Source organism: Streptomyces sp. NPDC050658 (assembly GCF_044457025.1).
Lineage (GTDB): Bacteria > Actinomycetota > Actinomycetes > Streptomycetales > Streptomycetaceae > Streptomyces.
This window is the reverse complement of sequence record NZ_JBITGM010000004.1, coordinates 109,355-222,769: the sequence shown is the minus strand read 5'-3', so window position 1 is coordinate 222,769 and position 113,415 is coordinate 109,355. Positions and strand designations below refer to the sequence as shown.

General features: G+C 72.0%; 96 protein-coding genes and 3 pseudogenes (2 of these 99 only partly in view). 42 read left to right on the top strand and 57 right to left on the bottom strand.

All coding sequences use genetic code 11. The features are described from left to right. From ACIBKX_RS16595 to ACIBKX_RS16565, 7 genes are all read right to left on the bottom strand, one after another. Positions 1–776: the 5' portion of a GNAT family N-acetyltransferase gene (locus ACIBKX_RS16595; protein WP_363272608.1), read on the bottom strand. It extends 13 nt beyond the left edge of the window; 776 of the gene's 789 nt are visible here — the first part of the coding sequence; the start codon lies at positions 774–776; its stop codon lies off the left edge, out of view. A 40-nt stretch (positions 777–816) separates the two neighbouring features. Further along, a complete protein-coding gene (locus ACIBKX_RS16590; protein WP_363272607.1) occupies positions 817–2,997 on the bottom strand; it encodes an MMPL family transporter in 2,181 nt (726 codons plus the stop codon). Between the two features lie 124 nt (positions 2,998–3,121). Next, on the bottom strand, positions 3,122–3,796 hold the full coding sequence (locus ACIBKX_RS16585) for a response regulator transcription factor (protein WP_363272606.1): 675 nt from the start codon (positions 3,794–3,796) through the stop codon (positions 3,122–3,124). Further along, positions 3,793–4,920: a sensor histidine kinase gene (locus ACIBKX_RS16580; protein WP_363272605.1), complete on the bottom strand. Its 1,128-nt coding sequence runs from the start codon at positions 4,918–4,920 to the stop codon at positions 3,793–3,795. Before ACIBKX_RS16580 ends, ACIBKX_RS16585 begins: the two co-directional genes overlap by 4 nt. A gap of 30 nt (positions 4,921–4,950) precedes the next feature. After that, a complete protein-coding gene (locus ACIBKX_RS16575; RefSeq protein WP_363272604.1) occupies positions 4,951–5,991 on the bottom strand; it encodes a 3-oxoacyl-[acyl-carrier-protein] synthase III C-terminal domain-containing protein in 1,041 nt (346 codons plus the stop codon). A 131-nt stretch (positions 5,992–6,122) separates the two neighbouring features. Next, on the bottom strand, positions 6,123–6,944 hold the full coding sequence (locus ACIBKX_RS16570; RefSeq protein WP_363272603.1) for a helix-turn-helix domain-containing protein: 822 nt from the start codon (positions 6,942–6,944) through the stop codon (positions 6,123–6,125). Positions 6,945–7,401: 457 nt separating this feature from the next. After that, entirely contained in the window at positions 7,402–8,289 is an 888-nt protein-coding gene (locus ACIBKX_RS16565) for a Gfo/Idh/MocA family oxidoreductase (RefSeq protein ID WP_363272602.1), read from the bottom strand. A gap of 223 nt (positions 8,290–8,512) precedes the next feature. Between ACIBKX_RS16565 and ACIBKX_RS16560 the strand changes: the two genes are divergently transcribed. Together ACIBKX_RS16560 and ACIBKX_RS16555 are read left to right on the top strand one after the other, a co-directional pair. Then, complete coding sequence (locus tag ACIBKX_RS16560) at positions 8,513–9,991, top strand: MFS transporter (RefSeq protein ID WP_363272601.1); 1,479 nt, start codon at positions 8,513–8,515, stop codon at positions 9,989–9,991. 4 nt (positions 9,992–9,995) lie between these two features. Then, complete coding sequence (locus ACIBKX_RS16555; RefSeq protein WP_363272600.1) at positions 9,996–10,580, top strand: TetR family transcriptional regulator; 585 nt, start codon at positions 9,996–9,998, stop codon at positions 10,578–10,580. Here ACIBKX_RS16555 and ACIBKX_RS16550 read toward each other — a convergent pair. The 4 genes from ACIBKX_RS16550 to ACIBKX_RS16535 all read right to left on the bottom strand — a co-directional run bounded on the left by ACIBKX_RS16550 (position 10,567) and on the right by ACIBKX_RS16535 (position 16,358). After that, positions 10,567–11,763, bottom strand: coding sequence for a M20 family metallopeptidase (locus ACIBKX_RS16550; RefSeq protein WP_363272599.1), 1,197 nt, complete (start codon positions 11,761–11,763; stop codon positions 10,567–10,569). The genes ACIBKX_RS16555 and ACIBKX_RS16550 overlap by 14 nt on opposite strands. 59 nt (positions 11,764–11,822) lie before the next feature. Beyond that, positions 11,823–13,070: an amidohydrolase family protein gene (locus ACIBKX_RS16545; protein ID WP_363272597.1), complete on the bottom strand. Its 1,248-nt coding sequence runs from the start codon at positions 13,068–13,070 to the stop codon at positions 11,823–11,825. Positions 13,071–13,188: 118 nt separating this feature from the next. After that, a complete protein-coding gene (locus tag ACIBKX_RS16540) occupies positions 13,189–14,655 on the bottom strand; it encodes an MFS transporter (RefSeq protein ID WP_363272595.1) in 1,467 nt (488 codons plus the stop codon). A gap of 77 nt (positions 14,656–14,732) precedes the next feature. Beyond that, a complete protein-coding gene (locus ACIBKX_RS16535; protein WP_363272593.1) occupies positions 14,733–16,358 on the bottom strand; it encodes an amidase family protein in 1,626 nt (541 codons plus the stop codon). A gap of 219 nt (positions 16,359–16,577) precedes the next feature. On the opposite strand from ACIBKX_RS16535, the gene ACIBKX_RS16530 reads away from it, so the two are divergent. Further along, the gene (locus ACIBKX_RS16530) at positions 16,578–17,603 is read left to right on the top strand and encodes an Lrp/AsnC family transcriptional regulator (RefSeq protein WP_363272592.1); all 1,026 of its coding nucleotides are present in this window, start codon (positions 16,578–16,580) and stop codon (positions 17,601–17,603) included. Here ACIBKX_RS16530 and ACIBKX_RS16525 read toward each other — a convergent pair. Beyond that, positions 17,518–18,468, bottom strand: coding sequence for a DMT family transporter (locus ACIBKX_RS16525; RefSeq protein ID WP_363272591.1), 951 nt, complete (start codon positions 18,466–18,468; stop codon positions 17,518–17,520). The genes ACIBKX_RS16530 and ACIBKX_RS16525 overlap by 86 nt on opposite strands. A gap of 206 nt (positions 18,469–18,674) precedes the next feature. Here ACIBKX_RS16525 and ACIBKX_RS16520 point away from each other — a divergent pair, with 206 nt between their 5' ends. Both ACIBKX_RS16520 and asnB read left to right on the top strand, forming a co-directional pair. Next, complete coding sequence (locus ACIBKX_RS16520; protein WP_363272839.1) at positions 18,675–19,238, top strand: helix-turn-helix domain-containing protein; 564 nt, start codon at positions 18,675–18,677, stop codon at positions 19,236–19,238. A 179-nt stretch (positions 19,239–19,417) separates the two neighbouring features. Continuing rightward, positions 19,418–21,259 (top strand): asparagine synthase (glutamine-hydrolyzing), encoded by a 1,842-nt coding sequence (gene asnB / locus ACIBKX_RS16515; RefSeq protein ID WP_363272590.1) that lies wholly within the window; start codon positions 19,418–19,420, stop codon positions 21,257–21,259. Positions 21,260–21,289: 30 nt separating this feature from the next. On the opposite strand, the gene ACIBKX_RS16510 is transcribed toward asnB, so the two are convergent. After that, positions 21,290–21,616, bottom strand: a complete 327-nt coding sequence (locus ACIBKX_RS16510) for a hypothetical protein (RefSeq protein ID WP_363272589.1) — start codon at positions 21,614–21,616, stop codon at positions 21,290–21,292. A 344-nt stretch (positions 21,617–21,960) separates the two neighbouring features. Here ACIBKX_RS16510 and ACIBKX_RS16505 point away from each other — a divergent pair, with 344 nt between their 5' ends. Then, a complete protein-coding gene (locus ACIBKX_RS16505; RefSeq protein WP_399375807.1) occupies positions 21,961–22,770 on the top strand; it encodes an ABC transporter ATP-binding protein in 810 nt (269 codons plus the stop codon). Positions 22,771–22,773: 3 nt separating this feature from the next. After that, entirely contained in the window at positions 22,774–24,111 is a 1,338-nt protein-coding gene (locus tag ACIBKX_RS16500) for an FtsX-like permease family protein (protein ID WP_363272587.1), read from the top strand. Between the two features lie 8 nt (positions 24,112–24,119). Here ACIBKX_RS16500 and ACIBKX_RS16495 read toward each other — a convergent pair whose 3' ends face one another. The 3 genes from ACIBKX_RS16495 to ACIBKX_RS16485 form a co-directional block, all read right to left on the bottom strand. Beyond that, complete coding sequence (locus ACIBKX_RS16495; RefSeq protein ID WP_363272586.1) at positions 24,120–24,875, bottom strand: sulfite exporter TauE/SafE family protein; 756 nt, start codon at positions 24,873–24,875, stop codon at positions 24,120–24,122. A 99-nt stretch (positions 24,876–24,974) separates the two neighbouring features. Then, positions 24,975–26,207, bottom strand: coding sequence for an RNA polymerase sigma factor (locus ACIBKX_RS16490; RefSeq protein ID WP_399375831.1), 1,233 nt, complete (start codon positions 26,205–26,207; stop codon positions 24,975–24,977). After that, a complete protein-coding gene (locus tag ACIBKX_RS16485) occupies positions 26,204–26,620 on the bottom strand; it encodes a YciI family protein (RefSeq protein ID WP_363272584.1) in 417 nt (138 codons plus the stop codon). Before ACIBKX_RS16485 ends, ACIBKX_RS16490 begins: the two co-directional genes overlap by 4 nt. Before the next feature lie 146 nt (positions 26,621–26,766). Here ACIBKX_RS16485 and ACIBKX_RS16480 point away from each other — a divergent pair, with 146 nt between their 5' ends. Continuing rightward, positions 26,767–27,585 (top strand): isocitrate lyase/phosphoenolpyruvate mutase family protein, encoded by an 819-nt coding sequence (locus tag ACIBKX_RS16480; RefSeq protein ID WP_363272583.1) that lies wholly within the window; start codon positions 26,767–26,769, stop codon positions 27,583–27,585. Here the strand turns inward: ACIBKX_RS16480 and ACIBKX_RS16475 are convergent. Both ACIBKX_RS16475 and lpdA read right to left on the bottom strand, forming a co-directional pair. After that, on the bottom strand, positions 27,582–29,759 hold the full coding sequence (locus tag ACIBKX_RS16475) for an MMPL family transporter (RefSeq protein ID WP_363272582.1): 2,178 nt from the start codon (positions 29,757–29,759) through the stop codon (positions 27,582–27,584). The genes ACIBKX_RS16480 and ACIBKX_RS16475 overlap by 4 nt on opposite strands. A 128-nt stretch (positions 29,760–29,887) precedes the next feature. Continuing rightward, a complete protein-coding gene (gene lpdA / locus ACIBKX_RS16470) occupies positions 29,888–31,291 on the bottom strand; it encodes a dihydrolipoyl dehydrogenase (RefSeq protein ID WP_363272581.1) in 1,404 nt (467 codons plus the stop codon). Positions 31,292–31,552: 261 nt separating this feature from the next. Here lpdA and ACIBKX_RS16465 point away from each other — a divergent pair, with 261 nt between their 5' ends. Both ACIBKX_RS16465 and ACIBKX_RS16460 read left to right on the top strand, forming a co-directional pair. Then, positions 31,553–32,401, top strand: coding sequence for an SAM-dependent methyltransferase (locus ACIBKX_RS16465; RefSeq protein WP_363272580.1), 849 nt, complete (start codon positions 31,553–31,555; stop codon positions 32,399–32,401). A gap of 176 nt (positions 32,402–32,577) precedes the next feature. Beyond that, positions 32,578–33,513 (top strand): TauD/TfdA family dioxygenase, encoded by a 936-nt coding sequence (locus ACIBKX_RS16460; RefSeq protein ID WP_363272579.1) that lies wholly within the window; start codon positions 32,578–32,580, stop codon positions 33,511–33,513. A 20-nt stretch (positions 33,514–33,533) separates the two neighbouring features. Here the strand turns inward: ACIBKX_RS16460 and ACIBKX_RS16455 are convergent, their stop codons facing one another. From ACIBKX_RS16455 to ACIBKX_RS16445, 3 genes are all read right to left on the bottom strand, one after another. Then, the gene (locus tag ACIBKX_RS16455; protein WP_399375805.1) at positions 33,534–34,070 is read right to left on the bottom strand and encodes a GNAT family N-acetyltransferase; all 537 of its coding nucleotides are present in this window, start codon (positions 34,068–34,070) and stop codon (positions 33,534–33,536) included. A gap of 35 nt (positions 34,071–34,105) precedes the next feature. Then, positions 34,106–34,678 (bottom strand): EF-hand domain-containing protein, encoded by a 573-nt coding sequence (locus ACIBKX_RS16450; RefSeq protein WP_363272578.1) that lies wholly within the window; start codon positions 34,676–34,678, stop codon positions 34,106–34,108. Between the two features lie 89 nt (positions 34,679–34,767). Next, positions 34,768–36,543: a bifunctional metallophosphatase/5'-nucleotidase gene (locus ACIBKX_RS16445; RefSeq protein WP_363272576.1), complete on the bottom strand. Its 1,776-nt coding sequence runs from the start codon at positions 36,541–36,543 to the stop codon at positions 34,768–34,770. Between the two features lie 253 nt (positions 36,544–36,796). On the opposite strand from ACIBKX_RS16445, the gene ACIBKX_RS16440 reads away from it, so the two are divergent. Continuing rightward, positions 36,797–37,594 carry an acyl-CoA thioesterase domain-containing protein gene (locus tag ACIBKX_RS16440; RefSeq protein WP_363272574.1) on the top strand — a complete coding sequence of 266 codons (798 nt, stop codon included), beginning with the start codon at positions 36,797–36,799 and terminating at the stop codon, positions 37,592–37,594. Positions 37,595–37,610: 16 nt separating this feature from the next. Here ACIBKX_RS16440 and ACIBKX_RS16435 read toward each other — a convergent pair whose 3' ends face one another. From ACIBKX_RS16435 to ACIBKX_RS16425, 3 genes are all read right to left on the bottom strand, one after another. Continuing rightward, positions 37,611–38,966 carry an enolase C-terminal domain-like protein gene (locus tag ACIBKX_RS16435; protein WP_363272573.1) on the bottom strand — a complete coding sequence of 452 codons (1,356 nt, stop codon included), beginning with the start codon at positions 38,964–38,966 and terminating at the stop codon, positions 37,611–37,613. A gap of 50 nt (positions 38,967–39,016) precedes the next feature. Continuing rightward, entirely contained in the window at positions 39,017–40,354 is a 1,338-nt protein-coding gene (locus ACIBKX_RS16430; RefSeq protein WP_363272572.1) for a gluconate:H+ symporter, read from the bottom strand. A 66-nt stretch (positions 40,355–40,420) separates the two neighbouring features. Further along, positions 40,421–41,383, bottom strand: a complete 963-nt coding sequence (locus ACIBKX_RS16425) for a 5-dehydro-4-deoxyglucarate dehydratase (RefSeq protein WP_363272571.1) — start codon at positions 41,381–41,383, stop codon at positions 40,421–40,423. Between the two features lie 104 nt (positions 41,384–41,487). Between ACIBKX_RS16425 and ACIBKX_RS16420 the strand changes: the two genes are divergently transcribed. Continuing rightward, entirely contained in the window at positions 41,488–42,297 is an 810-nt protein-coding gene (locus tag ACIBKX_RS16420; protein WP_363272570.1) for an IclR family transcriptional regulator, read from the top strand. Here the strand turns inward: ACIBKX_RS16420 and ACIBKX_RS16415 are convergent. The 4 genes and pseudogenes from ACIBKX_RS16415 to ACIBKX_RS16400 all read right to left on the bottom strand — a co-directional run. After that, positions 42,227–42,735, bottom strand: a pseudogene (locus tag ACIBKX_RS16415) (DUF6596 domain-containing protein); the annotation flags it as partial. The gene ACIBKX_RS16420 and the pseudogene ACIBKX_RS16415 overlap by 71 nt on opposite strands. Positions 42,736–43,057: 322 nt before the next feature. Continuing rightward, a complete protein-coding gene (locus tag ACIBKX_RS16410) occupies positions 43,058–43,498 on the bottom strand; it encodes a subtilase-type protease inhibitor (RefSeq protein WP_363272567.1) in 441 nt (146 codons plus the stop codon). 308 nt (positions 43,499–43,806) lie between these two features. Beyond that, on the bottom strand, positions 43,807–45,042 hold the full coding sequence (locus ACIBKX_RS16405; protein ID WP_363272565.1) for an epoxide hydrolase: 1,236 nt from the start codon (positions 45,040–45,042) through the stop codon (positions 43,807–43,809). 142 nt (positions 45,043–45,184) lie between these two features. Next, entirely contained in the window at positions 45,185–47,614 is a 2,430-nt protein-coding gene (locus tag ACIBKX_RS16400; protein ID WP_363272564.1) for a polysaccharide lyase 8 family protein, read from the bottom strand. Positions 47,615–47,791: 177 nt separating this feature from the next. Between ACIBKX_RS16400 and ACIBKX_RS16395 the strand changes: the two genes are divergently transcribed. Next, positions 47,792–48,475 (top strand): alpha/beta hydrolase, encoded by a 684-nt coding sequence (locus ACIBKX_RS16395; RefSeq protein ID WP_363272563.1) that lies wholly within the window; start codon positions 47,792–47,794, stop codon positions 48,473–48,475. Between the two features lie 39 nt (positions 48,476–48,514). Here the strand turns inward: ACIBKX_RS16395 and ACIBKX_RS16390 are convergent, their stop codons facing one another. Together ACIBKX_RS16390 and ACIBKX_RS16385 are read right to left on the bottom strand one after the other, a co-directional pair. Beyond that, positions 48,515–49,342, bottom strand: a complete 828-nt coding sequence (locus ACIBKX_RS16390) for a hypothetical protein (RefSeq protein WP_363272562.1) — start codon at positions 49,340–49,342, stop codon at positions 48,515–48,517. A gap of 226 nt (positions 49,343–49,568) precedes the next feature. Beyond that, on the bottom strand, positions 49,569–50,471 hold the full coding sequence (locus ACIBKX_RS16385; RefSeq protein ID WP_399375801.1) for a slipin family protein: 903 nt from the start codon (positions 50,469–50,471) through the stop codon (positions 49,569–49,571). Between the two features lie 123 nt (positions 50,472–50,594). On the opposite strand from ACIBKX_RS16385, the gene ACIBKX_RS16380 reads away from it, so the two are divergent. The 6 genes from ACIBKX_RS16380 to ACIBKX_RS16355 all read left to right on the top strand — a co-directional run bounded on the left by ACIBKX_RS16380 (position 50,595) and on the right by ACIBKX_RS16355 (position 57,119). Continuing rightward, positions 50,595–51,377 (top strand): class I SAM-dependent methyltransferase, encoded by a 783-nt coding sequence (locus tag ACIBKX_RS16380; protein ID WP_363277926.1) that lies wholly within the window; start codon positions 50,595–50,597, stop codon positions 51,375–51,377. A gap of 194 nt (positions 51,378–51,571) precedes the next feature. Beyond that, complete coding sequence (locus tag ACIBKX_RS16375) at positions 51,572–52,057, top strand: DUF2269 family protein (RefSeq protein WP_363277927.1); 486 nt, start codon at positions 51,572–51,574, stop codon at positions 52,055–52,057. 104 nt (positions 52,058–52,161) lie between these two features. Continuing rightward, a complete protein-coding gene (locus tag ACIBKX_RS16370; protein WP_363277928.1) occupies positions 52,162–53,226 on the top strand; it encodes a PP2C family protein-serine/threonine phosphatase in 1,065 nt (354 codons plus the stop codon). Between the two features lie 112 nt (positions 53,227–53,338). After that, on the top strand, positions 53,339–54,361 hold the full coding sequence (locus tag ACIBKX_RS16365; protein WP_363277929.1) for a D-2-hydroxyacid dehydrogenase: 1,023 nt from the start codon (positions 53,339–53,341) through the stop codon (positions 54,359–54,361). A gap of 69 nt (positions 54,362–54,430) precedes the next feature. Next, entirely contained in the window at positions 54,431–55,291 is an 861-nt protein-coding gene (locus ACIBKX_RS16360) for a maleylpyruvate isomerase N-terminal domain-containing protein (protein WP_363277930.1), read from the top strand. A gap of 70 nt (positions 55,292–55,361) precedes the next feature. Next, entirely contained in the window at positions 55,362–57,119 is a 1,758-nt protein-coding gene (locus ACIBKX_RS16355; RefSeq protein WP_363277931.1) for a DUF2207 domain-containing protein, read from the top strand. Positions 57,120–57,175: 56 nt separating this feature from the next. Here the strand turns inward: ACIBKX_RS16355 and ACIBKX_RS16350 are convergent, their stop codons facing one another. The 9 genes from ACIBKX_RS16350 to ACIBKX_RS16310 all read right to left on the bottom strand — a co-directional run bounded on the left by ACIBKX_RS16350 (position 57,176) and on the right by ACIBKX_RS16310 (position 68,606). After that, complete coding sequence (locus tag ACIBKX_RS16350; protein ID WP_363277932.1) at positions 57,176–58,378, bottom strand: type III PLP-dependent enzyme; 1,203 nt, start codon at positions 58,376–58,378, stop codon at positions 57,176–57,178. Beyond that, complete coding sequence (locus tag ACIBKX_RS16345) at positions 58,375–60,174, bottom strand: IucA/IucC family protein (protein WP_363277933.1); 1,800 nt, start codon at positions 60,172–60,174, stop codon at positions 58,375–58,377. Before ACIBKX_RS16345 ends, ACIBKX_RS16350 begins: the two co-directional genes overlap by 4 nt. Positions 60,175–60,217: 43 nt before the next feature. After that, entirely contained in the window at positions 60,218–61,420 is a 1,203-nt protein-coding gene (locus ACIBKX_RS16340; RefSeq protein WP_363277934.1) for an MFS transporter, read from the bottom strand. Beyond that, positions 61,420–63,195: an IucA/IucC family protein gene (locus ACIBKX_RS16335; protein ID WP_363277935.1), complete on the bottom strand. Its 1,776-nt coding sequence runs from the start codon at positions 63,193–63,195 to the stop codon at positions 61,420–61,422. Before ACIBKX_RS16335 ends, ACIBKX_RS16340 begins: the two co-directional genes overlap by 1 nt. After that, complete coding sequence (locus ACIBKX_RS16330; RefSeq protein ID WP_363277936.1) at positions 63,192–64,382, bottom strand: ATP-grasp domain-containing protein; 1,191 nt, start codon at positions 64,380–64,382, stop codon at positions 63,192–63,194. The genes ACIBKX_RS16335 and ACIBKX_RS16330 overlap by 4 nt, the downstream gene beginning before the upstream one ends. A gap of 195 nt (positions 64,383–64,577) precedes the next feature. Continuing rightward, on the bottom strand, positions 64,578–65,597 hold the full coding sequence (locus tag ACIBKX_RS16325; RefSeq protein ID WP_363274573.1) for an iron-siderophore ABC transporter substrate-binding protein: 1,020 nt from the start codon (positions 65,595–65,597) through the stop codon (positions 64,578–64,580). A gap of 86 nt (positions 65,598–65,683) precedes the next feature. Then, positions 65,684–66,538, bottom strand: a complete 855-nt coding sequence (locus tag ACIBKX_RS16320) for an ABC transporter ATP-binding protein (protein WP_363274574.1) — start codon at positions 66,536–66,538, stop codon at positions 65,684–65,686. After that, entirely contained in the window at positions 66,535–67,590 is a 1,056-nt protein-coding gene (locus tag ACIBKX_RS16315) for an iron ABC transporter permease (RefSeq protein WP_363274576.1), read from the bottom strand. The genes ACIBKX_RS16320 and ACIBKX_RS16315 overlap by 4 nt, the downstream gene beginning before the upstream one ends. Further along, positions 67,587–68,606 (bottom strand): iron chelate uptake ABC transporter family permease subunit, encoded by a 1,020-nt coding sequence (locus ACIBKX_RS16310; RefSeq protein ID WP_363274577.1) that lies wholly within the window; start codon positions 68,604–68,606, stop codon positions 67,587–67,589. The genes ACIBKX_RS16315 and ACIBKX_RS16310 overlap by 4 nt, the downstream gene beginning before the upstream one ends. A gap of 216 nt (positions 68,607–68,822) precedes the next feature. Between ACIBKX_RS16310 and ACIBKX_RS16305 the strand changes: the two genes are divergently transcribed. Further along, positions 68,823–69,680 carry a (2Fe-2S)-binding protein gene (locus ACIBKX_RS16305; protein ID WP_363274733.1) on the top strand — a complete coding sequence of 286 codons (858 nt, stop codon included), beginning with the start codon at positions 68,823–68,825 and terminating at the stop codon, positions 69,678–69,680. A gap of 51 nt (positions 69,681–69,731) precedes the next feature. Further along, positions 69,732–70,808, top strand: a complete 1,077-nt coding sequence (locus tag ACIBKX_RS16300) for a 2-oxoglutarate and iron-dependent oxygenase domain-containing protein (RefSeq protein WP_363274579.1) — start codon at positions 69,732–69,734, stop codon at positions 70,806–70,808. 12 nt (positions 70,809–70,820) lie between these two features. Here the strand turns inward: ACIBKX_RS16300 and ACIBKX_RS16295 are convergent, their stop codons facing one another. The 6 genes and pseudogenes from ACIBKX_RS16295 to ACIBKX_RS16270 form a co-directional block, all read right to left on the bottom strand. Continuing rightward, positions 70,821–71,561 carry a Clp protease N-terminal domain-containing protein gene (locus ACIBKX_RS16295; protein WP_363274580.1) on the bottom strand — a complete coding sequence of 247 codons (741 nt, stop codon included), beginning with the start codon at positions 71,559–71,561 and terminating at the stop codon, positions 70,821–70,823. A gap of 93 nt (positions 71,562–71,654) precedes the next feature. Then, a complete protein-coding gene (locus tag ACIBKX_RS16290; protein ID WP_363274581.1) occupies positions 71,655–72,296 on the bottom strand; it encodes an HD domain-containing protein in 642 nt (213 codons plus the stop codon). 153 nt (positions 72,297–72,449) lie between these two features. Beyond that, complete coding sequence (locus ACIBKX_RS16285; RefSeq protein ID WP_363274582.1) at positions 72,450–73,751, bottom strand: MFS transporter; 1,302 nt, start codon at positions 73,749–73,751, stop codon at positions 72,450–72,452. A gap of 133 nt (positions 73,752–73,884) precedes the next feature. Then, positions 73,885–74,313 carry a GNAT family N-acetyltransferase gene (locus tag ACIBKX_RS16280; protein WP_363274734.1) on the bottom strand — a complete coding sequence of 143 codons (429 nt, stop codon included), beginning with the start codon at positions 74,311–74,313 and terminating at the stop codon, positions 73,885–73,887. Between the two features lie 138 nt (positions 74,314–74,451). Then, positions 74,452–74,853: pseudogene (locus tag ACIBKX_RS16275) on the bottom strand (Fur family transcriptional regulator); the annotation flags it as partial. Positions 74,854–74,970: 117 nt separating this feature from the next. Further along, positions 74,971–76,239 carry an aminotransferase class I/II-fold pyridoxal phosphate-dependent enzyme gene (locus ACIBKX_RS16270; RefSeq protein ID WP_363274583.1) on the bottom strand — a complete coding sequence of 423 codons (1,269 nt, stop codon included), beginning with the start codon at positions 76,237–76,239 and terminating at the stop codon, positions 74,971–74,973. A 132-nt stretch (positions 76,240–76,371) separates the two neighbouring features. Here ACIBKX_RS16270 and ACIBKX_RS16265 point away from each other — a divergent pair, with 132 nt between their 5' ends. Then, a complete protein-coding gene (locus tag ACIBKX_RS16265) occupies positions 76,372–76,728 on the top strand; it encodes a DUF1801 domain-containing protein (protein ID WP_363274584.1) in 357 nt (118 codons plus the stop codon). On the opposite strand, the gene ACIBKX_RS16260 is transcribed toward ACIBKX_RS16265, so the two are convergent. Next, positions 76,700–77,128 carry a DUF4345 domain-containing protein gene (locus ACIBKX_RS16260; RefSeq protein WP_363274585.1) on the bottom strand — a complete coding sequence of 143 codons (429 nt, stop codon included), beginning with the start codon at positions 77,126–77,128 and terminating at the stop codon, positions 76,700–76,702. The two genes, ACIBKX_RS16265 and ACIBKX_RS16260, sit on opposite strands and share 29 nt — an antisense overlap. A 95-nt stretch (positions 77,129–77,223) precedes the next feature. Here ACIBKX_RS16260 and ACIBKX_RS16255 point away from each other — a divergent pair, with 95 nt between their 5' ends. Genes ACIBKX_RS16255 through ACIBKX_RS16245 form a run of 3 tightly spaced genes read left to right on the top strand, consistent with a single transcriptional unit; the run spans position 77,224 to position 78,705 of the window. After that, positions 77,224–77,832: a TetR/AcrR family transcriptional regulator gene (locus tag ACIBKX_RS16255; protein WP_363274586.1), complete on the top strand. Its 609-nt coding sequence runs from the start codon at positions 77,224–77,226 to the stop codon at positions 77,830–77,832. Between the two features lie 28 nt (positions 77,833–77,860). Continuing rightward, positions 77,861–78,244, top strand: a complete 384-nt coding sequence (locus ACIBKX_RS16250; protein WP_363274587.1) for a hypothetical protein — start codon at positions 77,861–77,863, stop codon at positions 78,242–78,244. Positions 78,245–78,303: 59 nt separating this feature from the next. Continuing rightward, a complete protein-coding gene (locus ACIBKX_RS16245; protein WP_363274588.1) occupies positions 78,304–78,705 on the top strand; it encodes a PPOX class F420-dependent oxidoreductase in 402 nt (133 codons plus the stop codon). A 556-nt stretch (positions 78,706–79,261) separates the two neighbouring features. On the opposite strand, the gene ACIBKX_RS16240 is transcribed toward ACIBKX_RS16245, so the two are convergent. After that, complete coding sequence (locus tag ACIBKX_RS16240) at positions 79,262–80,299, bottom strand: tetratricopeptide repeat protein (RefSeq protein WP_363274589.1); 1,038 nt, start codon at positions 80,297–80,299, stop codon at positions 79,262–79,264. Between the two features lie 177 nt (positions 80,300–80,476). Continuing rightward, the gene (locus tag ACIBKX_RS16235; protein ID WP_399375799.1) at positions 80,477–81,730 is read right to left on the bottom strand and encodes a hypothetical protein; all 1,254 of its coding nucleotides are present in this window, start codon (positions 81,728–81,730) and stop codon (positions 80,477–80,479) included. Positions 81,731–82,099: 369 nt separating this feature from the next. On the opposite strand from ACIBKX_RS16235, the gene ACIBKX_RS16230 reads away from it, so the two are divergent. Together ACIBKX_RS16230 and ACIBKX_RS16225 are read left to right on the top strand one after the other, a co-directional pair. Further along, positions 82,100–84,328 carry an MMPL family transporter gene (locus tag ACIBKX_RS16230; protein WP_363274591.1) on the top strand — a complete coding sequence of 743 codons (2,229 nt, stop codon included), beginning with the start codon at positions 82,100–82,102 and terminating at the stop codon, positions 84,326–84,328. Between the two features lie 599 nt (positions 84,329–84,927). Continuing rightward, positions 84,928–85,563, top strand: coding sequence for a LysE family transporter (locus ACIBKX_RS16225; protein WP_363274592.1), 636 nt, complete (start codon positions 84,928–84,930; stop codon positions 85,561–85,563). Here the strand turns inward: ACIBKX_RS16225 and ACIBKX_RS16220 are convergent. Both ACIBKX_RS16220 and ACIBKX_RS16215 read right to left on the bottom strand, forming a co-directional pair. Then, positions 85,560–86,543: a DUF3048 domain-containing protein gene (locus ACIBKX_RS16220; RefSeq protein ID WP_363274593.1), complete on the bottom strand. Its 984-nt coding sequence runs from the start codon at positions 86,541–86,543 to the stop codon at positions 85,560–85,562. The genes ACIBKX_RS16225 and ACIBKX_RS16220 overlap by 4 nt on opposite strands. Before the next feature lie 179 nt (positions 86,544–86,722). After that, on the bottom strand, positions 86,723–87,865 hold the full coding sequence (locus ACIBKX_RS16215) for a S1 family peptidase (RefSeq protein ID WP_363274594.1): 1,143 nt from the start codon (positions 87,863–87,865) through the stop codon (positions 86,723–86,725). Positions 87,866–88,043: 178 nt separating this feature from the next. On the opposite strand from ACIBKX_RS16215, the gene ACIBKX_RS16210 reads away from it, so the two are divergent. Beyond that, complete coding sequence (locus ACIBKX_RS16210) at positions 88,044–90,005, top strand: M13-type metalloendopeptidase (protein ID WP_363274595.1); 1,962 nt, start codon at positions 88,044–88,046, stop codon at positions 90,003–90,005. A 48-nt stretch (positions 90,006–90,053) separates the two neighbouring features. On the opposite strand, the gene ACIBKX_RS16205 is transcribed toward ACIBKX_RS16210, so the two are convergent. Then, positions 90,054–92,078, bottom strand: a complete 2,025-nt coding sequence (locus tag ACIBKX_RS16205) for an NACHT domain-containing protein (RefSeq protein ID WP_363274596.1) — start codon at positions 92,076–92,078, stop codon at positions 90,054–90,056. Positions 92,079–92,314: 236 nt separating this feature from the next. On the opposite strand from ACIBKX_RS16205, the gene ACIBKX_RS16200 reads away from it, so the two are divergent. Then, positions 92,315–92,773: a nuclear transport factor 2 family protein gene (locus tag ACIBKX_RS16200; protein ID WP_363274597.1), complete on the top strand. Its 459-nt coding sequence runs from the start codon at positions 92,315–92,317 to the stop codon at positions 92,771–92,773. Positions 92,774–92,804: 31 nt separating this feature from the next. Here the strand turns inward: ACIBKX_RS16200 and ACIBKX_RS16195 are convergent, their stop codons facing one another. Beyond that, positions 92,805–94,001, bottom strand: coding sequence for a helix-turn-helix domain-containing protein (locus ACIBKX_RS16195; RefSeq protein ID WP_363274598.1), 1,197 nt, complete (start codon positions 93,999–94,001; stop codon positions 92,805–92,807). Between the two features lie 115 nt (positions 94,002–94,116). Between ACIBKX_RS16195 and ACIBKX_RS16190 the strand changes: the two genes are divergently transcribed. Together ACIBKX_RS16190 and ACIBKX_RS16185 are read left to right on the top strand one after the other, a co-directional pair. Next, positions 94,117–95,295 (top strand): lactate 2-monooxygenase, encoded by a 1,179-nt coding sequence (locus ACIBKX_RS16190; protein ID WP_363274600.1) that lies wholly within the window; start codon positions 94,117–94,119, stop codon positions 95,293–95,295. Next, a complete protein-coding gene (locus ACIBKX_RS16185; protein WP_363274602.1) occupies positions 95,292–96,269 on the top strand; it encodes an NAD(P)-dependent oxidoreductase in 978 nt (325 codons plus the stop codon). The genes ACIBKX_RS16190 and ACIBKX_RS16185 overlap by 4 nt, the downstream gene beginning before the upstream one ends. Positions 96,270–96,351: 82 nt before the next feature. On the opposite strand, the gene ACIBKX_RS16180 is transcribed toward ACIBKX_RS16185, so the two are convergent. Further along, positions 96,352–97,173 carry an endonuclease gene (locus tag ACIBKX_RS16180; protein WP_363274603.1) on the bottom strand — a complete coding sequence of 274 codons (822 nt, stop codon included), beginning with the start codon at positions 97,171–97,173 and terminating at the stop codon, positions 96,352–96,354. A 207-nt stretch (positions 97,174–97,380) separates the two neighbouring features. Further along, positions 97,381–97,680 carry a TetR-like C-terminal domain-containing protein gene (locus ACIBKX_RS16175; RefSeq protein ID WP_399375830.1) on the bottom strand — a complete coding sequence of 100 codons (300 nt, stop codon included), beginning with the start codon at positions 97,678–97,680 and terminating at the stop codon, positions 97,381–97,383. Between the two features lie 36 nt (positions 97,681–97,716). Here ACIBKX_RS16175 and ACIBKX_RS16170 point away from each other — a divergent pair. Beyond that, a pseudogene (locus ACIBKX_RS16170) lies at positions 97,717–98,109 on the top strand (aldehyde dehydrogenase family protein); the annotation flags it as partial. On the opposite strand, the gene ACIBKX_RS16165 reads toward ACIBKX_RS16170, so the two are convergent. Then, the gene (locus ACIBKX_RS16165; protein ID WP_363274604.1) at positions 98,102–99,292 is read right to left on the bottom strand and encodes an acyl-CoA dehydrogenase family protein; all 1,191 of its coding nucleotides are present in this window, start codon (positions 99,290–99,292) and stop codon (positions 98,102–98,104) included. The pseudogene ACIBKX_RS16170 and the gene ACIBKX_RS16165 overlap by 8 nt on opposite strands. Before the next feature lie 305 nt (positions 99,293–99,597). On the opposite strand from ACIBKX_RS16165, the gene ACIBKX_RS16160 reads away from it, so the two are divergent. Next, the gene (locus ACIBKX_RS16160; protein ID WP_363274606.1) at positions 99,598–99,819 is read left to right on the top strand and encodes a hypothetical protein; all 222 of its coding nucleotides are present in this window, start codon (positions 99,598–99,600) and stop codon (positions 99,817–99,819) included. On the opposite strand, the gene ACIBKX_RS16155 is transcribed toward ACIBKX_RS16160, so the two are convergent. Beyond that, a complete protein-coding gene (locus ACIBKX_RS16155) occupies positions 99,816–100,247 on the bottom strand; it encodes an SsgA family sporulation/cell division regulator (protein ID WP_363274607.1) in 432 nt (143 codons plus the stop codon). The genes ACIBKX_RS16160 and ACIBKX_RS16155 overlap by 4 nt on opposite strands. A 171-nt stretch (positions 100,248–100,418) precedes the next feature. After that, positions 100,419–100,877, bottom strand: a complete 459-nt coding sequence (locus ACIBKX_RS16150; protein ID WP_363274608.1) for an Rrf2 family transcriptional regulator — start codon at positions 100,875–100,877, stop codon at positions 100,419–100,421. A 198-nt stretch (positions 100,878–101,075) separates the two neighbouring features. Between ACIBKX_RS16150 and ACIBKX_RS16145 the strand changes: the two genes are divergently transcribed. The 9 genes from ACIBKX_RS16145 to ACIBKX_RS16105 form a co-directional block, all read left to right on the top strand. Further along, on the top strand, positions 101,076–101,579 hold the full coding sequence (locus ACIBKX_RS16145; protein WP_363274738.1) for a hypothetical protein: 504 nt from the start codon (positions 101,076–101,078) through the stop codon (positions 101,577–101,579). After that, a complete protein-coding gene (locus ACIBKX_RS16140; protein WP_363274609.1) occupies positions 101,549–102,967 on the top strand; it encodes a hypothetical protein in 1,419 nt (472 codons plus the stop codon). Before ACIBKX_RS16145 ends, ACIBKX_RS16140 begins: the two co-directional genes overlap by 31 nt. Then, on the top strand, positions 102,964–104,409 hold the full coding sequence (locus tag ACIBKX_RS16135; protein ID WP_363274610.1) for a VWA domain-containing protein: 1,446 nt from the start codon (positions 102,964–102,966) through the stop codon (positions 104,407–104,409). Before ACIBKX_RS16140 ends, ACIBKX_RS16135 begins: the two co-directional genes overlap by 4 nt. Positions 104,410–104,503: 94 nt before the next feature. Beyond that, complete coding sequence (locus ACIBKX_RS16130) at positions 104,504–105,628, top strand: AAA family ATPase (protein WP_363274611.1); 1,125 nt, start codon at positions 104,504–104,506, stop codon at positions 105,626–105,628. Between the two features lie 11 nt (positions 105,629–105,639). Further along, the gene (locus ACIBKX_RS16125) at positions 105,640–108,483 is read left to right on the top strand and encodes a hypothetical protein (protein ID WP_363274612.1); all 2,844 of its coding nucleotides are present in this window, start codon (positions 105,640–105,642) and stop codon (positions 108,481–108,483) included. Positions 108,484–108,870: 387 nt separating this feature from the next. Continuing rightward, entirely contained in the window at positions 108,871–109,095 is a 225-nt protein-coding gene (locus ACIBKX_RS16120; protein WP_363274613.1) for a type A2 lantipeptide, read from the top strand. 145 nt (positions 109,096–109,240) lie between these two features. Continuing rightward, the gene (locus ACIBKX_RS16115; protein ID WP_363274614.1) at positions 109,241–110,047 is read left to right on the top strand and encodes an HlyD family efflux transporter periplasmic adaptor subunit; all 807 of its coding nucleotides are present in this window, start codon (positions 109,241–109,243) and stop codon (positions 110,045–110,047) included. Positions 110,048–110,069: 22 nt separating this feature from the next. After that, positions 110,070–112,358 (top strand): NHLP family bacteriocin export ABC transporter peptidase/permease/ATPase subunit, encoded by a 2,289-nt coding sequence (locus tag ACIBKX_RS16110; protein WP_363274616.1) that lies wholly within the window; start codon positions 110,070–110,072, stop codon positions 112,356–112,358. 1 nt (position 112,359) lies between these two features. Next, positions 112,360–113,415: the 5' portion of an NHLP bacteriocin export ABC transporter permease/ATPase subunit gene (locus ACIBKX_RS16105; RefSeq protein ID WP_363274617.1), read on the top strand. It continues 1,809 nt past the right edge of the window; the window shows 1,056 of its 2,865 coding nt (coding positions 1–1,056); it begins with the start codon at positions 112,360–112,362; the stop codon falls past the right edge of the window.

Sequence of the window (113,415 nt, the reverse complement as noted above, 5' to 3'; positions counted from 1 at the left end):
ACGTACGGCGTCGTCACACTCAGCGGCACGAAGCCGAGGCGCTGCAGGATCGGGCGGCTGTCCTCGGTGGCGTCCACCTGGAGATAGCGGTAGCCGCGGTCGACGGCGATGCGGGCGCGGTGGGCGACAAGGGCGCGGTAGATGCCCTTGCCGCGCCACCGCGGCGCGGTGCCGCCGCCCCAGAGCCCGGCGAAGTCGGTGCCGGGGCAGAGCTCCATCCGGGCCGAGCTGACCGCTTCGTCGCCCGCCATGGCGACGACCGCGACGACGATGTCCGGGGTCTCGGTCAGCTGGGTCAGCACCCGCTTGGCAAGCCGCTCGCCGAGCGCCGCGCTGCCCTCGCCGAACGCCGCGTTGTGGGCGTCCACCATCAGCCGTACGCCGGACTCGTCCGTGACCGGCACCAGGCGTACGCCGTCGGGCAGTTCGGGCTCGGTGGGCAGCTCGGCGGCCTCGGCCACCAGCACGGTCTCCGGCGGCTCGGGCACGAAACCGGCCGCCCGCAGCCGCGCGGCGAGATCGTCGGGGCGGTCGTGGGAGTGCAGCTTCCACTCGAACGCGCGCCCCAGCTCCGTGAAGTACCGCACCTGATCGGCGATCACGGCATCCGCCGTGCCCGCGTCGACATCCGCCCAGTGGACGCCGTTCCAGTCGTGCGCGGCACCGGTCTGCCGGACGACGGCCCCGGCCCGCTCGACCCGCGCGCCGGGGCTGTCCGTCCGTACCTCGCGCCGCAGCTGCCGGTCGTACGCCGCGAGTACCTCTGCTTGATCCATGCGGGCACTTCAGCAGCGGGAGCGGGCCGAGGCAACCGGATTACGGCCGGTGGTGCTCCAGTTGTGACTGGTGGCGCTCCAGCTCCACCTTCGGCAGCAGCCGCACCAGCCACCCCGGCAGCCACCACGCCCGGCGGCCGAGCAGCTGCATCGCCGCCGGGACGATCAGACAGCGGATCACCAGCGCGTCCAGCAGGATCGCCACCGCGAGGCCGAGCCCGAACTGCTGCAGCATCCGGTCGGGGCTGAGGATGAACGCCGCGAACACCACGATCATGATGGCCGCGGCCGCCGTGATGACCTTGCCGGTGGCGGCGAGCCCCTCACGGACGGCGGCCTGCGGGTCCTTCGTCCGCTCCCACTCCTCGTGGATGCGGGAGAGCAGGAACACCTCGTAGTCCATCGAGAGCCCGAACACGATCGCGAAGATCATGACCGGGATGAACGCCTCGATCGGCCCCTGCTCGACACCGAACCAGCCGTGCTGGAAGACCAGGGTGACGACACCGAGCGCCGCCCCGATGCTGACGAGGTTGAGCAGCGCGGCCTTGAGCGGGATCAGGACGGAACGGAACACGAGCAGCAGCAGGACCGCGGAGAGACCGACCACGATCGCGACGAACAGCGGCATGCGGTCGGCGACCGTCTGCGCGAAGTCCTCCGTCGCCGCCGTCGAGCCGCCGACCAGGAACTCGGCGCCCGTCTCCCGCTCCAGGGCCGGCAGCACGTCGGCGCGCAGCCCGGCCACCAGATCCGAGGTCTCCTCGGCCTGCGGAGCACTGTCCGGGAAGGCGACGACCGTCGAAACGGAACCGTCGTCGGCGGGGCGGGGCGGGCTCGCCGCGGCGATGCCCGGAGTATCGGCCAGGGTGCTCCGCAGCCGCTCGCCGGCGGACCGGTCGCCCCCGTCGGCGACGATCACCAGCGGCCCGTTGAAACCGGGCCCGAAGCCCTCCGCGAGGAGGTCGTACGCCTGACGGCTCGTCGCCGACTCGGCGTCGTTGCCGGCGTCCGCGAAGCCGAGGCGCAGATCGGCCGCCGGCGCCGCGAGCGCGCCGAGCGCGACGACGGAGAGCAGCAGCGCGGCCCACGGGCGGCGCTGCACCAGCTCGGCCCAGCGCCGCCAACGGGCGCCCTCCGGCTGCCTGTTGCGCGCCGCACGCTTGGCCGCGCGCTCCGTGACATGCCGCTGGACGCGCTTGCCGAAGACGCCGAGGAGCGCGGGCAGCAGCGTGAGCGAGGCGAGCATCGTGACGAGCACGGTCAGCGCGACCGCGAGCGCCACGCCCTGCAGCGAACCGATCCCCAGGGCGACCAGACCCATCAGCGCGATGATGACCGTGCAGCCCGCGAAGAACACGGTGCGGCCCGCCGCGTCCAGGGCGGTCCGCGTGGCCTGCTCCGGCGAGGCACCCTCGATCAGCTCGCCCCGGTAGCGGGAGAAGATCAGCAGCGCGTAGTCGATGCCGACGCCGAGCCCGACCAGCATCATGACCGGCGGCGTGAAGTCGGCGACGTCCGCGAGATGCGAGGCGAGCGCGATCAGACCGATTGAACTCCCCACCGCGAACAGCGCCGTCACCACCGGCAGGCTCGCCGCGACGAGCGAGCCGAAGAGGAAGACGAGGATGACCAGGGCGCCCAGGATGCCCGCGCCCTCGGCGGGACCGCCGCCGCTCTCCTCGGCCTCCCGCACGGCGTCACCGCCGACCGCCGCCTCGAGTCCGTCCCCCGCCACGGACTCGGCGGTGTCGATGATCCGCCGTACCTCCTCCTTGTCCGCCTCGCGCGACGTGCCGTCGAGGGTGACCGTCGCGTAGGCGATCGTGCCGTCCTCGGAGATGGCCGATCGGTCCTCGTACGGGCTGCGCACATCGGCGACACCCGGCAGGCCCGCGAGCTTCTCCAGCATCGGCTCGACACGGTCGCGCGCGCCCTGGATCCCCGCGCCGTCCTCCAGGACGACCTGCACACTGTCGCCGGCCTGTGCCGCGCCGTGCTTCTCCAGGAGCGTCTGCGCGGACTGCGAATCGGTGCCGGGCAGCGCGAAGTCGTTGTGGTAGTCGCTGCCGACGAGACCCGCGAGGGCGGTCACGCCGATGAGTACGGCCGCCCACAGCGACAGGGCACGCCACCGATGGCGGTACGAGAAGGCGGCGAGGCGCTCGAATACGCCGGACCGGCGCTGGGGAGGGCTTTTGGGGGCGCTGAGGGTGTCCACAACCAGCAGGCTAGAAAGCGGAAAGCCGCAGGTCGTCGGCCTGGCGGAGGCAGTCGTACGGGGCCGTGTACCCCAGGAGTTGCGGCTCGGGCCCCGTCGCGTACCCCGTTGGTTGCCGGTGCGGTCAGCGCCCGTCGAGCCACGCGGGCAGCGTCATGCCCGACTCGTACGCCATGATCACCAGTTGTGCCCGGTCGCGGGCGTCCAGCTTGGTCATGATGCGGCTGACATGGGTCTTGGCCGTCGCGGGGGAGAGGGTCAGCTCGGTGGCGATGCCGTCGTTCGACAGACCGGCCGCGACCAGCGCGAGGACCTCGCGCTCCCGGCCGGTCAGCGGGGCGAGGAGCCGGCCGGGGTCCGGCGGTGCCGGAGCGCGCGTCGCGAGATCGGCGATGAGGCGGCGGGTGACGGCCGGGGCGAGCAGCGCGTCGCCGCGCGCCGCGACCCGTACGGCGTGCAGGAGTTCGGCCGGTTCGGTGTCCTTGAGCAGGAAACCGCTGGCCCCCGCGCGCAGCGCGTCGTACACGTACTCGTCGAGGTCGAACGTGGTCAGGATGACCACCCGCGTCGCGGCGAGCGCCGGGTCCGCGACGATCCGGCGGGTGGCGTCGATGCCGTCGGCGAGCGGCATCCGGACATCCATCAGGACGACGTCCGGCACATGCTCATGGGCGAGCCGCACCGCCTCGTCGCCGTCACCCGCCTCCGCGACGACCTCCAGGTCCGGCTCGTCGTCGAGGATCGACCTGAACCCGGCGCGCACCAAGCGCTGGTCGTCCGCGAGCACGATGCTGATCACGCCGTCCGCCTCTCACCGTCGTACGGAAGGGCCGCCTCGACCCGGAAACCGCCCTCGGGCGCACGGTCCGCGCTGAGCGTGCCGCCCATCTCCTCGGCCCGCGCCCGCATCCCGCGGATCCCGCTGCCCTCGCCCTGCCCCGCAGGCGGCCGGGCCGCCGTCCCGTCGTCGCGCACGCACAGCCGCAGTCCCCGCTCGGCGTACTCCACGCGCACGTGCAGGGACTTGGCGCGGGCGTGCCGGATGGTGTTGGTGACGGACTCCTGGACGATGCGGAACGCCGCCGCGTCGACCGCCGCGGGCAGTGCCCGCGTCTGGCCCACCGTCTCGGTCCGCAGTCTCAGCCCGGACTGCCCGGCGCGCTCGGCCAGTTCGGGCAGCCGCGCCAGGGACGGTTCGGCCACCGGCCGGGTCGGCGCGGCCTCGCCCCGCTCCCGGAGCACACCGAGCGCGGCACGCACCTCGGTGAGGGCCTCCCGGCTGGTGTCCTTGATCGTACGAAGCGCCTCTGCACCCTGCGCCGGATCACGCTCATGCCGGTGCAGCGCGGCGGCGGCCTGCACATTGATGACGGACAGCGTGTGTCCGAGGACGTCGTGCAGTTCGCGGGCGATCCGCAGCCGCTCCTCGCCCGCCACCCGTTCCTCGGCCTCGCGCAGATAGGCGGCCCGCTGCCGGGACACCGCGCCGATCGCGACGGCGGCGACGAACCAGCCCGTCATCAGGACCAGCGAGATGCCGTCGATCGGCGGATCCGGCTTGTGCAGGGCGCTGAACCCCACGCCGGCCAGCGCCAGCGCGGCGAGCCCGGCCGCGACGAGCAGGTGCCCGGTGGCGGACACCGCGTACAGGGCGACGGCGAAGACCAGCAGCAGTGGTCCGTCCGTCACGGAGATCAGGTAGTACGCGGCGGTCGCCACCAGCGTGAACACGCCGACGGCCACCGGGTACCTGCCGCGGAAGTGCAGGGCGCCGCAGGTCAGGGCGAGGACGAGGAAGGGCAGCGGGTCGTAGCGGCCCGGTTCGTCGCTGCGCAGCAGGGTGACGAGAGTGCCGGTGGCCACGAACAGGGTGACGGCTGCGGTCACCAGCGCGTCGGTGTGCTGCCGGGGTCGGAGGTTCACGTCCCTGAGCCTATGGCCAACGGGCGGGGGCTACGCGTGCCAGTGGCAGCGCAGTGCGGCGGTGGCGAAGCCGGGCCCGAAGGCGACGGTGACGCCGCGGGCACCGGCGGGCGGCGGGGCGGAGTGGGTGCGCTCCAGGACGCGGAGAATGCTGACGCCGCCGAGGTTGCCCTCGTCGGCGAGGGTGTCGGTGGAGTGGCGGGCGTCGTGGGGGGTGAGGCCGAGTGCGGCGGCGGTGTCGGTGATGATGCGCAGGCTTCCGGGGTGGATGACGGCGAAGTCCATGCTCCGCGGGCCGACCCACTCCATGAGTTGGGGCAGCACGTCGTCGGCCGCGGTCAGCGCCTTCTTGGTGGAGTCGAAGTGGAAGCCGAGCGGGGAGATCCGGCCGCGCTGCCGGTCGAGGCTGTCGGGCAGGACGTACTCGAAGGAGTCGTCGATGACGATGCCGGGACCGAGGGGTTCGTCGGTCACCACGGTCGCGGCGGCGGAGTCGCCGAACAGCGCCTTGTAGATCATCGCCTCGATGCCGGTGTCCCCGTGGTGATAGACGGTGGAGATGACCTCGGCGGCCACCACAAGGACCTTGCTGCCGGGGCGTGCGGCGACGAGATCGGCGGCCCGCATCATCGACTGGGTGCCGCCGGGGCAGGCCAGGGTCGTCAGGGCGATCCGCCGCACGGTGGGGCGCAGGCCCAGACGTGCGATGAGGTGCATGTCGAGATTGGGGACAGACCAGCCGGTGGTGTGCGTGGTGACGATCGCGTCGATGTCGCCCGCGGCGAGACCGGCGGTGTCCAGAGCGGCGACGGCGGCCCGCTCGGCCATGGCCAGTGCGTCGCCGAACGCCGCGCGGGCGCGTTCGCCGACATCGGCGGTTCCGTTGATGGTGGGGGAGTCGAGGGGACGGGTGAAGTAGCGGGTGTGGACACCGCAGTTGCCGATCACACGCAGGAACGCGCCGAGCCGGGGATGGGCCGCGTGATGGGCGCGAATGTCGTCGGCTATCTCGGCGGTCGTGACCTTGTGATCACCGACGACTGTCTGTGGTCTGAAGACATAAGCGGGCACTAGGTGTCTCCCACGGGGGTCGGGGGCTGTGGGGGGTGCCGCTCAACGTACTTCAACGTACTTGAGCCGTCTGCCCGCAACCTCTTTTCCCAATGTTTTACGAGGCCCGGTGAGTGTTTTACCCGATGCGATCAGTGGACGCGGAGCATGGGTGCACGGGAGTGTGAGCGTCGCTGTCCGGGGCGGAAGACGAGGATCATCAGGCGGGCGCCGGGTGCGGTCAGCGGCTGCGCCGTACACATGGTGACCCAGCCGGGGCCGAGATCCGGGTGCAGCAGGGGGCGTTCGTCGCCGTCGGGGTGCGGATAGGAGACGCCGGCGTTGTAGAGGGCGGCGGTCTCGGGGTCCGCGAGCACCTCCTTCTCTATCTGGCGCAGCACTTCGTCGTCGGGGCGGGACGCGAGGGCGGCGCGCAGCTGCGGAAGCACCATGGGGGCCCAGGCCGTGTGCCAGTCCAGCAGTGCCTCGCGGCCGGCGGGGTCGAGCACCATCCAGCGCATGGTGTTGGCGGGGATGTCTCCCGCGGGGAACATGGCGGCGAGGGACGCGTTGTAGGCGAGCATCTCCCACGAGGCGTCGGTGACATAGGCCATGTGACTGATCCCGTCGACCGCGTCCTGCCAGATGCCCGGCACCTCCTTGCCGGAGGACTGGTGCAACGGCCCGGGCGGCTCCTGCAGCAACGCGAACCTGCAGAGCGACACCCACTCCTGCTCGTTCAGACCGAAGAGCCGGGCCACGTCCCGCAGCAGGGACGTGGGCGGATTGGGATAACTGCCCGACTCCAGGCGGTGATACGTCCCGATCGTCCGGTGCAGCAGCTGGTCGACCTGGTGCTGCGAGAGGCCGCGGGCGCGCCGCCCCTGGCCCGTGGGGCGGCTGAAGCCGTGCGATTCGGGGGCGATGAGGGCGCGTCGTTCGCGGAGCAGAGCGCGCAGCGCCGTCTTGTTCATGGTGGGTAATCCCTCTTGGTACACGCCGAGTTGAGCATCAGCAGTCTAAATATTCCTACGAGCTTTGGTAGTAAAGATTGCCCGAAGAAAAACGATCAGACGGTGCGGCATCATGGTCAGCGCGGGACCGCCGACCTGCGAGATCGATCGTCGGCGGGCACGCGGACACAACTGTGGGGCCTCCGGACCGGGCAGCGGGAAATTGGCTGAAATTCCTCGGGGTCGGGTACTCCTCAGGCCCATTGGGCCGTAGCGGGAAGAGTATGGATCGGTTGTTCGTATTCCGATGCGTGTGGTCGGAAACGTCGCAGTCCGGACCTGCGAAGCGGTACTTCTCCGAACGGTTCGCTGGGTCAACTGGCTGCGGCCGGTGCCGTCACTCGCCATTACGTAGCGGCCACGGTACCGGCCGCCCGCGGCTTTCCGCGGGCGGTTCCCGGACAGCTCGCCGACCTCGTCATCCGGCCTGAAGCCGCTCCTCCGCCTCGGCGAGCACCTCCGTCACGCGCAGCCCGAACCGTACGTCGCAGGCGTGCGCCCGTCCGGAGCGCGCGGACTCCAGCAGCGCGTCGACCGCGGACCCGAACGCGTCGAGCTGCCCGCCCCCCGACGGCATCAGGGTCGTCCCCGCCTCGCCGCGCAGTTCGACGGTCACCCCTGCCGCCTTCGCCGGGGCCGTCAGGCTCAGCGTCGCCGTGCTCGACGCCCCGCCGTCGTGCCGCAGGACCAAGTGCACCGTGTCGGCGGGGCCTGCCGCAGCCGTAACACCGGTGACATCGCCGAGCGATGGCATCAGCATCGACAGGGCGTGCGGGCCGACGTCCCACAGCCCGCCCCGCCGCGCGCGCCACGGCGAGAGGAACGGGCTGCTGCCGTCCGGGGCGTAGAACGAACTGAGCCACTCCGCGCGGCCGGTGAACCAGCCGCCCGTCGCCGACTGCCGGGCCAGCCAGTCCGACGCCGGCCCGGCGAACCGCAGCGTGAAGAAGACGACGGACGCCACCCCCGCCGCGTCGGCCGCCGCCACGAGGTCGCGCGCCCCGGCCACCGACGTCGCCACCGGCTTGTCCAGGAGCAGATGACAGCCCGCCGCGGCAGCCCGCGCGGCCAGCGGCGCCTGCACGTCCGGCGGCACCGCGAAGGCCACGGCATCGCAGGCGGCGAAGAGTTCCGCCACGTCCGCGTACGCCGTGACGCCGTGCTCCGCGGCGAGGCCGGCCGCCGCCGCGTGGCGGCGCCCCCACACCCCGCAGAGCTCCACATCGGGGTGTGCGACGAGCGCGGGAGCGTGCGTGGACGAGGCCCAGGGGCCCGTGCCGACAAGGCCCATTCGCAGTCTCTTCATGGGCGGCATTATGGCCGACTCCCTACCGTCCGCGAAGAGCAATGCCCAGTGACGGCAAGGGTGTTGGCTGTTCTTCGCTGTTCTCGCGTACACGGCGATGGCTGGATCGCGATTCCGAACTCGCCGGTAGTGAAAGCCCATTCACCCACTATGGTGAATTCCCATTCACTTCACCACTTCTTCCGTCACTTCTCCCTACTTCGCGGTGCCCGCTGGAGCGATCATGAAGCTCGTCCCGAAATCAGAGGCGGAACGTCCGGGCATATGCGCACGACTCACCGTTCCCGTACTGGCGTTCGGTGGCATCCTCATGGCGGTCATGCAGACGGTCGTCGTACCTCTGCTGCCCGATCTGCCGCGGCTGACCGGCAGCTCACCGGCCGCCGTGTCCTGGCTGGTCACGGCCACGCTGCTGGCCGGCGCGGTGCTCACCCCCGTCCTCGGCCGGGCCGGCGACATGTACGGCAAGCGACGGGTGCTCCTCGCCGCGCTCGGCCTGATGACCGCGGGCTCGGTGCTCTGCGCGCTCACCTCGGACATCCGGGTGCTGATCGCGGCCCGAGCGCTCCAGGGCGCGGCGGCGGCCGTCGTCCCCCTCTCGATCAGCATCCTGCGCGACGAACTCCCGCCGGAGCGCACCGGATCCGCCGTCGCGCTGATGAGCTCGACGGTCGGCATCGGGGCGGCGCTCGGCCTTCCGCTGGCCGCGCTGATCGTGCAGTACGCGGACTGGCACGCCATGTTCTGGGCCACGAGCGCGCTGGGCGCCGTCGGCTTCGCCCTCGCCTGGTGGACCGTACGGGAGTCGCCGGTCCGCTCGCCCGGCCGCTTCGACGTCTGGGGCGCGTTCGGGCTCGCGGCCGGGCTCGTCTGTCTGCTGCTCGCCGTGTCGCAGGGCGGGCAGTGGGGGTGGGGGAGCGTACCCGTGACCGGACTCTTCGCCGGGGCGCTCGGCATCCTCTCCGTGTGGTGCCGGCAGCAACTGCGCACCGAGCAGCCGCTGGTGGACCTGCGGCTCGCCGCCGGACGCCGCCTCGCGCTGCCGCACGTCGCCGCGCTCCTCGCCGGATTCGCCTTCTACGCCAACTCGCTCGTCACCGCCCAGCTGGTGCAGGCGCCCGTCGCCAGCGGCTACGGCCTGGGCCTGTCGATCGTGGCGACCGGCCTGTGCCTGCTGCCCAACGGCGTGATCATGCTGGTGCTTTCGCCCGTCTCGGCGCGGGTCTCCGCCCGCCACGGCGCCCGCGTGACGCTGGCCGTCGGCGCGGGAGTCATCGCGCTCGGCTATGCCGTACGGATCGCGGACAGCCGCCACCTCTGGGCGATCCTCCTCGGCGCGGCCGTGGTGTCGACGGGGACCACCTTCGCCTACTCCGCCCTGCCCACGCTGATCCTGCGGGCGGTGCCCCCGAGCCAGACGGCGTCCGCGAGCGGCGTCAACGTGCTGATGCGGACCATCGGCCAGAGCGTGTGCAGCGCGGCGGTCGCCGCCGTGCTCGTCCACCGCACCAGCGCCGTGGACGGGGCGCGGGTGCCGACCCTGGCCGGCTATCAACTGGCCTTCGCGCTGGCGGGAACCATCGCGCTCGTCGCCTGCGCGGCGGCGCTGGCCATACCCTCGGACTCGGCACCGGACGACCCGGAACCGGCCGCGGGGCCGCCCGGCCCCGCCCGGCCGACGGCCCTGGAAGAGAGAAGCTGACGCCATGGTGATGCCGACTCCGGAGGGACCCGACGCGCCCGGCCGCCGTGACGCCGAGGCGACCAAGGCCGCCATCGTCCGGGCCGCCCGCTACCTCCTCGCCCGCCAAGCGCACGCCGACATCACGCTCAAGGCGGTGGCCGAACGGGCCGGGGTCAGCGCGCCGTTGATCCTCAAGTACTTCGGGAACAAGGACGCGCTGTTCGCCCGCGTGATGTCCTTCGAGGCCGATGTGGCGACCCTCCTGGACGCCCCGCTCGCCGTGCTCGGCCGCCACATGGTCCACCAGCTGCTCACCGGCCAGTCCGAGCACGGCGCCGACCCCATCCTGCGCATCGTCTTCGCACCGCTCCACCGCGAGCAGGGCGACATACTGCGCGACAACTTCCGTACGCAGGTGGTGGACCGGCTCACCGAGCGGCTCGACGGGCCGGACGCGGGGCTGCGCGCCGAGCTCGCGGTGGGCACGCTGCTCGGTCTGGGCGTGATGTACGGCATCGCCCGCGGACCGGAGGTGCGCGCGACGCCGATCGACGGGATCACCGAGCGGTACGCGCCCACCGTGCAGGCCCTGCTCACCCCTGGGTGAGGGCCCGCGTGGCGAGTTCGGCCAGGAGCGCCGTGCCGACCGGCAGCGCCGCGTCGTCGAACACGGCGTACGCGGAGTGGTTGAACGGCGCTTCGTCCCCGGCGTCCTGCGGCCTGGCGCTGACCATCAGCTGGGCGCCGGGCACCGCCGCCGTCACGCGGGCGAAGTCCTCCGACGCCATCAGCGGCGCGGGCAGCCGCACGAAGGCGCCGGGGCCGTAGAGCGCGGTCGCCGCCTCCTCGGCGAGGTCCACCGCGGAGGCGGCGCACTCCATCGCCGGATACTGCTCCTCGGCCACCACGTCCGCCGCAAGTCCGTGCGCCGCGGCGAGCGACTCGCACAGCGTCACGGCACGCGGCAGGAAGTCGCGCATCGCGGTGGCGGACGTGGCCCGGACCGTGGCGGCGAAGGTCGCTTCGGCGGGGATGACATTGGGCTTCGTGCCCGCGTGGAAGCTGCCGACGGTGAGCAGCACCGGGTCGAAGACGTTCGTCGTCCGTGTGACGAGGGACTGCAGCGCGGTCACCATCTCCGCGGCGGCCGGGACCGGATCGGCGGCGGAGTGCGGGGCAGAGCCGTGGCCGCCGCGTCCGTGCACGGTGACGTGCAGTTCGGCGCTGCCCGCGGTGAGCGTGCCGGCCCGCCCGGCGATGATCCCGGCGGGCGCCCCGTTGGAGCTGACGTGCACGGAGTAGGCGCCGACCAGCGGCTTGCCCGCCGCCTCCAGGACGCCCTCCGCGATCATCAGCCCCGCACCGTCGTGCCCCTCCTCGCCCGGCTGGAACATGAACACCACGCTCCCGGCGAGCTCTTCGCGCCGCTCGCAGAGCAGCCGTGCGGCGCCCACGAGCATCGCCACATGGTGGTCGTGTCCGCAGGCGTGCATGACGCCGTCGGTGCGCGAGGCGTAGTCCACGCCCGTCAGCTCCTGCACGGGCAGCGCGTCCATGTCGCCGCGCAGCAGCACGGCGGGGCCGGGGCGCCCGCCGTGCAGGACGGCGGTGACGGAGGAGAGCCGAGTGCCGGTGGTGATCTCCAGCGGGAGGCCTTCGAGGGCTTCGAGGATCTTGGCCTGGGTGAGCGGGAGATGCAGCCCGAGTTCCGGTTCGCGGTGCAACGCGTGGCGCAGCACGGTGAGTTCGGGGGCGAGCGCTTCGGCGTGCTCGCGGTGGGTGCGGGTCATGGAGGGACCTCCTGTGGAGTACGAGGACGATGCGGGTCGGCGGGTCGGCGGGTCAGCGGTCAGCGGGTCAGGTCGTCGAGGTCCTTGAAGACGACGCCGTCCTTCATGACGAGGAGGACGTTCTCCGGCTTGCCCAGCGCGGCGATGTCGGCGAGCGGATTGCCGCGGGCCACGACGACGTCCGCGCGCCTGCCCGGCTCCAGGGTGCCGATCTCGGCGGCGAGGCCCAGGAGTTCGGCCGCCTCGGAGGTGCCCGCGAGGATTGCCCCCATCGGGGTCATCCCGCAGTCGACCAGATGCGCCAACTCCCGGAGATTCGTGCCATGTTCGGCGATCCCGCAGTCCGTGCCCAGCGCCACCCGCACCCCGCGCCCGATCGCGTGCGGGATGTGCTTCCTGGCCACCGCCTGCCAGTGCTTCTTCTTCGCGTACGCCCAACTCGCCGCCTTCTGCGGGTCCGGGTCCGTGTTGGCGGTGGTCAGCGTCGGCACCAGGAACGTGCCGCGCTCCAGCATCAGGTCGATGGCCTCGTCGTCGATCTCGTAGCCGTGCTCGACACTGGCGACACCGCCGCGTACGGCGTTCAGGATGCCGCCCCGGCCCTGCGCGTGCGCGGCGACCTTCTTGCCCCGGTGGCCCGCGGCGATCTCCGTGATCGTACGGATCTCGTCCTCCAGGAAGCCGTCGTCGTCCGGCTGGTCGGTGGGGCTCCACACCCCGCCGGTCGCCGTGATCTTCACGCAGTCGGCGCCCTTGCGCAGCACGTCGCGGACCACCCGGCGGCAGTTCTCGACGCCGTCCGCGAGGCGGCTCATCTCGGGGTTCGCGGGCCCGTCGTCGGCGCCGGAGCGGAAGTCGCCGTGGCCGCCGGTCGGGCTGAGCATGGCGACGGCCACCTGGAGCCGGGGGCCGACGACCAGGCCCGCCTCCACGGCCGCGCGGTGCCCGGCGTCGGCTCCGCCCAGGTCGCGGGCCGTGGTGACGCCGGCGAACAGGGTCTTCTCCATACGGGGCGCCGACAGGAACGTACGCAACGAGGCGGGCATGGCGGCGAGTTCGGCGTGGTTGACCGCGCCGCCGGGCACGGCCATGTGGACGTGGCAGTCGATGAATCCGGGCAGGATCGCGTCGCCCCGCACGTCGACGCGCCGGGTGCCGTCCGGCAGTTCGGGGTGCGCGGCGGACGGCCCGGCCCAGCGGACGAGCCCGTCCACGACGAGCACCGCCCCGTCCCGGACCGGCTCACCTCCTCTGCCGTCGATGAGCAGGCCGTTGTGGAGGAGGACGGGGGAGGCGGGCGTGGTCATGGGACGGGGTCCTTTCCGAGGTGGTGCGGTCACGCGTCGTACGGCGTGTGTCATGCGTCGTACGCCAAAGGGGAGTACGGGCGTACGGTCGTGCGGGAGTACGGGATTGAGGTGCGGGTCAGGCGGCGCGGGCGGGCGCCGGCCGGGCGTCGGCGTCCGGTGCGGTACTCCTGGCCCCGCCGAGGACGGTCGCGGCCACGGCGATCAGCACGGACACCCCGGCGCAGCACCACCACACGGTGGTGTAGGCGCTCTCGGTGGGAACTTCCGTGCCCTCGAAGGTGATCGCGGTGAGGATCGCGGCGAACACGGCGCCGGAGACGCTGCCGCCGAGGGTCTTGCTGGTGTTGTAGACGCCGGTGGCGATGCCCGTGCGGTCGGCGGGGCTGGCGTCCAGGACGAGGGCGGGCATGGCGGACAGACCGAGCCCGATGCCGAAGCCGAGGACGAGGTTGGCGGCGACGAACTCCCAGATCTCGGTGTGCGCGAAGACCAGCGCCGCGTACCCGACGGCCATGAACAGACCGCTGAGCATGAGCACTTGGCGGGCGCCGACCGCACGGGCCAGGCGCGGCACGAGCGCCGATCCGGCGAAGGCGAGCAGACCGGAGGGCAGCATCATCCAGCCGATGCCGAGCGTCTCGTAGCCGAAGCCGTAGCCGACCTCGTCGGGCGGGCTGGCGAGGAAGAGGGCGGCGGCGCTCTGCGAGCCGAAGAGCGCGGCGCCGAGCAGGAAGCTCGCCGCGTACACCGGGAGCAGGGTGCGCTTGACGGTGAGCCGGATGTCCACCACCGGGTGCGGGACCCGGAGTTCGACCAGGACCCAGACGACCAGGATCGCCGCGGCGAGGGCGAACAGGCCGAGCGTCGTGCCCGCGGCCCAGCCCCAGCGCGGTCCCTGCGAGATGGCGAGGAGCAGCGAGGCGAGTCCGGCGCTCAGGAGTCCGGCACCGGCCCAGTCGACCGTGCCCCTGGCGCGCGTCGTGGACTCGGGGACGAGGAAGAAGACGACGCCGACACAGGCGACGGTGGCGATCGCCGGGATCCACAGCACTCCGTGCACGGAGGTGATGACCTCGCTGAGCAGCCCGGCGAGGACCAGGCCCGCACTGGCGCCGAAGGTGAGCGCGCCGACCAGCATCCCGATGGCGCTGCGCGCGCCCTCCGGACTGAGCCGGTCCCTGACCAGGCCCATCTCCAGCGGGAGCAAGGCGGCGAGCGGGCCCTGCAGGATGCGGCCGAGCAGCAGCAGCTCGAAGGACGGCGCCCAGGCCACCAGGATCGAGCCGAGGGCCAGACAGACGGCGGCGACGCGCAGCAGGCGCCGGTGGCCGTAGAGGTCGCCGAGGCGTCCGAAGATCGGTACGGAGACGGCTGCGGCGAGGAGTTGGGCGCTGCTGACCCAGTTGAGATCGCCCGCGCTGACGTGCAGCGCGGCGCCGAGCCCCGGAAGCAGGGTCGGCATCATCCCCTGAATGATGCCGCTGACGAGTTCGACGAAGACCAGGAAACCGACGACCGTGGCGACGCGGGCGCCGCCGAGGCCGGGCGCTCCGGGGCCCGAGGGGGCCGTGAGACGCGACATGGGTTCTCCAGGGGGACGGGCCGCGCGGGAGCGACGGCTCGGACAGGGTGGGATGACTCAGGGGGGTGGCGGCGGTCTCAGGCGGCCGCGTCTCCGGGGGCGAGGCCGGGTGCCGGTCCGGGGGAGAGCCCGGGGGAGAGCAGTACGCGGGACAGGGCGGCGATCGCGGCGAGGTCGGCCGGATCGGGCCTGATGCCGACGGAGGCGAGGGTGGCCTCGATGGCCTCGATGGCGGCGGTGTCGGCCGGTGTCCCGTCTGGCGTGGCGGCCGGTGCCCCGGATTCCGGAGGTGTGGCCGCGGCACGGTCCGGGTCCGGCAGCGGACGCGGTACCAGGCGCGGGTCGGGGGTGGCCCGGCGCAACTGCCAGTCGGTGACGGCCTGGTAGGCCTCGCCCGCGGCCAGCAGGGTGTGCTCCGCGTGGGGGTGGCCCACGAGTTGGAGGGAGAGCGGGAGTCCGTCGGCGTCGGCGCCCATGGGCAGCGCCAGCGCGGGGAACCCGGTGGGGTTCCACACGGCGGTCAGATTGAGCTCGTCGCCGGGCGCCGCCTCCTGGTGGTAGGGGCGTGCGGCGGCGGGCCAGGTCGGCATGGCGAGCAGGTCGACGCCGTCGGGGCCGCCCATCCGCTCGCGCAGGGCGGCGGTGAGCACCCGGCCCCGGTCCCGCGCCCCGTGACGCAGCGGCGCGGGCAGCGTGGCGCCCACCGCAGCGAGCCGCCGGAACGCCCTGCCGTGCGTGGACCACCGGGCGGCGAGCCGGCCGGCGTGCGCGGTGAACGCCTCACCGAGCATGGTCACGGCGTTGACCGCGAGCAGCCCCTCGAACTCGGGGAGGCCGAACTCCCGGATGTGCGCGCCCAGTTGCTCAAGGGTTCGGAGCGCCTCCGCGAAGGCGGTACGGACGTCGGCGCTGAGACCGGGGTGTGCGAGCAGCCCGTACGGCACGCCGATCCGCAGCCCGCGCACACCCGCCGCGCCTCGCGGCGGCGCGGCGGGCCGCCCGGTCAGCGCGGCGAGCAGCAGCGCGCAGTCGCGGGCACCGACCGCCATGGGGCCGATGACGTCCTGAGAGGGGCTGAGCGGCACGCATCCGTCGATCGGCAGGAGACCGTACGTCGGCTTGAGCCCCGTCGTCCCGCACAGCGCGGCCGGGAGCCGGACACTGCCCGAGGTGTCGGACCCGAGCGCCCCGAGGAAGAGCCCGGACGCGATGCCCGCGCCGTTGCCCGTGCTCGAACCGCCGGTCCAGCGATCGGGGTCCCACGGATTGCGGGGCAGCGGGAACGTGTGGGCGGGGTCGGGGCGTCCCATCGCGTATTCGGCCATGGTCGTCTTGCCGAGCAGGACGGCGCCCGCCGCGCGGAGCCGGGCGACCACGGGCGCGTCCGTGCCGCGCCACCAGCCGGGGTCGTGCGCCGGGCTCTGGGCGGTGACCGGACCCTCGTACGCCGCGATGTTGTCCTTCACCGCCAGCGGCAGGCCGTGCAGCGGTCCGCGGTCCGCCGGGTGCAGCGTGTCGGCGGCGGTGGCGGCGGCCAGAGCCCCTTCGGGGAAGCGGCGCACGTACACACCGAGCAGCGGGTCGAGCAGCTCGGCGTCGGCGAACGCGGTCTCGACCAGCTCCCTGCTGGAGACGGCCCCGGTGCACAGCGCCGTGACGGCGTCGGCGAGGCAGCCGAAAGGCTGCCGGACCGTTGCGGGCATGGGGGCACCTCCAGGGATGGCGCGGGCGGGAGACGAGCGAGAGCGGAGCGACTGACGAGCGACTGATGAGCGGGGGATGGGCCGAGGGATGGGCCGAGGGACGGGCCGAAAGATGTGGCCTGAATCGATCGGTGCAGGCGATGCTATGGTCCTGGCATTCGCGGCCCGAAGATTGCTGGAACTTCCCACTTGGCAAGATCAAATGCAGGAAAGTGTCAGATGACTGCTACATCTACCGGACTCGACGAACTCGACCTGACCCTCGTCAACGCACTGCAGATCAGCCCCCGCGCCTCCTGGGCCGAGCTCGCCAAGACCCTCGACGTCGACTCGGCGACGGTGGCCCGCCGCTGGGAGCGGCTGCGGTCGGCGGGGCACGCGTGGGTGACCGCCTATCCCTTCCCGGACGCCTCCCTGGGCTGCGCGGCACTCGTCGAGATCGACTGCGCGCCCGGTCAGGACACGGCGGTCGCCGAGGTGCTCTCCGCCGATGCCAGGGCCGCCACCGTGGAGCACGCGGCCGGCGGCCGGGATCTCCTGATCACCGTGATGGCCCCGGACTTCGCGGCCCTCTCCGGCTATGTCGTCGACCGCCTCGGCAAGGTCCCCGGCATCACGTCGACGCGGGCCCACCTCATCACCGGCAGCTACACCGAGGGCAGCTTCTGGCGGCTGCGCAGCCTCACCCGCGCCCAGCAGGAGTCCCTGGCCGCGGCACGCAGGGGTACGGGCGGTCTGCCGGCGCCCGGCCTCGCCGAGCACCGCGAGCTGATCCTGGCCCTCGGCGAGAACGGGCGGCTCTCCCTCAGCGAGGTCGCGGCGCGGCTGGGTGTCAGCGTCAACACCGCGGGGCGCAGGCTGGCGCGGCTCCTGGACTCGGGGCGCCTCGTGCTCCGCTGCGACCTGGCCAGATCGCTGTCGGGCTCGCCGGTCTCGGTGACCTTCTTCGGTTCCGTGCCCGCGGAGCACCTGGAGGCCACGGCGCGCGAGCTGGCGAAGCTGCCGGAGACACGGCTGTGCGTGGGTGTCTCGGGGCCGCAGAACCTGGTCGCCACGGTGTGGGTGCGCTCCCTCGTCGACGTACAGGCCCTGGAGGTACGGCTGGCGCACGCGCTGCCGCATCTGCGCATCGTCGACCGGGCGATCGCGCTGCGAGCGGTCAAGCTGATGGGCCGCCTCCTGGACGCGGGCGGGCGAGCGGTCGGGTTCGTTCCGCTGGACATCTGGGGGGCGGAGCAGGCGTGAGCGACGCCCCGCGCCGCACGACCGCGACCGCCGCGAGCCCCACGAGCAGCCCCAACACCGTCTGTACGCCGAAGGGTTCGCCGAACATCAGGGCGCCCCACAGCGCGGTGACCGGCGCCATGAGGAACATCAGCGCGTTGACCTGGGTGACCCCGGAGCGCCGCAGAATCAGCCAGTAGAGCCCGTACCCGCCGAAGGTGGAGAGCGTCACGAGCCAGCTGATCGCCACCCAGAACGAGGCCTCCGCCGGTGGAGTCGCGGCGCCCGCGCCCACCGCGAGCGCCGTGAAGACCACGGCGCTGGTGACGCAGTGGACCGTCATCGAGACCGCCGGGGCGACCGGGCGCGGCGCACGGCGGTCCAGGAACGTCGCCGCCACCAGCGAGAACATTCCGAGGAACGGTACGAGATAGGCCCACCAGGGGGCGTCGGTCCCGGCCGTCGCGTCCGCCGCCGTCACGATCGCGACCCCGGTGACGCCGAGTCCCAGGCCCACCCACTGCGTGCGCGAGACGTACTGTCCGAGCAGCGGTCCCGCGAGCGCGCCCGCCACCAGCGGCTGGGTGCCGTCGATCAGGGCGGTGGTGCCGCTGGAGACACCCAGCTGGATCGCGTAGTACACGGTGAGCAGATAGCCGCTCTGCGACAGCGCCCCGACGACCGCCTGGCGTACGGCGTCCCGCACGGTGAGCCCGCGCCAGGAGGACCGCGTCAGCGTGAGGGCGACGACGGCGAGCGCGAGGGCCAGCGGCAGGAACCGCCACATCAGCACCGTCACGGCGGGCGCGCTGCCCGCGCCCAGCTTGGCCCCGATGAATCCGGAGCTCCAGGTGAGCACGAACGCTATCGAGAGCAGGAAGTTCACGGCGCCCCTCCGGTGAAGTAAACAGATCTGTCTACCGGCTGCTTTCACTATACAGATCGGTCTATGGGTCAGTAGACGGATCGGTTTACTATGGCGGCATGGGCAAGGCAGAGACGGAGACGGAGACGGCCGGTGGCATCGCGAAAGCCATCGCCACCGACGACAGCGGCATCGACGGCATCGACGGCACACCGCACCGCATCGTCATGACGCCGGCCGCGCGGCGCGCTCTCGACGCCGCGGGCCGGCTGTTCTACGAGCGCGGGATCCACGCCGTCGGCGTGGACCTCATCGCCGCGGAGGCGGGCGTGACCAAGAAGACGCTCTACGACCGCTTCGGCTCCAAGGAGCAGCTGGTCGTCGAGTATCTGGCGGACCGCGACGAGCGCTGGCGGGCGTTCCTCGCGCCATTTGTCGAGGCCGCGACCACACCCCGGACCCGGATCCTGGCCGTCTTCGACGCCTCACGCGACTGGGCCGACGAGAACAGCGGCAAGGGGTGCAGCATGGTCAACGCGCACGCCGAGATCAGCGACCCCGCGCACCCCGCATATCAGGTCATCACCGGCCAGAAGGCCTGGATGCTCGCCCTGTTCACCCGTCTCGCCCGCGACATCGCCCCCCGCAGGGCCGCGAAGCTGGGCCGCAGCCTCATGCTGCTGCACGAAGGAGGCCTGGTCGCGCACGGTCTCGGCATCTTCCCGGATGCCGTCGGGCACGCCAAGGGTGAGGCTGCCGCGCTGCTGCGGGATGCACTGCCCCGCCGCTGATTCCCGCAGGTCAAGCCAGATTTGGAGAGCCCTTTACGCATGGCTGGAATGCGCCATTCCGTGTTTCCGGCGCATTGACCGCACGCGGTCGGAGGGCGGAGTCTGGCGGCGATATAGCTGCTGGCTACACCTAGTTTCTCGGGTGGCAGCCCAAGGCAGCGCGAAGCAGGAGGTAGCGCATGTGTGGCATCACTGGCTGGGTCTCTTTCGACCGTGATCTGCGGACCGCGGCGGACACCTTGGACGCCATGACGGAGACGATGTCCTGCCGCGGACCCGACGACCGCGGCACCTGGATCGAGGGCCCCGCCGGACTCGGGCACCGCAGGCTCGCCGTCATCGATCTGCCCGGCGGACGCCAGCCCATGACGGCGCGCACCCCGCGCGGCACCGTCGCCCTCGTCTACTCCGGCGAGACGTACAACTTCACCGAACTGCGCCGCGAACTGACCGGCCGCGGTCACCGGTTCACGACCGAGTCCGACACCGAGGTCGTCCTGCGCGGCTACCTGGAGTGGGGCGAGGCGATCGCCGAACGGCTGGGCGGGATGTACGCGTTCGCGGTGTGGGACGGCCGGCACGACAAGCTCGTGATGGTCCGGGACCGGATGGGCATCAAGCCCTTCTACTACTACGAGACCCCGGACGGCGTCCTGTTCGGCTCCGAGCCCAAGGCGATCCTCGCCCATCCGCTGGCGCCCGCCCGCGTCACCGCCGACGGTCTGCGCGAGCTGTTCACCGTGGTCAAGACGCCCGGGCACGCCGTGTGGGACGGCATGCGCGAGGTCGAACCGGGGACGGTGGTGACCGTCGACCGCGGCGGCATCCGCCGACACGTCTACTGGCGCCTGGAGACCAGGCCGCACACCGACGGCCGGGACGAGTCCGTCGCGAAGGTGCGCGAACTCCTCGAAGACATCGTGCGCCGCCAGCTCGTCTCGGACGTGCCCCGCTGCACCCTGCTCTCCGGCGGGCTCGACTCCTCCGCGATGACCGCGCTCGCGGCGCGGCAACTGGCCGAGTCGGGCGAGACCGTACGCAGCTTCGCCGTCGACTTCGTCGGCCAGAGCGAGCACTTCGTCGCCGACGCGCTGCGCACCACCCCGGACACGCCCTATGTGCACGACGTCGCCAAGGCCGCGGGCACCGACCACCGCGACATCGTCCTCGACTCGCACACCCTCGCCGACCCCGAGGTCCGGGCCGCGATGATCCGCGCCCGCGATCTGCCCATGGGCTTCGGCGACATGGACGCCTCGCTCTATCTGCTCTTCCGCGCCATCCGCGAGCACTCGACGGTCGCGCTGTCGGGGGAGTCGGCCGACGAGGTCTTCGGCGGCTATCTGCAGTTCTTCGACGAGACCGCCCGCACCGCCGACACCTTCCCCTGGCTGGTGCGGTTCGCCGAGCACTTCGGTGACGACGGCGACGTACTGCACCCGGACCTGACCGCCGCCCTCGACCTGCCGGCGTACGTCAAGGACAGTTACGGCACGGCGGTCGCAGGCATTCGGCGCCTCGACGGCGAGAGCGACTTCGAGTACCGGATGCGGAAGATCTGCCATCTGCATCTGACCCGGTTCGTCCGCGTCCTGCTCGACCGCAAGGACCGCGCGAGCATGGCCGTCGGCCTCGAGGTGCGGGTGCCGTTCTGCGACCACCGGCTCGTCGAGTACGTCTACAACACGCCCTGGTCCCTGAAGTCCTTCGACGGCAGGGAGAAGAGCCTGCTGCGCGAGGCGACGGCGGACGTCCTGCCGAGGTCCGTGTACGACAGGGTGAAGAGCCCCTATCCGTCCACGCAGGACCCCAAGTACGCCGTCGCCCTCCAGGAGCACGTCAAGGATCTCCTCGCCGAGCCCGCGCACCCGGTCTTCGGCCTGGTGGACCGGGAGCGTGTGACGCGGGCCGCCGCACGCGACGTACCGCAGATCACCCAGGCGTCCCGGCGCGGACTCGAACGCACCCTGGACCTCGCGCTCTGGCTCGACCTCTACCGCCCGGAGATCGCCCTGCCCTGAGGCCCGGGGACACCGACCGGGCGGCCGGGGTCACTGCCCCGAGCAGGTGCGCACCGTCGGCTGCGGCGGAACCTTCTCCGAAGGGGCGGGTTCCGCCGAGACCGCGAGGGTGTCGAGGAACCGCTGGAGCGCCGGTGTGCCGTCGGGACCCAGGCCTCGCCGGATGGGCGGAACCACGGCCGGGCCGCCCGGTCCGCGCCGGGTGCCGGCGGTCGGGCAGGGCGGCTCGGCCGCGTCGACGGTCACGGCCCGCCGTATGAACTCGTCGACCGGCAGTCCGAGTTGGTCCGCGTGACGCAGGAGCGCCGCGTACTCGTCGGGCGTGAACAAGACCTGCACAGGCTTGGCACCGTCCATGAACGCATGATGACGCCCACGGCCGTGCCGCGCGGTGCGGATGGCATATTCGCGCTCGAAGGCGTGAAACGGAGCGTGGTCACCGGACGCCGGAAACGAGGCAGACCCCGACCGGACGGGGGAATCGCGATCGGGGCCTGCATACGGTTCAACGGTGAACCATCGCCCGGTGTTCCCAGGTGAGCGGCTTCTCCGTTGTGACCTGCGTTACGCCCCAGCCGGTGTGCGGGGGGTGTACCTGACGACACCGCGACCTCGGGTCGTACGCCCAATGTGCCGGGCCGCGACTGTCCGTAACTTCATGGAGGTGACGCAGGGAGCGTCCGCCGAAGGGATGGATGGTCATGGCCGGTCGATTTCGTCGTACGAGCAAGGCCGCACCCGCCAGGAGCCCCGAGGCTCTGCGGCTGGTCAAGGTCAGCAAGACCTATGGAGCCGACGAGAGCGCGGTCACCGCGCTCGACGGAGTGACCCTGAGTCTGCCGACGGGAAGCTTCACCGCCGTCATGGGCCCGTCGGGCTCCGGAAAGTCCACCCTGCTGCAGTGCGCGGCCGGCCTCGACCGGTCCGACTCCGGCATCGTCATGGTGGACGGCGAGGAGATGACGGGCGGCAGTGAGGCCGCGCTGACCAAGTTCCGCAGGAAGCGCATCGGGTTCATCTTCCAGCAGTACAACCTGCTGCCCACCCTCAACGTCGCGCAGAACACGACCCTGCCGCTGAAGCTCGCGCGGCGCCGGGTCGACCGCGACAAGGCACGCGCCGTCCTCGCCCAGGTCGGCCTCGCCGACCGGCTCAGGCACCTGCCCGACGAGCTCTCCGGCGGCCAGCGCCAGCGCGTGGCCATCGCCCGCGCCCTGGTCACCGAGCCGAGCGTGATCTTCGCCGACGAGCCGACCGGCGCCCTCGACACCCGCAGCGCCCGTGATGTGCTGCAACTGCTCCAGGAGACGGTCCGGGCGCACGGCAGGACGGTGGTGATGGTGACGCACGACCCGGTCGCCGCCTCCTACGCCGACTCCGTGCTGTTCCTCGCCGACGGCCGGCTCGCCGGACAGCTGACCTCCCCGACCGTCGACGCCGTCGCCGAACGACTCGCGCACCTCGGCGACGTCGTGGCCGGCTTCGACCGCACCGTGCCGCTGGGGGTGTGAGCGATGTTCTCGCTGGCCCTGCGCTCCGTCCGCAAGCGTCCCGGACGCTTCGTCGCCACGCTGCTCTCCGCCTTCCTCGGCGCGGCGATCATCATGACCTTCAACTCCATGCACGACACCGCGGGCGCCGATGGCGTCGACGACGTCAGCGCGGAGAGCCTGACCACGGCGGCGAGCGTCGTCGGCGGCTACGGAACGCTCCTGGTGTTCTTCGCCGTCGCCTCCACCCTCACCGTGAACGTGCGCCAGCGCGGCGACGAGATCGGTCTGCTGCGCAGCAGCGGGGCGACACCCGCGCAGATCAAGCGGATGATCGTCGGCGAGGCCGCGGTCGTCGCCCTGGTCGGATCGCTGCTCGCGATCGGCCCCGCGATGCTCGGCGGGCAGCTCCTGCTCGACCTGTTCAAGGACAGCGGGCAGGTCGCCGACGACGTCGACTTCGCCTTCGGGCCGATCGCCCTGATGTCGGGCACCGGCATCACGCTCCTCGCCTCGGTGGGCGCCGCGTTCCTCGCGGTGCGCCGGGCGACCCGCGCCGCCGCGGGGGCCGGCAAGCCGCGCGGCAGGGTCCGCGGCATCGCAGGCGTGGCCGCCGTGCTCGCCGGTGCCGGGGGCGTGCTCTCCACCTTCGCCCTCGACAAGACCGACGCCGCGCTGATGGCGGCCCCCGCGTACGGCGCCATCCTGCTCTCCGTGGGCTTCGCGCTGCTCTCGCCGAAGCTGCTGCGCGCACTGCTGGGCACCCTCTCCGGGCCGATCGAACTGCTCGCCGGGGCGAGCGGCTATCTGACCGTGCACCACATGCGACGGCGCGCCGACCAGCTCGCGGGCGTCCTGATGCCGCTCATCGTCTTCACCGGCATGGCGACCGCGACGCTCTACATGCAGGCCGTCGAGAGCGACGCGATCAAGGCGTCGGGGCTGACCAAGTCCGTCGAGGACAAGAACCTGGAGACGCTGAACTTCGTCGTCGTCGGCATCATCGTGGTCTTCAGCTGCATCATGCTGATCAACAGTCTGTACGCCGCGACCTCCTACCGCAGCCGCGAGTTCGGCCAGCAGCGCCTCGCCGGGGCCACTCCGGGACAGGTGCTCGGCATGGTCGGCGTCGAAGGCCTCGTCCTCACGGCGACCGGTGTGTTCTTCGGCACCGCGGCCGGCCTCGCCGGAATCCTGCCCTTCAGCTCGGCCCGCAGCGACACGCTCGTCCCCGACCAGGGCCTCGGCATCTGGCTGACCATCGTCGGCGTCGCCACCGCGGCCACGATGATCACCAGCGTCGGCACCGCCCGCCGCGCGCTGCGCACCCCCGCGGTGCAGGCCGTGACGCTCGCCGCGTGAGACCGCCGCTACCGCACCAGCAGGGTGACCGCCGCCGTCACGCCCACCACGATGATGAAGCCGCGCAGCGCGTTGGGCGGCAGACGGCGGCCCACCTTCGCGCCGACGAGGCCGCCGACCGTCGAACCGGCGGCGATCACCGCGACCACCGTCCAGTCGACCTCCGTGACCGCGATGAACACGACGGACGCGACGCCGTTGACGACGGCGGCGAGGACGTTCTTCACCGCGTTGAGGCGCTGCAGGTCGTCGAGGAGGAAGCTGCCCAACAGGCCCATGAGCAGCACTCCTTGGGCCGCCCCGAAATAGCCCCCGTAGACGCCCGTGCCGAGCACGCCGAGCCACAGCGGCACCCCGCCGTCCGCGCGGCCGGCCCGCTCGCGTTCCTTCAGCCGCCGGCCCAGCCAGGGCTGGAGCACGATCAGGGCGCAGGCCGCGAGGATCAGCACCGGGACCACCGCCTGGAAGGCGTCGGCGGGCAGCTTCAGCAGGAGCAGCGCCCCGATCAGACCGCCGACCAGCGACGCCGCGCCGAATCGGAGCAGCCGCCTGGCCTGCCCCTTCATCTCCCGCCGGTATCCGTACGCGGCACTGAGCACGCCGGGCACGAGACCGATGCTGTTGGAGACGTTGGCCAGGACCGGGGGATACCCGAAGGCGAGAAGGGTGGGGAAAGTGATGAGGGTGCCCGACCCGACCACCGCGTTGATGCCGCCGGCCGCGACGCCCGCGGTTCCGAGGGCCACCATTTCGAGCGCTTCCACAAGACGCCTTCCCCTTGCCGTGGCGAACCGTTGGATCTTGGTTCACCACGGGAGGTACGTCAATGCGGTGCCCACATCGTGGCCGCGCCCGGCGGGCGGTCAGGGCAGCAGCCGGGCCGCCCGCATCTGCAGATAGTGCCGCTCCGGGACGCTGAGCGTGCCCTTGGCCGCCGACCGGTAGGCGGCCCGTGCGGCCTCGGGGTCGCCCGCCCGCTCCAGGAGATGAGCGCGCACGGCATCGAGCCGGTAGTGGCCCGCCAACCGGTCCTCCAACGCCGCGACTTCGGCGAGCCCGGCCCGCGGCCCGTGCACCATGGCGACAGCCACCGCCCGGCCCAGCTCGGCCATCGGCTCCGGGGCGCGGCGCACCAGCAGGTCGTACAGGGCGAGGATCTGCGGCCAGTCCGTGTCGTCGGCGCGCACCGCCTCGTCGTGCAGCGCGGCGATCGCCGCCTGCAACTGATAGGGGCCCGCCGGTCCTTGGGCCAGTGCCTCCTCGACCAGCGCGGCACCCTCCCCGATGGCACGCCGGTCCCAGAGCGAGCGGTCCTGCTCGTCGAGCGGGATCAGCTCGCCGTGCGGCCCCGTACGCGCGGCGCTGCGCGCCTCGGTGAGCAGCATCAGTGCGAGCAGTCCGGCCACCGCGCCCTCCGTGGGCAGCAGGGTGCGCACCGCTCGCGTCAGCCGGATCGCCTCACGGGCCAGGTCTGCTCGGTGCAGGGCGCTGCCGGACGTCGCGGTGTAGCCCTCGTTGAAGATCAGGTAGAGCACCTGGAGGACCACCGTGAGCCGCTGGTCCCGGTCGTCGGGCCCCGGCTGCCGGAACGGCACCCCCTTGATCTTCCCCTTGGCCCTGCTGATCCGCTGGGCCATCGTCGACTCGGGCACCAGATGCGCGCGGGCGATCTCGGCCGTGGTCAGACCGCCGACGGCACGCAGCGTCAGCGCGACCTGCGCGGCCGGGCTCAGCCCGGGATGGCAGCACAGGAACAGCAGGGTGAGGGTGTCGTCGTCGGAGGGTGCGCGGCTCTCGCCGGGCGCGGGCGCGCTGAACGCGTCGCGTGGCGTGAGCTGCGCGTCGGCCTCCTCGCGCCTGCGCCGCGCCTCGTCGGCGCGCAGCTGGTCCATGAGGCGCCGCGAGGCGACCCGGATCAGCCAGCCGCGCGGATTGTCCGGCACACCCTCATCGGGCCACTGCCGCACGGCGGCGAGCAGCGCCTCCTGCACGGCGTCCTCGGCCTCGCCGAAGTGCCCGTACCGGCGCACGAGCGCGCCGAGGACCTGCGGCGCGTGCAGGCGCAGCAGGTCCTCGATCCCGGATGGGCCGTTCAGCACGCTTCGTCGGGGCCGCCCATGATGGGACGGATCACCACGGGGTAGATCGGCGCGCCCTCGGGAATGGGACACGTCTGGATGCGATTGGCGATCTCCGTGACCCGGTCCATGCTCTCGCAGTCGAGGACCCAGTACCCGGCGAGCACTTCCTTCGTCTCGCCGTAGGGACCGTCCGTGATGACCGGGCGGCCGTCCTTGTCCACGTCGACCAGACGCGTCTGGGAGGGCTCCGCCAGGCCCTGTCCGTCGACCATCTCGCCGGACTCGGCCAGATCGTCGTTGAGCTTGCCCATGAAGGCGAACATCGCCTGGATGTCCTTCTCGCTCCAGGCCGGGCTGGTCGCGTTGGCCTTGCCGCTCTGCGCCTCGTAGTCCGCCTGCGTGCCCTGAACCATCACCAGGTACTTCATGATGTCGCTCCTCGGCTGTGTGATGCCGCCCCTTTGTGGGCGACTTTCACAGGGGACGTCGGAGCCGACAACCCGTTCTCGACATTACGCCGAAAGAATCTTGGGGCCACCTGAAGAGGCCCCTCGCACGGAGTTACGGTCCCTCCATGACGTACGCACAGCGAGCCGCCGCGTTCCGCGCCCTGCACCGCCCCGGACACCCCCTGCTGCTGCCCAACGCCTGGGACCACGCCTCCGCCGCCGCGCTGGCCCACGCGGGCTTCGCCGCCGTCGCCACCACCAGCCTCGGGGTGGCGGCCGCCGCGGGGAAGGCGGACGCGGCGGGCGGCACGCGCGAGGAGACGCTCGCCCTGGCCCGCGGTCTGGCCGCGCTCCCCGTGCCGGTCAGCGTCGACATCGAGGGCGGCTTCAGCGAGCGCCCGGACGACGTGGCGCGGCTCGCGGCGGACCTGGCCGGGGCGGGCGTCGTCGGCGTGAACATCGAGGACGGGCGCCCCGACGGGACCCTGCGGGACACCGCAGCGCAGTGCGCGCTGATCAGCGCCGTCAAGGAAGCGGCACCGGACCTGTTCGTCAACGCCCGCACGGACACGTACTGGCTGGGCGCCGGGGGAGCACAGGAGACGGAACTGCGGGCCGCCGCCTACCAACAGGCGGGCGCGGACGGCCTGTTCGTCCCCGCGCTCCAGGACGAGAAGACCGTCGCGGGCCTGGTCGCCGCCCTCGACGTGCCGCTCAACGTCCTCTTCGCCCCGACCGGACTGACGCTGCGGCACCTCGCGGACCTCGGCGTAAGCCGGGTGAGCACCGGTTCGCTGCTGTTCCGCGCCGCCCTGCACGCCGCCGTCGACACTGCTCAGGCCGTCGCGCGGGGCGCGGCCCTGCCCGACGGCCTGCCCACGTACGCCGAGGCGGCGGCCCTGAGCGCCGCGTACGACCGGGAGGCCGACGGCGCCTCCTCCTAGGACCGCACCCCGTCCAGGTCTTCCTCCTCCTCGTCCGGCCGCCGCACCCCGCCGCCCGGCTTCCCGGCGTCCCCGTTCCGCTTCTCGTCGCCGTGGCCCGGCCACCACGCCGCGTGGCCGATCAGGGCCGTCAGCGCCGGAGTGAAGATCATCGCCATGACGAAGGCGGCGATCAGGATGCCGAACGAGAGGGAGAAGCCCATCTGCGACAGGGTCGAGTTGCCGGCGAGCATCAGCGTCGCGAACGTGCCCGCGAGGATCACGCCCGCCGAGCCGATCGTCGGTCCCGAGTGGCGCACAGCCGTGCCCGCCGCGTCGTGCGGGGTGCGCCCCTCGCGGGCCTCCTCGCGCAGCCGCGACACCATCAGGATGTTGTAGTCCGTGCCCAGCGCGACCACGAACAGATACATGATCACCGGCAGCATGAACATCAACCCGGGCTGGCTGCCGATCTGCTGGAAGAGCAGCGAGGTCGCGCCGAGCGTCGCGCCGAAGCCGAGCGCGACGGACAGCATCAGGTACCAGGGCGCCACCAGGCTCCGCAGCAGCAGGCCGAGGATGACCATGATGGCGAGCGCGGCCACCGGGAAGACCACCGAGTAGTCGCGGTCCACGGCCTTGTTGATGTCGACGTACACCGCCGTCGTCCCGCCGACCAGGGCCTGAGTCCCGGACGGCGCGTCCTCGTGGGCGATCGGGCGCAGCCGGTCCTTGACCGTTTCCAGGGCCTCGTCGGAGGCGGGCGGATCCGAGAGCACCACCGAGTACGAGGCCGTCGTACCGTCCGTGCTCAGCCGGGGGGCGGAGACCTCGCCCACCCCTTCGACGTCGGCCAGCTGCCCCCGGAACGCTGCCGTCCGGGCGGCGGGCAGCGACGCGTCGTCCGTCGAGGTGAGGTAGACGAAGGTGGGGTCGGTGGTGCCCGCGGGGAAGCCCTTCTGGAGGTCCTTCAGGGCGACCATCGACTCCTTGTCCTTGGGCAGCGAGGAACCCGCCAGGTCGAAGTTGGCCTTGTAGCCGAGCGCGCCCAGCGCGAGCGCGCCCATGAACACCGCGGAGACGAGCGCCCAGACGGCGGGCTTGCGGGCGATGGACGTGCCGAGCCGTGCGAAGCCCGTGCCCTGCGGCTCGCGCTGCCAGGACTTGGACGGCCAGAAGACCTTCGTCCCGAGCAGCGACACCACAGCGGGGACCAGGGTGAGACCGGCGAGCAGCGTCACGAACACGGCGATCGCGAGCGCCGGGCCCATCGAGCGCAGCATCCCGAGCGAGGACAGCGTCAGGGCGGCGAACGCGACGATCACGGCGCCCGCCGCAGAGGTGATCGCCTCACCCACCCGCTCGACGGCATGCACCATGCCGCCCTTGGGATCCTCGCCGGCCCGCAGCGCCTCCCGGTAGCGGAAGAGCAGGAACAGGATGTAGTCCGTGCCGACGCCGAACAGGACGACGGTGAGGAGTTCCTGGATGGAGGAGTCGGCCTTCATGTCGAAGGCCTTGTTGGCGGAGGCGATCAGACCGGTCGCCATCGGGGAGATGAGCCCGATGAGGACCACGGGAAGCAGCGCGATGATGGGGCTGCGGAAGATCACCAGGAGCAGCACGATGATGATCACGATCGTGCCGACACCGACGAGCAGCCCGGCCTTCTCCGACGCGTCGCGCTCGTCCAGCGCCTGCGCCGCCGAGCCGGTGATCCCGGCCGACAGATCCGTGCCCTTCAGCTCCGTCTTCAGATCCGCCCGCAGGTCGTCCACCGCGTCCTGCTGTGCGGTGTCCTCCGGGTTGGTGAGCTTCGGCATCGCGACGACGGAGGTCTGCACGAGCTTGTTCGGCGAGACCGGGCCCGGCACGACCGCCTGCACCTCGGGGATCTTCTGTGCCTGGAGTCCGGCGGAGACACGGCGGACGTCCGCCGAGTCGCCGGCCGTCAGCTCCCCGCCGTCGGAGCGCTGGAAGACGATGACCGCGCCGACGTTCTCCTGCTTGGGGAACTCCTGTTCCTGCACGTCGGCGGCGCGGATGGACTCGTAATGGTCGGGAAGGAAACTCGCCTCGTCGCTGCTGGAGGTGAGCTTCGGCGCCAGCGAGATCACCGCCCCGGCCGCCACCACCCACGCCAGGATGATCCACCAGGGGCGACGGACCACGAATCGGCCCAGGCCAGAGAACATCGGCTACTGCCTCTCCCTCGCCCCCGAGGCGTAACAGCGCGTTCTGACCCAGGATCTTCCGGACCGGGCGGCCCCGCCACCTGAGCCGTCCGGCTCGCGGCGGGGCGCGCGGTGTGCTCCGTGCTTGCTCAGAAGTTGATCATGTGTCCCGCGAGGCCGTGCACGGCCTCCTTGACCGCCTCGCCGAGTGTCGGGTGGGCGTGCACATTGCGCGCCACCTCGTGCACGGTCAGGTCCCACTGCTGGGCCAGGGTGAGCTCGGGAAGCAGTTCCGTGACGTCCGGGCCGATCAGATGGGCGCCGATGATCTCGCCGTACTGCGCGTCGCTGATGACCTTCACGAAGCCGACCGTGTCGCCCAGGCCGTGCGCCTTGCCGTTCGCCATGAACGGGAACTTGGCGACCTTGACGTCGAAGCCCTTCTCCTTGGCCTGCGCCTCCGTCCAGCCGAAGCTGGCGATCTGCGGCTGCGAGTAGGTGGCGCGCGGGATCATCGGGTAGTCGAGCTCCATCGTCTCGGCGCCCGCGATGGTCTCGGCGGCGACGACACCCATGGACTCGGCGGTGTGCGCGAGCATCAGCTTCGCGGTGACGTCACCGATGGCGAAGATGCTGGGTACGTTCGTCCGGCCGCGCCCGTCGATGTCGATGGCGCCGCGCTCGGTCAGCGCCACACCCGTCGCCTCCAGGCCGTAGCCCGTGACGTTCGGCGCGAAGCCGATGGCCTGGAGGACCTTGTCCGCCTCCAGGACCTCCTGCTTGCCGTCCTTGCCCGTCACCGTGACCCTGACCTGCGGGCCCGACTCGTCGATCGACTCGACGCGGGTCGAGGTCTTCACGTCGATGCCCAGCTTGCGGTACTGCTTGGCCAGCTCCGCCGAGACGTCCGCGTCCTCCAGCGGCGCGATCCGGTCCAGGAACTCGACGATCGTGACCTTCACGCCGTAGTTGTGCAGGACGTAGGCGAACTCGATGCCGATGGCACCGGCGCCCGCGATCACGATGGACTGCGGCACGCTGTCGGCGAGGATCTGCTCCTCGTACGTCACCACGCGCTCGCTGCGGCTCGTGCCGGGCAGCAGCTTCGGCGTGGCGCCCGTCGCGATGATGCAGTTGTCGAAGCCGATCGTGGTGGTCGTGCCGTCGGACTTGGCGACCTGCATCGTGTTGGCGTCCAGGAAGGTGCCCCGGCCGTCGAACTCCGTGATCTTGTTCTTCTTCATCAGGAAGTGGACGCCCTTGACCCGGCCGTCCGCGACCGTACGGCTGCGGTTGAACGCCTCGCCGTAGTCGAAGGACACCGAACCGTCGACCTTGATGCCGTACGTCTTCTGCTCGTGCGTGAACAGATGGGCCAGCTCCGCGTTGCGCAGCAGCGCCTTGGTCGGGATGCAGCCGACGTTGAGGCAGACACCTCCCCAGTACTTCTCCTCGACGACCGCTACCCGCTTGCCCAGCTGGGCGGCGCGGATGGCGGCCACATAACCGCCGGGTCCTGCTCCGAGCACGACGACATCGAAGCGGTCTTCCATGGGGAGGTCCTCTCTGGTGGAACGTGTCTCGCGTATCCGGTGGAACGTAACGCGCGTACGTCCGATCATGCGCCATCCGGCGGCGTCATGGGCGGGCGGGTGCCCGGTGGCGCGCCGCTCGAGTGTCACTTGAGCCCCAACCGCCAATGTGGCCAAGCCCGTTGAAGATCGGGACCGGGTTCACCGGGCGGCCCGGCACGGGATAGTGTCGCCGCGACGGAGCAGGACCCCTATCCCTGTGACAGAGGTGGAGAACGCGCTGTGGCCGCTGACGACCAGTCCGAGATGACGTCCATCCCCTTCGACGTGCCGACCTCGGCCCGCGCCTACGGATGGATGCTCGGCGGCAAGGACAACTACGCGGTCGACCGCGAGTTCCTGCTGAGGACGCTGCCCGACTTCCCCGAGTGCGTCGACATCGCCCGGCAGAACCGGGAATTCCTCTTCCGCGTGGTGCGCCATCTGACGCAGGCGGGCATCCGCCAGTTCATCGACATGGGCTGCGGCCTGCCCACCGACGACAACGTCCACCAGGTCGCCCAGCGCTTCGCGCCCGACACCCGCGTGGTCTACGTCGATGTCGACCCCATCGTCCTCGCTCACGGCCGTGCCCTGCTCGCCGACGACGCGAGCACCACCGTCATCCAGGGCGACATGCGCGACCAGGGCGCGGTCCTCGACGACCCCGACGTGCGGCGCCTGATCGACTTCGACCAGCCGGTCGCGGTGCTGTTCCTCTCGGTGGGGCACCACCTGACCGACGCCGACAACCCCCACCGCGTGCTGCACACGATCATCGACCGTGCGGCCCCGGGGAGTTACCTGGGCTTCTCCCAGGTCGTCGCCGACGACCCGGCGCGCGGCGCCGCCATGACCGCGCACATCTCCGCCAGCGGCGTCCCCTGGCAGACCCGCACGCCCGCCGAGGTCGACGTGCTCCTCGACGGACTCGACCCGGTGGAGCCCGGACTGCTGAACCTGGTGGACTGGCGGCCCGACGCCGACCAGCCGCCGCTCGCCCCGGTCCACGACGACCTGGCCCCCTACCTGGGCGCCACCGAGCAGAGCAAGGGCATCTACGAATACGGGGGATTGCTCCGCAAGGCGTAGCCGTACACAATGGCGTGCATGATCCAGCACCTGACCGCCGCCGTACGGACCTTCGGGGTCCCGTGGCGGCGCGGGTGCGAGCGATCGGGTCGCTAGCTGCCGGGAGTGCCGCTCCCCGGCCGCCCGGAGCACCGCTCCGGGTCACCGACCCGTCGACTCGTCACCGAAGGATCATCATGACCATCACCTCTCCCGCTGCCGCCGCCCTGCGCGAGGCCCGCGTCCCCGCCGACGGCATGTACGAAGGCCGCCGCACCCTGCGCCGGGTACCCGAAGGCTGGGAAGAGCGGCCCTACGAGCTGTTCGACCTCGTCCCGCAGGGCCGCCTCATCGGCGCCGAGATCCACGGCGTCGACCTCGCGCAGCCCCTCACCCCCGCGCTGCGCGACGAGCTCAACCGGGCGCTCCTGGAGTGGAAGGTGCTCTTCTTCAGGGGCGCCGGAATCACCTCTGAACAGCAGCGCGCCTTCGCCCTCAACTGGGGCGAGCTGGAGACCAATCCGCTGCTCGCGACGGGCTCGGCGAAGGACGTCGTCCGGTTCGCCAAGGGCGCCGGCGCGACCCCGACGTACGAGAACGTCTGGCACGCCGACGTCACCTTCCGTGAACGCCCGGCCCTCGGCGCCGTCCTGCAGCTGCGCGAGGTGCCGCCGGTCGGCGGCGACACGATGTGGGCGGACATGGCCGCCGCGTACGACAACCTCCCCGACGAGGTGAAGGCCCGGATCGAAGGGGCGCGGGCCGTGCACGACTTCATCCCCGGCTTCGCCCGCTTCTACGGACCCGAGAAGCTGATCCCGCTCCAGGAGCAGTTCCCGCCGGTCACGCACCCGGTGGTGCGCAGGCACCCGGAGACCGGGCGGCGGATGCTCTTCGTGAACACGTCGTTCACCACGCACATCGTGGGCATGGAACGCGAGGAGAGCGACCGGCTGCTCGGCTACCTGGTGCGCCAGGCACATGTGCCGGAGTACCAGGTGCGGTTCCGCTGGCAGGCGGGCGACATCGCCTTCTGGGACAACCGCGCCACCCAGCACTACGCCGTCGACGACTACGCCCCGCACCGCCGGGTCGCCGAGCGCGTCGCCATCGCGGGCGACCGCCCGTACTGATCCCGGCGGTCAGGCAGGGCTCAACGCCCCGTCGTCCGCCGCCACTTGACCTCGCCGTCCTGCCACTCGTCCGTGGGCGTGAGCCCCGCGGCGGTGGCGACGGCGGCCGACGCCTTGTGGTCCGGGTGCACATGGGCGACGACCTGCCGCACGTCCCGCTGCCCCGCAAGCCAGTCGACGAGCCCGCGGGCCGCCTCCACGGCGATGCCCCGCCCCTGCCACTCCACGCCGACCACCCAGGCGACCTCCGCGACGAGCCCGGCGCCGTCATTGGCCGGACCCACGGTCGCCTGCACCGTCCCGGCCAGGCGGTCCTCGTCGCGCAGCCGCAGCACCCAGTTGCACCAGGAGACCGCCGGGTCCGGTGACCCGGCGGTCATCCGCCGGTAGCGGGCGCGCAGCGCGTCGGGCGCGTCGGGAGCGCCGCCGATGAACGTGTGCAGCGCCGGATCGGACAGCACTGCTGCCATCTCGTCCGCGTGCCCCACCTTCAGGGGCACGAGGTCGAGGCGGGCGGTGCGGATCGCCTGAGCGGCGATCGTGGCGATCTTGGGCATGGCACGGCTCCTTCGGCGGGTGGCGGACCCGCCGCTCAGCCGTCCAGCGGCCCGAGGAGCCAACTGCCCGCCGAGTCCGGGGACTCGTCGAAATAGTAGGCGCGGATCGCGGCGAGCAGATCGGCCGATGTGACCAGGCCGTCGCCGTCGGTGTCGAGCCTGCGGTGGATCTCGCGGGCGTCGTGCTCGGGCACGTTCATCAGCGAGCCCGTCCAGCGGATGTGGTCCTCGACGGTCAGCAGGCCGTCGCCGTCGGTGTCCGCGATCGCCGTGATGGCATCGAGGAACGGCACGTACCCGGCGTCGAAGGTCTTCTCGGTCTCCAACAGGCCCTGTGCGAACGCCGACTTGTACTCGGCCTCGCTGATCCTGCCGTCCCCGTCGGCGTCCGCGACGGCGAGGAAGTGCTCCCACAGGCCCGTGCACAGCTCGACCAGGCGCAGCCGCGCCGGGTCGGTGGCGGCGAGACCGAACTCGTCGCTCATCCGCGTCGCCGCGCCGTGGAAGTCGGCACGCTCCAGATGGCCGCTGCCGTCGGTGTCGTACGTACGGAAGCGGCGCGACAGCTTCCGGTCCAGGAAGGGCGAGATGTCTCGTGAGGCGTCCATGGACCGATGCTGGCACCCCGGCCAGGCCGATCGCCCGGAAAGGCGACAACCGGTCGGGTGGCCGGAGTGCAGCAACTCATCGGTGGTGCCTAGCTGTTGACGAACGTGATGCGGCCGGGGGCCGGCGGGGCGAGCGGAGCGTCCTGGGACGAGTTGTTCTGCAGGTACTCGACCAGCGCGTCCAGATCGGTCGTCTCACCGCCGTCGCGGTCCGTGCCCTTGGTGAAGGTGCTGAAGCCGTTGCCTCCGTTGGCGAGGAATTCGTTCACGGTCACGCGGTACGTCTCGGTGGCCCGTACCCGCTCGCCGTTCACCTTCACGGTGTCCGCCAGGAGCCGGTCGCCGCCGCCGCGGCTCATGTCCACCGAGTAGCGCAGGGCCGAGGACAGCTGCAGGAAGCGCGGGTCCTGGGCGTTGGCGCCGGTGAACTGCTCCTTCAGGGCGGCGATCAGCTGCTCGCCGGTCAGGGTCATCGTCGTCATCGTGGTGCCGAAGGGCTGGGTGCGGTACGCGTCGGCGTAGGTGACCGCTCCGTCGCCCTTGTGCACGAGGTCGGCGCGCATGCCGCCGGGGTTGAGCAGCGCCAGGTCGGCGCCGTAGCCGCGGGTGGCCTCCGTCTGCGCGTCGGCGATCAGGCTGCCGAGCGGGGCCTCCTTCTCCTTGGAGCCGCGCCCCGGCATGTCGCCGGAGATGTAGCCGATGGTCCGGTTGGCGACCGCCGCGGAGCGCTCGCGCCAGGTCTCCACGAGGTCGTTCATCGCGGGCTGCTTCGCGGTGCCGACGGGCACGACGTGGTTCTTCGCGGTCACGGACCTGCGGATGACGTCGCCCCGGCCGTTCAGCCGGAAGCGCAGATCGGTGAAGGAACGCCCGAAGGAGTCGGCCTGCGTCACCACCCGCGGCCGGCCCGCCGGGTCGGTGACGGTGCACTCGTAGGAGTCGTGCGAGTGGCCGCTGACCACGACGTCCACCGCGGTCGGCGCCTTCGAGGCGACCTCCTTGATCCGGCCGCGCAGCCGGGACGCGCGCCCGTCGGCGTCGCAGTTCCCGTCGCCCGCCACGCCGTTCGCCGCCTCGCCCTCGTGGATCAGCAGCACCTGCGCCTGCACGCCGAGCCGCCGCAGCTCCCGCGAGTAGCGCTCCACGACCGGCACCTCGTCGTGGAACTCCACGTCACGGACCTGGGAGGCGTTGATCGCCGCGGGCGCGTTCTTGGTGACCAGGCCGATGAACCCGATGCGCTGCCCGCCGGGCAGCGTCTTGATGGTGTACGGGTCGAGCAGCGGGGTGCTGCTGCCCTTGCGGGTGACGTTGGCGGCGAGATACGGGAAGCCGGTGCCGTCGTAGGCGTCGCCGGGCGCGCAGCCGTCCTCGGGGTGACAGCCGCCGCGGGACATCCGCTCCAGCTCGGCCGGCCCCTCGTCGAACTCGTGGTTGCCGACCGAGCTGACGTCGAGGCCGAGCTGTTCGAGCGCGTGCACGGTCGGCTCGTCGTGGAAGAGCGCGGACAGCAGCGGGCTGCCGCCGATCATGTCCCCGGCCGCCACGGTCAGGGAGTTCGACCGACCGGCGCGTGCCTTGTCGACCAGCGTGGCCAGCTGCGGCAGCCCGCCCGCCTGTACGCCGTCACCGCCGCCGCGCAGCACCCGACCGGCCGGGCCTTCGACGGGGTCCAGATTGCCGTGCAGGTCGTTCAGACCGATGAGTTGCACGGGCACGTCGGCGCGCGGGGCCGGGTCCGGGACGTGCGGGGTGGCCGTGGCCGTGGCGGCGGGCACGCAGAGCGCGAGCCCCATCGCGGCGGCCGCGCAGCCGACCGCCGTACGCCGGAACAGTGGGGGAGTGCCATTCGGGATGTGAGTCACTCCGCTGACGCTATGCAGGCACGCGGTGGGGGCAGCGGCGGACACACCAGTTGATCATGGGATGTCACCCGGCCCGCTGAGTCCCGGACGGCCGGTGCCCGCCGGCCCTGACGCTCCCTCACCGCCCGCTGTGATGTGCGTCATGCGGACGGTGCCGGGCGCGCCCGGCGGGGCAGACTGGCATTCGGATCAAGGAGGAGCCGGTGGACCGAAACACGCGAGGCGTGCACGACGCGGGCCTGGCAGGTGCCCGTTGACCACTCAGGCACGCTGCACCCTGTCCGACCTGCTGGTGCTGGAGGAGACGGCACCGGACCACTACCGCGCCCCCGTCATCGTGAAGGAGGACTTCTCCCTGTACGGCGGTCAGCTCGCCGCCCAGGCCCTGCTCGCCGCGGGTCTCACCGTGGCGGAGCGTCAGCTCCCGCATGCGCTGCACGGTGCCTATCTGCTGCCCGGTGACACCGCGACCCCCGTCGACTTCGAGGTGGAGCGAGAGCGGGACGGCATCTCGTTCGCCGCCCGCCGCGTGGTCGCCCGGCAGCGTGGCAGGAAGATCTTCACCATGACGGCGTCCTTCACCGAGCCGTCGGCGGGGCAGGACACCCAGCTCGGCGAGTGGCAGGACCCGACGCCGCCGGACGCGTCGGACCCCTTCGCGCTGGGCCGCTTCCCGCTGCTCGAATGGCGCAGGCCCGCACAGACGCAGCCCTGGGGCCGGGGACTGCCCACCCGCCTGTGGGCGCGCACGAAGGACCCGCTCCCCGAAAGCCCGCTCCTGGACGCCTGCGCCCTGACGTATCTGTCCGACGCGTCGACCGGCATCTCCGGGGTCAGCGGCGGCGGCAGATACGCGGGCATCTCCCTCGACCACGCCCTCTGGTTCCACCGCCCGGTCCGCTTCGACTCCTGGATCCTCCTCGACCTGGTCCCGCGCACGGTCGCGAACGGCCGCGGCTGGTACACGGGCGGCATGTACACCACCGAGGGCACGCTGGCGGCGAGCTTCGCCCAGGAGACGCTGTTCCCGCCGGTCAACGGCCGGAGGTGAGCACGGACGCCGCCGGTCAGCGCACCAGGCTGGGCCGCTTCGCGTCGAACTCCCAGCCGGGGACCAGATACCGCATCGCCGCCGCGTCGTCCCGCGCCCCCAGCGCCTTCTCCCGGTAGAGGTCGTGGGCGGCGAGCAGGCGGTCCATGTCCAACCGGACGCCGAGGCCCGGTGATTCGGGCACGGCGATCTCGCCGTCGACGATGCGGGGCGGGGCGGTCGTGAGGCGTTCCAGGCCCTCCTGCCAGATCCAGTGGGTGTCCAGGGCGTTGTACGCGCCGGGCGCCGCGGCACCGCAGTGCGTCACCATGGCGAGCGAGATGTCGAAGTGGTTGTTGGAGTGGCAGCCCCAGGTCAGTCCCATCGCGTTGCACAGCTGCGCCACCCGCACCGATCCCTGCATGGTCCAGAAGTGCGGGTCGGCCAGGGGGATGGAGACCGACTGCAGGGCCAGCGCGTGGGTGAGCTGCCGCCAGTCCGTGGCGATCATGTTGGTCGCGGTGGGCAGTCCCGTGGCGCGCCGGAACTCCGCGAGGATCTCGCGCCCCGAGTAGCCGCCCTCCGCCCCGCAGGGGTCCTCGGCGTAGGCGAGCGTGCCGGTCAGGGGGCGGCACAGCTCGACCGCCTCGGCCAGGGACCAGGCGCCGTTCGGGTCCAGGGTGATCCGGGCCTCCGGGAAACGGTTCTTGAGGGCTTGTACGGCCTTGACCTCATCGGCGCCGGGCAGCACTCCGCCCTTCAGCTTGAAGTCGCGGAAGCCGTAGTGGGCGTGGGCGGCCTCGGCCTGCCGGACGATGGCCTCGGGCGACAGGGCCTCCTCGTGCCGGACGCGGTGCCAGTCGACCGCCGCGTCGGGCTCACGGACGTAGTCGAGATCGGTGCGGTCGGGGTCACCGACGTAGAAGAGATACCCCAACACCCGTACCGAAGACCGCTGTTGGCCGTCGCCGAGGAGTGCCGCGACGGGCACGTCCAGGTGCTGGCCCAGGAGGTCGAGGAGTGCCGACTCCACGGCGGTGACGGCGTGCACGGTGGTCCGCAGGTCGAAGGTCTGGCTCCCGCGCCCGCCGGAGTCGCGCCCCGCGAAACGGTCCCCGATCTCCTTCAGCACGCGCTTGTAGTCGCCCACTCTGGCACCCACCACCAGGGGTTCGGCGTCCCGCAGGGTCTGGGTGATCTTCGCACCGCCGGGGACCTCGCCGAGGCCCGTGCGTCCCTCCGAGTCGGTGAGGACGACGACGTTGCGGGTGAAGTAGGGGCCGTGCGCGCCGGAGAGGTTCAGTTCCATGCAGTCGCGGCCGGCCACGGGATAGACGGCGTACCGGGTGATGGTCGGCCGGTGGCCGCTGCCGGGGGTGTGCTGCTCGGTCATGGGCGTCAACATCCTTGCGTGGGAAGGGAGTCGGGCAGAGGCGAGAGGTGTCAGAGGCCCAGGATGTCCAGGGACCACTCGGCGGCCAGGACACCGCCGAGACCGAGGATCGCCAGGATCGTCGTATACGTCGTACGGACCTTGATGGCCTCGATCACCGAGAGGTTGAAGTACTCCTTGAACAGCCAGAATCCGGGGTCGTTCACATGGGAGAAGGCGATCGATCCGCAGGACACCGCGAGCACCATCATCTCGGGGTGCGCCCCGCTGCCCGCCAGGAGCGGGAGCACCACACCGGACGCCGTGACGACGGCGACGGTCGCCGAGCCGAGCGCGACCCGCAGGATGACGGCGATGAACCACGCCAGGATCAGCGGGGAGACGGACCAGCCCGATGTGGCGTCCTTGATGTAGTCGGAGATGCCGCCCTCGACGAGGACGTTCTTGAAGGCGCCACCGGCGCCGATCACCAGCAGGATCATCGCCATCGCCTGCGCCGCCGACGTGCAGGAGGCGCTGACGTCCGACAGGCTCCGGCCGATCCGGGGCCCGAACGCCCACATCGCGAGGACCAGCGTCAGGAGCAGCGCGATCGGGGCCGAGCCGATGAACGCGACGAGGTGCAGGAGCGCGCTGTCGCCGGATGCCGCCATGTCGGTCACCGCCGCGCCCGCGATCAGGACGACGGGGAAGAAGGCGACGCACAGCGACCAGCCGAGACCGGGCATGTCCTCGTCGGTGAACTCCCGTTCGCTGACCAGGCCCTTGGGGATGGCGGGGCTCATCCGCCTGATGAACGGCAGCCGCGGCCACGCGAGCGCGACCAGCGCACCGGCCGGCACGGCGATGAACAGGCCGTAGAACAGGGTCAGTCCGATCGAGGCGTGGAACGTCGTGGCCACCGCCGTGGGGCCGGGATGCGGCGGCAGGAAGCTGTGCATGGTCGACAGGGCGATCGACATGGGAAGGCCGACCCACAGCAGCTTCGCCCCGGTGACCCGGACCAGCGTGAACGCGATGGGCACGATGATGATGAAGGCGACCTCGTAGAACATGGTCACGCCGATGAGCATCGACGTCACGACCATGGCCACCTGGACCCACCGGGGTCCGAAGGCGTCGAGCAGCTTGCGGGCGATGCGCTGTGCGGCGCCGGAGTCTCCCATGACCCGGCCGACCATGGCGCCGAGCCCGATGGTGAGCATCGTGTCGCCGATCTGGCCGCCGATGCCCTCCGAGAGGACGTCCGGTATCTCTTCCAGGGGTATGCCCCGGACGACCGCGACACCGACCGCGACCAGCAACAGCGCGGCGAAGCCGTTGAGTCTGAGCCGGGTCATGAGGAGGAGCAGGACGGCAACGCTGATTCCGACTACGACGAGAGGCATGACTGGCGGTTCCCCTTCGAACTGTGGATCACAGGGCGCGGCGGCGTTCGGACTCGGGGGTTCGCGTCAGGCCGTCGTCTCTCGTACGGCGCCGACCAGGCCAAGTCCGGCGTCGAGCACCTCCGCCAGCTCGGCGAGGTCGTCGGGTCCCGGATCGGTGAGCGGGGCGCGCACCGGTCCCACGGGCAGACCGCGCAGCCGGGCCGCGGCCTTGACCAGCGAGACCGCGTAGCCCGGCACCCGGTCGCGCAGTTCGACCAAGGGGACGTAGAAGGTCCGGAGCAGCTCGTCCACCGCCATGTCGTCCCCGGCCCGCAGCGCGGCGAAGAAGGCGCCCGCGATCTCGGGCGCGAAGGCGTGCACGGCCGACGAGTACGCGGGGACGCCCACGGCGGCGTACGCGCGGGCCTGGATCTCCGCCGTGGCGGCGCCGTTGAAGAAGAGGAAGCCCTCGGGGGCGGCGAGCGTGAGGCGCTGCAGCCGGTCGAGGTCGCTGTGCCCGTCCTTGAGGCCGATGACGTTCGGAATCTCCGCGATGCGCCGCAGCCCGTCCGGGGTGAAGGCGACCGGGCCGCGCTGATAGGCGACGATCGGCAGCGCGGTGCCGTCGGCGATCCGGCGCAGCTGCTCCACCAGACCGTCCTGCGGGGCCCGGACCAGATAGTGCGGGAGCGCCAACAGGGCGTCCGCGCCCGCCTCTTCGGCGATCCGCGCGAACCGCCGTGCCTGCGCCCAGCCGTAGCCGATCCCCGCGACCACCGGCAGCCGTCCGCCGGCGGTCTCGACGGTGGCGGCGACGACCGCGCGGTACTCGTCCTCGTCCAGCGCGCTGAACTCGCCCGTCCCGCAGGCGGGGAAGACGGCGCCGGGCGCGGCCGCCAACTGGTCGGTCAGGTACGCCTGGTACGCGGTCAGGTCGAGAGCGCCGTCCTCCCGGAAGCTCGTGAGCGGGAAGGACAGCACTCCGCGTGTCATGCCGTCGCGCAGCCGCTGGGTGACGTGCGGGGACCGCATGGTGGGCCGTGTCATGAATCCCGTCCTTGTATGCAGATGGCGTTCGTATATGAGAATGGAGGCTAAGTTCGTGAACCTGATGGGTCAATGGGTGCGGCGAACGGATTTACGATGACCGCATGTCGGAGAGCAGAGACGTCCGTGGAGCGGACGGCGGCGTCCGCTCGGTGAAGTCGGCGGCCCGTACCGTCGCGTTGCTGGAGCTGCTCGCCGCGCGGGGCGACCGGCCGGCGCGCCTGGACGAACTCGCCGCGGAACTCGCCGTGCCGCGCAGCAGCATGTACCAACTCCTGCAGACCCTCGTCGACTGCGGCTGGGTGCGCTCCGACACCACGGGGTCCCTGTACGGCATCGGCGTCCGCGCGCTCCTGACGGGCACCGGCTATCTGGACGGCGACCGGCGGGTGCGCGCCGTCCGCCCCCACCTGGACGCGGCATCGGACGCTCTGGGCGAGACCATCCATCTGGCGCGGCTCGACGGCCCGTACGTCGTCTACCTCGCGACCCGCGAGTCGCACGAATACCCGCGCACCATCAACCGGGTCGGCCGCCGGGTCCCGGCCCACGCGGGCGCCCTCGGAAAGGCACTGCTGGCCGAACGCCCCGACGGTCAACTCCCGTTCCCCGACGGGTCATTGACGGCGCTCACGGAGAACACGATCACCGACCGCGCCGCGTTCCTCGCCGATCTCGCCGGGGTGCGCGAGCGCGGCTACTCCGTCGAGCGCGAGGAGACGGTGACCGGCATCGCGGGCTTCGGATTCGCCCTGCGCTACGACACGCCGGCCGTCGACGCCATCAGCTGCTCGGTCCCGGTGTCCCGGCTCACCGATGAGCACGAGGCGCGCGTCGTCGCGGTCATGCGGGAGATCCAGACGGAGATCGAGAGCCTGCCGTCCCCGGCCGCCGGAGACCCCGACTGGTGCTGAGCGGCGGCGCGCGGGAGGCGGCGGTCAGGACCCCGGCCGGCTCCTGACGGCGGCGGTCCGGCAGCGCCCGCTCGGAGTGGCAGACGTGGTGGCCGTCGAGGGTGAGATCGTCGACGAGGGCCAACGCCCGCTCGGGGCCCTCGACTTCGGTCGCCGCGACCGTCCGGTTGAGTGCCACGACGGGGCTCGGGGCCAGTGCCGTCAACTGGTCGTACAGCCGGAGGATCTGGCCGTCGGCGGGTCACTGTGCACGGCGTTGATCGCGGCCTGGATCTGGTGCGGCCCTGGCCGGCCCAGGCTCAGGCAGCAGCGGACGAGTGCCTGGCCCTCGTCGATCAGGGCGCTGTCGCACCGGGTGCGGTCCTGGTCGGCCAGGAGCACCGCCGCGCCGTCCGGGGCGGTGCGGGCCGCCCGGCGTGACTCGGAGAGCAGCATCAGGGGGGGGCGGCATCAGAGGGGCATCAGGGCGAGCACTCCGCGCAGCCGGTCCGGCTCCGTGGTGACGCGGCGGCACCCCGGCGGCGGGCCACCGCCGGACCTCCTCGGTGAACGCGTCCTGGCCCGTGTCTTCGGCGATGCCGATGTCGCCGAAGACACGGGCCAGGACGGCGATCGCGCGGCCGTACTCCTTGTGGAAGACGCACTCGAACACCCCGGCGGTGACCTCCGGGGGACCGGAGGCCGACAGCAGGATCGGCAGGGTGATGGCGCGGGCCGGCTCGGACCGACATGAGAAGTCGGCCGATCGCGCGCGGGAACGTCAGAAGGAGAAGGCGGCACCCTGCGACAGGCGCGCGGTCATCTCGCAGGAGTTGCTGAAGGTGGCGGACCACGCGACTCGTCTGCCCTGCCAGACGCCGTCGGCGGTGACCACGACGGGCTTCCACTCCCTGGTGCAGGCCATACCGGACGAGGCGCTGACCAGCTGGGCGAACTCGCCGTCCACGGTGTTCAGTTCGGCGCACGCGGCGGACGCGGCGGGGTGGGTCCCCGAGGCCTTGGGGCTACAGGTCAGGGTCACCGCGCGCTCGATGGTCGCGGTGCCGGAGTCGTTGCCCTGGCCGACGGCGAGCACCAGTGATGAGGGCGCGTACAGGCCGGTCGGGGCGGTCGGCTTGGCCTGGGCCGTGCCGGCGGTCCCGGACATCACGCAGGCGGCCACGAGGGTGGTGGCACCGACCGTCTTGAGGAAGAAGCGCATGTCAAGTCTCCTTTGATGCGGGTGTGTCGCTGGTTGCGGACGGGAGTCTTGCCGGTGCGGAGAGTGAGCGACAAGTTGATGGTCGATTTCCGGATGGAAGCGTTCGATTACCGGTCGCCGTATGCCTGTTCGGGCAGCTCAGGGCGGGTGGTGAGGGGTGCGCGAGGGATGTCCAGCATGTGGACCGGAGGTGGTGGTGCAAGTAGAAACAACCGCTTGACCTGCTGCTTCAGTTGATTTGAATTTCTACCGGAATCTGGGGTCGACCGGAAAGCATCGGTGCTAGGGGCGGGGCATATGCGAGTGGTCTACCGCCGCCGCCCGCGGAACGTCCGGCGCAGATCGTCGACCCACGCGTCGGGCAGCTCCCAGGGGATGAAATGGCCGCCGCTCTCGTGCGCGGTGACGTTCACGTGGTGGTACCAGTCGGCACGGTCACCGGAGAGCCAGTTCTGGACGCGCTGTTCGGGCGTGCTGACGCCGGGCGGGTTCTCGTGGCCGACAAACGTGATCCCGGTGGGGGCCTCCACCACCGGCCGCCGGTCGTGCGAGGGGGCCCAGGGGTAGCGGTTGGCGTTGGCGTAGTAGCGCATCGACGTGCCGATGGCGTTGTTCACCCAGAAGATTATGGCGTGGGTGAGCAGGTCGTCCTTGGAGAAGACGCGCTCCACGTCGCCGCCGTTGTCGCTCCACTTGTCCCAGCGCTCCAGCATCCAGGCGAGCAGGCCCACCGGCGAGTCGCTCAGCGCGTGGGCGAGGGTGCTCGGGCCGAGCATGTGCGCCGCGAGATGCGCGGCGAAGCGGCGTTCCAGGGAGATCAGTTGACGGTGGGCCGGCTCGGGCAAGCCCTCGGGGATCGGCCGGCCGCCGGTCAGGTCCCAGGCGCGGTCGCCGGTGAAGAAGTCGAGCCGGTGGGCCGAGCCGATGTGGATGCCGTACAGCGCGTCGGCGTACTTGTGGCCCAGTTGGCCCGTGACGAGAGCCCCGATGTCGCAGCCGCCCGCGGCGTACTTCTCGTGGCCGAGCGTCTCGGTCATCAGCGTGTGCCAGATGTCGGCGACCCGCACGAAGTTCATGTCCGGGTGGTCGGGCAGCGGGGTGGAGAACCCGAAGCCGGGCAGCGAGGGGACGATCACGTCGAACGCGTCGTCGGGGTCGCCGCCGAAGGCCGCCGGGTCCGCGAGCGGCTCGACGACCTTCGACCAGTGCCAGAACGTCCACGGCCAGCCGTGGGTGAGGATGAGCGGCGTCGGGGCCGGGCCGACACCGGCCTTGCGCATGAAGTGGACCGGTACGCCCCCGACGCTCACCCGGTACTGCTCGAAGGAGTTGATCGCGGCCTCGGCCTTGCGCCAGTCGTAGCCGTGCAGCCAGTGGTCGGCCAGCTCCTGGAGGTAGCCGCGGCGCACGCCGTAGTACCCGTCCTCGTTGCCCGCGTCGTCGGACCACCGCGTCATGCGCAGCCGCGCCCTGAGACCGTCGAGGACGCCGTCGGGTACGTGCAGGGGCGAGGGCTCCAGCGGTAAGCGGGCGGTGGCTGCCATGGGCTTCCTTCCGGGGGGTGCTCGGACTGCGGCGGCGCGGCCGAGTCTGCACGATCCGAGCTGCGGCGCCGGTCACCCGGACCGGACCGGCGCGCCGCCCCCCCCAGACCAGCGCGGCGCTCCCCCCCCGGAAGGTCCCGCCTCACCCCACCTTTACGGTGATCCGCTGGGTCGCACCCCTGGTGCCGCTGAGATCCCCGAACGTCAGCTTCAGGGCGGCGCCCGTGGTCGCGGAGGTGACCGTGGCCGGCTTGGACGTCACCGCGGACACGGCACGGTTCCAGGTGACCGTCAGCGATGTCTGCGCCCGCATCGGATCGCTGACGCAGACGACCGCGGTGCCGTCGCCCCGCTCGCTGATCTGTACGGAGCACGGCGCGCTCGCGGTGAGCACGCCCGCCGTACCGCCGAACCAGAAGTTCACCCCGGTGAACCCCTGCGAGGGCACAGAAACCCCTTGCTGCTGATCGGAGTTGGCGAGGATCCGCAGCCACCCCGCGTCCGTGGACCGGGCCGCCGTCTGCGCGGCCGACGCCCCCGGCATCAGCTGATACGCGTACGTTCCGTTCGTGGGCGCGCTGCCGTGGTCGACGTACATCGTCAGATACGTGCGGGAGAGCGCGGTGGTGGCACCGCCCTTGTTGATGTCGCTCCACTTGCCGGCGCGCTGCTCGCGCGCCGCCTTCACCGTCGAGCCGCCGGGGAAGACATAGCCGCCGTGACCGCCTATGTAGGCCCACTTGGCGCCGGGCAGGGTCGCCGACCAGGGGGCGGCCGTCGGCTTGCTGACGCCGTCGACCTGGAAGGGTGCCGTGCCCGTCGGGCCGAGGTTGCGGTTCTCGACCGTCGACTCGACCGCCGCGCCGTCCGTGCAGACGATGCCCGCGCCCAGACAGACGATCGTGTCGTCCAGACAGAACCAGGACTTCTTCGCCCGCAGCGTGCTCTGCAGTCCCTTCAAGTACTGCCCGACGGCGGCCCATTGGCCGTCGCTCGCGCCGCCCACCCATTTCACGTCCGGCAGCGAGGCTCCCCAGTCGCCGCCCGCCGCGTCGGGGAGCGGTTTGCGCGACGCGGTGATGCCGGGCAGCCGGTACGGGTCGACCGTGGGCCAGAAGGCGTCGCTGTACTGCCCGTTGGCGTACGTCTCGCCCCACCAGTAGAGCATTCCGGAGCCGGTGTGCCAGCCGCGCAGATTCTCGCCGTTGCCCGTCTCGTAGTGCGTGATGCGGGGATCCGCCATGCTGATCGACGCCGCCCAGCCGGGGCGCCGGTGCGTGGCGCGGGCCATGTCGGCGAAGAGGCGGTGGCCGGTGGGCTCGGCGACCGGGCTCACGGAGGTGTCGTCGTCGACTCCCTTGAGCCGGGCCAGACTTGTCAGGCCGAGTGTCGCGTCGCTCAGCGGCGGGCTGTAGTAGTCCCGCCGGATCCAGCCCTTGACCAGGCCGCGCCAGCGCGCGTTCTCCGCCGCGCTCGCGCCCTGGCCGAGGAGCACGATCGCGGCCATGATCGGGTGGCCGCGCCGGTGGTCGTCGGCCTGGATCTTCTTCGCGTCCGACGCGGCGAGACCGCGGCTTATGGCGCGGCCCGCCACGCCGTCCATGACGAGACCGTTGTAGAGGAACGGCGCCCACGCGTTCTCCACGGCGTCGAAGACGATTTGCCGCTTGGTGTCGGTCACCTCCCAACTGGAGCCGCGCAGCAGCGCGAAGAGCATCCCGAGACCGCCGAGCAGCACCGATCCGTACGACCCTGTGTAGGGCACGGTGGTGTGCTGGATGAACGAGCCGTCGGTGTAGAGCCCGTCGCCCTTCGTCACGTACGGGAACACCGGCGACAGCGCGTCCCTCGCCAGGGCGATCTTCGCGGAGCTGCCGCCGACGACACCGCGCAGCGCGAGCACCCGGCACAGGTCGACGCGGTTGGCGCCGGTGCTGGTGCCGGTGTAGCTGCCCACCGCGGAGTCGGGGACGAAGTGATCGACTGCCTTGCAGTAGTTGGCCACTTGAGTCGCCGGCAAGTGCTCGTACATGAGGACGCAGACGTCCAGGAGGGCCTGCGGGGCGCCTATCTGCCAGCTGTACCAGTTGCCGAACCGGGCCTGGTTCTCGTTGTAGACCTGCGTGTAGAGGTGGTCCAGGCCGGTCAGGATGTCGGCCTTGAGGCCCGCGTCGCCGGTCAGGCCCGTGCCCTCCTGGCAGTAGGCCTGCGCCATGGTGTTGAGCCTGCTGTAGCCGGTCACCATGTTCGCCGAATAGCCGTAGGACTCCTGGTCGGTGTCCGGCTCGGGGTCGGCGTAGGACGCGTCGGGCCACAGGGACCCTTCGGCGGGCGCCATCGTCGTACGCAACTGTCTTGCCGTGGCGCCGAGTTCGGCGAGGCGGGTCTTGAACGGCTCGGCGGTGGGCGTGAATCCCTCGCCGAGGACGAGCGTGCGCCACTTGGCGCGCAGCGCCTCGTACGCGTCGGCCGCTGCCGCCTCCTGGGAGGGCAGCAGGCCCGAGGCGGTCAGGGCGAGCGCGGAGGTGCTGGTGGAGATCAGGAAGGAGCGGCGGGACCAAGGAGATTGCATGGGGTCTCCGATGGTGGCGGGGGGAGGGAGGTGAGGGGGAGGGGAAAGGGGGGGTGCGAGGAAAGGGGGGTACGAGGAGATACCAGAGCGGCCGCTCGTGAGAGCAAGCGCTTTCTAGCATGGGAACGCGTGACGGCTCAATAGGTCTAGACGACTTGAACCGGTAGCGTCGGAGCCATGGAAGATCACGCGGTGGTGGATGTGGGCGACGTACGCCTGGCCTATCGGAGCTGGGGCGACCCCTACGGAGCCCCGGTCGTGCTGCTGCACGGGCTCGGCGGGTCGGCGGCGGCCTGGGACGAGGTCGGGCGGATCCTCGGCGAGGAGTGGCGGGTCTACGCGCTCGACCTGCGCGGGCACGGCGAGAGCGACTGGCCCGAGGAGTACGCGTTCGAGCTGATGCGGGACGACGTGCTCGGCTTCCTCGACGAACTGGGTCTCGACCGCGTCGGGATCGTCGGCCACTCCATGGGCGGCGTCGTGGGCTATCTGCTGGCCCAGGAGCACCCGGACCGCGTCGAACGCCTCGTCCTGGAGGAGGCGCCGCCGCCCTTCCCGCGCGAACCGGTCGAGGTCCAGCGCCCCGACGGCCCCGTCGACTACGACTGGCCCGTGGTCCCCGCCATCCGCGGCCAGGTCGACGACCCGGACCCCGAGTGGGCCGAGCGGCTCGGCGAGATCGTCGCGCCGACGCTGTTCGTGGCGGGAGGTCCGGACAGCAGCATGTCGCAGGTGCGGATTCCCGACCTGGTCGCGGCGATCCCCGACTGCCGGCTGATCACGATCCCGGTCGGGCACTCGGTGCACGAGGCGAGGCCGCGACAGTTCGCGCGGCAGGTCAGCGAGTTCTTCAGCAGCTGACGGTGCGGGGCGCGGACGGCCGCGCCCCGCAGGCAGGACCTACGCCGGCCGGGGGCGGGACTGGTGGAGCCGGGTGTAGTAGCGGCCCTCGGACTCCAGGCCCGCCGGGTCGTCACCGGCCTTGAGCACCAGCTCGACGGCGTTGCGCTGCTCTTCGCGGTCGGTGAACAGCCGCTGCGGATACGTCCGCGCGGGATCGCTCTCGGTGGCCAGACCGTGCGCGTCCAGGCTGGCCAGGATGGACTGGAAGGGCACCGTCCGCAGCACGAAGGCGCTCACCCAGACCGGTACGCCGGTGGCGTCGAGGAGGGCGTCGAAGGTCCGGTGCGTGATGTAGCCGATGCCTCCGGTCACGGTGATCAGACCGACCCCGGAGACGGCACGGCGCAGGGCCGCGCTGGGTGGATGCCGCTCGAGGTTCTCGGCATAGGCCTCGTCGAGCAGTCCCACCTCCAGTGCGTAGCGCGTCGCGTTCTCGGCCGTGTCCAGGCCGATGACGGGAACCGCGTCGTCGCGCCTGCGTGAGGCGTAGAACTCCTTGTCGCACTCGATGAGTTCACCGCGGGTGAGACCGTTGGTCGCGGGGCCCGTGTAGTGCGCGTACAGGTCCGCGAGCGAGAGGTCGTGGTTGAGCAGCGCGGCGTTGATCCCGTACGAGCAGCAGACGTCGAGGACCGTGACGGGGAGATGGGTGCCGCGGACCGCGGACCGCTGGGCGAGCGTGCGCCGGAAGACATCCTGGGCCTGGTGCGGTATCTCGTACTCGAGGGGGGAGAGCGTACGGAAGTAGGCGCGGGGGTCAGGCTGGTCGTAGATGTCGTCGAACCGGGTCTTGCCTGCCGCGGTGGTGGTCCGGGCACGGGTCATGAGGCGTCCTTCCTGGTTCTGGTCGCGGATCATCGGCCGCGATACGTCTACCCGACCCCTGGCTCGACCCGATAGACCTCCTGGCGGTTACCGGCCATGACGGCGGTGGCGCGTGCTCGCGGCGCCCGTGCCCACCGACCGGCGGACCCTGGTCAAGGGCGGATCACCCGTCGCTGTCCAAGAGCACCTCCGAAGCTGGTTCAGGCCCGAACGGCCGGGATCTTGCCTATGCGGCGGTGGGGTGGTGCGGCTCGGGCTCCGGTGTGGGGACCGGGGTAGGAGTCGGGGCTGGAGTCGGTGAGGCGGGCGGAAGTGACTGGGGTTGCTGCTCGGTCTGTTGCGGCTGCTGAGTCTGTTGCGTCTGCTGGGCTTGCTGTGCGCGTTCCAGGAAGCGGAGCAGTTCGACGGGGAAGGGCAGGACGAGGGTCGAGTTCTTCTCGGCGGCGACGGCCACGACCGTCTGCAGGAGGCGGAGCTGGAGGGCGGCGGGTTCCTCGGCCATCTCGTGCGCGGCCTCGGCGAGTTTCTTGGAGGCCTGCAGCTCGGCGTCGGCGTTGATGACGCGGGCGCGGCGCTCACGGTCGGCCTCGGCCTGCCGGGCCATGGACCGTTTCATCGTCTCGGGCAGGGATACGTCCTTGATCTCCACGCGGTCGATCTGCACGCCCCACCCCGTGGCGGGCGAGTCGATCATCAGCTCCAGGCCCTGGTTGAGCTTCTCGCGGTTGGAGAGCAGGTCGTCGAGATCGCTCTTGCCGATGATCGAGCGCAGGGAGGTCTGCGCCATCTGCGAGACGGCGAAGCGGTAGTCCTCGACCTGGACGACGGCCTCGGCGGCGTCGACCACCTTGAAGTAGATGACCGCGTCCACCCGCACCGTGACGTTGTCCCGCGTGATGCCGTCCTGCGCGGGCACCGGCATCGTCACGATCTGCATGTTGACCTTACGCAGCCGGTCCACGCCAGGGACGATCATGGTGAAGCCGGGCCCGCGGATGTGCTCCCGCAGCCGGCCCAGACGGAACACCACGCCCCGCTCGTACTGCTTGACGACCTTGGCCGCCGCCACCACGTACACCGCCCCGGCGGACGCGGCCGCGGCTGCCGCTGTGAGCAGCTCTTCGACCATGACGACCCCCTTGTCTTCCGAGTCGCCCGTCATTACCAAGATATGCCCAGGTTTGTCCAGGGTCGAGCGAGCCTCCGCGGAGTGCGGGCCCTTCCCCGCGGCCCGCTGACTAGGGTGGGCCCGGTGTTCACCTCCCAGGGACCCACACTCCGCGAACTGACCGTGCAGGCCCTCTCCTCCATCGAGCGCGGCTACGACCTGCTGGCCCCGAAGTTCGACCACACGCCCTTCCGTACGCCCGGCCGGATGCTGCACGCGGTCGCGGACACACTGCGTGACCTGGGCCCGTTCGACGCGGGCCTGGACGTCTGCTGCGGCACCGGCGCGGGCGTCGAGACGCTGCTGCCCCTGTGCCGGGAGCGGGTCACCGGCGTCGACTTCAGCGCGGGGATGCTGGCGGCGGCGAGGGCGGCCGTGCCGGGGCGGGACGCCGGACCCGCCGTGGAGAGCGGTCCCGTCGTGGTGAGCGGTCCTGCCGTGGAGAGCGGACCCGCCGTGGAGTGGGTGCGCGCCGACGCCCGCGCGCTGCCCTTCGCCGAGGCCTTCGACCTGGCGGTGAGCTTCGGCGCCTTCGGGCACTTCCTGCCCGCCGAGCGGCCGCGGCTGTTCGCCGAGGTCTTCGGGGCGTTGCGGCCCGGCGGCCGGTTCGCCTTCCCGATCGGCGCGCCGCCGCACCCCGCCTCACCGCTCTACTGGTCGCTGCTCGGCTTCGACGCCGCGATGCGGGTGCGGAACGCGGTGTGGCGGCCGCCGTTCGTCATGTACTACCGGACGTTCCCGCTGGGCGACGTCCGCGCTGACCTGGTCCGCGCCGGGTTCACCGTCCGCCTGCACCCCTTGGAGGAGTTCGGTCGCCGCCCCGACGGCAGCCCCGCCTGGCGCCTGGTCGTCGCGCGCAAGGGCTGACGGCAGCCGCTGACGGGCGTCCCGCCGCCGGTCCCGGCGGTGGGCCGCGCCGGACACCGATGGCCGTATGTCTGCGAAGCCCGTCATCAATGCCACTGTTCGGCGGGCGGCGGCGCTGGCTAGTCTCGCCGCGGGGCCCCGAGGGGGAGCCCGCACAAGACCTCCGCCGCGCTCCAGATCCCGAGGCCCTCCCTGTGTCGAAGTTCTTCCTGACCCTGCACGTCCTGGCCGCCATCCTCGCCATCGGGCCCGTCACCGTCGCCGCCAGCATGTTCCCGGCGGCCCTGCGCCGGGCCCAGGCCGATCCGGGGGACACGGCGGCGGTCGCCTCCTTGCGTACGCTCCACCGCATCTGCGGCGTCTACGCGCTCATCGGCGTCGCGGTGCCCGTCACGGGCCTCGTCACGGCCCAGAGCATGGACGTACTGGGCAGTGCCTGGCTGATCGCCTCGATCGCCCTCACGGCCGTCGCGGCGGTGGTGCTGATCATCCTGGTCCTGCCGCGGCAGGACGCGGCGATGGAGGAGGTGGACCGCGCGGCGGCCGGCGGGACCGGCACGCTGACGCTCACCGAGCGGACCAGCAAGCAACTCGCCATGTATACGGGTGTGTTCAACCTGCTCTGGGCGACGGTCACCGTACTCATGATCATCAGGCCCGGTTCGACGACCGGAGCGTGAGGCGCCGGGGCTCTGCCGGTGCGCGTGGGGCGCGGGGGGTGTAGAGAGGAAGTGTGTCGCAGCGCCTCCTAGGTCTTCGCCGGTCGGCGCGAGCGGGTCATGCGATGGTGGCCGTCCCGATCGCGCTGATCGTGGCGGTCTCCGTGATCGACGTACTGGCGCCCCCCGACATTCACCTCGGCCCCCTGCTGGTCGCCGCCCCGGCGATCACCGCCTCGTTCGCCGGCCCCTGGACGACGGGTGTCGTCGCCGCGCTCGCGGTGGTGGCGCAGGCGGTGATCGCGGTGCTGCGCGACCGGGACCAGCTGTTCTCGTCGAACCACCAGGCGCAGATAGCCGCCCTGATCGTGGTCGGGGCGAGCCTTGTGGTCTTCTGCGTCGTACGGGAGCGCCGCGCGAAAGAGATGACACAGGTGCGGTACGTCGCCGAGACCGCCCAGCGCGTCGTCCTGCGGCCCCTGCCGAGACGCATCGGGCCGCTGCGGGTCGCCTCCCTCTATCTGGCCGCCGAGGCCGAGGCGCAGATAGGCGGCGACCTCTACGCCGCCGCGCGCACCGACCACGGCACCCGGCTGATCGTCGGCGACGTGCGCGGCAAGGGGATGACCGCCGTCGGTGACGCGGCCCTGCTGCTCGGCGCCTTCCGGGCCGCCGCCCACCGGCAGGCGAGCCTGGCCGAGCTGGTGACGTTCCTCGACGGAAGCGTCTGCTGGGACCTGGCCGAACCCGGTGAGACGGAGGAGTCCGGGGAAACCTTCATCACCGCGACCCTGCTGGACATCCCCGACGACGGCGGCACGGTCGACATGATCGTCTGCGGCCACCCGCCGCCGGTGGTGCTGCGCGAAGGCCGCGCCATGACCGTCGAGGCCGCACAGCCCGCCCCGCCGCTCGGCCTCGGCGAGCTGGTCGGCCGGCGCTACCGCATGGACAGCTTCAAGCTGGAGGTCGGCGACCTCCTGCTGCTGCACACGGACGGAGTCACCGAGGCCCGCGACCCCTCCGGAGCCTTCTATCCGCTCACCGAGCGGGTCGCCGGCTGGACCGATACCGACCCCGACGCGTTCCTGCGCCGCCTCCGCAGGGACCTGCTGCACTACGTCGGCGGACACCTCGGCGACGACGCCGCCATGATCGCCATCGACCGCTCGCCGCCGGGACTGCCGTGAGCGGTGCGGCCGGCGGCCTCGGAAGATCGCGGTTGACCGCCCCGGAGAGGAAGCCCTAGGTTCGGTGAACGCGCGTTCACCAGCGCTTTCCGTACCACGGGGGTTCATGGAAATGGGTCGTGCACCAGACGTTTCGCAGCACCTGGAGCCGGACGAAGCAGCATCCGGCGCGCTGTCGGAACTGCCCCAGGACGCCGCTCTGTACGTCGAGCTGGCCGTCGACGAGGCCGAGCGGGAACGCATCCGCGCCGTTGCGCCGGGGCCCGTGTGGTTCGCGGAGCCCGACACCGGCTCCGCCGACGACGCGCGGCTGCTCGCCGCATCGCACCTCGCCCTCGGCAACGTCAGGGCGGAGTGGGTGGCGCAGGCACCCCGGCTGCGCTGGCTGCAGCTCGCGTCGGTCGGCGTCGACAAGTACCTCGGCCTCGACTGGCCCGTCCTGGAGCGGCGGTTGACCGTCACCAGCCTCGGCGATCTCTTCGCCGACCCGGTCGCCGAGACCTGCCTCGCGGGCATCCTCGCCCTCTACCGCGGCATCGACGTCCTGGCCGGACTCCGGGCCGACGCGTCCTGGGCCCGCGACGACGTACGCCCCGGACTGCGGCTGCTCGGCGGCGCCAACGTGCTGATCCTGGGCCGCGGGTCGATCGCCCGTCGGCTCGCCGGACTCCTCGCCCCCTTCGGCTGCGCGGTGTCGCACTACGCCCGCAGCGACGGCGATCTGCGCACCCGGCAGGAACTCGACGCCCGCCTGGGGGAGTTCGACATCGTCGTGGGGCTCCTACCCGGCACGGACGACACGGCCGGCCTCTTCGACGAGCGGCGCATCGCCCTGCTGCGCCCCGGCGCGGTCTTCGTGAACGCGGGCCGCGCGAGCCTCGCGGACGAGGACGCCCTGGTCGCCGCGCTCGCCACCGGCCGCCTCAGCGGCGCGGTCCTCGACGTCACCCGCGAGGAACCGCTGCCCGCCGGACACCCCCTGTGGAGCTGCCCGAACGTGATCCTCACCCAGCACACGGCCGGCGGCTCACGGACCGAGGTCAAGCAGGTCGTCGACCTGTTCGTCGACAACTGGCGGCGGCTGGCCGCCGGTGAGCCGCCCCTGAACACGGTGCGGTGGGCGCGCGGCTTCTGAGCGCCGCCCTGTCCAACTCGCCTACCGGGCAGTAATGTTCGCCCCCGTCCGCGACATTGGGGGAGTGGTATGGGCACCGTGACGTCGTTCGACCCGGCAGCCGAGCACGAGAAGACCCGCGCCGCGCTGCGGGCGGCGGTCCCCAGACTCGTCCGGCTGCTGCGCGACGTACCCGACCTCGACGCGCCCTCCGGCGTCCCGGTCTGGACCGTCGGCGACGTCGGCGCGCACCTGGCGGCCGTCTGCTTCGCGTACGGCGCCGCGGTCTCCGCCGACGAGTCCATGGACTGGGCGACACGTCTGCCGCCCGAGGACGGCACGTTCCCCGAACGGATCGCCGCCATGAACGCCCAGTCCATTGCCTTCGTTGACGGCGCCGAACGCTCCGGCCTCGGTGACCTCGTCGCCGAGCGGGGAGAGCTGTTCCTGAGGGTCACCGAAGGCCTCGCCCCGGAGACCGCCGTCGCCGCGCCCTGGATGGGCCATGAAGTGAAGCTCACGCTCGGGACGTTGACCGGCCTGCTGCTCAGCGAGACCCTCGTGCACGGACTGGACATCGCGCGCGGCGCGGCACTTCCCTGGCCGATCACCCCGGACGAGGCGCGCCTCGTCCTCGGGCAGTCCATGCCGACGATGATGACCCTGGCCCTGGACCCGGAGAAGTCACGGGGCGTCCGCATCGCGTTCGACCTGGCGGTCAAGGGCGGACCACGGCTCGCGGTCGTCGTCGACGACGGCACGATGACGGTGACCCGCGACGCCCCGCCGCGCGCCTACGACTGCCGCCTCACGGTGGATCCCGTCGCCTTCCTCCTCGTCTCCTTCCGGCGCACCCCGATCTGGCAGGCGATCCTCCGCGGCCGGTTGCGGGCCGGGGGACGCAAACCGTGGCTGGCGATGCGGCTCGGGCAACTCGTCGCCAACCCGTAACGGCCGGTCAGGGCCCCGCTCGCTACCCTTTTACGCAGAGTGACGTACGACGGGGGAAGGGCGGTCCGCGATGCGGATGAGGTCTGTGGGGTGGCGGCGGCGCAGGGACGCCGTGGTGCTCGGCATAGGTGTGGTCCTCGTAGGTCTGGTCGCCCTGGTGGCGGCAGCGGCCGGCGGACCGGGCGAACGCATCGAACGGATGTGGGTGGGCGCCGAACTGGCCGACGGCCGGACATATGTCACCGAGGTCATCGACTACGACTTCGGCGGCGAGGAACGGCACGGCATACGGCGGGACGTGACCGGGACGGCGGCCGGTCAGATCCGGGACGTCAGCGTCACCGCCGACGGCGAGAGCGTGCCGAACAAGCTGGAGAACCTGGGCGGCGCGACGCGCATCAGGATCGGCGACCCGGACGCCACTGTCTCCGGTACCCACCGGTACCGGATCACGTACACGCTGCCCGGCCTCGGCGACGACCGGCGGCTGCGCTGGGACGCCGTGGGCACCCAGTGGGGCGTCCCCGTCGACCGCGCCGAAGTGCATGTGACCGCCCCGTTCGTGCTCGACGATCCGCGGTGCGTGTGGGGCGAGTCGGGGGCGAACGACGCGTGCACCGCCGAGCAGCCGGGTCGGGGACGGCTGGACGTCGCCGTCGACGGGCTGGACGCCCATGAAGGCGTGACGCTGTACGCGCAGGGGGGCGCCACCCTCGCCGCCGCACCCCTGCCTGCCGCTCCCGGCGGTCCGGCGGCCGGCGGCGAGGCCGGGGACAGCGCGCTCCTGGGCTGGCTCTGGGCCACCGGCAGCGCCCTCGTCGCGGCCGTGCTGGTCGCCGAGTTGATCCGGCTCGTCGGCCGCGACCGCTTCCAGGGGCCCGACGGACGTACGCGTCGTACGGACGTCCGACGGCTCGGCGCCGGGGTGAAACCCTCCCCCGTGCCGCCCGCGGGGCTCACCCCCGCCCAGGCCGGAGTACTGCACGCCGACCGGGTGCACAACGAGCACCGCGTGGCCTGGCTGCTCACCGCGGCCCAGGACGGGCACCTGACCATCAAGGGCAAGACGAAGCCCGTGCTCCACCGGGTCACGCGGGACGAGGCCGACGATCCGCTGACGGCCGAGATCCTCAAGGCCCTCTTCGTGCGGAAGCAACAGCTGAACCTGCGCCGGTTCAACCGGGACTTCGCGGCGGCCTGGAAGCTGCTCCGCGAGCGCCTCGACGGCTGGCGCCGCGCGGGCGGCGACGGCCTGTGGCACCCCTCAGGCGAACCGCGCCGCCGCGTCGCCCTGATCGCAGGCCTGATCGCGGCGGTCGCCGGCACCGTCCTCCTCGGCATCGCCGCGACGGACGTGACCGAGCCGGGAGCCTCCTGGCGGACGCCCACCGCGGTCGGCGCGGCCCTGGCGGGCGCGGGCCTCGCGGCGGCGATCCGCGCCTGGGAGCTGCGGTCCCGGACCGCACGCGGGTCCCAGCTGTGGTGCGAGACCGAGGCGTTCCGTCTGCACCTGGCCGAGCCCGAGGGGCAGGCACCCGACGCGTTCACCCCCTGGGCCGCCGCCCTGGGCCACGCCGAGGAGTGGTCGGCCGCCGTGAAGAAGACGGCACCCCGCCGGTCCCGCTCCTCGGCGGCGGCACCGGCGGACAACGACACCCTGTACCGCAGCGCCCCGTTCCTGTCGACCGCGACCCTGGCCGCCGAGAGCAAGCCGTCGGGCGGCGGCGGATCCTCTTCGGGATCGTCCTCCGGCGGCTACAGCTCAGGTGGTGGCGGTGGCGGCGGAGTGGGTGGCGGCGACGGGGGCGGGGGCGGCGGCTCCTGGTGAGGCCCGCGGCCGGGCGTCAGGAGTGACTCGGCCTGGCGCCCCCAAAGGAGCAGGCCTCAGAGGAAGTGGAACCCCGGCCGGGGATGCATCAGGAAGTCGTGGTGCGAGATGTTCCACGCGTACGCCCCGGCCAGACCGAACACCACCCGGTCGCCCGCCCGCAGGCCCGCCGCCGGAACCCCGCGCGACAGGACGTCCTTGGGCGTGCACAACTGGCCCGCGAACGTCACCCGGTCCTGCCGTGCCGCCGACCGGGGCCAGGGGTGCGGCCACGGTTCGGCGGCCGGGAGGACCGCGCAAGGCTGGTCGTGTCCCTTGGTCGCGGGCGTGCGCAGATGATGGGTGCCGCCCCGCACCACAGCGAACTCCTCGCCGTGGCTGGCCTTCACGTCCAGGACCTCGGTGGCGTACCAGCCGCAGTACGCGGTGAGTGCCCGGCCCGGTTCGATGCGCAGCGTCAACTCGGGGTGCTCCGCGCAGAGTTCGGCGAGGCCGGCCCCATAGTGCCGCCAGTCGAAGCGGGCATCGGGTTCGGCGTAGTCCACGCCCATCCCGCCGCCGACGTTGACCTCGGCCAGCCGGATGCCGTGCCGCGCCGCGAGGGCCTGCGACCACTCCACCACCGACCGGGCCACGGCGAGCTGCTGGTCGGCTTCGAGTCCGCTGGCCAAGTGCGCGTGCACGCCGAGCAGTCGGAGGTGGGCGTACGCGTCGGTGGCGAAGGCGGCGACCGCGTCGTCCGCCTCCGCCGGGTCCAGGCCGAACGGGGTCGGGCGACCGCCCATCGCCAGTGAGCTGCCCGCGAGCGCCCCGGCGTCCAGCGGCAGGTTGAACCGCAGCAGGACCTCGATCCGGGCGTCCGGCACGACGCGGGCGGCGAGCGCGCCCAGCATCCGCAGCTCGTACAGGCTCTCCACGTGGAACCGCCGCACGCCGAGCTCCAGCGCCCCCGCGATCTCGTCCGGCGTCTTGCCGGGGCCGCCGAAGGCCAGCGGATGCCCCGTCACCGCCTTGGCGACATGGGCGAGTTCACCGCCGGAGGAGACCTCGTAGCCGTCGACGTGCGGCGCGAGCGCGGCCAGGATCTCCGGCTCCGGGTTGGCCTTCGCGGCGTAGTACAGCTCCACCTGCGGGGGCAGCGCCGCCCGCACGGCCGCCGCATGGTCGCGCAGTGACGTCAAGTCGTAGAGATAGGCGGGCAGTTCCCCGGCGGCGAGGCCGAGGGCACGGTCACGTACGACCGGAGGGGGAGTGATCATCCGGCGGCGCTCCAAGGGGCGTCGGGGCGGGCACCCAGGTCCCGCACATGTTCGGCGAGCGGAAAGGGTGAGGTGAGGCGGACATAGCCGGCGTCGCGGTCGGCCTTGCGCTCCCAGCGGGTCAGCAGATTGGCCTTGGCGGGCAGCGGCACCCCGGCGAGCAGCGCGCTGAGCCGGGGCGGGCAGCCGTGCGTCGCGGCGAAGTCCCGCAGGACGGCGCGGACTTCGGACCAGAGCGCGGGCTCGGACCGCGGATGCAGGTCCGCGAGCGCGGCCAGCAGCTCGGCGACATGGTTGACCAGCAGGCAGTAGACGACGCGGTCCCAGCCGCGCTGCGCGTCGTACGTCATCGGGGCCGCGACCTCGGGCGGCAGCACGGCCAGCGTCTCGGCGTGCCGCTCGGGCAGCAGCTTGGTGCCCTCCAGGTCGCGGAAGAGCACCTGGGCGGGCATACCGTCCCCGTCGACGCAGACGAGGACGTTCTGCAGATGCGGTTCGAGCACCAGACCGTGGTCGAAGTACGCGGCAAGCACGGGCGGGAGCAGCAGTCGCAGATAGGCCCGCCACCATTCGAGGGCCCGCTCCGGCCCGGCGCCGTCCAGGAGGTGCGAGATGTGGCCGGGCCCCGTCGGGTACTCGTCCGCGACGGCCCCCGCGAGCAGCGGAGTGGTCCCCGGCCGCAGCCGCTCCGTCAGACCCTCGCGGACGATCACCCCGAAGCCCTCCAGGAGTGCGAGGTCCGGCCGCCCGTCGGGCCCCGGCAGCGCGATGCTGCGGTAGGCGGGCTCGCGGAGCACGGCGCTGCCGGGGAACCGCGCCGCCAGGTCGTCCAGGGCGCCTTCCATTACGCGGGTCAGCGCGACGGCGCCGGAGAGCTCGTAACTGGCGTTCTTGCGCAGGCAGTTGGTGATGCGGACGTTGAGGCTGAACTTCAGGAAGGTGTCACCGTCGTACAGCGTGCGCACCGAGGCGGTCGCCGCGAAGGGGGCGCGCCCGGTCCCCAGGTCGAGGACGTCCCCGCGGTCGAGCGCGGCCCGCAGTCCCGCGTGGTCCCGCAGCAGTTCGTACTGCCAGGGGTGCACGGGAAGCAGCCGGTAGCCGTCCGGTGCGTCGCCGAGCCGGTCGAGCGGTGCCGCCGCGCCCGGCCGCGCGGACTCCTCGGCGACGAGATGGTCCCGCACGGCGAGGTGCCGCAGCGGGAAGGTGGCCGCGGTCTCGGGGGCGTACGCGGACCAGTCGGCGAGATCGCCGCCGCGGGCCTTGGGTGTGGGGTGGAAGCGGTGGCCGAAGAGCAGCGAACGCTCCGAGGCGAGATAGCCCGCGAGCCACTTCGGGGCCCGGTCGCCGCCGGGTCCGTGCGCCGGGCGCTCGGCGGCGATCGCGGCGCTGACCCCCTCGTGGCTGGACGCGATCTGCTCCAGGAACTCCTCGTTGCTCACGCCCGTACGCAGGAACAGCTCGGCGTGCGTGTACTCGGCGAGGCGCGGCCAGTCCACCTCCACCCACTCGCCGTCCCGCTGCTCGGTGACCGGACCGGTGAAGCGGTGGGCGCCGAGCAGGGACGTGCGGCGCAGCGCGACCCGCAGCAGCACCCCGCGCCGGGGCAGCCGGAGCAGCAGTCGGCCGTCGACCACGGCGGTCTGGTGCTCGGGGGCGGACACCTCGCGCAGCAGGCAGTTGAGGAGGGTGTGGGTCACGGCCTGGTCGGCGCTGGGCAGGCCCGTCGGCGCGGACGGGACGTGCGGGGCGCGCGGCGTCGGGGACTGGGCGGGGAACGTGCCGGTGGGCAAGGTCATCAACGGCTCCAGCGGATGGGGGGGCAGAGCGGGCCGAAACCGCTCAGCTGCGGAACGTGGCGGGAAGGACGGCGGCCAGCAGGGCCGCCAGAGCGATCGCGGTGCCGGTGAGGACCGGCGCGGAGGGGCCGAACAGACTGCTGCCGGCGGCCGCGGCGAGGCCGGCGGCGACCGCGCCCCCTTTGGAGACGAGCTCCAGCGTGCCGAACATCCCGCCCGGCGGGCGGCCCCGGGCGCAGTCGGCGGCAAGCACGGACAGGCTGACGAGGCCCAGCGTGAGGCCCGCGCCGAGCAGCAGCCGCACGGCGACGAAGGAGGGCAGCGAATCGGCGGCGCCGTGCCCGGCGAGACCGAGCGCGACCAGGGCGAACCCGGTCGCTATGCCCGCCGCGGGGCGGCGCTCGAAGACTTGGTGCACCCGGATCGCGAAGAGCAGATAGCACAGATGGGGAAGGGCGAAGAGCGCTCCGGAGAGCGCGGGTGACACGCCGGGTATTCGGTCCTCGATCAGCTGGATCAGATAGGGGAAGGAGATGACGGTCGAGAAGACGAACGCGAACTCGAAGGCGTAGAGCGCCTTCAGGGGCGAGAGCGGGCCCGTGGCCTCGGACGGTCCCGTCTCTGCGGCCTCGGCCCGTCGCGTGCCGGGCTCCGGGAGAAGCGCGAGCATCGCGGCGGCGGTCAGCGGCAGCACGGCGAGCAGCGCGTACTGGCGGTGCGGGGAGATCCACGGCGTCAGCGATCCGACGACGATCGGCGCGAAGACGAGTGCAGCCCGCGCCGCGCCCTGCATCAGCGTGAGCGCCCTGGACAGGTCCGACCCGGTGAGCGCGGCGGCCAGATAGCCGTTGGACGCGGCGAACGTGCCGCCGAGGATGCCCTGGAGCACCAGCGCCGCGGTGAACGCGCCGAGCGAGTCGGCCCAGCCCGCGAGCAGGAACGAGACGGCGAGGCCGAGTTGGGCGCGGAGCAGCAGCCGTTTTCGTCCGAAGCGGTCGGCGGCCCGGCCCCACAGCGGGGCGCCGAGCGCGCCGAACACGGTCGGCACGACGTACAGGAGTCCGGCCCAGCGGGCGGTCGAGTCACCGAGCGCGGGCAGGATCTCGGTCAGGTACGGGGGCAGTCCGAGGGCGGCGAACGAGGCCACGAAGTAGCAGGCGGCGACGGAGTGCACCTGCCGGCGGCCGAACCGGGCGCCCACCGCCGGTCCGTCCGTGAGCGCACGCGGGGATGAGGCGGTGGTCATCACTGGGTTCCCGTCCGCAGCAGGTAGTTGGGCCCTGTCGTGTAGTGCTTGTTGATGTCGGCGGCGCCGGAACGCTCCTTGGTGAGCAGCGTGCCCGCGGTGACCATGGCCTTGACGGGGAGTTCAGCCGCGTCGAGCACCTGGGCACGCAGCACGGCGCCCGGTTCGCCGGGGCCGGTCCCGAGCCGTTCGGCGGCCTCGGCGAGGCGGTCGCGCACGAGGCGCAGAAGCCGCTCCAGCGGGGCGCGGCCGTGCCGGGCGAGCCCGAAGGCGTAGGAGCCCGCGCAGAGATGGACGGTGATGGTGGTGAACAGGTCGAGCACGGGCCGGTCCCCGTCGACGAAGATCCGTACGTCGTCGAACTCGCCGGGCCCCGGCGCCTGTTGGCCCAGGGTGTCCCGCAGCCGCGCCCCGTTGACGCGCGGCCCGTCGTTGTCCTTGAACAGCAGCCGCAGGCGGGGCGGTGAGGCCGGGCCCGTGCCGTCGTCCAGGACCAGGGAGATGTTCTGCTGGTGCGACTCCAGGGCGATCCCGTACCCGAAGAGGGTGGCCTGCCAGTCGAAGAGCAGGGTCAGCACGGCGTCGAGGAGCGCGAGGGGATCGCCGCCGTAGTAGCGGTCGGCGAGCCGGTCGACGATCAGTGCGCCGTCGCCACCGGGAGCCGGGCAGAGCAGCGCGGCCATCGGTACGACGGCGCAGTCGTCGAGACCGGCCGGATACCGGCGCAGCAGTACGGCGAGCAGTTCGTGGCCGGCGTGGGCGTAGCGGGTCTCGTCGGCGTGCAGGATCGTGGCCCGGAAGCGTGGCTCGCGGGCGACGACGGCCTCGATGAGCCGCTGGCCCGCGGCGCCGTCGACGAGGGTGCCGGGTTTGATGGTGCGCCGGTTGCGCAGCCCCAACGTGGCGGTGGCGAGCGGCAGTTTGAGATGCCGCGAGGCATCCGCCGCGAGGGCGACGGTGCGCATGGACAGCGTCGGTACGACGTCGGGTCCGGGCCCGGTCAGCAGCTCGGCCCGGCCGTCGAGCCCCGCCTCCCGCAGCGCCTCCCGCAGGGGTGCGCCGACGGTCAGCGGGTGCACGGGGAAGACGTACTGATCGGGTGTCGTCCCGGTGAGCCAGCCGTCCGTGTCGCCGCCCACGGTGACCGCCTCCCGGGGCAGGGCGAGCCGCCGCAGCGCGAACTGCGGATGGAACTCCGGTGCGTACGCCCGCAGTTGGCCGACAGACAGCCCCGAGCGCCCGCGCGAGGTCGGATAGACGGGATGGTCGGCCCGCGCGGCGAGCGTGTCGTGGCCGAGCCCTGCGGCAAGGCCCGTCCAGGCGGCGGGATCGCTCCCGTACCGCCCGGTGAGCAGGGCGTCGATCTCGCCCCGCGTCCCGGCGTGCAGCCGCGCGGCGTCCAGCGCCTGCCCGCACTCCTCGGCGAACGCGTCGAACCCGGCACGGTCGGCGGGGTCCGCCAGCTCGCGCAGGGCACTCAACACGGCGGAGGAATCGGTGAGTTCGGCGCCGTCGGACTCCCGGCGGAGCAGCGGAAGCCGCGCGGCGTAACGCCCCTGGAAGCCGTCCTCCCGCACGGCCATGAGCAGGGCATCGGCGGCGGCCCCGTCCCGCGCGGGAACCGCCAGCCGCAGCCAGCCGCCGTCGGACAGAGCCACCGGCTCGCTCCGGGTACGCCACCCGACCACGTCTTCGCGCAGGAGCGCGCCGAGTACGCGCACCAGCAGCTCCGCCTCGGCCCCGACGGGCGCCGCCACGTCCGCGGTGCGCGTCACGGGGTGATCTCCCAGCGCTGTGCGGCGATGAAGTCCGCCACGGCCCGGTCCACCGCCAACTGGTCGGTGCCGATGGCGCGCACGACGCCGAGCAAGTCGCGGTTGGTGCCCTGTATCTCGTGCCGCACGCCGACGGCCCGCAGCGGACGGTACGTCAGACGCACGCCGTCCAGGGTGGTTTCCGAGGCGTCGGGCGCGGCCGTCAGCGTTCCGGAGCTCCGCGCGCACGGGTAGTCGAGCCGGGCCCTGCCGCCCTGCCGCGCCCCGAGGTCCGCCGGGAGCGGCTCGCCCAGATGCGTACGCAGGATGTGCTCGAAGAGCGGGATGTCCAGGAGCTGCGCGAGGAGCAGATCGCACTGGTCGCCGATGGCGCGGTAGTTGACCTCGATGATCCGGGCCCGGCCGTCCGCCACCACGAACTCGGTGTGGCAGGCGCCGAACCCTACGCCCAGCGCGTCCAGTTGGGCGAGGACCTGCTCGACCACCGGCTGCGGATGGGCGGGGACGAAGGTCATCCGCTCCTCGATGAAGTACGGCGGCGCGGACAACTCCGTGCGGAAGCCGCCGAGCACATGGCGCACCCGGCCGTCGCCGAGCGTCTCCAGGGTGCACAGCTCACCGGCGAGATACTCCTCGACGACGAGCGCCGCACCCGGCCGCCGGGCCTGTATCTCCGCGCACCGCGCGGTGAGTTGGTCCGGCCCGTCGACCAGGACCACGTCCTCGCTCGCCACGCCCTCACGGGGTTTGACGACACACGGATACGGCACGTCGAGCGAGGTCAGCGCGGCCGGGTCCTGCCCCGCCGCCAGCTCGGCCGACCACACGACGTCGGCCTTCGCGGCGGCGAGATGGCGGCGCAACTGCGCCTTGTCCTTGGTGCGCAGCGCCGCCCGCCAGTCCTTGCCGGGCAGACCGAAGTAGTCGGCGGCCAGGGCGGCTTGAGTCTGCAGATGGTCGCTGTTGGTGAAGACCGCGTCGGGGGAGTGGTGCGTCGAGATCCGGCTGATGACGGCACGGAAGTCGAGGACGTCGCACTCCAGGATCTCCAGGTCCGGGTGGCCGGCACGATGCGGGTCCGGCTGGTCGGTGAGGAGGGTGATGTCGAGGCCGAGGCGGCGCGCGGCGGGCAGAAAGCCGTCGGTGACCGAGTCGGTGGGGTTTCGGGCAAGGACGTACAGCCGCATGGGCGAGTCCACTTCCGGGTGCGGGCGCAGGTGGGGGGAGTTTTCTGGGGGGGGGGGGGAGGGAGTGGGGGGGGGGGGCCGCCCGGGCCCCCCCCCCCCCCCACCCCCCCCCAACATACCGGGCCCGTCGACGCCCCGCGCCCGCCCCGCCAACCGCGCCGCCCGCATCTCGGGCCCGCCCCCGTCACCTGACGGCTACTTCTTCGCGGGCAGTTCGACGCCCGTGGCCTTCGCGACGTCCGCCAGGACGTGCTCGGCGGCCTGCACGCCGATGCCGGACATCCACGTCTCGTCCGGGACCGTGAAGACCTTCTTCTGCTTGACGGCCGCGAGGTCCTTCCAGACCGGGTTGGACGTGACGTCCTTCTGCTGCGTCTTGTCCGGCGCGTCCGCGACCGTCACGAAGATCAGGTCGGCCTCGGCCTTGTCGATCTGCTCGGGGCTGACGTCCAGCATCGTCTTCTCGGGGTCCGAGGAGTTCTGCGACGCCGGGCGCTTGAGGCCGATGTCGTCGAGGACGATGCCGCTGTACGACGACTTCTGGTAGAGCCGGGTCGGTCCCGCGACGAAGCGGACGACCGACGCCGACGGCATCTTCCCGTCGTACTTCTTCTTGATGGCCGCACCGAGGGCCTTGGCGCGCGTCTCGTAGCTCTCCAGGGCCTTGTCGGCCTTGCTCTCCTCGCCGAGCGCCTTGGCGTGCACCTTCAGGTTCTCCTTCCAGGGGGAACCCGTGGTCTCGGTGAAGACGGTGGGGGCGATGCCCTTGAGCTTGTCGTACACCTTCTCGTGGCGGACCTTGGACGACAGGATCAGGTCGGGCTCGAGGGAGGCGATCAGCTCCAGGTTCGGCTCCTCCATGGGGCCGACGTCCTTCACGCCGCCGATCTTGTCCTTCAGGTACGAGGGGAAGCCGCCCGCCGTCTTGAAGTGCGGGGAGACCGCGCCGACCGGCTTGATGCCGAGCAGCGTCACGTCGTCCAGTTCGCCCGTGTCGAGGACGACGACCTTCTCGGGCCTCGCGGGGATCTCCGTACTGCCCATCGCGTGCTTGATGGTGCGCGGGAAACCGGCGTCGGCGGCGGAGTCCTTGCCGCCCTTGTCGGAGTCCTTGGAGTCGCCGCCGCACGCGGCGAGCGTTCCGGTGCCGAGGGCGACGGCGAGCAGGACGGCACTGATCCTGCGCAGACCGCGTGGGACGGAGGCAGTGGTCATGAGGGTGGTTTCCCTTGCTGTGAGCGGTGAGGGTGACGGGACGTTGAACAGCGGGCAGCGGGCAGCGGGCAGCGGGCCGCGGGCGGTCAGGCGGGGACGGCCGGACCGCCCGTGGTGTGACGGGCGGCTCTGCCCTTCGGGACGACCAGCGGGGTGCCGGTCTCCGGGTCGGGGATGACCCGGCAGTCGACGTCGAACACGTCCTTGACGAGTCCGGCGTCGAGTACGTCGGCGGGCGCGCCTGCGGCGGCCAGCTGCCCGTCCTTGAGGACGACCAGGTGGTCCGCGTACCGGGCGGCCTGCCCGAGGTCGTGCAGCACCATCACCACGGTGCGGCCGGCCCCGGCGTGCAGATCGGCGACCAGGTCGAGTACGTCGAGCTGGTGCCGCAGATCGAGGAACGTGGTCGGCTCGTCGAGCAGCAGCAGTTCGGTGTCCTGGGCCAGCGCGAGGGCGATCCAGGCCCGCTGCCGCTGGCCTCCGGAGAGCTGGTCCACGCTCCGGTCGCGCAGCTCGGCGGTGCCGGTGCGCTCCAACGCGGCGTCCACCGCCGCCTGGTCGGCCTTGGACCAGGGGCTGAGGAAGCTCTGGTGCGGGTAGCGGCCGAGCCGGACCAGCGCCTCGACGCTGATCGCGTCGGGCGTCACGGGCTGCTGCGGCAGCAGGCCCATCCGCCGGGCGAGGGACCGCGCCGACATGCGGTGGATGTCCGCGCCGTCCAGGGCGACGGTGCCGCCGGCCGGTGCGAGCAGCCGGGTGAGGCCGCGCAACAGGGTGGACTTGCCGCAGGCGTTGGGGCCGACGATGGCGGTGACGGCGCCGCCGGGCAGCGTCACGTCGAGGCCGCCGACGACGACCTTGTCGCCGTAGCGCAGATCCAGGCCGTGCGTGGAGAGCTGGTTGGCGGGAGACGCCGGTGCGGACGTCTGGGTGGGGCTCATGCGGCACTCCGGTTGACGGGCCTGCTCTGTCGGATCATCAAGGCGAGGAGCCAGGGGGCGCCGAGCGTCGCGGTGACCACTCCGACCGGAAGGCCGGAGACGGGCAGCAGGTGCTGCACGATCAGGTCCGATGCGAGCAGCAGGACGGCCCCGGTGAGGCCGGTCAGCGCGAGCGTCCCCGGAGTCGGCGGCCCCGCCACGAACCGCACGAGGTGCGGCACGGCAAGGGCCACGAACGCGACGGGCCCGGTGAGCGCGGCGGCCAGCGAGGCCAGGACGATCGCCGTGATCAGCAACTGGAGCCGCGCGGTGGACGGATTCAGGCCGAGGCCGCCCGCCGATTCGTCGCCCAGGTCCAGGACGGCGAGCCGCCGTTGGAGCGCGAACGCGGCGAACAGCGCGAGCGCCGTCGCGCCACCGGCGGCTCCCACCTCGGTCCAGGTACGCCCGTAGAGCGATCCGGTGGTCCACTGCAGGGCGGAGCCCGCGAGTTCGGCGGGGAAGCGTACGACCATCAGGTTCACCGCGGCGGCGAGACCCGCCTGCACGGCGAGGCCGACGAGCACAAGCCGGGTCACGGTGAGTCCCGAGCGCCAGCCGAACACGCCGAGCAGCAGCGCCGCGAGCATCCCGCCGCCGAGCGCGGCCACCGGGATCAGCGTCTGCGAGGCCCCGGTGGCGAGCAGCACGACGGCACCGAAGGAGGCACCGCCGGTCACGCCCATCACGTCGGGCGAGGCCAGCGGATTGCGGAACACCCGCTGCAGCAGCGCACCGCCGACGCCGAGCCCGATCCCGGCGACGACCGCGGCGGTCATCCGGGGCGCCCGGAAGTCCTGGACGACGAGGACGTCGCCGGGGTCGCCGAGACCGACGAGGCCGCGCAGCGCCACGGAGGCGGACAGCGGCATCTGTCCGGTCGTCAGGGCGAGCGTGACGAGGACGAAGAGAGCGGCGAGGCCGCAGAGCGCGAGCAGTACGAGGCGGCGCGTCTGCCGGGCGCGCACCCCGGTCGGCGCGGCCTTCGTCCCACGTACGGCGAAGACGGTCATCGTGCCACCTTCCGGGCGAGGACCGCGAGCAGCGGTGCGCCGAGGAAGGCGCTGACGATGCCGACCTCCAGCTCGGAGGGGCGCACGACGACCCGGCCGAGCACATCGGCGGCGAGCAGCAGCAACGGTCCGGCGATCAGACAGCCCGGCACGAGCAGCCGGTGGTCCGAGCCGACCGCGAGCCGCACCAGGTGCGGTGCGGCGAGCCCGATGAAGGCGACGGGCCCGGCGACCGCGACCGCCGACCCGGCGAGCAGCACGACCGCGATCCCGCCGACCGCCCGGATCCTGGCGACCGGCACGCCGAGCGCCTGCGCCGAGTCGTCGCCCAGGGCGAGCGCGTTGAGGGCGGGCGAGATGGCGACGGCCATGACCAGGCCGACGACCAGAGTGGGCAGTACCGGCCAGAGCACGTCGAGGGTGCGGCCGGACAGCGACCCCGCGAGCCAGAAGCGCGCCTCGTCCAGGGTGCGTTCGCTGGCCAGCATCACGGCCTGTGTCCAGGACAGGAGCACCATCTGGAGTACGACACCGCCGAGCGCGAGCCGCACCGGGTCGAGGTCACCGGCGCGCCGCGCCAGGAGCTGGGCGAGCAGGCCCGCACCGGCGGCTCCGGCGAAGGCGAACCACAGGTACTCGACGGGCTGGGTGAGATGCAGGGCGTAGATCGCGACGACGACCGCGAAACCCGCGCCCGCGTTGATGCCGAGCGTGGTCGGGGAGGCGAGCGGATTGCGCGTGATGCCCTGGGCGACCGCACCGGCCACGCCGAGCGCTGCGCCCACCGCGAGCGCGACGACGGTGCGGGGCAGCCGCAGTCCCGTGACCACGATCGCGTCCCGTCCATGGGCGTCGCCGAAGAGGGCGTCGGCCACTGTGGACAGCGGCACGGAGCGGGCTCCCAGGGCCAGGCTCAGCGCGGCGCACAGCACCAACGCGCCGACTCCGGCGAGGAGTAGAGGGATCCGCCGTGCGGAGAGACCGCCTGGTGGGGCGGCCTGATCGATCTTGGACACGGGGGAGGAGTTTAGGTTAGGTATACCTAAAACTGTCAACTACCTGTGCGCAGGGCGTTACGCCGAGGTGGCAGGGCGCGGCGCGCGACACCGCTTGAGCGGACGGCAAGGATTTTGTCAGTAAGGTAAGGCTTACTTTGGTGCAGCGGATCATTCCGTCGGAGCACCACTCGTCGTCCTGCCTGCCCGCCTTCTTTCCTTGGAGTACGCGTGCCGCTGACCGTGGCGCCGGCGCCGACCGCCGCCGCCCTGAGCCCCGCCATCCGGCTTGCCGCCACCTACCGGAGGCTCGCCGAGCGCTGCGCGTCGCTCGATGTCACGGTCGCGAAACCCGGTGTGACGGAGCGTCAGGGCCTGCTCAGCGGTGCGGAGTTGGCGCGGGACGAGAGCGCACTCGCGGCGTTCGTGGCGGCCGAGGCCGACCGCATCCGCGCCGCCCACGACCACACGCCCCGGCCGGACGTCGCCGCGTCCCGCGCGCTGCACGACTACCTCTGGTCGGTCTCGCTGCTCATGAGCGGCCCGTGGCATCTGGAGCGACGCGTGCCGCGGGTCGAGCCGGCCGACGTCCGCGTCGATCTCGCGACCGGCGCCTTCGAGGTCACCCCCGGCCCCTTCGCCTGTCTGCCGGACGACCCGGCCGCCGGACACCCCGGCATCCGGGTGCTGCCGGACGAGGAGTCGCTCCGCGTCGAGCTGCGCGCGGCGGTGGTCGCCCACATGCGGCCGCTGCTCACCGCGATCGGCCCCCGACTGCGGCGCGGGCCGCGGGCGTTGTGGGGCATGGCCGGCGACGACCTCATCTCCGGGATCTGGTACCTGGGCCGGATGCTCGGCGAGGAGGACGCGGCACTGCGGGCCGTCGACGCGCTGCTCCCGGGGCCCGTCGAGCCGTTCCCCGGCGGCGCCGCCTTCCGGCACCTCACGACACGCGACGGCGCGCGCCACCCCACCCGTACGCGCCTGGGCTGCTGCCTCTATTACGCGATCCCCGCGACCGAGGCGTGCGGGACCTGCCCACGGGTCTGCGACGCCGAGCGGCTGCGCAGGCTGGAGGGTGAGCCCACCCCGTAACGCCCCGCACACCCCGTAGCATCGCGGCGACGCCTATGACGGGAGTGGCCCATGCCCCGGTCCGCGAACGACAGCCCCTTCGAAGTCCCTGTCATCGACATCGGCCCGTACGTCGACGGAGCGGGCTCGGAGGCCGAACGGGCCCGCGTGGCGCGCGAGATCGACGACGCCTGTTCCCGCGTCGGCTTCGTCCAGATCCTCGGCCACGGGATTCCCGACGAGATCCTGGACGGCCTGAAGGGTGCCGTCGACGGTTTCTTCGGGCTGCCCCTGGAGACGAAGAAGCGCTACCGGCTCACCGGGGCGAACCGCGGCTACAGCCCGCCCAGGAGCGAATCCCTCAGCCTGAGCCTCGGCGTGGAGTCCGCCGGACGCATGAACGACTTCTTCGAGGCGTTCAACGTCGGCACCGAAGCCCGCTCGTTCCCCGGACTCGACCTTTCCGAGGACGACTACGGGATCAACGTCTGGCCCGCGGAGGTCGACGGCTTCGAACAGGCGGTGCTGCGCTACTTCGCCCGCGCAGGACGGGTCGCCCGCACCCTGACGCGGATCTTCGCCGACGCGCTGGGCGAGCGTCCCGACTTCTTCGAACCGCTCACCGACCACTCCATCGACGTACTGCGCATGAACAACTACGCGCTGCCGGAAGGCACCGTCAGCCTCGACGGCGACCTGACCGGCATGGGCGAGCACACCGACTACGGTCTGGTGACCGTGCTGTGGGCGGACCGGATCCCGGGCCTTCAGGTGCTCGGGACCGACGGGGTCTGGCACGACGTCACGCCCGTCGAGGGCGCGCTCCTGGTCAACCTGGGCGACCTCACCGCCCGGCTCACCAACGACCGCTGGATGTCCACCCTGCACCGCGTCAAACCGCCGGTCGTCGACGGCGGCATCGTGCGGCGGCGCTCCGTCGCCTACTTCCACGACGGCAACGTCGACGCGGTGATCGCCACGCTGCCCAGCCATCTGGACGCCGCCGACGACCTGGCGTACGGACCGATCCTCGTCCGCGACCACATCAAGGCGAAACTGGCGGGCTCCCGGCAGGGCAAGGCGAACGTGGCGGCCGTCCGGGAGGCGGCGCGGGTGCGCGCCGCCGCCGAACGGGAGGCCGGCACCTGAACGGCGCCCGCCTCACCCCTGCTCGTGCGCGGCGCGCAGCGCCTCCACCGCCTGCACGATGTTCGCCTCGGCGGCCGCCTTCTGGACGCCGAGGCCGGTGAGCGGACCCGAGCCGTCCTCCGCCTCCAGGAGCGCGAGCAGGATGTGTTCCGTCCCGATGTAGTTGTGGCCGAGCCGCAGTGCCTCGCGGAAGGTCAGCTCAAGGGCCTTCTTCGCGCCCGAGTCGTACGGGATCAGATCGGGTACGTCGCCGACGGCGGGCGGCAGTTGATCCGTGATCCGCTCGCGTACGGCGTCCAGCGCCACGCCCTGGGCGACGACCGCCTTGGCGGCGAGGGCGTCGGGCTCGGTCAGCAGGCCGAGGGTGAGATGGGCCGTGCCCGTCTCGTCGTTGCCCGCGGCGCGCGCCTCCTCCTGCGCGGCCATGACCACCTTCCTGGCCCGGTCGGTGAACCGGCTGAACCCCTGCCGGGGATCGAGGTCGGAGACCTCGCCGGGTTCCTTCGGCACGAACCGCTTCTGGGCGGCCTGCCGGGTGACCCCCATGCTCTTGCCGATGTCCGTCCAGGACGCGCCGGAGCGGCGCGCCTGGTCCACGAAGTGGCCGATCAGATGGTCGGCGACGTCACCCAGGTGGTCCGCGGCGATGACGGCGTCGGTGAGCTGGTCGAGAGCGTCGGTGTGGACCTTCTTGATGGCCTCGATCAGGTCGTCGAGGCGGATGGGGTGCGAAGGCTGCGAGGGCTGCGTCATGTGTCAACCTTAGGTTGACAGTCTTCTGACTGTCAACCACGAGTTGACACCCCTGTGTCCGCTGACCGACTCGCCCGCTGCGCCCCTGCTCCCCTACTCCGCCCAAGGGGAGCCCTGGATCACCTCGACGAAGTCGCCGCGGGTGAAGCCGGGGACGAAGTGGGCGAGGACATCGGCCTTCACGTTCCCGAAGGCGGTCTCCGGCTTGGGCGCGATCCCCTCGGTGAACGCTGCCAGGATGCGCCGCTTGAAGTCGGGCCGGGGGTGCAGCGCGGTCACCGCGGCATGGTCCTCGGCGGTCAGGTCGTCGTAGCCGATGCCCAGTACGTCGTACTCGACCCCGGCGGTGACCAGCGCGACCTCCGGCTCCATGAACGCGGGGATGCCCGGAGTGGTGTGCAGGGCGATGGCCGTCCACACCCGGCGCACGGCGTCCTCCGGCACACCGTGACCCCGCAGGAAGCGGCGCGCCTCGTCGGCGCCGTCCACCTCGAACCGGTGGCCACTGTCGCGGAACGCCTCGCCCAGGCCCAGGTCGTGGAACATCGCCCCGATGCAGAGGAGTTCGGGGTCGAAGCTGAGCCCGCGCCGCGCGCCCTGGAGGCTGCCGAACCAGAAGACGCGGCGCGAGTGGTGGTAGATCAGCTCGCTCGTGGTGTCCCGCACCAGTTCGGTGGCCGCGGCGGCGAGCCCGGTGTCCGGGACGGAGACTCCGGCGGCGGTGGAGGCGGTCATGGCGTGACTCCTGTCGTAGGCGCGACGGTCGTAGGCGTAAGAGAGACGGTCGTAGGCGTAAGAGAGGGGAGGGCGTGGAGCGCGGGTCCGATGTCTCCGGTCGCTGTCCCTGACCCTGATGCGACCAGCCTGCTCGACGGGCGCACACCCCGGTCACGGAAGCGGCGGAACGCGGCGGCCTCGGCAGCGACGAGACGCTGCGCCGGGCCTTCGCGCGGCACTTGGGGACGACACCGTCGGCGTACGCCGCACGCTTCCGGACGACTGGGCCCGGCGCACCGCAGGGCCCATCGCCAGCGAGGCGATGAGAAGGACGCCGCCGAGCAGCAGCCACCCCGGCACGCCCCACGTCACCAGGAGCGAGGTCAGCAGCAGCGGGCCAAGCGTGCGGGCCACCGGCACCCCCGTACCGAAGAAGCCCTGGTACTGGCCCACTCGACCGGCCGGGGCCAGGTCGAAGCCGAGCTGCCAGGAGCCGGCCGACTGCTGCATCTCGGCGACGACCTGGAGCACGGCAGCCGCCACGAGGACCGCCGCCGTCGCCCAGACGGGAAGCCCCGCTGCCGAGCAGGCGAAGGCCGCGCACGACGCGAACATCACCAGGCCGGAGCGGCGCACCGCGCGGGTCGCCGTGCGCGGCCCGTCGACGCCGCGCGCCATCCGCACCTGGAAGGCCGTCACGGCAAGGGTGTTGAGGACGAAGAGCGCGGAGACCAGCCAGCCCGGCGCGTTCGTCCGCTCCACGATCCACAGCGGAACGGCGAGGCTGAGCAGCGGCATCCGCAGCAACAGCACCGCGTTGAGCGCGGTGACCACGGCATACGGCCGGTCCCTGAGCACCGCGAACCGCGGCTCGTCCTTCGCGCGCCCCAAGTGGCCCGGCACCGACGGCAGTCGCAGCAGCGTGAGCGCGCAGAGCAGGAAGCTGACCGCGTCGAGCGCGAACACCGCGAGGTAGGCCTCCCGCGTGTCGTGCCGCAGGGCGAGCCCGCCGAGCGCGGCGCCCACGGCGAGCCCGGCGTTGAGCGTCGACTGCAGATGCGCGAGGACGCCCGTACGCGCCGCCGGATCCACCAGACCGGCGAGCAACGCCTGGCGCGCCGCGGCGAGTCCGCACTGCGCGACGGCGTACAGACAGGCGGTGAGGAGGAAGGGGACGAAGGAGCGGATGAAGAGGAAGGAGCCGACCGACGCGCCGGTGGCCACGGCGAGCAGTACGGCCGTGCCGCGCGGACCCCGCCGGTCGGCGAGTGCCCCGAGCGGCACACCCGTGACGGAGCCGATGGCCCACGCGATCGTCAGGGCGAGCCCGATCTGGGTGGGGGAGAGGCCGACGACCCGCGTGAAGTAGAGGGCCGAGGTCACGTAATAGGCGCCGTCGCCCACGGAGTTGCTCAGCTGGGCGGCGGCGAGGACACGCGGTGCGCCCCTCGGCGGAAGGATCCGGATCGGCACGACTCTCCCCAGGTCAGCGGCTGCCGGGCCGATTGGTTCCGGCCCGACGGGGAGAGATTAGCCAGCCAAGTGGTCCGCCCTTCAGGCCATTTGGGGCGCTGTGGCTTGGGCCAAATCGCGCGGCCCGTGCCGGCTAGGAGCCCGGTCGGCGCACCATGAAGACGTCGACGGGGTCCTGCTCCTCGACGCTGAACCCGTGCCGCTCGTACAGCCGCCGCGCGGCGCTGCCCCGCAGCACGTTCAGGCGGACGGGATCGCCTGCCGCGTCGGTCCGTTCGAGCAGGGAGCGCAGTACGGCCGAGCCCAGGCCGCGGCCCTGGAGCGCGGGATCGAGATAGAAGTGCTCGAGCCACAGCCCGTCCGGGGCGGGCCGCAGTGCGACACAGCCCGCGAAGGCTCCGTCGGCGACGATCACCGAGGTGTGCCGGGGCAGGAAGGCGTCGCGGAACCGCTGGCGCACCCGGTGCTCGTCGAACCGCCCGAGCCGCTCCAGGTCCGGGCGCATCACCGTCGCGCGCAGCTCGGCGATCGTCTCGACGTCGGTGGGCTCGGCGGCCCGCAGGGTCCAGACCGGCGCGGGCTTCGACGGCTGGTCGGTCGGCGTGTTCACGGACGTAGTTTCCCTGGTCGCCGGCTTGCGGCAGGGAGTGGGGTCCTCGGCGGCCTGGCAGCGGGCGCAGACTCCGCTCAGCTCCAGGGTGTGCTCGAGCGCGGCGAACCCGGTGCTCTCGCCGAGCCGCTCGGCCCAGCGCTCGACGACCTCCGCGTCGACCGGCTGACTGCGCCCGCAGCAGCGGCAGATGAGGTAGTGGCTGTGCTCGTCCGTGGGCCGCTGCAGATAGAGCCGCTCGCCGCCTTCGTCGCGTACGACGTCGACGAGACCGGCGCGGCCGAGTTCGCGCAGGGTGCGGTAGACGGTGGTCAGTCCGACCGTGCTGCCGGACGCGGCCATCAGGGCGTGCAGCTCCTGGGCCGAGACGAAGTCCGCGCAGCGGGCCAGTGTCTCCAGTACGGCGGTGCGCTGGCGCGTCCTGCGCAGGCCCCGCTCGGCGGCGCGGGTGTCCCGCGCGGCCGGCGGGGGCGCCGTCCGGACAGTGCCCATGGGGACTCCTTGGCGGAAGAAAGCCGGGTGGAGCCCCCATGGTAAATGAACATCGTTTTCAAGTCGACGAGGGCGGCCGGGCGGGCCGGGTGAACCCGCGCCTCCGTCGGACCGGCTCTAGGCGGCCTGCTTCTCGTACCCCACGAGCCGCACGCAGACGGCGAGGCCCTCGATGGCCTGCTCCAGCTCCGTGAGGCCCGGGTAGCTCGGCGCGATGCGGATGACGGCGTCGCGCGGGTCGTCCCCGTACGGGTGCGTCGCGCCCGCCGGGGTCAGCACGATGCCCGCGTCTGCGGCGCGGCGCACGACCTCCTTGGCGCAGCCTTCCGGCACCTCGAGCGTGACGAAGTAACCGCCCTTGGGGTCGGTCCACGTGGCGAGGCCGGTGGAGCCCAGCTCGGCGTCCAGGATGCGGGCCACCGTCTCGAACTTCGGCTGGAGCAGGGCACGCTGGCGCTCCATGTGGGCGCGCACGCCGTCCGCGTCCCGAAGGAAGAGGACGTGCCGCAGCTGGTTGATCTTGTCGGGGCCGATCGACCGCTTCTGGTTGTTGGCGAGGAGCCACTTCACGTTCGCGGGCGAGGAGCCGAAGAAGGCGACACCGGCGCCCGCCGCGGTGATCTTCGAGGTGGAGCCGAACACGAAGGCCCGGTCCGCGTTGCCCGCGTCCGCGCACGCGGCGAGCAGATCGGCGATCTCGACCGGCGTGTCGGTGAGGTGGTGGGCGGCGTACGCGTTGTCCCAGAAGATCCGGAAGTCGGGGGCCGCGGTCCGCATCGTGGCGAGGCGCGTCACGATCGCGTCGCTGTAGCAGACGCCGTCCGGGTTGCTGTACTTCGGCACGCACCAGATGCCCTTGATCGCCGGGTCCTCGGCGACGAGGCGCTCCACGACGTCCATGTCGGGTCCCTCGGCCGTCATCGGCACGGGGATCATGTCGATGCCGAACCGCTCGCAGAGCGCGAAGTGCCGGTCGTAGCCGGGGACCGGGCAGAGGAACTTGACGCGCTCCTGGTCCACCCAGCGCGACTCGGCGCCGGGCACCACGCCCAGCAGGGCGTGCACGAGGCAGTCGTGCATCAGCTCAAGGCTGGAGTTGCCGAGCGCGAGCAGCTGGCCGGCCGGTACCTGGAGGACGCCGGCGAAGATCTCCCGCAGCTCGGGCAGGCCCTGGAGACCCCCGTAGTTGCGTACGTCGGTGCCGTCGGCCGAGGTGTGCCGGCCGCCCGGCAGGCTGAGCAGGTCGTCGGAGAGGTCGAGCTGCTCGGGCGCCGGCTTGCCGCGCGTGAGGTCGAGCTTGAGTCCGCGGGCGACCAGGGCCTCGTAGTCCTGAAGGGCCCGCTCGCGGAGCCCGCCGAGGGCGTCGGCGCTCAGCTCGGTGGTCATGGGTGTGTCCTCTCACTGCTGGTGGCACGGCCCGTACTGGCGCCGGGGGGCTTCCGTACTGCCTGCCGAGGATACAAACCGGCCCGGTGGCCGACTTCCGCCGGGGCGTGTCCCTCCGCTTATCCTCGGGGAATGGTGCGGAGCGCGGCGGAAGACGTCACCGGATACCTGGCCGAGGTGCCCGAGGAGCGCAGGGCCGCCCTGGCCCGGCTGCGGCAGCTGTGCCGGGCCGAGCTGCCGGGCTTCGACGAGGTCATGGCGTACGGAATGCCCGCGTACGGGCGGAACGGCACCGCCGAGATCGCCTTCGCGAGCCAGAAGCAGTACGTGTCCTTCTACCTCCTGCGCGTCGAGGTGCGCGGCGCCTTCGAGGAGCGGCTGGCCGGGCACGACATGGGCAAGGGCTGCCTGCGCTTCCGCAAGGCGGAGAACATCGACTTCGAGCTGGTGCGGGAACTGCTCAGGGCGACGGCGGCGCTGCCTGCCTGACCCAGGTCTGGTCCGCGGGCGACTTCTCGTCGGCGTCGGCGAGCCAGAAGAGCAGGGGCGACAGGGTCAGCTCCAGGACGGCAAGACCCGTCTGGAAGCCGTGCGGCCAGCCGTGCACGGCGATCGAAAGGACCCGCCCGAGCGCGCCGAGCAGGAAGACGGCGGTCAGCCAGCGCACGGCCGTGGCCGGAATGGGGGACTGCCGGGCCGCCCAGAGCCAGGCGAGGCCGTACCCGGCGAAGATCGCACCGAAGAACCGCCCGAGGCTGTCGATGGTCGCACCGGCCGAGCCCTCGCCCGGGATCGAGGCGTTTCCGAGCAGTACGTGGAAGAGGCCGATGGCCACGCAGGCGTACCCCATCGTCAGTGCGAGGACCCGCAGCACCTGTGCCCTGGTCATGATCGACTGCCCCCTGCCATTAGTAGACGCGCATCTAGTAAGACGTGCCCCACGCTACGGGAAGCTACTAGACATGTGTCAAGTAAGCTGTCCCCGTGCCTCCCCGCCAGCGGCTCAGCCCCGCAGATCGCCGTGCCCAGCTCCTCGCCGTCGCGGCGCGGCTCTTCGCCGCGCATCCGTACGACGAGGTGCTGATGGAGGGCGTCGCCGAGCAGGCCGGGGTCTCCCGCGCGCTGCTCTACCAGCACTTCCCCGGCAAGCGGGACCTGTTCGCCGCGCTCTACCAGCAGGTGGCGGACCAGCTCCTCGCCAAGACGCGGCTCGACCCCGCCGACACCTTCGCCGAGCAGCTGGTCGAGGGCCTGGACGCGCACATCGAGTACTTCGCGGAGCACCGCAACACCGTCCTCGCGGCGAACCGTGTCCTCGCGGGCGACCGGCTGATCCAGACGATCATGCAGGACGAACTGGACGCCCTGCGCGAGGGATTGCTCGGGTCCCTCCGGCTCACCGACGCCACCACCCGCAAGGCGGTCTCGGGCGTCCTGAAGAGCTGGCTGGTCTTCGTCCAGGTCCTGTGCGTCGACTGGCTGACGGACCCGACGTGCACGCGCCGGGAACTGCGAGACGTCTGCGTGGGCGCGGTCCTGGGCGCGGTCCGCCCGCTGCTCCCGGAGGACCCGGCCCCGGACTGGCCGCGCTGAGGCAGGGGCGCCGCTCTACGATCGCCGGATGCCGCGCAACGAGAAGAAGTCACGGCGCCTGGCCGTCGACGGGAACGTCTACCTGTGGACCGTGGGCCACACGCACCGGGCGCTGGGCGACGGGCGCTACGAGGACTGCTGCGAGGTCCTCGACATCCGGCTCTTCCGGGCCCGTGGCCGGCTGCGCGTGCTCTTCCGGGAAGGGCCGGACCGGCTTGTCCCCGACGGGTATCTGCACGCGGGCGCGGTCGGCACCGCGGGCGGCGCCTTCCTGAACCTCCACGAGCCGGGCACCGTCCGAGCCTTCCTCGACGCGGCTCTGGCCCAGGGATGGCGCCCCGACGACCCGCCGCCCCTGGAGCTGGACGGCTGGCCCCTCTTCGAAGCCGCGGCCGCCCGTCGGCGCGCGTAACATCGCGCACCCGGCGTCGATCAGTGGCCGGGACGGACGCGGAGATCGGGAGCGGGACAGTGGACGAAGCGGCATCGGCGCGGCTCGGCAGCGGCAAGTACCTGCTGGTCACCAGCTACCGCAAGAACGGCACCCCGGTGCCGAGCCCCGTCTGGGTGGTCGAGGACGGCGCCGCGCTGGGGGTCTGGACGGCCGCGGACTCCTGGAAGGTCAAGCGCATCCGCAACAACCCCGACGTCCTGGTCGGCCCCTGCGACCTGCGCGGCAACCCGACGGGCGACCCGGTCCCCGCCACCGCGGAGATCTGCAACCCGGAGACCACGGCCCGCTACCGCACCCTCATCGCCCGCAAGTACGGCCTGATCGGCCGCCTGACCCTGCTGGGCAGCAGGCTCCGGCGGGGGATGAGCGGGACGGTGGGGATCCGGATCTTGCTGACGGGGGCGGCGCCGCAGGACTGAGCTGGTGGGGGCGCCGCAGGACTGAGGGGGGAGCCGGGCGCGTGGGGCATGCCGCGTCGGTCGGTCGGCCGAGGGGTCGAAGGTGCGGCGACGGTCGTCGGTGGGGCCTCGAAGGTTCCGGCCGTACTCCCGTGAGTGCCGGTCGACGCGTGTTGAGCCGGGTGGTGCCCGGCACGGGGTGCCCACGCCGACCTCCGGGTGCCGTCCGGTGCAGTGCTCTGTGTCGGGTGCGCCGCGACAACCGCCGGTTGTGCCCGACGTGGGCTGCCGCGTCGGTCGGTCGGCCGAGGTGGTCGAAGGTGCGGCGGCGGTCTTCGGCCGGGCCCCGAAGGCTCCGGCCGCACTCCCGCGAGTGCCGATCACCGCGTGCTGAGCCGGGTGGTGCCCGGCACGGGGCGCCGCACCGACCGCCGGGTGCCGTCCGGTGCAGTGCTCTGTGTCGGGTGCGCCGCGACAACCGCCGGGTGTGCCCGACGTTGGCCGCCGCGTCGCTCCTCGCGGACATCGGCCTGCGTCTCGCTCGGCGTAGGAGCCGGGCCGCCCCCCCGCGCCCTGCTCAGGCCGCGCGCTTCTCGGCCGCCTCCGGCTCCAGCTCCTTGCGGAAGGCTGCGGCCGTCTCGCTCGCGTGGCGTAGTCCGATGCGGGTGAACTCCCGCTCCAGGTCGGCGAGTTCGGCCAGTGTCCTGGTCCGGTCGCGGCCGAGGCGGGCCCGCGACTTGACCAGGCCCAGGCTCGCCAGTGCCGTGCCGCGGGGCTCGTGCATGGCGCGGAACTCGTCGAGAGCGGTGGCGTACATGTCGCGGGCCGCCGCGTAACGTCCGCACCGGTACAGGACGTTGCCGCGCATCTTGTGGTTGTACGCGAGCGCGCTCGCCAGGTCCATCTCGCGGCAGACCGCCTCCGCCTCCGAGAGGAGAGCCAGCGCCTGATCCGTTTCGCCGCGCAGCGACAGTACGTCGGCCACGCCGCGCAGCGACCACGCGCGCCCCCGCGCGTCCTGCGCCTCCGTCGCGATGCGTACGCACTCGGTGAAGAGTTCCAGCGCCTCGGCGTAGTCGCCGGTGTTGCGCCGCATCTGGGCGATGCCCGACATCGCCCACACCATGTGCCGCGCCTCGCCGTGCGCCCGCCCCTGTTCGAGCAGCTGCTCGTGCAGCGCCGCCACCGCCGCGTAATCCCCCTGGATACGGCCCGTCTCGGCGAGCCCGGCCAGCGCGTACCCCTGGGCGAGTCGCTCCCCGCTGTCGGCGGCGAGGGTCACGCCCCACGCCAACAGCCGCCGCGCGAGCCGCAGTCGGCCGCACTGGCGGGCCAGCGTGCCGCCGCTCCACAGCGCCCAGGCCATGGCTCCGCCGTCCCCCGCGGCCCGCGCGCTGCGGTAGCTCTGCCGCCAGGCGGCCCCCGCCTCGTCCACATGCCCGAGGCGCCGGTTGGCCTCGGCCAGGGCGAGTGCGGCGCGCGCCCTCTCCAGCGTGGTGTCCGCCGCGGAGAGGGCACGGTCCGCCGCCGTCCGCACGTCCTCGTAGGACGAGTTCACCCCCAGCGCCGAGCCCAGTTCCCCCTGGTACTCGGGCGCGAATGCCTTGCCGTGCATGGATCAAAGACCTCTCGATCAATTCCGTACGCCGGTCTCCGTACGTTGATCAAGAAGCTACGAGCGTGCGCGGTGCGGCGAATCCCCCCGCGTATGGGTCATTCCGTACGACTCCAGGGCTACGCGTGGGCCCTTGGTCATCATCGGGATGTACGGGGCGGGGTGGGGCCGCGGTCGTCAGCCGGCGTCCGGCGTGACGTCCGAGACATCGGAGTGCGAGACGTCGGAGTGCGGGAGTTCGGAGCGCGGGATGTCGGAGTCCGCGGCTTCCGGGGCCGCGTCGAAGGCCGGCATGTCGTCGAAGACGGCACCGGCCTCGGAGGCCACGGCGGCAGCGGCACTCGTCGAACCCGCGGTCGCCGCCTGCAGCGCCGAGATGCACGCGGCGATCGACTGCTGCAGCTCCTCGAGGCGCAGCAGCATGTCGTCCTCGTAGATGTCGTCGACCTCGGCGTCGTCGAAGGTCAGCTCCTCGAAGACCTTCGTCGCCTTCTGCAGGCTGCTGTAGAACTTCGCGCGGCGCTCCTGCACCCGCAGCTGCGGGTCGCTCTGCACGGTCTGCGCGACCAGGTCCTTCACCGTGTCGTACGCCTCGCGGGCCCACTCGCCGGAGTCCTCGCCGTCGTCCAGCTCGTCGATCAGGGAGAGGTGCCGCTCGGCCTCCTCCTTCAGCTCGGCGGGCGCGTCGATCAGCTGGCCCGCCGGAGTCTTGACCTGCCCCTTGTCGACGATCTGGCGGACGTAGTCGACCCGGTCGCCCGACTTGGCCTCGGCCGCGACCGCCTTCTTCAGGTCATCGTCCCTGACGATGTCGCGGACCAGCTCCGTGCGCAGCGCCGGGTCCTCGTCGAGCCGGTCCATCAGCGCCCGCCGGGCCGCCTCGGCGGTGCCGGGGTCGGCGAGGATCGCGGCCCGCAGCGCGGTCGGGTTCTCGGCGACCTCCAGGGCCTTGGTGGGGCGGATGCCCTCCGCCTCGGCGGCCTCCGTGATCGCGGTGCCACGCGGCGTGAGGGCGCTGGAACGGGACGCGTAGTACGTCAACCAGGCGTCGGCGTCGGGGAGTTCGATGTCGACGCCGGGGCTGAGGGTCTCGAAGTGCGGCACGAGACCGTCGTCGGCGGCCTTGTCCCAGGCCTTGTAGTAGCGCATGACGCGGTCCGCCGAGCAGCCGGCGAGCTCGCTGAACTGCTTCGCCGAGATCTTCGGCGTCTCGTCGGCGTCCTGCTCCTGGGGGCTCTGGCCACCGGGCCGCACACTGCGCGCGACCTTCAGGGCGAAGCCCCAGCCGCCGGTCCGCGCGTAGGCGCCGAACTCGCGGGCGTCCCGGGCCACCGGGTCGGGCACGTCGGCCGCGGCGACAGCGGGTGCGTCTGCCGCGGGGACCCCGGCGGACGGATCTGCTGCTTCGGACGGCGCGATGGCAAGAGTCACGGAAGGTTCTCCTGGATGGTGATGACAACTATCTGAGCGCTGACTCGACACCTTATCGCCTCTATTGAGGTGGTATGAGGGCGAGTTGTTGCCGCTCGAACCACTGTCCACCTCGGTGGAGGCGGGGCTTCCGGCGACGGGCGCTCCTCGGGGGGCCTACACGTACTGATCACATCTCCTCCCCGAGGATGACTCTGTGCATTGGGCACTACAGCGGCCGTGGGCCGATAGTCCGACTCAGAGTCGGACTCCCGGGACGGATCGGGACCGGAACATTGAGGGGAAACCTGCTGACCGCCCTGACGTGCACCGATGCGACGCCGGGGAGAGTCGCCCTGCCTGCCAAACCCGACGGGAGTCCCTTTCGCCGTGGCTACGTTCCTCTACAAACTAGGCCGCCTCGCCTTCCGGCGACGCCGTTATGTGGCACTGATGTGGGTGGTGCTGCTCGCCGGCGTCGGCTTCTCCGCGTCCGCCGCACCCGCACCGCCCGAAGACTCCTTCTCCATGCCGGGGACGGAGTCCCAGAAGGCCTTCGACCTTCTCGACGAGAAGTTCCCGGCCGCCAGTGCCGAGGGCGCCACGGCCCGAGTCGTCATCCGCGCCCCCGAGGGCGAGAAGCTGACCGATGCCGGGCCCAAGTCCGACGTCGAGAAGCTGGTCAAGACGCTGGGCGCAGGTCCGCAGGTCTCCGGGGTCGCCGACCCGTACAAGGCGAACGCCGTCAGCAAGGACGGCACCACCGCGTACGCGTCGGTCACGTACAAGGTCAACGCCCAGGAGCTCACCGACAAGGCGCGCGACGCGCTCACCAAGGCCACCGACGACGCCCGTGACACGGGCTTCACCGTCGAGACCGGCGGTGACGCCGTGATGGCCGAGCAGGAGATGGGCGGCTCCGCCGAGCTCATCGGCATCGCGGTCTCCGCGGTCGTCCTGGTGATCACCTTCGGCTCGATGGTCGCCGCGGGCATGCCGCTCCTGACCGCCATCATCGGTGTGGGCATCGGCGTCTCCGGCATCGCGGCGCTCGGCAGCGTCCTCGACCTGTCGGCCACCACGTCGACGCTCGCGATGATGATCGGCCTCGCCGTCGGCATCGACTACGCCCTCTTCATCGTCTCCCGCTACCGCGCGGAGATCGCCGACGGCCGCGAACCGGAGGAGGCCGCGGGCCGCGCCACCGGCACCGCGGGGTCCGCCGTGGTGTTCGCCGGACTTACCGTCATCGTCGCGCTGTCCGGCCTCGCGATCGTCAACATCCCGATCCTCACCAAGATGGGCCTGGCCGCGGCCGGCACCGTCGCGATCGCCGTCCTCATCGCGCTCACCATGATCCCCGCGCTGCTCGGCTTCGCGGGCCGCAAGGTGCTGCGCCGCAAGGACCGCAAGAAGCCCGTCAGCGAACTGCGCGACGCGAACGCCAAGCCGAAGCTCGGCACCCGCTGGGCCCGCTTCGTGCTGCGCCGCCCGCTGCCGGTGCTGCTGCTCGCGGTGGTCGGCCTCGGCACCGCCGCCGTACCGATGGCGAGCCTGGAGCTGGGCCTGCCGGACGAGGGTTCGTCCGCGCCGGACACCACACAGCGCAAGGCGTACGACATGCTGTCCGAGTCCTTCGGCGCGGGCTTCAACGGCCCGCTGATGGTCACTGTCGACACCGACAAGGGCGCCGGCGCGGGGGCCGCCGCAGCCACGGTCGGCAAGGAGATCGGCAAGATCGACGGGGTCGCCGCCGTCGCGCCCGCCCAGGCCAACAAGAGCGACGACACCGCGATCTTCAACGTCGTACCGAAGACCGGCCCGAGCGACCACAAGACCGAAGAGGTCGTCAAGACGATCCGCTCGACCGTCGACGGACTCGGCGACAAGACCGGCTCCGAGGTCCTGGTCACCGGCGCGACCGCGATGACCATCGACTTCTCGCAGACCCTGGACGACGCGCTGCTTCCCTACCTGGGACTCGTCGTCGGCCTGGCCTTCCTCCTCCTGATGCTGGTCTTCCGCTCGGTCCTGGTGCCGCTCAAGGCGGCGCTCGGCTTCCTCCTCTCGGTGGCAGCGGCGCTCGGCGCGGTCGTCGCGGTCTTCCAGTGGGGCTGGCTCGCCGACATCGTGGGCGTGGACCAGCCGGGCCCGATCATGAGCATGATGCCGATCTTCATGATCGGCGTGGTGTTCGGCCTGGCCATGGACTACGAGGTCTTCCTCGTGACACGGATGCGTGAGGCGTACGTCCACGGGGCGCGGCCCGGCGAGGCCGTCGTCACCGGCTTCACGCACGGCGGGCGGGTCGTCGCCGCCGCGGCGGTCATCATGATCAGCGTCTTCTCCGGCTTCATCATGGAGAACGACGACATGATCAAGATGATGGGCTTCGGTCTGGCCATCGCCGTCCTGTTCGACGCGTTCGTCGTCCGCATGGCGATCGTCCCCGCCGTCCTCGCCCTCCTGGGCAAGTCGGCGTGGTGGCTCCCGAAGTGGCTCAACTGGCTGCTGCCCAACGTCGACGTGGAGGGCGAGAAGCTGCACAAGCAGCTCGGCGACGTCCCGTCGACGCCGCACCAGGACCGCGACCGCGAACTGGAGTCCGTACGAGGCTGAGCCCCTGACACTCCGCCGCTCCGTCGCTCGGTGAGGAGCGCATCCCCGTCGGCCCGGTGACCGCATACGGTCACCGGGCCGACGCCTGTTCGGCCGTAGATCATGCGCTGCACTCTTCGGCGCCGGCAGACTCAGGCTTCGAGGCGGAGCCAGCTGTCGCCGGTGCGGAGCCACAGCAGGCCGTCGCGACCCTGGCCGCAGCGCATGACCACCCGTCCGGGCACGCGGACCTTGCGCCGCTCGGTCACCCTCCAGTTGTCACCGTCCGACATTCACCGGCCGACGGGGTGACGCGCGTCAGGAACGTGCCTCCGCGCCTGCCCGCGACGAGGATGCGGGACTCGGGGAGAAGCGCGATCTTTGGATGTTGATGGTCGACACCACACCCCCCGAACGTAACGCTGAGGAGGAGGAGTTCATGGTGCCGGAACCGGCGCCCCTCGATCTCATTAATCCCTTGCCCGTCTCCCACGCCCCACCCAGAATCTCCGCATGACCACGACCACGAAAACCGCCGCCCTGCCGCTGACCGCCACCGCCCGTCCGGTGCGCGTCCAGCAGCAGCCCGGCCGTCCGCGAAGGCCCGTGCTCGCGAACCTGTGATCGAGGCCCTGGTCGCGGGCGCCCTCGCCGGATATGGCATCGCCATGCCGGTCGGGGCCGTCGGGACCTATCTCGTGGCCCTCACCGCGCGGACATCCCTGCGGACCGGCGCCTGCGCCGCGCTGGGCATCGCCACCGCCGACGGTCTCTACGCCCTGATCGCGATGGTCGGCGGCAGCTCGCTCACCCAGCTCCTGCGGCCGGTGATGGATCCGCTGCGCTGGGCATCGGCCGTGGTGCTCGTCGCGCTCGCGGTGCAGGGCGGCACCAAGGCCGTACGACAGCACCGCGCGCGCCGGTCGGCGGACGGGGCCGGGCGCGAACCGGCACCCGTCAGCCCCGCGCGGGCCTACCTCAGCCTGGTCGGCATCACCCTGCTGAACCCCGTCACCGTCATCTACTTCGCGGCCCTCGTCCTCGGCAGCAAGGCGGGCAGTACCCCCGGCGAGTGGGAGCAGACCGCGTTCGTCCTTGCCGCCTTCACCGCCTCCGCCAGCTGGCAGCTGCTGCTCGCGGGCGGCGGGGCCCTCCTCGGCCGGGTCCTCACCGGCGGCCGGGGCAGGCTGTGGACCGCGCTGGCCGCCAGTGCGGTGACCGGCGCGCTCGCCGTCCACCTCCTGATGAACGGCTAGCGGTCCGCGTAGACCATCCAGACCTGGCCGCGCGCGAAGGGCATCCGGGAGCCGTCGGGGCGCGTGAACGTCGTGCCGCCGGTGGCGCTGGACCGCTTCCAACGGGTCTGGTACGCCTTGCCGCCCCGCAGGACGGTGGCCCGACCGCTGCCCACCGTCTTGATGTACGGGGTCGCCGCGCCGTTCACGTCCTTGTAGCGGGACGGCGGCATGTGCACGTACTGGATGACGATCGTCTTCGCCCCGAGGCGCGCCCCCGAGGTGCTGCGGGCCGGCGCCCCGTCGAAGGACGCCAGCCAGCGGCCCTGCCGGGGCGACCAGCGGAAGGCGTGGCTCGCCGAGGCGTAGCGGACCGTCCGTACCGTCGTGCGGTCGCCGCCCGCCGGAGCCGGGCCGAAGCGGAAGCCGATGTCGGCGGGCCGGCTGGCGTTCGGCGCCGAACGGAGCACGGCCTTGGGGCGTACGAAGAGATTGTGCGGGGCGGGGCGGCCGTAGCTGCGGAAGTACGCACCCGGAAGGCGGCCGTGCGGCCGGATGTACAGCGGCGACTTGCGCAGCACCTTGGCGAGCGAACTGCGCACCCCGGAGTAGGCGAGCGCCGGGCGGCCGAACTGCCGCAGCAGCTCGATGTCCGACTCCCGCGCGCTGCGCACCGGCCCCAGGGACTTCGGCAGGCGGCTGGAGTACACGCCCATCAGCCGGCTCATCCCGCCCTCGACCTTCTCCACGTACACGATGTCCGCCTGCGCGAGACCGGTGTGCGGCCGGGCCATCCGGGCGTTGTCGAACTTCACCGCGAGCACCGGACCCTGACGTCCCGCCAGGCCCGTGAAGGGGGAGCGGGCGGGCGGCGGCGCGCTGTCCCGCGCCGTGGCGTTCTCCGGTGCGGCGCCCAGGGTGAGCGCGCCCACGGCGGCCAGGGCGAGGAGTCTCGTGCCGATGCGGGTGCGGCGTCTGCCGCCGCCCGGGCTTGCTGTCATAGCGGCTCTCCGTTCGTCCACGGCGCGGTGGCCCGCGGATCGTTCGTACGTGGATGTGGCAGCCGCAGTCCTTCCTCCCCGCCCGTCCCGGTGAACCCCGTTAGGGCCATCCAGCCGTCAGGACTCACCGAGGGGGTGTACGCGCCGGCCCCTCCCGGACCGGCGCGGTCACGCATCCGTCAGGCCGTGTGCAGGGTCAGCCCGTACCGCGAGAGGATCTCGTTGACCGGCTGGTGCCAGGTCTCGCCGCCGCCGCTGCAGTTGCCCCAGCCGCCCGACGTGACGCCCTGGGCCTGGTCGCCGCTGATGAACGAGCCGCCGGAGTCGCCCGGTTCGGCGCAGACGCTGGTCTTGGTCATCTGGTGGACGGCGCCCTGGCTGTAGTTGACCGTCTCGTTCTTGGCGAGGACGGTGCCGCAGTGCCAGTGCGTGGTGGAGCCGGAGCGGCAGATCGACGCGCCCACCGGGGCCTCGGCCGAACCGCGCACCAACTGGTCGGGGACGGTGCCCCAGCCGAGCACCACCGGCACGGTCCACCAGCCGTTGCCCACGCTGACGTACGCGTAGTCGTCGCCGGGGAACGAGGAGCCCCGGAAGCTGCCGATGTCCGAGCCGTCCCAGCCGCGCACCCCGGCCCCGGCCTGCCCGCAGTGGCCCGCGGTGACGAAGCCGCCGTGCACGGAGAAGCCGATGGAGCAGCGGACGTTGCCGGTGTAGTAGGGGTCGCCGCCGACGGTGCCCGCGGCGAAGGTGGTGGGCGCGGCGCCGACCGTGTCGACCTGGACGGGGCCCGCCCGCCGGGCCCGCTCGACGAACCGTCGGACATCGTTGTCGCCCTGCCGGCCCGCGACGACGTTCACCACGACCTTGTTGCCGCGCGGCGCGACATGCCAACTGCTCACGCCGGAGGGCGCGTCCAGGCGGTCGATGCGTGCCTTGGCGGCGTCCAGCGTCTTCGCGCTGTGCCGCACGACGCGGACGGCCGCGCCGGTCTCCCGCAGGGCGGAGACCTTCCCGGCGCTGGTCGTCGCGACGGTGAGCCTGCCGCTGGCCGCGTCGAACCAGGATCCGCCGTACGTCGATCCGGCCGCCCGGCGGGCCTCGCGGTCGACGCGGATCGCCGTCTTCTCGGCGGCGAGCCGCTCGCGTGCCTCGCCCGCGGTGAGCCCGAGGTCGTCCTGCAGGGCGCCGAGCATGCCGGCCGACGCTGGCGGCGCGGGCTTGGGTGCCGCGTCGGCGGCGGGGGCGAGCGCGATGCCCGCCCAGGATCCGACCAGGAGTAAGGAGGAGAGTCCGGCGCGGGTCGCGGTTCTGCGTCTCATGGGGGGTGCCCTTCTGTCGTCCGGATTCGCGGTCCGGGGTGAGAGCGCTCTCAGACGGGATTCATGCGGAGCATATGAGGGGGTCATGGTCATGTCCATACCAAGCGAAGCGGCTCGGTCGGAGGCCGGTGCCAGAAGCCGATCGTGCCGGAGGCGGTGATCCGCGTAGGGTGCGTGGATGAGCATGCTGGATGACGCCCGCGCGGGCATGAACCCCGAGATCCGACCGCAGGACGACCTGTTCGGCCACGTCAACGGTGAGTGGCTGGAGAACGAGCCGATCCCCGACGACCGCTCCAGCTGGGGCCCCTTCGTGCAGCTGGTCGACACGGCCGAGGAACAAGTGAAGGTGATCATCCAGGAGCTCGCTTCGGCCGCCTCGGCCGACGAAGGCTCCGATGACGCGCACAAGATCGCCACCTTGTACGCCTCGTTCATGGACGAGGAGACCATCGCCGCCCGCGGGCTCGCCCCCGCGCAGCCCCTCATCGACGAGGTCGCGGGCCTGCGGGACACCCGTGAGCTGGCGGCCTTCCTCGGGCGCTTCGAGCGCGTCGGCGGCTCCGGACTCTTCGGCACGTACATCGACTCCGACGACCGCGACTCGGACCGCTACCTCTTCAACGTCCTCCAGGGCGGACTCGGGCTGCCCGACGAGTCGTACTACCGCGAGGACAAGTTCGCCGACGTCCGCGAGAAGTACCTCGCCCACCTCACCGAGCTGCTCACGCTGGGCGGGCACGCCGCGCCCGCCGACGCCGCGCGGACGGTCCTCGCGCTGGAGACCCGCCTCGCGGCCGGGCACTGGGAGCGGGCCGAGACCCGTGACGTACAGAAGACCTACAACCTCACCACCCTCGACGAACTGACCGCGCTCGCCCCGGAGTTCGACTGGCGCGGCTACGCGGCGGGCCTCGGCGGCTCGGACGCCACCATCGCCGAGACCTGCGTCCGCCAGCCCTCCTACCTGAGCCATCTGTCCACGGCCCTCGCCGAGGTACCCGTCGAGCAGTGGCGTGACTGGGCGCTGACCCGCGTGCTGCGCGCCAGCGCGCCCTACCTCACGGACGACTTCGTCCGGAACAACTTCGAGTTCTACGGCCGCACCCTCAACGGCACGCCCGAGCTGCGCGCCCGGTGGAAGCGGGCCGTCGCGTTCGTCGAGGGCTCCATCGGCGAGGCCGTCGGCAAGGAGTACGTGGCGCGGCACTTCCCGCCGTCCTCCAAGGCGATGATGGACGAACTGGTGGCCAACCTCCTTGAGGCCTACCGCCAGTCGATCGCCCGCCTCGACTGGATGACGGACGCGACGAAGGAGCGCGCGTACGAGAAGCTCGCCACGTTCCGGCCCAAGATCGGCTACCCGGACACCTTCCGCGACTACTCGGCCCTCCAGGTCTGTGCCGACGACCTGCTCGGCAACGCGCACGCGGCGGCCGCGTTCGAGTCCGACCGGGAGCTCGCCAAGATCGGCTCACCGGTCGCCCGCGACGAGTGGTTCATGCTGCCGCAGACGGTCAACGCGTACTACAACCCGGGCACCAACGAGATCTGCTTCCCCGCGGGCATCCTGCAGAAGCCGTTCTTCTCGCCCGACGCCGACCCGGCGGAGAACTACGGCGGCATCGGCTCGGTCATCGGCCACGAGATCGGGCACGGCTTCGACGACCAGGGCGCGCAGTACGACGGCGCGGGCAACCTCAACGACTGGTGGACCGCCGACGACAAGACCGCGTTCGAGGCGAAGTCCAAGGCGCTGATCAAGCAGTACGACGGATTCTCGCCCCGCAATCTGCCCGGCGAGTTCGTCAACGGCTCCCTGACGGTCGGCGAGAACATCGGTGACCTGGGCGGCCTGACGATCGGTCACACGGCGTACCTCATCGCGCTGGCCGGGGCGCCCGTGCCCACGGCCGACGGCACGACCGGCTCCCAGCGGCTCTTCATGAACTGGGCCTACTGCTGGCGCACCAAGCGGCGCAAGGAGCAGGAGCAGCAGTACCTCACCATCGACCCGCACTCGCCGCCGGAGTTCCGCGCCAACATCGTGCGCAACCTCGACGAGTTCCACGAGGCGTTCGGGACGGCGGAGGGCGACGGGCTCTGGCTGGACCACACGGAGCGCGTACGTATCTGGTGAGCTGCCCGTAGGACCGGGGTTGCCGGCCGCGCCGGCCGGCACCCCCGCTCACGGCGGCTGCGGAGTGCGCAGCAGCCAGGCCCGCAGTTCGTGGTGGCGGAACTGGTAGGCGTTGCCCGACACCCGCAGCAGCCCCGCGTCGTACGCCCAGTCCAGGAATCGCATCAGGCGCCACGGCAGCCGTCCGCGGATCCGCGCGCACAGCACGAAGACGAGGTAGCGGCGGCTGGCCTCGCTCCACCAGACCATGCCGCAGGCGACGCCGCCGACGGTTCCCGCGCCCAGGCCGATCGCGTAGTCGCCGCTGCCGTAGCCGACGACCGTACCGAAGCAGACCGCGAAGAGCGCCGAGTACGTCAGCGCCGAGTTGAGGTCGTCGCGCAGCAGCTGCCGGGGATGCGTCTTGCGGCGCGGCTCGTGGTCCCTGCTGGCCGCGGTGAACTGCGAGACCAGGTTGAGGACGAGGCCCGCCGTGAGCACCGCGATCACCACGGCCACCAGCCCGGACGCCACCCACTGCACGATCGATATCGCGAGGACAAGCACCGCCGCGCCCCGCAGCCGGTGCAGCAGCAACTGCCGTTCGTGCCGCGTGTGCAGCCGGCGCAGCTTGCCGCCGGGGGAGAGCGAGATCCGGCCCCGGCCCGCGCGGGCGAGCAGTACCAGGACCAGCCCCACGAAGGCGGCGGCCGTCGGCACGTCGCGGGGATCGAGCCGGGAGTCCGTCCGCACGAGCAGGGCCGCGGCGCCGCTGAGGATGACGAGCGAGGTGAGCAGCGCGTCGGCGATCCGCACCGTCCAGGCCCCGGCGAGCGGCCACAACTGGTGCGGTACGAGGCCGGCCTGGGCCGTCGCCGCGGCCTGCCGCTCGCTGTGCAGGGCCAGTTGACGCAGCCATCGGTGCACCTGCTCGGGGCGGTAGGGTCCCGACGCGCGCGGGTGCAGGCGCACTGCGGCCGGGATGTACCTGCCGAGCAACTCCTTGTCGAGGGAGACCTGGTCGTGGTGGCGCAGCAGTTCATCGGGGTCGCCCGCATCGGCGTACGCGGTCGCGGCCAGGGTCAGCCGCCACGGCGTGGACATCGCGCGGGTCAGGAAGCCCGCGGGCCCCGAGGCCTCGGTGAGGGTGCGCAGGACGGTGCCCCAGCGGTCCGGGCGGTGTGCCGAGCGGGCCTCCAGATAGGCGCGGGCGTCGGTGACCGTGACCGGCTGGATCTCGATGCGCACCGCGTCCGGCACACCGCGGTTGACCCGCTCCAGACGCTCGTACCAGTCGGTCCGGCAGGTCACGACCAGGGGCAGGCCCCGGGTGCCGTTCTGGTATGCGTCGAGCCGCTCGACGGCCGCCGCCGCGCGGGACGCGGTGACGTCGGTGTGCGGGTGGAGGGCGTCGTCCATCTCGTCGAGCCCGTCCAGGACCGGCAGGATCCTGCGCTGGGCGACCAGGTCGCGGGCCACCCGCGGCTCCCGGTCGTAGTCCTGTACGAGGCGCTGCACCAGCCAGTCCTCGAAGTCGACCTGCGGGTTCCACCCGGAGAGCGAGAGCCGCACCGGGACCGGCTCCCGGCCGCCGTCGCGGGTCAGCGCGAGCAGCAGGGCGAGCGCGAGGACCGTCTTCCCGGCGCCCGGAGCGCCGGTGATCACCAGGCGGCGGTCGTCGATGGCGCGGTAGTCGTCCGCGACCTTGGAGAGGCGGCACGCCAGGTCCTGCGGCGGCCGCGGACCGCGGGCTCCGGTGGCCGCGACGGCATAGGTCAGGTCGATGAACACCCGGTCACCGCCCAGGAGTTGGCGCCACTGGCGGCCCTCGGTGGCGTGCACCCGGTGCAGCAGCCGCTCGGCCGCCTGCGCGGGGTCGGGCTCCTGTCCCGCCCGGTGCCGCAGCGCGGCGACGGCCGCGACCAGGCTGATCAGCCCGACGACCAGCCCGACGACCCCCGCGGTGTCCTGGGGCGCGAGACCGCCCCGCGCGACGACGCTCGCCGCCCACACGATCGCCCCGACCACCAGGACGGCACCGGCGACCATGAGGGCGAGCCACAGCCGGCGATGACTGCTTCCCCCGTACTCCATGCTGTGTCGGCGTCCCCCGTGCGGATCGTGTCCCGATGGTCGTGGCATCCCGATGGCCGTGGCATCGCGCCGAGCGTCCGGAGCCGCACGAACAGCCTTGCACAGGCGGTGGGTTGGGGCCACCGGCCTGGCGCGGCACCGCCGCCGCGTGTCACGTTTCGCGGCGTCGGAACGTCGGTCTGGTGGGGTGCCCCACCGGGCACCCAGGCCACACCCCGACGTGAGAGGGCCAACCGATGAGCGACCTTGAGACCATCGTCGACCGCTTCGAGATCGAGGCGCTGCGCGGCGAGTTCACCGACGCGCTGATGATGCGCGACTACGACCGCTTCGCCTCGCTCTTCACGGAGGACGGCGTCTGGCGGATCCCCGGCGGCGGCATCGAGTTCGCGGGCCGGGCGGACATCCGCGCCGGGATCGAGCGACTGCAGGCCAACTGGGCCTACTTCGTGCAGGTCACGCACGCGGGGACGATCCGCGTGGAGAACGGCAGGGCGGTCGGCCGTGCGTACATGGCGGAGCTCGGCACCTTCCATGAAGGCGGCTCGCACACCAACTACGCCATCTACCACGACTGTTACCGCAGCACTCCCGAAGGCTGGCGGTTCACGGAGCGCGTCTACGAGGTCCTCTACGTCGACACCACGACGCTCGCGGGTTCGGGCTCCCGTGCCGAACAGCGGCCGCAGCTCTAGGTGTTGGTCCGTGCCAGGTGCCGGGCGAGCTCTACGTGCTGGTTCGCCCGCCGAGGACGACGGTCCGGGCGATGTCCAGGGTGAGGCGCTGCCAGGGGTCTCGGGGATCGCGGTCCGTGAGGGCGTGGACGCGGCGCAGGCGGTAGCGCACGGACTGCGGGTGGAGGTGGAGCGCGCGGGCGGCCGCGTTGGCGGACCCGGTGTCGATGTACGCGGTCAGCGCCTCCAGGAGATGGTGCTGGGAGCGGTCGACGAGCGGCCCGAGGACGAGGCGTCCGACGCGGTCGGGGCTGGCCACGGGGTGGCCCGCGAGCAGCGCGAGGACATGGGCGTCGGCGTCGGTCAGGACCCGGTCGGGGCGGTGGGCGTGCGGGGGAGCGGAGTCCAGCGCGTCGGCGGCCAGACGGTGCGCGACCGCGACCCGGTCCAGGCTCTCGCCGGACACCGCGCAGCCGCGCAGGGCCTGCCCCCGCAGGACGTCCGGCGCGGCGTCGGCGGCAGCGGCGGGCAGCAGCAGTACGGCGCGCGAACCGTGCGTGGTCGCCAGTGACGTCTCGCGCGGACCGTCGCCGCCGAGCGCGGCGAGCAGCGCGGCGGACGTGTGCAGCGAGAGGTCGGTGGGGCCCTCCGGCTGCGTGCCGTTCGCGGGTTCGGCGACCAACAGGCAGTAGCTCTCCGGCAGTTGGATGCCGAGGCGGTTCGCCCGGTCGGTGAGTGCGCCGAGCGACGCGTGGCGTCCCGCGATGAGGTCGTCGAGCAGCAGCCGCAGCGAGCGGTCGCGGTCACCCGTGAGGCGTTCACTGGTGTCCGCGTACGCGGCGGTCATCTCCTCCGAGAGGGTGTCCATCGCGGTGAGCAGCAGCCGCGTGAGGGCGAAGGCGTCCTTCGTGGAGAGCTGCGGGGCGCGCGCCGCGACCTCATCGGCGAGCACCGCCGCCGCGACCCGGTAGGCGCGCAGGACGGACTGCAAGGGGCGGCCGTCCGCCGCCCGCGCCGCCGCGATCCCCCGGAAGCGCCGCAGATCCGCCTCGTCGATCGCGCCGCCCGTCACCCAGTGGCCGAGCAGCCGGTCGTTCGCCCAGGCCGCGATGGCCCGCACCTCGGGGAACCGGCTGCCGTCGAGCGCCGTATAGGCGGGAACCCGCGCGTGCACCGCGTCGACGACGGCCTCGACAAGCCGGGTGTCGGCAAGCAGCTCCTGCCGGACGCGTTCGCGCTTGTTTGTCACAGGGTGATAGTGCCATCGGAAAAGGGTGCGTACGACCATGGACGGCGCTTGTCACAGTGGCAAGGATCGACGGACAGACAGTGCAGTCTCACGGACAGCGGACGGGACCTACCACATGACGCCTTCGCCGCACTGGGCGGATTTCCAGTACGAGATCTACCTCAACGGCATGACGGGAGCCGTACCCCGGCTGCCCACCGACCTGACCCGCCTGGAGGAGCTGACCGAGCAGCGGCTCGGTCCGGGCCCGGTGGGCTATGTCGCGGGCAGCGCGGGGAACGGCAGCACGGCCCGCGCCAACCGTCAGGCCCTGGAGCGGCGCCGGATCGTGCCGCGCATGCTGCGTGACGTACACGAACGCGATCTCTCCGTGGAGGTGCTCGGCCACCGGCTGCCCGCGCCGCTCGCCCTCGCGCCGGTGGGTGTCCTCTCGATCATGCACCCGGAGGGCGAGTCCGCCGCCGCCCGCGCCGCCGCGGCCCGCGGCGTCCCGTACATCCTGTCCTCGGCGTCCAGCACGCCGATGGAGCAGGTAGCCGGGGAGATGGGCGACGCACAGCGCTGGTTCCAGCTGTACTGGGCGAAGGACCGTGACGTCACCAAGAGCTTCCTGGACCGGGCCAAGGCGGCCGGGTTCACGGCGCTGTTCGTCACCCTCGACACCCCGCTGCTCGCCTGGCGGCCGCGCGACCTCGACCAGGCGTATCTGCCCTTCCTGCACGGCGTGGGCACCGCCAACTACTTCACGGACCCGGCGTTCCAGGCGGGCCTGGCCAAGCCGGTGCACGAGGACCCGAACGCGGCGGTGATGCACTTCGTCGGCATGTTCTCGGACCCCGGAAAGACCTGGCCCGACCTGGAGTTCCTGCGGGAGAACTGGGACGGCCCGATCGTCCTGAAGGGAATCCTGCACCCGGACGACGCGCGCCGCGCCGCCGACGCGGGCATGGACGGAGTGGTGGTCTCCAACCACGGCGGCCGCCAGGTCGCGGGCTCCGTCGCCGCAGCCGACGCGCTGCCCCGCGTGGCGGAGGCGGTCGGCGACCGGCTCACCGTGCTGTTCGACAGCGGGATCCGCACCGGCGACGACATCGTCAAGGCGCTCGCCCTCGGCGCCGACTCCGTGCTCGTGGGACGGCCGTACGTCTACGGCCTCGGCCTCGACGGCCAGGCCGGAGTCGACCACGTGATCCGCTGCCTGCTCGCCGAACTCGACCTCACGCTGGCCCTGTCCGGCCACGCCGGGCCTTCCACGCTCACCCCCGACGACCTGATCGAGGAGACGACCCCATGACCGCCGTGAAGAACGTCCTCGCCGTCATCCCGCCGCACGTGGGCGGCCGCGCCACGGGAACCGCGCTCGCCGGACTGCTGCCCACGTCGGCGGAGGTCACCGTCGTCGAGACGGCCGACGAGGACCCCGCGGCGCTGCGCGAGGCACACATCATCGTGACCGGGCTGGGGCCCGTGACCGCCGAGCACATCGCGGCGGCCCCCGGCCTGGAGGTCGTCCAGTGCGCGAGCCACGGCTTCGACCACGTCGACCTCGACGCGGCCCGCGCGCACTCCGTCACCGTCTGCTCGGTCGGCTCCAGCGGCGCAGAGAAGCAGAACGTCGCCGAGCAGACCTTCGCCCTGATGCTGGCCCTGGCCAAGCAGCTGATCCCGGCGCACACGGCCCTCACCGAGGCCGACTGGGCGCTGCCCCGGCTCCAGCAGTCCATCACCGAGCTGTCCGGCAAGACCCTGGGCATCGTCGGGCTCGGTCACATCGGCGAGGAAGTCGCCCGCCGCGCCGTGGTGTTCGACATGAACATCGTGTACGCGGGTCCGCGCCCGGTCGCCGCCGAGACGGCGGCGCGCCTCGGCGGCGCCCGCCACGTCGGCCTCGATGAACTCCTGCGTACGTCCGACTACGTCACCCTGCACGCCCCGCTGACCGACGACACACGTCATCTCCTGGACGCCGAACGCCTGGCGCTCCTGAAGCCGACGGCGTTCGTCGTGAACACGGCCCGCGGCGCGCTGATCGACCAGGACGCGCTCGCCGACGCGCTCACGGCGGGCACCCTCGCCGGGGCGGGCATCGACGTCTTCGACCCGGAGCCGCCGACCGCCGCCCTGCGGCTCCTGAAGGCGCCGAACGTGGTGCTCTCGCCGCATGTCGCGGGCGTCACCCGCGAGACCCTCGTACGGATCGGCCTGGCCGCGATCCAGAACATCGCCGGGTATCTGGAGGGCAAGCCGCCGGCCGACGTGGTGTCCTGACGGCACATCAGCAATCGCCGGGCGGCGGCGCTCCGGGAGCCGGGCGCCGCCACCGGGTGCTGTCACCAGGCGGGGGAACGATTCACCAGATCGCTTCGACCCACTCGGGGTGATCGATGAACGGGTTCCGGTTGTGCTGGAACTGGTCGAAGATGACTTCGTTCCGGTTCTTCTCGAACGCGTCCGGCGGGTCCTCGTCGCTCCACTGCTTGAGCACGGAGAGGCGTCCGATGGCGGGCGCGCTGCCGTTGCTCACCTTGTCGTTGGGCTCCAGGTCGGCGAAGCCGTCCTCGCCGTCGTAGCGCACGGCCATGTAGAGGATCATGCGGGCGACATCGCCCTTGACGGCGTCGCGGGGCTCGAAGGAGTCGGAGTCGGTGAAGTTGCCCGGCGCCTCGCCGACCTCGCTGCCGCCGTTGTCGAAGTCCTTGTTGCCGCGCGTGCTGTTGACCGACACGTCCTCGGGACGCAGATGGTGGATGTCGGTGCCCGGACCGGTCGCGGTGCCGAAGTCGCCGTGGGACTTCGCCCACACGTGCTCGCGGTTCCACTGGTCGGGGTCGCCGCCGTTGCTGCCCTTGCTCTGTGAGCGGCCGGCGTAGAGCAGGATCACGTTGCTGCTGTTGGCCGGGTCCTCGTCGGTGACCTTGAGCGCGTCCCAGACCTGGTCGTACGACAGCTTGGTCTGGTCGCTGATGATGGTGTGCAGGGCGCTCTTCAGCTCGGGTCCGGTCTTGCCGAGCGCGTCCTTGTAGTACGTGTCGTCCAGCGTGCCCGCCTGGGCCGCGGTCGGCGTGGGGGCCGAGGTCGTGGCGTCAGCGGCGGCCGGGACGGTGATCCCGACGAGAAGCGCGGCGGCCGTCATGGCCAGGGGTTTCCAGCGCCGTATGTGAGGGACCGGCATGTGGGGGTGTCCTCTCTCGGAGGCTCGTGCGGACCGCGGATCCCCTCCAACAGGACCCGCGGTCTACGCGAGTTGACAAGTGGGCCAACCGGAGAGTCGCACGGGCGGGCGCCTCACTGTATGAACGTTGTGCGTCGAACCTGTGACGATGTCATGGACGGGACAAGCGAAGTCCGGCTTCCGGGTGCGGGTGCGGGTGCGGGCGCGTCACGGGGAGACGCGTACGCCGTCGAGCACCGCCGCGACGGTCCGGCGGGCGAAGCCCTCGTCCGGCGGCATCCGGCGGAAGACCGCACGCAGCGAGACCGCGCCCGCGAGCAGGTCCATCAGCAGCATCGTGTCGGATTCCGGGGGCAGTTCGCCCCGCTCGACGGCCCGGTCGACCACCGTCTGCTCGCGGGCGAGCCGGTCGGCGAAAAAGTCCCTGATGTACGAGGCGAGGCCGGCGTCGCCGAGCGCCGCGCCGAGCACGGCGCGGGCGACGGCGCCGGAAGGCTCGTCGGTCAGCAGCCCGACGAGATGCTCGACCAGCTGCTCTAGGTCGCTCCCGTGATGCGCGACGAGATCTTCGGCCCGATCCTCCCGGTGCTCGCGCTGCCCGACCTGGACGCGGCCATCGCCTTCGTGAACGCCCGCGCGAAACCGCTCGCCGTGTACGCCTTCACTCCCCACCGGGAGACCAGGCGTCGACTGCCGGCCGAGACCTCGTCGGGAGCCGTCGGCTTCGGTCTCCCCAACGCCCATCTGACCCTGCCCGGACTGCCCTTAGGCGGGGTGGGGGAGAGCGGCATGGGCAGCTATCACGGCCGGCACTCGATCGAGACCTTCAGTCACACCAAGGCCGTACTCGACAAGCCGCTGCTCCCGGACACGGTCCGAGCGATCTACCCGCCATTCGCGTCCGCAAAGGAGAGACTGATCCGCCGCCTCATGTGACGTTGAGGTAGTGCTCGCCGATGTCACGCAGCCGGTGCGCCGCCGAGCCGTGGGCCGTCAGGGTGCGGGCGTTGCGCCAGAAGCGGTCGAGGCCGGGGTCGGCTGCGGGGGACGGGGCGTCGGCGGTGAGTTCCAGGACGCGGGTGGTGACGTGCAGCGCGGCGTCGGCCGTGACCGCCTCGGCCGCGCCGACGAGGAACGCCATGTCGGCGCGCTCGTCTGCGCCGAGCACCGGCCCGGCCGCCAGGCCCCGCGCGAGCGCGTCCGTGGCACGGTCCGCCACAGCTCCCGCAGTGTGCACGGCGGTCGCCAACTCGCCGTAGGCGAGAAGCAGATAGGGGTCGGCGGACGGTGGTGCGTACGTGCCGCCGCCGGTGTCCGGCGCCGAGTGGGGGCGCGGCAGGGCGCGGCTGATGTCGCGCGCCTCGGCCAGGGCACCCTCCGCGTTGCCGAGGCCCACCTGGACGAGCAGCAGACGGCGGGTGAGCGGCGCAAGCGCGGTGAACGGCGAGATCTCGTGCTCGTCGACGGGCACCCCGCCGAGCACTTGGTGCGCGGCCACCGGTACGTCGTCGTAACTGACACCGCCCGATCCGCTCAGCCGCTGGCCGAGCAGGTCGTGCGCCGGCTGCGTGGAGACGCCGGGGTGGGCCGGGTCGAGATGGACGACCACCCATTCACCGGTACTCGTGTCGCGCACGGTGTGGACGAGCCGGTCGGCGACGGCGACGCAGGCGGTCAGGGTGCGCCGGCCGTTCAGCACATAGCCGTCGGCGACCGGGGTGAGCGCGAGGCCGGTCCCCGTCCGCGCGTCCGGCAGTTCGGTGTCACCGCCCCAGAGCCACTGCTCCTGATGTGCGCGCAGTTCGAGCGCGGCGGCTTCCTCGGGCGTACCGAAGAGGCGTGGACTCCACGACAGGGCGTGGTGCTGGGCGAGGAGTTCGGCGACGGAGCTGTCCGCCGCCGCGATGTCCCTGACCGCCGTACACGCCGTGTGCCAGTCGCCGCCCCTGCCGTCGGGGCCGGGCGGCGTCAGGAGCGCGGGCAGTCCCGCCTCGCGCAGCCGGGAGACCTCGTCGAACGGCGGCTTGCCCGCGCGGTCGCGCAGCTCCGCGTCGACGGCGAGGTCGTCGGCGAGTTCCCGGACGACGCGGGGCGACGCGGAGCGGATCAGCGTTGTCACGGGGACGCCTCACAGATTCCTAGTTTCCCTACCTGATTGATAGGAATAGTGTGCGTGAACTCCCGTTGCGACAAGGGGGCGTTCAAGGGATGGACTCGGGTGTCTTGGAATGTGGGATTCGGGGCGGCTTTCGGCCAGGGGGCGGCGGCCGGCGGTGGCCTGCGGCGAGCGGCCGGCAGCCAGCGGCCGGCGGCTGGCGGTCAGCCGGAGGCGGCCGGCGGTCAACGGGTGGCGGGGCGCCGCTCGCATCGCGACCCGCCGAAATCCAGTTACGCGACCGCACCCCGACTGCCTAGCATCCGGACATGCCGAAACCCCACGGATTCGCCTATGAACAGCGTCCCGACTCCAGCGTGACGATCACGCACCACGGCCGCGCGGCGGGCACGCTGCGCGGTGCGCGCGCCGAGAAGTTCCTCGCCGAGGTCGAGTCGGGCGACGCCCAACTCGTCATGGCCCGCTGGACGGGCGCGTACAAGCACGGCAATGAACGCACCGCGCGCAACCACCCGCGCAACCGGCGTTAGACGGCCCTCGCCGGTTCGCGGCTGTGTCCGCTCTCGCGTCCGGCGGGCGAATTCCCCGCGGCGAGCGCGGTGTTCGTGTGCGCGAGGACGGCGTGTGTACGCAGCAGGAAACGGTGCAGGACCTGCGAGTCGAACCGGAGCGCGGCCGCGCCCGCCGGAGCGTGCAGCTCGACGAGCGTGCGGGCCTCCCCGGACGGCCGGACCCGCACCTGGCCGTGGCGGGTCGGCGCGGCGAGCCCCTCGGAGCGCAGGTCTCGCGGCAGTGACCAGGTGACGGCCTCGCCGTCGACCGTGACATGGGCCGGGAAGTCGAGATGGACGACGTCGGGTTCGGCGGTGCCGTAGCGCAGGAGGACGGGGACGGCGATCTCCTGGTCGGCCCGGGTGACCAGGCTTGCTCCAGCGGACGATTCCAGGGTGACGTGCACGCGTATGACTCCGAACTCGGGGGCGACAGCCGCTGCGGCCGATGCAGCAGAGAGCGGCCGGCGGTCCCGGCGTTACGCCACTTCGGCGATCTTCTTCTATGACCTGGGTCACGCACTGCGCGGCGGGCGTCTCCGGGGTCGCGTCGTCGTCTCAGCGGACGTGTCGCCGTCTCAGGGGTTCGTCCAGGCCGCGGGGTCCTCGGCGAGCGTCGTCACCTGGTCCGGCAGCCGGGCCGTGGCGACGTCGGCCAGTGAGACGCCCTCCAGGATCTGGCGGACGTTGGCGCGCAGGGCGATCCACAGGGGGAGCAGCGACTCGGCGGGACCGCTGTAGGACAGCTCCGGCGGGCGGACCCCGCGCACCGACACCAACGGGCCCTCCACCACGCGGATGACGTCCGCGATGCTGATGGAGTCGGCGGGCCGGGCCAGGCGGTAGCCGCCGTTGCCGCCGCGCTGGCTGAGCACGAGACCGCCGCGGCGCATGTCGTTGAGGATGCCCTCGAGGAACTTGTGCGGGATCTCCTGGGCGTCCGCGATGGCCTCGGCCTTGAGGGGGCCGTCGTCCTGGCACGCGGCGAGTTGCAGCGCGGCACGTACCGCGTAGTCCGCCCTGGCTGAGATCCGCATGGCCGCATTATGGTGCACCGCCCCGAACCCGCCGCATCACCCCTGGTCAGAGCGGTGGGATCGGGTGGGATCGATGAGCTTCCGATGCGGGCGATCAGCGTTGTCAGTGGTCGCCAGTAAGTTCGTTGATGTCCCGCCGAGCCGGCGTGGACGTCCCTTTGGCGTGGAGGAGTTGGTGTGGTGTCGGAGGTCTCAGAGGTGCCCGACTGGGAGAGGTCGAGCGCGGCGCGGGTGACGGCGCCCGCGCGGCCGCGCAAGCTCGCCAAGGTCCCGTTCGTCGAACTCGCCGACGGGCGCCTGCAAGGGGTGGTGTCCAGCGGTTCGGACATCGGGCGGGTCTATGTCTCGTCGGTCGCGGCGGGGACGTACGCATACGCGTGCAGCACCAACAACAACCGGCCCTGCGGCGGCGCGCGGGGTTCGTTCTGCAATCACATCAGGGCGCTGATCAACGAGTCGGTGCTGCAGTACGGCGCCGAGCGGGTCGCCCGCTATCTCAAGGTCGAGACCCCAGACGGCGAGCCGAGCGCGCACTCCCTCTCCTACAGGATGAGCGGCGCCCGCCCGCCGCAGGGGGACAGCAAGGCCGCGGCGACGGTCTTCAGCAGGCTCCTGCGTCACCTGGCCTATCTCGAACTGGCGCCGAGCACCGTGCCGTTGCCCGAGATGCAGTGGTTCCCGCCGGCCGGGGCGGTGGCGTGATGCGCGCCGACCTGCTCACCGAGCCCGCCGACGGACTCGACGAAGCCCTCGCTGCGGTCGACGCCTTCGACCGGGTCCTCGTCTCCGGGCTGCTGCGCCCGCAACCCGCCCAGGCCGCCGGTCTGTCGGAGCTGGCCCACGCCGTCGCCGCGTCGCCGCTGGCCGACCGGGTCGCCGAAGCCGCCGAGAAGGCCGGGTCCGGCGCCGCGGGCGAGGAGCACTTCGTCGCCCTCGCCGCCGCCCGCGGCGCACTCCTCGGCTCCGTCCACGACGCGCTGATCGCCCGCGTCGACGAGGCCACCGGCCGCCCCCGCACCGCGGAGCAGGCCCCCGCGCCCGGCGACCGGGAAGCGGCCAACGTCCTTGCCGCGGCCCGCGCCTGGCTGTCCGACCTGGCACGCGCGGGATGGCGGGGCATCGACCACGAGCTGGTCTCCGGAGCCGCCCAGATCGTCTCCGCGATGCTGCCGGACCCGGCGCTGCGCCGCCTGGCGACGCTCCTCGACGGATTCGCCGCCGAACTCGCCGCGTCCTGCCCCGGCGTGACCCTGGACCGCGTTCCGGTACGCCGCTGGGCCGACCTGTGGTCACGCGCGATGCTCCTGACCGTGCCGGGCGCGGCCGACGCCCCGACGGCCGGCACGGTCACCGGGCGCCTGCTGCCCCTCGGCGTGGACGTACAGGAACACGCGACGGCCGTGCAGGCCCAGGTGCACGCCGTGTTCGAACCCGCCGACGGGAGCACGCCCCGCCTGGTGCGGGCCAGCGTGTCCGCGCCGAAGCCCGACACGGTCGTCGGCGCCGGCCTCTGGCAGCTGCTCCGGCCCCACATGTCGCTCCTCGCGTCCTTCGGGGAAGGCCGCTCGACGGAGGTCACGGACATGCCCATCACCGCTGAGGGCGATCTCGTCTGGAGCGACGAGCAGGCCCGCCCGGGCGAGCCCGCCGACGCCTTCGCCACCGCCCGCGTCGCCCTGCCGACCGCCGCCGACGCGCCGACCGCGCCCCTGGACCGGCATCCGGCGCGCATCGCCGTCCCGGTCTTCCTTGAGGGGTACGCCGCCCAACAGGACGACGGCACACTGACGTTCACCCTGGCCGGGCACTCCCTGGTCGTCGACACCGACCGCGTGCCGACCGCCGGGCCGCTCACCCCCAAGGCCGTGGCCGCGTCCGGGGCGTGCATAGGGCTGCTGCGCTGGGACGCCGGGGCGTACCGGCTCCAGCCGCTGGCCGTCGAGACGACCGTACGGAAGAAGGTGCTCACGATTCACGCCGGCGGCTGGGCCGGCGGGACGACGGACAAGGCCGGGGTCAAGGCGGAGAAGGCCGCCACCGACGCCGTGGCCGTGCTGCGCGAGCGCGCGGGAAGGCTGCTGCGGAAATGACCGACGACGTGACCGCACCGGCACCTGAGGCGGACGCCGACGACAACCGCCGACAGGTCCTGTACTGGCGGCTCCTCGCCCGCCTCTTCGACCCCGAGGAGCAGCCCGCGCTGGAGTCGGCGAGCCTCGCCGTGGTCGAGGACATCGGACTGCCCGCAGCCCTCCTCGACCCGCAGGCCTCCGTCGACTCGGTCGTCCAGCGCCACCCGGAGCTGGCCGCGGAGTTCGACGGACTCATGACGCCCGACGCCGACGCCGCCGAGGACGCCGGGCGGGACAAGGCCGCCGAAGTGCGCCGCGCCGCCCTGGTGTCGAAGGCACTGCTCAATGTCTTCGCCACCGGCTCCGGCACGGTCACCGCGGGACAGCTGGCGCGCTGGCAGGCGGACGCGGGCTGGCTGGAGCGCGCGCTCGGCTGCAAGCCGGGCGATCTGCGCGGCGGCCGCGCGGGAGGCTCCGGGACCGGAGCCGGGGGAGGCGCGGCGGGACCCGGCGTCAGCCCGACCGGCACCGGCGGCGGGGGCACGACCCCCGACCTCAGCCGGCTGATCCCCGCGATCGGACCCGAACTCGGCTCCATCGAGGCCGACCTGGTCAAGCGCATGCAGCTGCGCGAGGTCCTCGCCGACCCCAAGCTCGCCTCACAGCTCACGCCGAGCATGTCGCTCATCGAGCAGCTGCTGCGGGACAAGAACAACCTGTCGGGCGTCGCCCTGACCAACGCCAAGGCGCTCATCCGCCGCTTCGTCGACGAGGTCGCCGAAGTCCTCCGCACCCAGGTGGAGAAGGCCACGGTCGGCCCTCTCGACCGGTCCGTGCCGCCCAAGCGGGTGTTCCGCAACCTCGACCTCGACCGCACGATCTGGAAGAACCTCACCAACTGGAGCCCGGAGGAGGAGCGGCTCTACGTAGACCGCCTCTACTACCGGCACACGGCCCGCAAGACGACACCCCAGCGCCTCGTCGTCGTCGTGGACCAGTCGGGCTCGATGGTCGACTCGATGGTGAACTGCACGATCCTGGCGTCCATCTTCGCCGGACTGCCGAAGGTCGACGTCCACCTCATCGCGTACGACACCCAGGCCCTCGACCTGACGCCCTGGGTCAAGGACCCCTTCGAGACGCTGCTGCGCACCCAGCTCGGCGGCGGCACCGACGGCACGGTCGCCATGGCGCTGGCCCAGCCGAAGATCGCCGAGCCGCGCAACACCGTCGTCGTCTGGATCTCCGACTTCTACGAATGGCGGTCCGAGCAGCTCTTCGAGAGCATGGCGGCCATCCACCGCTCGGGCGCCAAGTTCATCCCCGTCGGCTCGGTGACCAGCGCCGGACGCGGCAGCGTCAACCCGTGGTTCCGCGAGCGCTTCAAGGATCTCGGTACGCCCGTGCTGTCCGGCCACATCAAGAAGCTCGTCCACGAGCTCAAGTCGTTCCTCGCCTGACGCCGCGAGCACCACGACTTCACGTCCTGACGTCCTGACTTCCTGCTTCAGGACCCTCTTCCCTGCTTCAACTCCCTTCGAGGAAGGCCTTGCCATGTCCGATCTGTTGCGCGCCCCCGCCGAGCTCAAGTACGCCGAGGAGCTGGACTGGCTGGAGTCCGTGGACGACAGCCCCAAGCCCTTCTCCTGGCGGCTGTCCCCGAAGATGGTCCGCCTGTTCGTCCTCGGCTCGGAGCGTGCCGACGGCCTGGACCGGAAGATCTCGCAGAAGTGGTTCGGCGACCGCAGCTTCGTCGAGCGGTCCATCGTCACGCTGGCATCCGACCGCGGACTGCTCCTCATCGGCGACCCCGGCACCGGAAAGAGCTGGCTCGCCGAGCTGCTGTCCGCCGCGATCAGCCGCAACTCCACCCAGGTGGTGCAGGGCACGGCCGGCACCACCGAGGACCACATCAAGTACTCCTGGAACGTGTCCATGGTCATCGCCAAGGGCCAGTCGCGCGAGTCGATGATCCCCTCGCCGATCATGACGGCCATGGAGACCGGCACGATCGGCCGCTTCGAGGAGCTGACCCGCTCCACCAGCGACGTACAGGACGCGCTGATCTCGATCCTCTCGGAGAAGTACATCTCCGTGCCGGAGCTGGGCAGTGACCAGGACAGCGACAACATCGTGTTCGCCAAGCCCGGCTTCTCGATCATCGCCACCGCCAACAGCCGCGACCGCGGCGTCAACGACCTGTCGTCCGCGCTGAAGCGCCGCTTCAACTTCGTCCGCATCCCGGTGGTCACGAACAAGAAGAGCGAGACGGAGATCGTCCGCTTCCGCACCGAGGAGCTGCTGCGCCGCCATCAGATCGAGCTGGACGTGCCGCCGACGCTGCTCGACGTGCTCCTCCAGAGCTTCGCCGACCTGCGGGCGTCGTCGGCCGCCGCGGCGAGCGACGACGAGAAGCTGGAGTCCGCCCTGTCCACCGCCGAGCAGATCGGCGTACTGGAGGACGCGATCCTGCACAGCAACTTCTTCGGGGAGCGCGCCCTGACCGCGCACACGCTGGCCTCCTCGCTCGTCGGTTCGCTGGCCCGCCGTGAGCCCGAGGACCTCGCGATCCTGAACAAGTATCTGCACGGTGTGGTCGAGCCGCGCAGCAAGGAAGTGGGCGGTTCCTGGCCGGAGTTCCTCGAGGGCGGCCGCGACGCGATCGCGACCCTGTCGTGAGCGGGCCGCAGGTGAGCAACCGACCGACGACCACCCACGACGGCGGTTTCGAAGCACTCCGCGGGCAGTTGCAGGAAGCCGCCGCGACGTTCGCCGACGGGCCCGACGCCCTGGAGGGCATCCTGCTCGGCCTCGTCGACGACGTCGACCGCGCCGTGCGCGAGCCCCTGGAGATCTTCCCCGTCTGCCACCACTCGCCCGCGTCGGCCCTCGCGATGGCCCGCCGGCTGCGCGAGAAACAGCCGAAGGTCGTGTACGTCGAGCTGTGCGAGGACATGGCACCGCTCCTGACCGAACTGCGCAACTGCCGCCTCCCGGTGGCCGTCCAGGCGTTCGCGACCGACGTCGACGGGTTCCCGGCCGACTGGTCGCCGCTGTCGGTGGTCGCCCCGATCACCGAGGCATCGGCCGAGTACCAGGCGATCGCGTACGCCCTGGACACACCCGGCGTCGAGCTGGTCCTCGTCGACCGCTCGTCGGACCACGTCTTCCAGTGGGACAGATCGGGGACCTCCGCCGAGCGGGACGACGCGCACGACCCGGACGCGCCGCCCGCCGACGAGGAGGCCGCGCTGCACGGCGACGCGGTCGGCGTGGAGATCGGCGACCTGCGGCCGCGCTTCGCCGAGCTGGAGGAGCATCTGCTGCGGCACGGCCGGGTGCGGCACTGGTCGGAGTGGTGGCACCAGTACGTGGAACTGCCGCTCGGCGACAGCGACCACGACACCTACCGCCAGGTGATGCTCCTGATCGGCAGTCTCTTCCGCCGACTGGCGCCCGGTGACCCGCACCGGGTCCGGGTCGACGAGGACCGCGAGCGGTACATGTGGACCAGGATGCGCGAGCACCTGGCCGCGACCGGCACCGATCCCGCGGACTGCCTCTATGTGTGCGGCGCGTTCCACGCGGCGAGCCGGGTCGCGGAGTTCGGCGTCGACGGCACCGACACGTTCGAGATCAGCCCGCGCAGCGCCACCAAGTGGCAGCACGGCCTGATCCCGTCGAGCCACGCGGCGATCGAGGCGCAGTTCGGCCTCGCCGCCGGATCGGTGTCCATCGCGGCGACGGTCTGGGCGAAGAACCTCAGGCGCACCCGCGTGGAGCCGTTCCGCCTCGCGGGGCAGGCGGGTACGAAGAAGTCGCGGGCCAAGAAGACGGCCGCCGCGCAGCCTCCCGTGCCGACCATCGAACAGGACGCGCCCACCGACAAGCTGACCGGATTCCTGCGGCAGCCGCCCGTCCTGGACCGGCTCGACGAGGCGGAACTGCTCGGCTGGTCCGTGGAGATCGTGCGGGCCGCTCGGCGCAACGGCTATCTCGCCTCCACCGCGGACGCCATCGCGGTGTTCGAGACGTCGATCCTGCTGGCCGGGATGCGCGACCGCGCCAGGCCCACTCCGTACGACTTCCAGGACGCCGCCGTCACCTGCATCGAGAAGGACGCGGTGCCCGGCCGGCGCGACGTACGCCGTCTCGTCGAGATCATGATGGGCGGCGACCGGATCGGCCAGGTCGGCTACGACGCGCTGCCGCCGCTGGCCCGCGACGTGCACGACCGGCTCGCCCCGCTCAACCTGCCGCTCCACAAGCGCGGAGTGCAGCGCGCGCTCCTCGACATCGCGGGGCAGCCGGAGCTGGAGCCGTGCTCCGACCTGCTGTGGATGCTGCGCCATCTGATGCCGCACGGCGCCGCCCGGCCCATCATGGGCGAGCGCAAGCTGGGGGAGCGGCCCATCCAGGAGTCCTGGGACCTCGCCCTCGGCACCCACCAGCGCGCGCTCATCGAGCTCGGCTACGAGGGCGTCAGCATCGAGCAGGTACTGGAACAGCGGCTGCGCCGCGCCGCGTACGCCCCGCAGGCCACCGCGGCGACCGTCCTGCGGGCGGTGGAGGACGCGACGCTCTATCTGCGCAGCCGCCGCCTCGCCGACGAGCTGGGCAACCGCGCCCTGGAGGTCCTCGCGGCCGAACGCAGCGTGGACGGCGCGCCGGAGGTGCTGCGCCGGGTGCGCCGACTGCTCGCCCACTACCGCACCAGCGAGCCGGTGCTCCCGCCGTGGATCGAGTCCTTCGCGAAGACGGGGTACGCGCACTACTGCACGCTGCTGCCGACGGCCTTCGCCGACGAGGACGCCACGGTGCGGCAGGTGGCGGCGACGCTGGGCTTCCTCTTCAGCATGGAGAGCCTGGCCCTCTCGCTCGGCTGCGACCGGACACAACTGGAGCTGGCGGTCGCCCAGTCGCACCCCCGGGACCCGTCGAAGACGGCGCTGCTGTGGGCGGCGCAGACCCAGCTCGGCCGGCTCTCCCGGGCGGACCTGCGCGCCAGATGCGACGAACTCCTCGGCAACCCCCTGGTGGTGCCCGCCTATCCGCGCTACCTCAGCGGCTTCGTGCACGCCCTGGAGCCGGTGCCCGGCCTCACGGACTTCGTCGTGGAGGCGGTGTCCAACGCGTTCGGCCGGCTGCCGGACCCGGTCCTGCTGCCGTGGCTCCCGACGCTGATCACCACACTCCGGGCGACCGGCACGGACCTGGCCCCGCTCCTGATCCGCGAGGCAGGCCGCATCTTCCCGGGCAGGCTCGACGCGCTGGACGCGTGGGTGCCGCCGTGGCTCGCCCAGCCGGAGCCGGTGTCCGTGCGCGCGCAGGGACGTACGGACGCGGGGAACACGGACGCGGGGAAGGGGAGCGCGCTGCTGGCCGCCCACCCGGCGACCTGTGACGCGCTGGCGGATCTGCTGGGCTGCGAAGGGACTTGGCAGTCGGCGGTTCCCGTCCGGCGGGGCGCGGAACTGGTCGACCGCCATCCGGAGACGGCGGCGGCACTGGCGCAGCTGCTGGCGCATGCCTGACGCCTGATGCCTGATCCGTGACGCCTTCAATAAACCTGCACATCGAATACCCAGTCCAGTCACGGTATTCAGCGGGAGCTTCACGCAAAGCCGTGTGTATGAACCATAGATCAGGCGCTTTTAGGTCGGGAGTGTCCGCTTTGTTGAAGGGAGTCCCGCGGACCGCCCGATTTCCTCCTGTGAAGCTTGTGAAGGAGCTGCCATTACACGGTGAACATGCCTGCACGCAGCGGTGATTCGTCGTCGCAAGCGCCGCCGGGGGACGTCCGGACGATTGGATGTGCGACATGCGAACGTGCTTTGATCCTGCCCATGCGGAATTCGCGGTTTGGGTTCCGCATTCTTAGAAACATTTTTGCAACATCCCCATGAGAAGGGCAGTTCATCATGAACGTCACCCCCGTCGAGACCCTCGAGATTTCCGACGCCGACCTCGACAACGTCTCCGGTGGCCTCGTCGCCGGTGTCGCGGGCAACCTCACCAGCACCGTTGACTCCATCGCCCCGGTCTCCGGCGTCGTCGCCGGCGTCGTCGGCACGGTCGAGGGTGCCACCGGCCTGAACACCGGTGCCGTCACGGGCCTGGCCTCCGGCCTGACCGCCGGTCTCTGAGTCACCAGCACACAGAGACAGCTTGATTCGTGAGCCCCGGGACCACAGGTTCCGGGGCTCACGGACGCCACAGGCACAGCCACAGGCACCGATGAGGCACAGCCACAGGCACAGACACAGCCACAGGCAAGGTAGGTAGCGTTCCGTGCAGTTCCGCCAACAGGCCCTGTCCAAGCTGCAGTCGCCCGAGGAACTCGACCTGCCGGTGCGCTACGCACGCCCCCAGGGCCTGCTCGTCCTCGCCGTCACCCTCGTCGTCATGGCCGCCGCGAGCGTCTGGGCGGTGACCGGATCGGTCTCCTCGACCCTGAAGGCACCCGGCATCCTCACCCACGGCCAGGGCAGTTACGTCCTGCAGAGCCCCGTCACCGGACAGGTCACCCAGGTCCTCGCCGAAGAGGGCAAACGGATCGCCGCCGGCGCCCCCGTGCTCAAGGTCCGTACAGAACAAGGGGACAAGGTCGTCCGCGCCATCGCCGCGGGCCGCGTCAACGCCCTCGTCGCCAGGATCGGCACCGTCGTCACCACCGGCGCCGACGTCGCGACGGTCGAGCGCGTATCCGGCAGCGACGACCCGCTCCTCGCCATGATCTACGTCCCCGCCGACAGCGCCGCCACCGTACCCGTCGGTGCCAAGGTGGACCTCACCGTGCAGTCCGTGCCCACACAGCAGTACGGAGTGCTGCGCGGACATGTGAAGGCCATCGGCCGCGGCGCGCAGAGCGCCCAGAAGATCACCGGATTCCTCGGCGACAAGGAACTGGCCGAGCAGTTCACCCAGGACGGGCCGCCCGTCGCGGTCCTCGTCCGGCTCGACCGCTCCGCCGCCACCAAGTCCGGCTACGCCTGGTCGTCCAAGGGCGGACCGCCCTTCGCGCTCGACTCCATGACCCTGGCCACCGGCGCCTTCCACCTCGCCGAGCAGCGCCCGATCGACTGGCTGCTTCCGTGACCGCATCCGATTGGCTGCTCCCGTGACCGCACCGCCCCCCTCCCCGGCCCACCAGCAGCAACTGCCGCCCCCCGGCGGGCGCCGCAGGCACCGCCCCGAGCCCCCGCAGCGCGGCCGCCGCCGGGCCGCCGCCCCGCGCCCCGCGTCCAAGGGCGAGCGGCAGAAGACCGTCCGCACCCCCACCGTCCTGCAGATGGAGGCCGTGGAGTGCGGCGCCGCCGCCCTCGCCATGGTCCTCGCGCACTACGGCCGGCACGTCCCCCTGGAGGAGCTGCGCATCGCGTGCGGCGTCTCCCGCGACGGCTCACGCGCCAGCAACCTGCTGAAGGCGGCGCGCAGTTACGGCCTCACCGCCAAGGGCATGCAGATGGAGCCGGCCGCGCTCGCCGAGGTCAAGGCGCCCGCGATCCTGTTCTGGGAGTTCAACCACTACGTCGTGTACGACGGCTCCGGGCGCCGTCTCGGCCGCCGCGGCGTCTTCATCAACGACCCCGACAAGGGCCGCCGTTTCGTGCCCGCCGAGGACTTCGACACCAGCTTCACCGGCGTCGTCCTGGTCCTCGAACCCGGCGACGACTTCCGCCCCGGAGGCCGCAGGCCCGGCATCATGAAGGCGCTCCCGGCCCGCCTGCGCGGCACCACCGGCACCATGCTCGCCGCACTCCTGGCCAGCCTGCTCCTGGTGGCGGTCGGCGCGGCGCTGCCCGCGCTCAGCCGGACGTACATCGACCTGTTCCTGATAGGTGATCAGACCTCACTGCTCGGAGCGCTGTTCGCGTCCATGGGGGCGATGGTCGCACTCACCGTGGTCCTCACCTGGCTGCAACAGGCGAATCTGCTGCGCGGCCGGATCATCTCCTCCACCCTCAGCAGCGCCCGCTTCCTGCGCCATCTGCTGCGCCTGCCCGTCACGTTCTACGCCCAGCGCAGCCCCGCCGACCTCGTGCAACGCCTCGCGTCGAACGACGCCGTCGCCGAGACCCTGGCCCGCGACCTCACCGCCGCCGGGGTCGACGGCATCGTCGTACTCCTCTACGCGGCCCTCCTGTGGACGTACGACCCACAACTCACGCTCGTGGGAGTGGGAATCGCCCTGCTGAACATCGTGGCGATGCGCGTCGTCATCCGGCTGCGCGCCACCGGCACCCAGAAGCTGCGCGCCGACAGCGCCAAGCTCACCAACACCTCGTACACCGGCCTGCAGTTGATCGAGACGATGAAGGCCACCGGCGGCGAGAACGGCTACTTCCGCAGGTGGGCCGGCCAGCACGCCACCACCCTCGAGGAGCAGCAGCGCCTCGGCGTGCCGAGCGCCTGGCTCGGCATCGTCGCGCCGACCCTCGCGACCCTCAACAGCGCGCTGATCCTGTGGATCGGCGGACTGCGCGCCGTGGAAGGACATCTGTCGATCGGCCTGCTCGTCGCCTTCCAGGCCCTCGTCACGCGCTTCACCGCGCCGATCACCCGGCTCAACGGCGTCGCGGGCCGCATCCAGGACTTCGCCGCCGACGTCGCCCGCCTCAAGGACGTCGAGAACTTCCCCGTCGACGGCCTCTACTCGCGCCCCGAACCGGCCGCGAGCACCCGCCGCCTCAAGGGCCACGTCACCCTCGACGACATCACCTTCGGCTACAGCCCCCTGGACAAGCCGCTGCTCACCGGCTTCTCGCTGTCCGTGGGACCCGGCCAGCAGGTCGCCCTCGTCGGCGGCTCCGGCAGCGGCAAGTCGACCGTGTCCCGGCTGATATCCGGGCTCTACAGCCCCTGGGAAGGCACCATCCGCATCGACGGACAGCGCCTGGAGGACATTGCGCGCGGCGCGCTCGCCGCGTCCGTCTCCTTCGTCGACCAGGACGTCTTCCTCTTCGAGGGCACCATCCGCGACAACGTCGCGCTGTGGGACCCCTCCATCCCGGACGACGCCGTCGTCGCCGCCCTCAAGGACGCCTGTCTGTACGAGATCGTCGCCCGTAGGCCCGGCGGCATCCACGGCCGTGTGGAGCAGGACGGCCGCAACTTCTCCGGCGGCCAGCGCCAGCGCCTGGAGATCGCCCGCGCCCTGGTCCGCCGCCCCAGCATCCTCGTGCTCGACGAGGTGACCAGCGCCCTGGACGCCGAGACCGAGCAGGTCATCATCGACAACCTGCGCCGCCGCGGCTGCGCCTGCGTCGTCATCGCCCACCGGCTGAGCACCGTCCGCGACAGCGACGAGATCGTCGTGCTCGACCACGGCTCGGTCGTCGAGCGCGGCCGCCACGAACACCTCGTCGCCGCCGGCGGACCCTACGCCGACCTGGTCAAGGAGCACTGAGGTGAGCTCGGTACCGGAGCAGTACACGCACACGACGTACGGCGACGACGCGGTCGCCGCCGCCTTCGGCTCGCTCGGCACGCCCGCCGACTGCTCGGGCCTGCGCAGCGTCCACCTCGAAGGGCCGCAGGTGCTCTGGCTCGTCGTGGCCGGCGCCCTCGACCTGTTCGCGGTCGACGCCGTCCAGCAGGGCCACTGGCACTTCCTCGGCCGCCTCGAACCGGGCACCCTCCTGCTCGGCCCGGTCGAGGGCCCGCAGCACACCCTGGTCGGCCGCCCCCTCCAGGGCTGCGAGCTGCGCCGGATCTCGCTGCGCGAGCTGTACCGCCCCGACTACGGCGACACCTGGGCGTACGAGCAGCAGTTCCCCACCCAGTACGACACCCAGGACCAGGCCCTGAGCCTGCTCGAGCACGCCTTCGCGCTCGGCATCGGACGCAGCCACCGGGTGCTCTTCGAGGCGCCGCTCGACGGCCGCACCACCGGCGACGACGTGGTGACCGACGAGGACATCCTCTGGATGCCCGTCGCGCCGGGCAGCGTCCAGTACGGCGCCGCCTACAGCGCGGAGGCCGCCGGCGACCTGCTCGTCGACACCGCCATGTGGCAGCGCATGGTCAACCAGCAGTACCGGCTGCTCTCCACGCTCGACCGCTGGATCGAACGCCTGGAGCGCGCCCACGAGGACCGCACGGCCGCCGGCATCAAGGCGGGCGAGACGGTCCGCGAACAGGCCGACCGGACGCTGATCGCCTCCATCGGCCGCTCCGGGAAGGGCGGTACGCGCCGTACCGCGTCCCAGGGCGGCGACGACATGACGTACGCGGCCTGCCGCCTCGTCGCCGAAGCGGCGGGGATCAAGCTGGCCGCCCCGGCGGAGAGCGGCGCGGTCAGCGACCGGATCGACCCGGTGGAGCAGGTCGCGGTGGCCTCGCGGATCCGCACCCGTGGCGTACGGCTCGACGGGCGCTGGTGGCGGGAGAACGCGGGGCCGCTCGTCGGGCACCGCGCCGCGAGCGGCGCGCCGGTCGCGCTGCTGTGGCGGCGCGGCGGCTAT

Excerpts from the sequence above, each read along its gene's own strand:
- ACIBKX_RS16570 (WP_363272603.1), bottom strand. The coding sequence starts at position 6,944 with ATGAACAAGACGGCGCTGCGCGCTCTGCTCCGCGAACGACGCGCCCTC.
- ACIBKX_RS16565 (WP_363272602.1), bottom strand. The coding sequence starts at position 8,289 with ATGAAGAGACTGCGAATGGGCCTTGTCGGCACGGGCCCCTGGGCCTCG.
- ACIBKX_RS16560 (WP_363272601.1), top strand. The coding sequence starts at position 8,513 with ATGAAGCTCGTCCCGAAATCAGAGGCGGAACGTCCGGGCATATGCGCA.
- ACIBKX_RS16555 (WP_363272600.1), top strand. The coding sequence starts at position 9,996 with ATGGTGATGCCGACTCCGGAGGGACCCGACGCGCCCGGCCGCCGTGAC.
- ACIBKX_RS16550 (WP_363272599.1), bottom strand. The coding sequence starts at position 11,763 with ATGACCCGCACCCACCGCGAGCACGCCGAAGCGCTCGCCCCCGAACTC.
- ACIBKX_RS16545 (WP_363272597.1), bottom strand. The coding sequence starts at position 13,070 with ATGACCACGCCCGCCTCCCCCGTCCTCCTCCACAACGGCCTGCTCATC.
- ACIBKX_RS16540 (WP_363272595.1), bottom strand. The coding sequence starts at position 14,655 with ATGTCGCGTCTCACGGCCCCCTCGGGCCCCGGAGCGCCCGGCCTCGGC.
- ACIBKX_RS16535 (WP_363272593.1), bottom strand. The coding sequence starts at position 16,358 with ATGCCCGCAACGGTCCGGCAGCCTTTCGGCTGCCTCGCCGACGCCGTC.
- ACIBKX_RS16530 (WP_363272592.1), top strand. The coding sequence starts at position 16,578 with ATGACTGCTACATCTACCGGACTCGACGAACTCGACCTGACCCTCGTC.
- ACIBKX_RS16520 (WP_363272839.1), top strand. The coding sequence starts at position 18,675 with ATGACGCCGGCCGCGCGGCGCGCTCTCGACGCCGCGGGCCGGCTGTTC.
- asnB (WP_363272590.1), top strand. The coding sequence starts at position 19,418 with ATGTGTGGCATCACTGGCTGGGTCTCTTTCGACCGTGATCTGCGGACC.
- ACIBKX_RS16510 (WP_363272589.1), bottom strand. The coding sequence starts at position 21,616 with ATGGACGGTGCCAAGCCTGTGCAGGTCTTGTTCACGCCCGACGAGTAC.
- ACIBKX_RS16505 (WP_399375807.1), top strand. The coding sequence starts at position 21,961 with ATGGCCGGTCGATTTCGTCGTACGAGCAAGGCCGCACCCGCCAGGAGC.
- ACIBKX_RS16500 (WP_363272587.1), top strand. The coding sequence starts at position 22,774 with ATGTTCTCGCTGGCCCTGCGCTCCGTCCGCAAGCGTCCCGGACGCTTC.
- ACIBKX_RS16485 (WP_363272584.1), bottom strand. The coding sequence starts at position 26,620 with ATGAAGTACCTGGTGATGGTTCAGGGCACGCAGGCGGACTACGAGGCG.
- ACIBKX_RS16480 (WP_363272583.1), top strand. The coding sequence starts at position 26,767 with ATGACGTACGCACAGCGAGCCGCCGCGTTCCGCGCCCTGCACCGCCCC.
- ACIBKX_RS16475 (WP_363272582.1), bottom strand. The coding sequence starts at position 29,759 with ATGTTCTCTGGCCTGGGCCGATTCGTGGTCCGTCGCCCCTGGTGGATC.
- lpdA (WP_363272581.1), bottom strand. The coding sequence starts at position 31,291 with ATGGAAGACCGCTTCGATGTCGTCGTGCTCGGAGCAGGACCCGGCGGT.
- ACIBKX_RS16460 (WP_363272579.1), top strand. The coding sequence starts at position 32,578 with ATGACCATCACCTCTCCCGCTGCCGCCGCCCTGCGCGAGGCCCGCGTC.
- ACIBKX_RS16455 (WP_399375805.1), bottom strand. The coding sequence starts at position 34,070 with ATGCCCAAGATCGCCACGATCGCCGCTCAGGCGATCCGCACCGCCCGC.
- ACIBKX_RS16450 (WP_363272578.1), bottom strand. The coding sequence starts at position 34,678 with ATGGACGCCTCACGAGACATCTCGCCCTTCCTGGACCGGAAGCTGTCG.
- ACIBKX_RS16435 (WP_363272573.1), bottom strand. The coding sequence starts at position 38,966 with ATGACCGAGCAGCACACCCCCGGCAGCGGCCACCGGCCGACCATCACC.
- ACIBKX_RS16430 (WP_363272572.1), bottom strand. The coding sequence starts at position 40,354 with ATGCCTCTCGTCGTAGTCGGAATCAGCGTTGCCGTCCTGCTCCTCCTC.
- ACIBKX_RS16425 (WP_363272571.1), bottom strand. The coding sequence starts at position 41,383 with ATGACACGGCCCACCATGCGGTCCCCGCACGTCACCCAGCGGCTGCGC.
- ACIBKX_RS16420 (WP_363272570.1), top strand. The coding sequence starts at position 41,488 with ATGTCGGAGAGCAGAGACGTCCGTGGAGCGGACGGCGGCGTCCGCTCG.
- ACIBKX_RS16410 (WP_363272567.1), bottom strand. The coding sequence starts at position 43,498 with ATGCGCTTCTTCCTCAAGACGGTCGGTGCCACCACCCTCGTGGCCGCC.
- ACIBKX_RS16405 (WP_363272565.1), bottom strand. The coding sequence starts at position 45,042 with ATGGCAGCCACCGCCCGCTTACCGCTGGAGCCCTCGCCCCTGCACGTA.
- ACIBKX_RS16400 (WP_363272564.1), bottom strand. The coding sequence starts at position 47,614 with ATGCAATCTCCTTGGTCCCGCCGCTCCTTCCTGATCTCCACCAGCACC.
- ACIBKX_RS16395 (WP_363272563.1), top strand. The coding sequence starts at position 47,792 with ATGGAAGATCACGCGGTGGTGGATGTGGGCGACGTACGCCTGGCCTAT.
- ACIBKX_RS16390 (WP_363272562.1), bottom strand. The coding sequence starts at position 49,342 with ATGACCCGTGCCCGGACCACCACCGCGGCAGGCAAGACCCGGTTCGAC.
- ACIBKX_RS16385 (WP_399375801.1), bottom strand. The coding sequence starts at position 50,471 with ATGGTCGAAGAGCTGCTCACAGCGGCAGCCGCGGCCGCGTCCGCCGGG.
- ACIBKX_RS16370 (WP_363277928.1), top strand. The coding sequence starts at position 52,162 with ATGGTGGCCGTCCCGATCGCGCTGATCGTGGCGGTCTCCGTGATCGAC.
- ACIBKX_RS16365 (WP_363277929.1), top strand. The coding sequence starts at position 53,339 with ATGGGTCGTGCACCAGACGTTTCGCAGCACCTGGAGCCGGACGAAGCA.
- ACIBKX_RS16360 (WP_363277930.1), top strand. The coding sequence starts at position 54,431 with ATGGGCACCGTGACGTCGTTCGACCCGGCAGCCGAGCACGAGAAGACC.
- ACIBKX_RS16355 (WP_363277931.1), top strand. The coding sequence starts at position 55,362 with ATGCGGATGAGGTCTGTGGGGTGGCGGCGGCGCAGGGACGCCGTGGTG.
- ACIBKX_RS16350 (WP_363277932.1), bottom strand. The coding sequence starts at position 58,378 with ATGATCACTCCCCCTCCGGTCGTACGTGACCGTGCCCTCGGCCTCGCC.
- ACIBKX_RS16345 (WP_363277933.1), bottom strand. The coding sequence starts at position 60,174 with ATGACCTTGCCCACCGGCACGTTCCCCGCCCAGTCCCCGACGCCGCGC.
- ACIBKX_RS16340 (WP_363277934.1), bottom strand. The coding sequence starts at position 61,420 with ATGACCACCGCCTCATCCCCGCGTGCGCTCACGGACGGACCGGCGGTG.
- ACIBKX_RS16330 (WP_363277936.1), bottom strand. The coding sequence starts at position 64,382 with ATGCGGCTGTACGTCCTTGCCCGAAACCCCACCGACTCGGTCACCGAC.
- ACIBKX_RS16325 (WP_363274573.1), bottom strand. The coding sequence starts at position 65,597 with ATGACCACTGCCTCCGTCCCACGCGGTCTGCGCAGGATCAGTGCCGTC.
- ACIBKX_RS16320 (WP_363274574.1), bottom strand. The coding sequence starts at position 66,538 with ATGAGCCCCACCCAGACGTCCGCACCGGCGTCTCCCGCCAACCAGCTC.
- ACIBKX_RS16315 (WP_363274576.1), bottom strand. The coding sequence starts at position 67,590 with ATGACCGTCTTCGCCGTACGTGGGACGAAGGCCGCGCCGACCGGGGTG.
- ACIBKX_RS16300 (WP_363274579.1), top strand. The coding sequence starts at position 69,732 with ATGCCCCGGTCCGCGAACGACAGCCCCTTCGAAGTCCCTGTCATCGAC.
- ACIBKX_RS16295 (WP_363274580.1), bottom strand. The coding sequence starts at position 71,561 with ATGACGCAGCCCTCGCAGCCTTCGCACCCCATCCGCCTCGACGACCTG.
- ACIBKX_RS16290 (WP_363274581.1), bottom strand. The coding sequence starts at position 72,296 with ATGACCGCCTCCACCGCCGCCGGAGTCTCCGTCCCGGACACCGGGCTC.
- ACIBKX_RS16270 (WP_363274583.1), bottom strand. The coding sequence starts at position 76,239 with ATGACCACCGAGCTGAGCGCCGACGCCCTCGGCGGGCTCCGCGAGCGG.
- ACIBKX_RS16265 (WP_363274584.1), top strand. The coding sequence starts at position 76,372 with ATGGTGCGGAGCGCGGCGGAAGACGTCACCGGATACCTGGCCGAGGTG.
- ACIBKX_RS16260 (WP_363274585.1), bottom strand. The coding sequence starts at position 77,128 with ATGACCAGGGCACAGGTGCTGCGGGTCCTCGCACTGACGATGGGGTAC.
- ACIBKX_RS16250 (WP_363274587.1), top strand. The coding sequence starts at position 77,861 with ATGCCGCGCAACGAGAAGAAGTCACGGCGCCTGGCCGTCGACGGGAAC.
- ACIBKX_RS16240 (WP_363274589.1), bottom strand. The coding sequence starts at position 80,299 with ATGCACGGCAAGGCATTCGCGCCCGAGTACCAGGGGGAACTGGGCTCG.
- ACIBKX_RS16220 (WP_363274593.1), bottom strand. The coding sequence starts at position 86,543 with ATGACAGCAAGCCCGGGCGGCGGCAGACGCCGCACCCGCATCGGCACG.
- ACIBKX_RS16215 (WP_363274594.1), bottom strand. The coding sequence starts at position 87,865 with ATGAGACGCAGAACCGCGACCCGCGCCGGACTCTCCTCCTTACTCCTG.
- ACIBKX_RS16210 (WP_363274595.1), top strand. The coding sequence starts at position 88,044 with ATGAGCATGCTGGATGACGCCCGCGCGGGCATGAACCCCGAGATCCGA.
- ACIBKX_RS16205 (WP_363274596.1), bottom strand. The coding sequence starts at position 92,078 with ATGGAGTACGGGGGAAGCAGTCATCGCCGGCTGTGGCTCGCCCTCATG.
- ACIBKX_RS16200 (WP_363274597.1), top strand. The coding sequence starts at position 92,315 with ATGAGCGACCTTGAGACCATCGTCGACCGCTTCGAGATCGAGGCGCTG.
- ACIBKX_RS16190 (WP_363274600.1), top strand. The coding sequence starts at position 94,117 with ATGACGCCTTCGCCGCACTGGGCGGATTTCCAGTACGAGATCTACCTC.
- ACIBKX_RS16185 (WP_363274602.1), top strand. The coding sequence starts at position 95,292 with ATGACCGCCGTGAAGAACGTCCTCGCCGTCATCCCGCCGCACGTGGGC.
- ACIBKX_RS16180 (WP_363274603.1), bottom strand. The coding sequence starts at position 97,173 with ATGCCGGTCCCTCACATACGGCGCTGGAAACCCCTGGCCATGACGGCC.
- ACIBKX_RS16160 (WP_363274606.1), top strand. The coding sequence starts at position 99,598 with ATGCCGAAACCCCACGGATTCGCCTATGAACAGCGTCCCGACTCCAGC.
- ACIBKX_RS16150 (WP_363274608.1), bottom strand. The coding sequence starts at position 100,877 with ATGCGGATCTCAGCCAGGGCGGACTACGCGGTACGTGCCGCGCTGCAA.
- ACIBKX_RS16135 (WP_363274610.1), top strand. The coding sequence starts at position 102,964 with ATGACCGACGACGTGACCGCACCGGCACCTGAGGCGGACGCCGACGAC.
- ACIBKX_RS16130 (WP_363274611.1), top strand. The coding sequence starts at position 104,504 with ATGTCCGATCTGTTGCGCGCCCCCGCCGAGCTCAAGTACGCCGAGGAG.
- ACIBKX_RS16120 (WP_363274613.1), top strand. The coding sequence starts at position 108,871 with ATGAACGTCACCCCCGTCGAGACCCTCGAGATTTCCGACGCCGACCTC.